At 45.4% G+C, this 95,337-nt stretch carries 78 protein-coding genes, 1 tRNA gene and 1 other RNA gene; 24 read left to right on the top strand and 56 right to left on the bottom strand.

Annotated features, from left to right (window positions below; all coding sequences use genetic code 11):
* Window positions 1-236 precede the first annotated feature (236 nt).
* Window positions 237-818: a flavodoxin family protein gene (locus AB4351_RS13520; RefSeq protein WP_136978391.1), complete on the top strand. Its 582-nt coding sequence runs from the start codon at window positions 237-239 to the stop codon at window positions 816-818.
* A 132-nt stretch (window positions 819-950) separates the two neighbouring features.
* Window positions 951-1,796 carry a LysR family transcriptional regulator gene (locus AB4351_RS13525; protein WP_372126280.1) on the top strand — a complete coding sequence of 282 codons (846 nt, stop codon included), beginning with the start codon at window positions 951-953 and terminating at the stop codon, window positions 1,794-1,796.
* Here the strand turns inward: AB4351_RS13525 and AB4351_RS13530 are convergent.
* The 22 genes from AB4351_RS13530 to rsmI form a co-directional block, all read right to left on the bottom strand.
* Window positions 1,747-2,526 carry a TSUP family transporter gene (locus AB4351_RS13530; RefSeq protein ID WP_012603222.1) on the bottom strand — a complete coding sequence of 260 codons (780 nt, stop codon included), beginning with the start codon at window positions 2,524-2,526 and terminating at the stop codon, window positions 1,747-1,749. The two genes, AB4351_RS13525 and AB4351_RS13530, sit on opposite strands and share 50 nt — an antisense overlap.
* A 195-nt stretch (window positions 2,527-2,721) precedes the next feature.
* A complete protein-coding gene (gene carB, locus AB4351_RS13535) occupies window positions 2,722-5,952 on the bottom strand; it encodes a carbamoyl-phosphate synthase large subunit (RefSeq protein WP_017059294.1) in 3,231 nt (1,076 codons plus the stop codon).
* A gap of 16 nt (window positions 5,953-5,968) precedes the next feature.
* Window positions 5,969-7,123, bottom strand: coding sequence for a glutamine-hydrolyzing carbamoyl-phosphate synthase small subunit (gene carA, locus AB4351_RS13540; RefSeq protein WP_010434758.1), 1,155 nt, complete (start codon window positions 7,121-7,123; stop codon window positions 5,969-5,971).
* A 503-nt stretch (window positions 7,124-7,626) separates the two neighbouring features.
* Window positions 7,627-8,451, bottom strand: a complete 825-nt coding sequence (gene dapB / locus AB4351_RS13545) for a 4-hydroxy-tetrahydrodipicolinate reductase (protein WP_372126282.1) — start codon at window positions 8,449-8,451, stop codon at window positions 7,627-7,629.
* Window positions 8,452-8,543: 92 nt separating this feature from the next.
* On the bottom strand, window positions 8,544-8,942 hold the full coding sequence (mutT, locus tag AB4351_RS13550) for an 8-oxo-dGTP diphosphatase MutT (protein ID WP_017062897.1): 399 nt from the start codon (window positions 8,940-8,942) through the stop codon (window positions 8,544-8,546).
* Between the two features lie 348 nt (window positions 8,943-9,290).
* Window positions 9,291-12,017 carry a preprotein translocase subunit SecA gene (gene secA, locus AB4351_RS13555; RefSeq protein ID WP_017059292.1) on the bottom strand — a complete coding sequence of 909 codons (2,727 nt, stop codon included), beginning with the start codon at window positions 12,015-12,017 and terminating at the stop codon, window positions 9,291-9,293.
* Window positions 12,018-12,407: 390 nt separating this feature from the next.
* Complete coding sequence (lpxC, locus tag AB4351_RS13560) at window positions 12,408-13,325, bottom strand: UDP-3-O-acyl-N-acetylglucosamine deacetylase (RefSeq protein WP_010434751.1); 918 nt, start codon at window positions 13,323-13,325, stop codon at window positions 12,408-12,410.
* Window positions 13,326-13,421: 96 nt separating this feature from the next.
* A complete protein-coding gene (gene ftsZ / locus AB4351_RS13565; protein WP_017059291.1) occupies window positions 13,422-14,651 on the bottom strand; it encodes a cell division protein FtsZ in 1,230 nt (409 codons plus the stop codon).
* A 31-nt stretch (window positions 14,652-14,682) separates the two neighbouring features.
* On the bottom strand, window positions 14,683-15,951 hold the full coding sequence (ftsA, locus tag AB4351_RS13570; RefSeq protein ID WP_010434747.1) for a cell division protein FtsA: 1,269 nt from the start codon (window positions 15,949-15,951) through the stop codon (window positions 14,683-14,685).
* Window positions 15,944-16,636, bottom strand: coding sequence for a cell division protein FtsQ/DivIB (locus tag AB4351_RS13575; RefSeq protein ID WP_017059290.1), 693 nt, complete (start codon window positions 16,634-16,636; stop codon window positions 15,944-15,946). Before AB4351_RS13575 ends, ftsA begins: the two co-directional genes overlap by 8 nt.
* A gap of 278 nt (window positions 16,637-16,914) precedes the next feature.
* Window positions 16,915-18,375: a UDP-N-acetylmuramate--L-alanine ligase gene (gene murC, locus AB4351_RS13580; RefSeq protein WP_017059288.1), complete on the bottom strand. Its 1,461-nt coding sequence runs from the start codon at window positions 18,373-18,375 to the stop codon at window positions 16,915-16,917.
* A gap of 13 nt (window positions 18,376-18,388) precedes the next feature.
* Complete coding sequence (gene murG / locus AB4351_RS13585; RefSeq protein WP_017059287.1) at window positions 18,389-19,450, bottom strand: undecaprenyldiphospho-muramoylpentapeptide beta-N-acetylglucosaminyltransferase; 1,062 nt, start codon at window positions 19,448-19,450, stop codon at window positions 18,389-18,391.
* 12 nt (window positions 19,451-19,462) lie between these two features.
* Complete coding sequence (ftsW, locus tag AB4351_RS13590) at window positions 19,463-20,659, bottom strand: cell division protein FtsW (RefSeq protein ID WP_065584711.1); 1,197 nt, start codon at window positions 20,657-20,659, stop codon at window positions 19,463-19,465.
* A 22-nt stretch (window positions 20,660-20,681) separates the two neighbouring features.
* On the bottom strand, window positions 20,682-21,998 hold the full coding sequence (murD, locus tag AB4351_RS13595) for a UDP-N-acetylmuramoyl-L-alanine--D-glutamate ligase (RefSeq protein WP_065584710.1): 1,317 nt from the start codon (window positions 21,996-21,998) through the stop codon (window positions 20,682-20,684).
* Window positions 21,999-22,055: 57 nt separating this feature from the next.
* Window positions 22,056-23,138 (bottom strand): phospho-N-acetylmuramoyl-pentapeptide-transferase, encoded by a 1,083-nt coding sequence (gene mraY, locus AB4351_RS13600; RefSeq protein WP_017059284.1) that lies wholly within the window; start codon window positions 23,136-23,138, stop codon window positions 22,056-22,058.
* The gene (gene murF / locus AB4351_RS13605; RefSeq protein WP_017070828.1) at window positions 23,135-24,508 is read right to left on the bottom strand and encodes a UDP-N-acetylmuramoyl-tripeptide--D-alanyl-D-alanine ligase; all 1,374 of its coding nucleotides are present in this window, start codon (window positions 24,506-24,508) and stop codon (window positions 23,135-23,137) included. Before murF ends, mraY begins: the two co-directional genes overlap by 4 nt.
* On the bottom strand, window positions 24,508-25,992 hold the full coding sequence (gene murE / locus AB4351_RS13610; protein WP_017059282.1) for a UDP-N-acetylmuramoyl-L-alanyl-D-glutamate--2,6-diaminopimelate ligase: 1,485 nt from the start codon (window positions 25,990-25,992) through the stop codon (window positions 24,508-24,510). The genes murF and murE overlap by 1 nt, the downstream gene beginning before the upstream one ends.
* 18 nt (window positions 25,993-26,010) lie before the next feature.
* On the bottom strand, window positions 26,011-27,768 hold the full coding sequence (locus AB4351_RS13615; RefSeq protein ID WP_008223684.1) for a peptidoglycan glycosyltransferase FtsI: 1,758 nt from the start codon (window positions 27,766-27,768) through the stop codon (window positions 26,011-26,013).
* Entirely contained in the window at window positions 27,765-28,082 is a 318-nt protein-coding gene (ftsL, locus tag AB4351_RS13620; protein WP_017062901.1) for a cell division protein FtsL, read from the bottom strand. Before ftsL ends, AB4351_RS13615 begins: the two co-directional genes overlap by 4 nt.
* A 3-nt stretch (window positions 28,083-28,085) precedes the next feature.
* Window positions 28,086-29,036, bottom strand: a complete 951-nt coding sequence (rsmH, locus tag AB4351_RS13625; RefSeq protein ID WP_017062902.1) for a 16S rRNA (cytosine(1402)-N(4))-methyltransferase RsmH — start codon at window positions 29,034-29,036, stop codon at window positions 28,086-28,088.
* Between the two features lie 228 nt (window positions 29,037-29,264).
* An RNA gene (rnpB, locus tag AB4351_RS13630) (RNase P RNA component class A) lies at window positions 29,265-29,704 on the bottom strand.
* A 176-nt stretch (window positions 29,705-29,880) separates the two neighbouring features.
* Entirely contained in the window at window positions 29,881-30,747 is an 867-nt protein-coding gene (rsmI, locus tag AB4351_RS13635; RefSeq protein WP_372126284.1) for a 16S rRNA (cytidine(1402)-2'-O)-methyltransferase, read from the bottom strand.
* Between the two features lie 61 nt (window positions 30,748-30,808).
* On the opposite strand from rsmI, the gene AB4351_RS13640 reads away from it, so the two are divergent.
* Genes AB4351_RS13640 through AB4351_RS13655 form a run of 4 tightly spaced genes read left to right on the top strand, consistent with a single transcriptional unit; the run spans window position 30,809 to window position 34,226 of the window.
* On the top strand, window positions 30,809-32,626 hold the full coding sequence (locus AB4351_RS13640; protein WP_372126286.1) for a penicillin-binding protein activator: 1,818 nt from the start codon (window positions 30,809-30,811) through the stop codon (window positions 32,624-32,626).
* Window positions 32,613-33,011, top strand: coding sequence for a YraN family protein (locus tag AB4351_RS13645; protein ID WP_048614934.1), 399 nt, complete (start codon window positions 32,613-32,615; stop codon window positions 33,009-33,011). Before AB4351_RS13640 ends, AB4351_RS13645 begins: the two co-directional genes overlap by 14 nt.
* A gap of 2 nt (window positions 33,012-33,013) precedes the next feature.
* Entirely contained in the window at window positions 33,014-33,604 is a 591-nt protein-coding gene (locus AB4351_RS13650) for a phosphoheptose isomerase (protein ID WP_004729817.1), read from the top strand.
* 16 nt (window positions 33,605-33,620) lie between these two features.
* On the top strand, window positions 33,621-34,226 hold the full coding sequence (locus AB4351_RS13655) for a BON domain-containing protein (protein ID WP_017062905.1): 606 nt from the start codon (window positions 33,621-33,623) through the stop codon (window positions 34,224-34,226).
* A 253-nt stretch (window positions 34,227-34,479) separates the two neighbouring features.
* Here the strand turns inward: AB4351_RS13655 and sspB are convergent, their stop codons facing one another.
* From sspB to zapE, 8 genes are all read right to left on the bottom strand, one after another.
* On the bottom strand, window positions 34,480-34,974 hold the full coding sequence (gene sspB / locus AB4351_RS13660; protein ID WP_017072808.1) for a ClpXP protease specificity-enhancing factor: 495 nt from the start codon (window positions 34,972-34,974) through the stop codon (window positions 34,480-34,482).
* A gap of 6 nt (window positions 34,975-34,980) precedes the next feature.
* Window positions 34,981-35,616: a stringent starvation protein SspA gene (sspA, locus tag AB4351_RS13665; RefSeq protein WP_009848943.1), complete on the bottom strand. Its 636-nt coding sequence runs from the start codon at window positions 35,614-35,616 to the stop codon at window positions 34,981-34,983.
* 97 nt (window positions 35,617-35,713) lie between these two features.
* A complete protein-coding gene (locus AB4351_RS13670) occupies window positions 35,714-36,451 on the bottom strand; it encodes a cytochrome c1 (protein WP_017061436.1) in 738 nt (245 codons plus the stop codon).
* Complete coding sequence (locus tag AB4351_RS13675) at window positions 36,448-37,713, bottom strand: cytochrome bc complex cytochrome b subunit (protein ID WP_017061435.1); 1,266 nt, start codon at window positions 37,711-37,713, stop codon at window positions 36,448-36,450. Before AB4351_RS13675 ends, AB4351_RS13670 begins: the two co-directional genes overlap by 4 nt.
* On the bottom strand, window positions 37,713-38,303 hold the full coding sequence (gene petA / locus AB4351_RS13680) for a ubiquinol-cytochrome c reductase iron-sulfur subunit (protein WP_017061434.1): 591 nt from the start codon (window positions 38,301-38,303) through the stop codon (window positions 37,713-37,715). The genes AB4351_RS13675 and petA overlap by 1 nt, the downstream gene beginning before the upstream one ends.
* A 330-nt stretch (window positions 38,304-38,633) precedes the next feature.
* Entirely contained in the window at window positions 38,634-39,026 is a 393-nt protein-coding gene (rpsI, locus tag AB4351_RS13685) for a 30S ribosomal protein S9 (RefSeq protein ID WP_004740758.1), read from the bottom strand.
* A 13-nt stretch (window positions 39,027-39,039) separates the two neighbouring features.
* Entirely contained in the window at window positions 39,040-39,468 is a 429-nt protein-coding gene (gene rplM, locus AB4351_RS13690) for a 50S ribosomal protein L13 (RefSeq protein ID WP_010434689.1), read from the bottom strand.
* Between the two features lie 247 nt (window positions 39,469-39,715).
* On the bottom strand, window positions 39,716-40,819 hold the full coding sequence (zapE, locus tag AB4351_RS13695) for a cell division protein ZapE (RefSeq protein ID WP_017061433.1): 1,104 nt from the start codon (window positions 40,817-40,819) through the stop codon (window positions 39,716-39,718).
* Window positions 40,820-41,038: 219 nt separating this feature from the next.
* Here zapE and zapG point away from each other — a divergent pair, with 219 nt between their 5' ends.
* The 3 genes from zapG to degS all read left to right on the top strand — a co-directional run bounded on the left by zapG (window position 41,039) and on the right by degS (window position 44,199).
* On the top strand, window positions 41,039-41,494 hold the full coding sequence (gene zapG, locus AB4351_RS13700; protein ID WP_017061432.1) for a Z-ring associated protein ZapG: 456 nt from the start codon (window positions 41,039-41,041) through the stop codon (window positions 41,492-41,494).
* A gap of 126 nt (window positions 41,495-41,620) precedes the next feature.
* Entirely contained in the window at window positions 41,621-42,976 is a 1,356-nt protein-coding gene (locus AB4351_RS13705; RefSeq protein ID WP_372126311.1) for a Do family serine endopeptidase, read from the top strand.
* 158 nt (window positions 42,977-43,134) lie between these two features.
* Window positions 43,135-44,199, top strand: coding sequence for an outer membrane-stress sensor serine endopeptidase DegS (gene degS, locus AB4351_RS13710; protein ID WP_171732331.1), 1,065 nt, complete (start codon window positions 43,135-43,137; stop codon window positions 44,197-44,199).
* 102 nt (window positions 44,200-44,301) lie between these two features.
* Here the strand turns inward: degS and parC are convergent, their stop codons facing one another.
* The 6 genes from parC to nudF form a co-directional block, all read right to left on the bottom strand.
* Window positions 44,302-46,560: a DNA topoisomerase IV subunit A gene (gene parC, locus AB4351_RS13715; protein ID WP_017067236.1), complete on the bottom strand. Its 2,259-nt coding sequence runs from the start codon at window positions 46,558-46,560 to the stop codon at window positions 44,302-44,304.
* A 3-nt stretch (window positions 46,561-46,563) separates the two neighbouring features.
* On the bottom strand, window positions 46,564-48,444 hold the full coding sequence (gene parE, locus AB4351_RS13720; protein WP_372126288.1) for a DNA topoisomerase IV subunit B: 1,881 nt from the start codon (window positions 48,442-48,444) through the stop codon (window positions 46,564-46,566).
* A gap of 239 nt (window positions 48,445-48,683) precedes the next feature.
* The gene (gene yqiA, locus AB4351_RS13725; RefSeq protein ID WP_372116176.1) at window positions 48,684-49,289 is read right to left on the bottom strand and encodes an esterase YqiA; all 606 of its coding nucleotides are present in this window, start codon (window positions 49,287-49,289) and stop codon (window positions 48,684-48,686) included.
* Window positions 49,290-49,304: 15 nt separating this feature from the next.
* Window positions 49,305-50,129: a 3',5'-cyclic-AMP phosphodiesterase gene (gene cpdA / locus AB4351_RS13730; RefSeq protein WP_372126290.1), complete on the bottom strand. Its 825-nt coding sequence runs from the start codon at window positions 50,127-50,129 to the stop codon at window positions 49,305-49,307.
* Window positions 50,130-50,188: 59 nt separating this feature from the next.
* Entirely contained in the window at window positions 50,189-50,629 is a 441-nt protein-coding gene (locus AB4351_RS13735) for a DUF1249 family protein (protein ID WP_008222561.1), read from the bottom strand.
* Window positions 50,630-50,633: 4 nt separating this feature from the next.
* Window positions 50,634-51,263 carry an ADP-ribose diphosphatase gene (nudF, locus tag AB4351_RS13740; RefSeq protein WP_017061425.1) on the bottom strand — a complete coding sequence of 210 codons (630 nt, stop codon included), beginning with the start codon at window positions 51,261-51,263 and terminating at the stop codon, window positions 50,634-50,636.
* A gap of 227 nt (window positions 51,264-51,490) precedes the next feature.
* Between nudF and tolC the strand changes: the two genes are divergently transcribed.
* A complete protein-coding gene (gene tolC, locus AB4351_RS13745; RefSeq protein WP_136982227.1) occupies window positions 51,491-52,810 on the top strand; it encodes an outer membrane channel protein TolC in 1,320 nt (439 codons plus the stop codon).
* Between the two features lie 121 nt (window positions 52,811-52,931).
* On the opposite strand, the gene hldE is transcribed toward tolC, so the two are convergent.
* The 3 genes from hldE to AB4351_RS13760 form a co-directional block, all read right to left on the bottom strand.
* Window positions 52,932-54,362 carry a bifunctional D-glycero-beta-D-manno-heptose-7-phosphate kinase/D-glycero-beta-D-manno-heptose 1-phosphate adenylyltransferase HldE gene (gene hldE, locus AB4351_RS13750; RefSeq protein WP_372126292.1) on the bottom strand — a complete coding sequence of 477 codons (1,431 nt, stop codon included), beginning with the start codon at window positions 54,360-54,362 and terminating at the stop codon, window positions 52,932-52,934.
* Between the two features lie 121 nt (window positions 54,363-54,483).
* On the bottom strand, window positions 54,484-57,333 hold the full coding sequence (gene glnE / locus AB4351_RS13755; protein WP_372126294.1) for a bifunctional [glutamate--ammonia ligase]-adenylyl-L-tyrosine phosphorylase/[glutamate--ammonia-ligase] adenylyltransferase: 2,850 nt from the start codon (window positions 57,331-57,333) through the stop codon (window positions 54,484-54,486).
* Between the two features lie 225 nt (window positions 57,334-57,558).
* Complete coding sequence (locus AB4351_RS13760) at window positions 57,559-58,815, bottom strand: methyl-accepting chemotaxis protein (RefSeq protein WP_017061421.1); 1,257 nt, start codon at window positions 58,813-58,815, stop codon at window positions 57,559-57,561.
* 97 nt (window positions 58,816-58,912) lie between these two features.
* Between AB4351_RS13760 and AB4351_RS13765 the strand changes: the two genes are divergently transcribed.
* The gene (locus AB4351_RS13765; RefSeq protein ID WP_372126295.1) at window positions 58,913-59,662 is read left to right on the top strand and encodes a potassium channel family protein; all 750 of its coding nucleotides are present in this window, start codon (window positions 58,913-58,915) and stop codon (window positions 59,660-59,662) included.
* Between the two features lie 51 nt (window positions 59,663-59,713).
* Here AB4351_RS13765 and AB4351_RS13770 read toward each other — a convergent pair whose 3' ends face one another.
* Entirely contained in the window at window positions 59,714-61,231 is a 1,518-nt protein-coding gene (locus AB4351_RS13770; RefSeq protein WP_017102953.1) for an inorganic triphosphatase, read from the bottom strand.
* A 207-nt stretch (window positions 61,232-61,438) separates the two neighbouring features.
* Here AB4351_RS13770 and AB4351_RS13775 point away from each other — a divergent pair, with 207 nt between their 5' ends.
* The 3 genes from AB4351_RS13775 (at window position 61,439) to AB4351_RS13785 (ending at window position 64,328) form a co-directional block, all read left to right on the top strand.
* Entirely contained in the window at window positions 61,439-62,119 is a 681-nt protein-coding gene (locus AB4351_RS13775; RefSeq protein ID WP_017069481.1) for a TIGR00153 family protein, read from the top strand.
* 128 nt (window positions 62,120-62,247) lie between these two features.
* Entirely contained in the window at window positions 62,248-63,510 is a 1,263-nt protein-coding gene (locus tag AB4351_RS13780; protein WP_017061418.1) for an inorganic phosphate transporter, read from the top strand.
* Between the two features lie 206 nt (window positions 63,511-63,716).
* The gene (locus AB4351_RS13785; RefSeq protein WP_017062917.1) at window positions 63,717-64,328 is read left to right on the top strand and encodes a TIGR04211 family SH3 domain-containing protein; all 612 of its coding nucleotides are present in this window, start codon (window positions 63,717-63,719) and stop codon (window positions 64,326-64,328) included.
* A 105-nt stretch (window positions 64,329-64,433) separates the two neighbouring features.
* On the opposite strand, the gene AB4351_RS13790 is transcribed toward AB4351_RS13785, so the two are convergent.
* Both AB4351_RS13790 and AB4351_RS13795 read right to left on the bottom strand, forming a co-directional pair.
* Complete coding sequence (locus tag AB4351_RS13790; protein WP_372126297.1) at window positions 64,434-65,438, bottom strand: general secretion pathway protein GspB; 1,005 nt, start codon at window positions 65,436-65,438, stop codon at window positions 64,434-64,436.
* Window positions 65,438-67,108, bottom strand: coding sequence for an AAA family ATPase (locus AB4351_RS13795; RefSeq protein ID WP_372126299.1), 1,671 nt, complete (start codon window positions 67,106-67,108; stop codon window positions 65,438-65,440). Before AB4351_RS13795 ends, AB4351_RS13790 begins: the two co-directional genes overlap by 1 nt.
* A 36-nt stretch (window positions 67,109-67,144) precedes the next feature.
* Here AB4351_RS13795 and AB4351_RS13800 point away from each other — a divergent pair, with 36 nt between their 5' ends.
* Window positions 67,145-68,461 carry a multifunctional CCA addition/repair protein gene (locus AB4351_RS13800; protein WP_102321465.1) on the top strand — a complete coding sequence of 439 codons (1,317 nt, stop codon included), beginning with the start codon at window positions 67,145-67,147 and terminating at the stop codon, window positions 68,459-68,461.
* Window positions 68,462-68,552: 91 nt separating this feature from the next.
* On the opposite strand, the gene AB4351_RS13805 is transcribed toward AB4351_RS13800, so the two are convergent.
* From AB4351_RS13805 to folB, 3 genes are read right to left on the bottom strand one after another with little or no spacing between them, the layout of a single operon-like run.
* Window positions 68,553-69,356: an undecaprenyl-diphosphate phosphatase gene (locus AB4351_RS13805; RefSeq protein ID WP_059021541.1), complete on the bottom strand. Its 804-nt coding sequence runs from the start codon at window positions 69,354-69,356 to the stop codon at window positions 68,553-68,555.
* A 15-nt stretch (window positions 69,357-69,371) separates the two neighbouring features.
* On the bottom strand, window positions 69,372-69,854 hold the full coding sequence (gene folK, locus AB4351_RS13810; RefSeq protein ID WP_372126300.1) for a 2-amino-4-hydroxy-6-hydroxymethyldihydropteridine diphosphokinase: 483 nt from the start codon (window positions 69,852-69,854) through the stop codon (window positions 69,372-69,374).
* Window positions 69,851-70,210 (bottom strand): dihydroneopterin aldolase, encoded by a 360-nt coding sequence (gene folB, locus AB4351_RS13815; RefSeq protein ID WP_055319014.1) that lies wholly within the window; start codon window positions 70,208-70,210, stop codon window positions 69,851-69,853. The genes folK and folB overlap by 4 nt, the downstream gene beginning before the upstream one ends.
* Before the next feature lie 138 nt (window positions 70,211-70,348).
* Here folB and plsY point away from each other — a divergent pair, with 138 nt between their 5' ends.
* Window positions 70,349-70,945: a glycerol-3-phosphate 1-O-acyltransferase PlsY gene (gene plsY / locus AB4351_RS13820; protein ID WP_372126302.1), complete on the top strand. Its 597-nt coding sequence runs from the start codon at window positions 70,349-70,351 to the stop codon at window positions 70,943-70,945.
* A gap of 43 nt (window positions 70,946-70,988) precedes the next feature.
* Here plsY and AB4351_RS13825 read toward each other — a convergent pair whose 3' ends face one another.
* Window positions 70,989-71,804, bottom strand: a complete 816-nt coding sequence (locus AB4351_RS13825; protein WP_372126304.1) for an alpha/beta fold hydrolase — start codon at window positions 71,802-71,804, stop codon at window positions 70,989-70,991.
* Window positions 71,805-71,910: 106 nt separating this feature from the next.
* Window positions 71,911-72,927, bottom strand: a complete 1,017-nt coding sequence (tsaD, locus tag AB4351_RS13830; protein WP_017061410.1) for a tRNA (adenosine(37)-N6)-threonylcarbamoyltransferase complex transferase subunit TsaD — start codon at window positions 72,925-72,927, stop codon at window positions 71,911-71,913.
* A gap of 258 nt (window positions 72,928-73,185) precedes the next feature.
* On the opposite strand from tsaD, the gene rpsU reads away from it, so the two are divergent.
* From rpsU to AB4351_RS13860, 6 genes are all read left to right on the top strand, one after another.
* The gene (gene rpsU, locus AB4351_RS13835; RefSeq protein ID WP_004396009.1) at window positions 73,186-73,401 is read left to right on the top strand and encodes a 30S ribosomal protein S21; all 216 of its coding nucleotides are present in this window, start codon (window positions 73,186-73,188) and stop codon (window positions 73,399-73,401) included.
* A gap of 25 nt (window positions 73,402-73,426) precedes the next feature.
* Complete coding sequence (locus AB4351_RS13840) at window positions 73,427-73,870, top strand: GatB/YqeY domain-containing protein (RefSeq protein ID WP_017061409.1); 444 nt, start codon at window positions 73,427-73,429, stop codon at window positions 73,868-73,870.
* Between the two features lie 119 nt (window positions 73,871-73,989).
* Complete coding sequence (gene dnaG / locus AB4351_RS13845) at window positions 73,990-75,741, top strand: DNA primase (RefSeq protein WP_017071431.1); 1,752 nt, start codon at window positions 73,990-73,992, stop codon at window positions 75,739-75,741.
* Window positions 75,742-75,840: 99 nt separating this feature from the next.
* Window positions 75,841-77,685, top strand: a complete 1,845-nt coding sequence (gene rpoD / locus AB4351_RS13850; RefSeq protein ID WP_017061407.1) for an RNA polymerase sigma factor RpoD — start codon at window positions 75,841-75,843, stop codon at window positions 77,683-77,685.
* Between the two features lie 163 nt (window positions 77,686-77,848).
* A tRNA-Ile gene (locus AB4351_RS13855) sits at window positions 77,849-77,924 on the top strand.
* 204 nt (window positions 77,925-78,128) lie between these two features.
* Window positions 78,129-79,397: an O-acetylhomoserine aminocarboxypropyltransferase/cysteine synthase family protein gene (locus AB4351_RS13860; RefSeq protein ID WP_372126307.1), complete on the top strand. Its 1,269-nt coding sequence runs from the start codon at window positions 78,129-78,131 to the stop codon at window positions 79,395-79,397.
* A 102-nt stretch (window positions 79,398-79,499) separates the two neighbouring features.
* Here AB4351_RS13860 and glmS read toward each other — a convergent pair whose 3' ends face one another.
* Together glmS and AB4351_RS13870 are read right to left on the bottom strand one after the other, a co-directional pair.
* On the bottom strand, window positions 79,500-81,332 hold the full coding sequence (gene glmS, locus AB4351_RS13865) for a glutamine--fructose-6-phosphate transaminase (isomerizing) (protein WP_017061405.1): 1,833 nt from the start codon (window positions 81,330-81,332) through the stop codon (window positions 79,500-79,502).
* 107 nt (window positions 81,333-81,439) lie between these two features.
* Complete coding sequence (locus AB4351_RS13870) at window positions 81,440-82,210, bottom strand: DeoR/GlpR family DNA-binding transcription regulator (RefSeq protein ID WP_017061404.1); 771 nt, start codon at window positions 82,208-82,210, stop codon at window positions 81,440-81,442.
* A 429-nt stretch (window positions 82,211-82,639) separates the two neighbouring features.
* On the opposite strand from AB4351_RS13870, the gene pykF reads away from it, so the two are divergent.
* Together pykF and AB4351_RS13880 are read left to right on the top strand one after the other, a co-directional pair.
* On the top strand, window positions 82,640-84,052 hold the full coding sequence (gene pykF, locus AB4351_RS13875; protein ID WP_017061403.1) for a pyruvate kinase PykF: 1,413 nt from the start codon (window positions 82,640-82,642) through the stop codon (window positions 84,050-84,052).
* A gap of 175 nt (window positions 84,053-84,227) precedes the next feature.
* Window positions 84,228-84,899: a GntR family transcriptional regulator gene (locus tag AB4351_RS13880; protein WP_080582236.1), complete on the top strand. Its 672-nt coding sequence runs from the start codon at window positions 84,228-84,230 to the stop codon at window positions 84,897-84,899.
* Between the two features lie 581 nt (window positions 84,900-85,480).
* Here AB4351_RS13880 and AB4351_RS13885 read toward each other — a convergent pair.
* The 7 genes from AB4351_RS13885 to AB4351_RS13915 all read right to left on the bottom strand — a co-directional run bounded on the left by AB4351_RS13885 (window position 85,481) and on the right by AB4351_RS13915 (window position 95,144).
* Window positions 85,481-87,364: a diguanylate cyclase gene (locus tag AB4351_RS13885; protein ID WP_017068819.1), complete on the bottom strand. Its 1,884-nt coding sequence runs from the start codon at window positions 87,362-87,364 to the stop codon at window positions 85,481-85,483.
* 113 nt (window positions 87,365-87,477) lie between these two features.
* On the bottom strand, window positions 87,478-87,972 hold the full coding sequence (gene ilvN, locus AB4351_RS13890) for an acetolactate synthase small subunit (RefSeq protein WP_008219984.1): 495 nt from the start codon (window positions 87,970-87,972) through the stop codon (window positions 87,478-87,480).
* Between the two features lies 1 nt (window position 87,973).
* Window positions 87,974-89,731 carry an acetolactate synthase 3 large subunit gene (locus AB4351_RS13895; protein WP_017062926.1) on the bottom strand — a complete coding sequence of 586 codons (1,758 nt, stop codon included), beginning with the start codon at window positions 89,729-89,731 and terminating at the stop codon, window positions 87,974-87,976.
* Between the two features lie 461 nt (window positions 89,732-90,192).
* Complete coding sequence (locus AB4351_RS13900) at window positions 90,193-92,001, bottom strand: long-chain fatty acid--CoA ligase (protein ID WP_017062927.1); 1,809 nt, start codon at window positions 91,999-92,001, stop codon at window positions 90,193-90,195.
* A gap of 202 nt (window positions 92,002-92,203) precedes the next feature.
* Entirely contained in the window at window positions 92,204-93,163 is a 960-nt protein-coding gene (gene leuO, locus AB4351_RS13905) for a transcriptional regulator LeuO (protein WP_017061397.1), read from the bottom strand.
* Between the two features lie 346 nt (window positions 93,164-93,509).
* Window positions 93,510-94,565 (bottom strand): MJ1255/VC2487 family glycosyltransferase, encoded by a 1,056-nt coding sequence (locus AB4351_RS13910; RefSeq protein WP_372126309.1) that lies wholly within the window; start codon window positions 94,563-94,565, stop codon window positions 93,510-93,512.
* A 54-nt stretch (window positions 94,566-94,619) separates the two neighbouring features.
* Window positions 94,620-95,144 carry a phosphatase PAP2 family protein gene (locus AB4351_RS13915; RefSeq protein ID WP_017062930.1) on the bottom strand — a complete coding sequence of 175 codons (525 nt, stop codon included), beginning with the start codon at window positions 95,142-95,144 and terminating at the stop codon, window positions 94,620-94,622.
* Between the last annotated feature and the right edge of the window lie 193 nt (window positions 95,145-95,337).

Genomic DNA, 95,337 nt, shown 5'->3' on the forward strand with positions numbered 1-95,337 from the left:
CTTAAGTGAACGGCATTACCGCAAAGGGGCCTTTTTTAATCACGTTTAAAATCACTTATACCCTCTATTTCCACTCTTCAAAGATCCCTTCTTTTCCTAACACTCAATTTAGTTAGTCCATTAGCCAAGAGGTTAGTAATGTTTTTTGTTTACTTATCTAATTCGCAGGCTATATTAATAAACAAATAGCTTTATAAATAAATGTATTTACTAACATTGGCAAAAGGGAGTTCAAGATGAGTATTGGTAAAGTGGGCATTGTTTTCTTCTCTAAGAATGGAGCAACTAAGCAAGTTGCTGAGACAATCGCTGAAGGCATTAACACTCAACAACCTAACTCAGTACTCCTTGTCGAAGTGCTATCTTCTGAAGTGGTCGAAGGAAGGTATGACAATGATGATAAGCTCAAGTCATTAGACAGCTGTGACGCCATTATCTTTGGCTCCCCGACTTATATGGGTTCACCAGCCGCGCAGTTTAAGAGCTTTATGGATGCAAGTAGTGATAGCTATTGTAAGAAAGCATGGCGAAATAAACTCGCAGCAGGCTTTACCACTGGCGGCAGCCTTAACGGTGAGCAGCAACAAACCTTGTTGAGCTTTTTCACTCTGGCCTGTCAGCATGGCATGATTTGGGCTGGGCTTGATATCTCAAAGCACATTGATGACTTAGGTTTGAATCGCACAGGGTCAAGCATTGGTTTGGTCGCCAGTGAAGATGAGACGGCAGATAGCACCAATAGTCACATCAACAGTAACGATCTTCAGACTGCTTTCTATTTTGGTCAGCGCATCGCGAGTCTAGTTAAGAGAACCTAAACTAACTAGTTAGCTGACGGGCTAGCTTCAAAACTCCTAGCTTGATTGATATCTATGATCTCAAGACTAGAGAATGAATGTTGTTTGAGGTAAGTTGAAACAATCATTCCCAACTTTCATGAATATAACCCAATGCTACTCGAAGGAATCGAAACTCTACTGGTATTGAGTAAAGCAAAGACCATGAGCCGCACAGGCAGTTTGCTTTATATCAGCCAATCAGCGGTCAGCAAACGGATTGCGAATTTAGAAAAGAAGCTAGGTAAAAAGCTCATTGAACCGAGTGGCCGACAGATAAAACTCACGCCAGATGCGATAGCATTAATAGAGAGTATTGGCCCGACATTCAATGAACTTCGCGGGCTTATTTATGAACAGCAAGAGTTGGAAGATACTACTCTCATCACCCTAGACAGCACTAAGTCTCTGATAGCCGGTTATTTAGGTGAGATGATGGGCCAGTTCATCCAGCAAGATAAGTACATCACCATTACCACCAACCACACGCCGAGAATCATCGAACGGGTGCAGTCCGGCAAGGCGACCTTGGGGTTGTGTGCTGGCTTACTGCCACCACATCATGGGTTGATGACCTTCCATCTTTTTGATGAACCGTTTTACATAGTGAGTAAGTCGCCGCTAACGGATCTCCCTCCAATGGTCATCACTAACGACATGACCAATCCAGCCAATTCTTATCAACTTTCTGTATTAGAAAAATTTGGTATCAAACCCTTGATGGAGATGGATGCCTACACCGCAGCGGCGCAACTTGCATTGGGCGGGACTGGGCCAGCGTTGATCCCGCTCTCTATCGTAAAAACACTCAATATTGAGCCTCAATATCTGTATAGCTTCACCGAATTAGCAGGCTTGATTCGGCCGATTCATATCTGTGTCAGACCAAATAGTTACCAGTCTCCACGAGTTAAAACACTGATAGAATCCATTGTTGATGCTGTTCCCAAAGCAGTTTAGACGCCATTAGCATCGACATCACGATCACAAGGGGGCGAATCCATTTCTGCCCTTTTGTCACCACCACTTTAGCGCCAAGCTGAGCGCCCATAAATCCACCGACCGCCATCACTAATCCCAACTCCCAAATAGGCAAACCAGCTAAAATAAAGAAAATTAAGGCAGCGATATTCGAGGTAAAGTTAAGTACTTTAGTACGCGCCGTAGCATCGACTAACGAGAAGTGACCAATAGCAACAAAGCAGACGGTGAAGATAGAACCTGTTCCTGGGCCAAAAAAGCCATCATAGAAACCCACGCCGCCACCAATACACAGAGCAAACATCGCCTCAGAGATCTTCTGTTTTCCTTCAGACGCTCTAGTTTGGGGTGCCAACAGGAAATAGAGAGAGATAGCGATAAGCAGCAGTGGGATAACACTGGTCAGTAAGCTCGCATCAATGTGCTGGACTAACTCAGCGCCAATTGCAGAGCCAATAAAGGTACAAAAGATAGCAAGGCGCATCTCTTTGATGCTGACGATACCGTTGCGCACGAAATACCAACTCGCGGAGAAGCTGCCAAATGAGCTTTGGAGTTTGTTGGTTGCCAGTGCCTGCGTGGGTGGAACTCCAGCCGCTAGCAATGCAGGTAGAGTCAGTAACCCACCGCCGCCAGCCATTGCATCAATAAAGCCTGCTGCCGTTGCAACAACAAACAAGATAGCCAATATTTCTAGAGTGATTTCCATATACCCAACGCCTTAAAATCCTGTGTAGCGACAAGTTACCACTCACAGCAGACGAGCAATAACGAAACACAAGATTCTAACCTATTCCAAATATTCATCATTAAGCTACCGCGGAATAACAGACATAAAAAAGCCCACTCCGAGGAGTGGGCTTTGAGCATTTATATCCGCATATCAGCGATACACTTTAGGCGATTAAGCTTGAGAAGCTTTAACCTGAGCGTGTAGCTCTTGAACTGAAGTTACTGACGTTTTCGCGTCTGCAGTGTGCGCCATACAAGTCGCGAATGCAGCGTTTAGCGTAGTCGTGTAGTTAACTTTCTCAGCAAGTGCACCACGACGAAGAACTTTAGAATCTTCAATCGCTTGACGGCCAGCTGCAGTGTTCACGATGTACGTGTACTCGTTGTTCTTGATACGGTCAAGAATGTGAGGACGACCTTCGTGTACCTTGTTTACTAGACGTGGGTTGATGCCCGCTTCGCCAAGGATAACCGCAGTACCGTGAGTTGCGTCTAGCTGGTAACCAAGCTTAGATAGCTTAGATGCTAGGTCAACAACACGCTCTTTGTCGCCTTCGCGAACAGAAAGAAGTGCACGACCGCCTTCTGGGTAGATGTTACCACAACCCAATTCAGCTTTAGAGTATGCTTCTGCGAACGTCGCACCAACACCCATAACTTCACCAGTAGAGCGCATTTCTGGGCCTAACAGTGGGTCAACACCAGGGAACTTGTTGAATGGAAGTACAACTTCTTTCACTGAGTAGTAAGGTGGGATGATTTCTTTCGTAAAGCCTTGAGACTCTAGAGATTGACCCGCCATTACACGAGCGGCAATCTTAGCGATTGGCGCACCAGTTGCTTTAGATACGAATGGAACCGTACGTGCTGCACGAGGGTTAACCTCGATTAGGTACACTTCATTGTTCTTAACAGCAAACTGCGTGTTCATCAGACCACGAACACCCAACTCGAACGCTAGCTTTTCAACTTGCTCGCGCATTACGTCTTGGATTTCTTGGCTTAGCGTGTATGCAGGAAGAGAACATGCTGAGTCACCAGAGTGAACACCCGCTTGCTCGATGTGCTCCATAATACCGCCGATTACAACGCGCTCACCGTCACAAATCGCATCTACGTCTACTTCAACAGCGTCATCTAGGAAGCTATCAAGTAGTACTGGAGATTCGTTTGATACGCTAACTGCTTCGTTGAAGTAGCGACGTAGGTCTTGCTCGTCGTATACGATTTCCATCGCACGACCACCAAGTACGTAAGAAGGACGTACAACAAGTGGGAAGCCGATTTCACGAGATTTCTCTACCGCTTGCTCCATTGTTGTTACTGTCGCGTTTTCTGGTTGAAGTAGGCCTAGACGGTCTACAGCAACTTGGAAACGCTCACGGTCTTCTGCACGGTCGATTGCGTCTGGGCTAGTACCGATGATTGGTACGCCAGCAGCTTCAAGAGCACGTGCCAGTTTAAGTGGCGTTTGACCACCGTACTGAACGATAACGCCTTTTGGCTTCTCAACACGAGCGATTGCTAGTACGTCTTCCAGAGTTACTGGTTCGAAGTACAGACGGTCAGACGTATCGTAGTCTGTAGAAACTGTCTCAGGGTTACAGTTAACCATGATAGTTTCGTAGCCATCTTCACGTAGCGCTAGTGATGCGTGTACACAACAGTAGTCAAATTCAATGCCTTGGCCGATACGGTTTGGACCGCCGCCTAGAATCATGATTTTTTCTTTGTCTGTTGGGTTTGCTTCACACTCGTCATCGTAAGATGAGTACATGTAAGCCGTATCTGAAGAGAACTCAGCTGCACACGTATCTACACGCTTGTATACCGGGTGGATATCGTATTGGTCACGTAGACGACGGATTTCGCTTTCCGCTACACCTAGAATCTTAGATAGGCGCGCATCAGCAAAACCTTTACGCTTAAGCTTGTTTAGCTCGTCTTTATTTAGACCAGCAAAGCCTTTCGCTTTAAGTTCTTGCTCTAGCTTAACGATGTCTTCGATTTGAACTAGGAACCAACGGTCGATTTGCGTTAGGTTGAATACACCATCTACCGACATACCAGCACGGAATGCGTCAGCGATGTACCAAATACGCTCTGCGCCAGCTTCTTTAAGTTCGTGACGGATAGTCGTTAGAGCATCTGGTGCGTCTAGGTCTACCATTTCGTCAAAACCAGTCGCGCCAACTTCTAGGCCGCGAAGTGCTTTTTGTAGAGATTCTTGTTGGTTACGGCCGATAGCCATAACTTCACCAACCGACTTCATTTGCGTCGTTAGGCGGTCGTTAGCACCTGCAAACTTCTCGAAGTTAAAACGAGGAATCTTAGTTACTACGTAGTCGATTGTTGGTTCGAATGATGCTGGAGTTGCGCCGCCAGTGATGTCATTCATTAGCTCGTCTAGCGTGAAACCAACAGCCAGTTTCGCTGCAATCTTAGCGATTGGGAAACCTGTTGCTTTAGATGCTAGTGCAGAAGAGCGAGATACACGTGGGTTCATCTCGATGATAACCATACGGCCATCTTTCGGGTTGATACCAAACTGTACGTTTGAACCACCTGTTTCAACACCAATCTCACGCAGTACTGCTAGAGATGCGTTACGCATTAGTTGGTATTCTTTATCTGTCAGCGTTTGAGCTGGAGCCACAGTGATTGAGTCACCTGTGTGAATACCCATTGGGTCGAAGTTTTCAATCGCACATACGATGATGCAGTTGTCGTTTTTGTCACGAACCACTTCCATCTCGTACTCTTTCCAACCGATAAGTGATTCATCGATAAGAAGTTCATTAGTTGGAGATAGATCCAAACCACGACGACAGATTTCTTCAAATTCTTCTTTGTTGTAAGCGATACCGCCACCAGTACCACCCATCGTGAACGATGGACGAATGATACAAGGGAAGCCAACCATGTCTAAAACTTTGTAAGCTTCTTCCATCGTTTTCGCTGTATCAGCAGTTGGACACTCAAGGCCAATTGCTTTCATTGCTTTATCGAAGCGTGAACGGTCTTCTGCTTTATCGATAGCGTCAGCCGTTGCACCAATCATTTCAACACCGAACTCTTCAAGAACGCCGTGCTTTTCTAGGTCTAGAGCACAGTTCAATGCAGTTTGGCCACCCATAGTAGGTAGAACTGCATCAGGCTTCTCTTTAGCGATGATGTTACGCACAACTTCCCATTGGATAGGCTCGATGTAAGTTGCATCTGCCATGTCTGGGTCAGTCATGATTGTCGCTGGGTTCGAGTTTACAAGAATAACTCGGTAACCTTCTTCGCGAAGCGCTTTACAAGCTTGAGCACCAGAGTAATCGAACTCACATGCTTGGCCGATAACGATCGGGCCAGCACCTAGAATAAGAATACTTTTAATGTCAGTACGTTTTGGCATTGTCTACTACTCCGAATTACGCTGTGTGCTGTTTGATTAGTTCAATAAAGTGGTCGAATAACGGCGCTGCGTCTTCTGGACCTGGGCTTGCTTCAGGGTGACCTTGGAAGCTGAATGCTGGTTTGTCTGTACGGTGAATACCTTGTAGAGAACCATCAAATAGTGATTTGTGCGTTGCACGTAGTGTCTCTGGAAGGGTTTCTTCGTCAGCAGCAAAGCCGTGGTTTTGCGAAGTAATCATCACAACATCACGATCTAAATCTTTAACCGGGTGGTTTGCGCCGTGGTGACCAAACTTCATCTTCACTGTCTTAGCGCCTGACGCAAGAGCAAGAATCTGGTGACCTAGACAGATACCGAAGATTGGTAAGCCTTTTTCTAGGAACACTTTTGTCGCTTCAATTGCGTAAGTACATGGTTCTGGGTCACCAGGGCCATTTGAAAGGAAAACACCGTCTGGGTTCAGAGCAAGTACTTCTTCAGCTGAAGTCTCAGCAGGAACAACCGTTAGGCGGCAGCCGCGGTCAACAAGCATTCGTAGGATGTTTCGTTTTGCACCGAAGTCATAAGCAACAACGTGGTATGGCAATTCTGAGTCTGCTTTCGCTTCAGGAAGTCCACCCGTAAGCGTCCACGAACCTTGTTTCCATTGATACGCTTCTTTTGTTGTAACTTCTTTCGCAAGGTCCATACCTTTCAGGCCAGGGAATTCTTTTGCTTTAGCTAGAGCCAAAGCTTCGTCTAGGTTTCCGTCGTTTACTGAAGAGCCAGCTACAATACAACCGTTCTGTGCGCCTTTTTCACGAAGAATACGCGTCAACTTACGAGTATCAATATCAGCGATACCAACAACGTTTTGCGACTTAAGGTAATCAGAAAGGGATTGTTCATTACGGAAGTTAGAAGCGATTAGAGGGAGATCGCGAATCACAAGGCCTTGAGCGTGGATTGAAGAAGATTCTTCGTCTTCGGAATTGGTTCCGGTATTGCCAATGTGAGGGTAAGTAAGGGTAACGATTTGTTGAGAATAGGAAGGATCAGTGAGGATTTCTTGGTACCCCGTCATCGAGGTATTAAAAACGACTTCACCAACTGCAGAACCTACAGCGCCAATGGCTTCACCGTGAAATACTGTCCCATCTTCTAGGACGAGTAGTGCTGACTTCTTCAAGACAACCTCCAGAAATAAAAATGCATTAAAATTGATTTAATTTGCAAATCTACCTTCCTGCAACACCAAAAACTGCGTGTTTATGGAAATTAGACAAATTGGCGGTATTTTAGTGATCTGCGTGATACGTGTCAACATTTAACTCAAAAGAAATTAAACATTTGTAAGGACTAATTCAATTTACCCCCTCAAAGCTCCAAAAGTTCAACTTTCATGCGCATTTAGCTCGAATATTACGATTTTCTAATTTTCACTCCTCATTTTAGCCAACCATAGAGTGATAAAAATATCAGCAACAAAACGCAATCGATAAATACCAAGAGAAAACATGACAATTTAAAGATCTAAAACAAAAAACACACTAAAGACCACATAAACAGCATAGAAATGGAGTCAAAAAGGCGATAAGAAGAAAGTAGAAGGAAGATCGGAGAAGTGAGATTACTAAGGAAAATGCACCAAATAAAGAAAGCGCCGGCAATTGCCAGCGCATAAATATCTATTTATAGGTCATTCAAACCAAGCACATCCGTCATGGTATAAAAGCCTGCTGGTTTATCATTTAACCAAACCGCGGCCTTGATTGCGCCATTAGCAAAGGTCATTCGATCAGTGGCTTTATGGGTAATTTCCACTCGTTCACCGATATCAGCAAACATAGCGGTGTGTTCACCAATAATGTCACCGGCACGAATCGTCGCGAAACCAATCTCATCTTTAGTGCGCTCGCCAGTAATACCCTCGCGTGACCATACAGCTACATCGTTCAGCCCGTTGCCCATAGCACCCGCAATAGCTTCGCCCATACCAATCGCAGTACCAGAAGGTGCATCAACTTTATGACGGTGATGAGCCTCAACGATCTCGACATCACAGTAATCGCCCATCACTTTAGCGGCCTTCTCTAGCAGCTTAAAGACCAGGTTCACACCAACGCTGTAGTTAGGTGCCATTACGATAGCCATCTCTTTTGAAGCAGCATCAATCACCTGCTTCTCTTCTTCAGAGAAGCCCGTTGTACCGATGATCAGTTTTTTATCGTGACGTTTACAAAGTTCAATATTCGCTAATGTGCTAACAGGCGCAGTAAAATCGACAATCACATCAAACTCTTCGATGGCTTTAGACAAATCATCGACTAAAGCAACATCAAAACGACCTTCACCGCATAACTCGCCGACATCTACGCCGACCAAAGATGACTCTGGACGCTCTGAACCAGCTCCAACACTTGCTTCTGAATTATGATGAGCGGCTTTCACCAAGTTGCGGCCCATGCGGCCCGCTGCTCCTGCAATTGCAATTCTTACCACTGCGAATATCTCCATTGTTTTGGTTACCGTTGCCACTTATCTCTTGCAGCAACGTTCAATCGATTAATCTCTTTAAACTAACAACAATCTCAAACTCAGGCTAGCAATTACGAAAACTCTTTTATTACTCGCTCTAAAATTGGCACATTTGCCTCTGGGAAGGCGTATTGATTCAATGATTCTAGGCTTACCCATTCACCTTGCTGACCTTCTTTACCATAAGGCTGCTCTTCAAAATCAGTCACGAGAATGAAATCGAACTTAAGTGACTTATCCGTGTAATCAAATTCAAGATGCTCAAACAGAGACTGCTCGGTCACCTTGATACCGACCTCTTCATCAAGCTCGCGAGTCATCGCTTGCTCAATAGTTTCGCCCTCTTCAACCTTGCCACCTGGAAATTCCCAGAAGCCACCTTTGTGCTTGTCATCTGGACGCTTAGTGATAAAGACCTGTGACTTATCTTGATTGAAGATAATACCCGCTACGATATGGATTCTTTTCATTGATGGTGTTCCTTAATAAAACGCTGAACTCACATAGTCCCTAAATACGTCATCCTCAAGAAAGAGGAACGACTGAGTTGGGGATCTAAAACTACGCGAGCCTAACTAAACAAGATTCCCTACTACGCTCACTCCTCGCTATAGGGAATGACAACTTCCTTGCGTAACAAAGTAAGCCATGAAATTTACATACAAAAAGAGCCGCCTAAGCGACTCTTTATATTCTATTTGTCAGTTTTATGAAGCTAAGTTGTAGTGTATGAGAGCAAGGCGGTGGCACGGAGCTTACGACTGTAAGTGAGTACCACCAACGCAGCTATCATGCGCTACAGCAACGATTCATTAAACTTACGCGATTTTACCGTGACACTGCTTGTACTTCTTACCGCTACCACATGGGCATGGCTCGTTACGGCCCACTTTACGCTCGTCACGCACTACCGTTTGTGGAGATGCCGCTTCAGCTTCATCGTCAGCTAGCTGGTTTTCAGCTGTTGCATGTTGCGCTTGTGCACGACGCGCCGCTTCTTCAGCTTGAGCTTGACGTTGAGCTTCCATCTTTTCAACTTCTTCTTGTTGCTGAACACGCACTTTAGAAAGGATGGTAACAACGTCTGTTTTCAGTACATCTAGTAGGCCTTCAAACAGTTCAAACGACTCGCGCTTGTACTCTTGTTTCGGGTTCTTCTGAGCATAACCACGTAAGTGGATACCTTGACGAAGGTGATCCATCGCAGCCAAGTGCTCTTTCCAAAGGCCGTCTAGCGTTTGTAGCATCACAGATTTCTCGAAGTTACGCAGTACTTGAGCACCAACCACTTCTTCTTTCTGTTTGTACGAATCAACCGCCATAGCAAGAATACGCTCACGCAATGCTTCTTCATAAAGCTTGTCGTCTTCGTCTAACCAACCTTGAATATCAAAGTCTAGATCGAAGTCATTCTTCAGACGATCTTGCAGACCCGCGATATCCCACATATCTTCAAGAGACTGAGGTGCGATGTATTCATCAATCACTGATGCCAATACATCTTCACGGTTGTGTTCGATCATCTCGCTGATATCGTCAGAGCTCATCAGTTCATCACGAAGCTCATAAACCACTTTACGTTGGTCATTGGCTACATCATCGTACTCAAGAAGCTGCTTACGAATATCGAAGTTACGACCTTCAACTTTACGTTGTGCTTTTTCAATTGAGCGAGAAAGCATCTTAGATTCGATCGCTTCGCCTTCGTCCATACCACTTTGGATAAGACCAGCCATACGATCCGATGTGAAGATACGTAGCAGAGAATCTTCCATTGATAGGTAGAAACGAGAAGAACCCGCATCACCTTGACGACCAGAACGACCACGTAGCTGGTTGTCGATACGGCGAGATTCATGACGCTCAGTACCAATGATGTGCAGACCACCTGACTCAAGCACTTTATCGTGGATTACTCTCCAGTCAGCTTTGATCTTCTCGATCTGCTCTTTGGTTGGATTCTCTAGCTTCTCAACTTGTGCCTGCCAGCTACCACCTAATACGATATCGGTACCACGACCAGCCATGTTAGTTGCGATAGTTACCGCACTCGGCATACCAGCTTGTGCAACGATCTCTGCTTCCATTTCGTGGAATTTAGCATTTAGAACGCTGTGCTTAATTTTTGCTTTTTTCAGTGCGTTAGACAGTAGTTCAGACTTCTCGATAGAAACCGTACCAACCAATGATGGCTGACCAGCAGCTACACGGTCTTTGATGTCTTCAATGATCGCATTGAACTTGTCTTCTTCGGTACGATAAACCACATCTGGCATATCGTTACGAACCATAGGCTTGTTGGTTGGGATAACCACTGTTTCTAGGCCGTAGATAGACTGAAATTCGAAAGCTTCTGTATCGGCTGTACCTGTCATACCTGACAGTTTTTCGTATAGACGGAAGAAGTTCTGGAATGTAATCGATGCTAGCGTCTGGTTTTCATTCTGAATCTTCACACCTTCTTTAGCTTCAACAGCTTGGTGTAAACCTTCAGACCAACGACGACCTGGCATAGTACGACCAGTATGTTCATCAACGATAACCACTTCGCCTTCTTCAGTAACGATGTAGTCGACGTCTTTCTCAAACAGTACGTGTGCACGCAGCGCTGCATTAACATGGTGCAATAGGCTGATATTAGTTGGAGAGTAAAGCGTGTCACCCTCTTCCATCAGGCCGTTTTTGACCATTAGCTCTTCTACAAATTCTTGACCGTTTTCAGTCAGGTGAACCTGTTTCGATTTCTCGTCCATGGTGTAGTGACCTTCACCACGGTACTCTTCAGAATCTTCTTTATCTTGGCGCTCAAGGTTAGGAATCAACGTGTTAATACGCGTGTAAAGATCTGAACTATCTTCAGCTGGGCCAGAGATAATAAGTGGAGTACGAGCTTCATCGATTAAGATTGAGTCAACCTCATCGACAACAGCAAAGAAGCGCTCACGTTGAACACGATCTTCAGCACGGAAAGCCATGTTGTCACGTAGGTAATCGAAGCCAAACTCGTTGTTTGTTCCGTATAGGATATCCGCTTGGTACGCTTCTTTCTTCTCTGGTGGAGCCATGTTTGGCACGTTTACGCCAACAGTCATACCAAGGAATTCAAATAATGGGCGGTTTGTTTCCGCATCACGCTTCGCTAGGTAGTCGTTCACCGTTACTACGTGAACACCTTTGCTAGGTAGGGCGTTAAGATAAGCTGGTAGGGTTGCTGTAAGAGTCTTACCTTCACCAGTACGCATTTCTGCAATTTGGCCAGCATTTAGAACCATGCCACCAATCATTTGCACGTCAAAGTGACGCATGCCGTAAACACGCTTAGACGCTTCACGTACCGTAGCAAATGCTTCAGGTAGAAGTTGGTCTAGCGATTCACCTTTATCTAAGCGCTCACGAAATTCAACCGTTTTTGCTTTTAGTTCTTCGTCTGAAAGTGCTTCAAACGTTGGTTCGAAGTTATTAATTTCTTTTACAATTTTTCTAAGGCGGCGCAGTGTTCTGTCATTGCGACTGCCAATTACCTTTGTCAGCAGCTTAGTAATCATGTGCTTGGAATCTCTTCGTTCTCAGATCGTCCGCGATCTATTTTAAATGCCGTCAGTGTCTCTACTAGCTATGAACTAGTCTTCAGTTACTAACCAAGGATACTGAGATAAATCTAGTATCTTTGATATTGTACTTGAGAGTAGAGTTTTCAAGGCTTGAGTTAAAATTAATGCCCTTTAGTGTAAGTAATTTTCACACCAACAACCATTTATAACCCCATTTGTTTGATGTGCTTGGAACTTTTCTTTCTAATTGCTGATGGATTAGCCAGACTGCAGCTCATTGGGAGACAACTTTCGGATGTTGACGACACTGTATCTGGAAAATAGATACAAAAAAACCAGGTCAATGACCTGGTTTTCGAAATCTTATATTGCTGTAAACAACAATTACGCTAGAACCATTCCTGGTTCAGCAAATGCAACAGGAGAGCCTACTTCTTCTTCGAATGTTGCCCATTCCCAAGCTTCTGCGTCAGCAAGTACTGCACGTAGTAGTTGGTTGTTTAGGCCGTGACCTGATTTGTATGCACGAAACTCACCAATAATAGCGTGTCCACACATGTACAAGTCACCGATCGCATCTAGTACTTTATGAGTTACGAACTCATTGTCAAAACGTAGACCCTCTTCATTAAGAATTCGGTATTCGTCAAGTACGATAGCATTATCAAAGCTACCACCAAGTACTAGGTTTTGAGATTGTAGATACTCAATGTCGCGCATGAAGCCGAAAGTACGAGCGCGAGAGATTTCTTTCACAAAACCTTGTGAAGAGAAATCAAACAACAAACGTTGCTCATCAGATTCAATTGCTGGGTGGTTAAAGTCGATCTCAAAGTCCATACGGAAGCCGTTAAATGGAACAAACTCTGCCCACTTATCGCCATCTTCAAAACGGATAGGCTTTTTGATACGAATAAAACGCTTCGCTGCATTCAGTGTTTCTACACCCGCTTGCTGTAGCAAGTATACGAATGGGCTTGCGCTACCATCCATAATTGGGATTTCAGGAGCATCTACTTCAACAATAATGTTGTCGATGCCCATACCCGCTAAAGCTGCGTTAAGGTGTTCCACTGTAGAGATACGTACGCCTTCGTCATTAACAAGAGCTGTACATAGCATAGTGTCACGAACTGACGCTGGATCAGCTGGGAAATCTACAGGTGGATTTACATCTGTACGACGATAAACAATACCTGTATTTGCAGCTGCCGGGCGAAGAGTAAGTGTGACTTTACGACCAGAGTGGAGACCCACACCAGTTGTTTTCACAATTTCTTTCAGAGTACGTTGTCTGATCATCTGCTTGCCTCGTTATCAGTGCTACAAATCACGGTCAGTATTTACCGACCGCGAATTTTACCATTAATTCGACGATAGTCAAATTTTGGGTATTTGTTAATCAGCCTGACGTCGTAAGAATGCTGGAATATCTAAGTATCCACTCTCTTTCTCAGCCTTAGGTGCTGCACTTTGGCTAGCGCCTGTACCTGAAGAAACAGGTGACGTTGTTGGTTGCGGCTTAACTTGAGGTTTGACCTCAGTTTTTTCTTGCAATGGTTGTGCCACTTTCTCTTCCACTTTTGGTGCAGTTTGAGCCGCTACCTGTGGTTGAGGAGTTGGTGCAACCTTAGCTTTACCACCAGCAACTAATGTAATGTCTGGTTTTTTCTCTGTGCCGATACCTGTTGCAACAACAGTTACGCGGATTTCATCTGTCATATCAGGGTCTAGAGAAGTACCAATCACAACTGTTGCATTATCAGATGCGAATGCCTTAACTGTATTACCTACTGTTTCGAACTCATCTAGACGCATATCCAGGCCTGCAGTGATGTTCACAAGAACGCCACGCGCGCCAGCTAGGTCGATGTCTTCTAGTAGTGGGCTAGAAATTGCTGTTTCAGCAGCTTCTTCAGCACGGTCTTCACCTTTTGCGATACCGCTACCCATCATTGCATGACCCATCTCAGACATTACGGTGCGAACATCCGCGAAATCGACGTTAATCATACCAGGGCGAGTAATTAGCTCAGCGATACCTTGTACAGCGTTTTTAAGTACATCATTTGCACTTGCGAAAGCTTCTAGCAGAGTTACGCCGCGGCCAAGTACTTTAAGTAGCTTTTCATTTGGAATCGTAATTAATGAATCCACATGTTTAGAAAGCTCTTCAATACCTTGCTCAGCAAACGCTAAACGCTTTTTGCCTTCAAAGCTAAATGGCTTAGTTACAACAGCAACCGTCAGCACACCCAACTCTTTCGCAACTTCAGCAATAACTGGAGCAGCACCTGTACCAGTACCACCGCCCATACCAGCTGCGATAAATACCATATCGGCGCCAGTTAGAACTTCTTTAATTCTTTCTCGATCTTCGAGAGCTGCATCACGGCCTACTTGTGGGTTTGCACCAGCGCCCAAACCTTTAGTGATATCACCACCAATTTGGATCACGCTGCTCACGCTTGTTTTACGAAGTGCTTGTGCATCAGTGTTAACACTGATGAATTCTACGCCTTCGATTGATTCACGTACCATGTGCTCAACAGCGTTACCGCCACCGCCACCAACTCCAACGACTTTAATTACTGCATCGTCAGACATTTCCATCATCGGTTCAAACATGTGTTATCTCCGTTTTTTCCTGCAACTCAGGTTAAAACTCTTTTTGTATCCAATTACGCAATTTGCCAAATAAACCAGACATAGAAGGTGCTGAACGCTTAGGTTCGCTGTAATCACCTTCATCACTGATCTGACAATCTCTTGCGTAATGAAGTAAACCAACCGCCGTAGAATGATACGGCTCTTTAACATAGTCAGTTAAGCCACTAACTTCTAACGGCTTACCAACTCGAACTTGATTGCGGAAAACACGTTCCGCACACTCTACCAATCCGTCAATTTGTGCCGCTCCACCAGTAAGAACGACGCCAGCTGCAAGGTGGTGTTTAATACCTTCATCTCGTAGCTGTAATTGAACCGTATCAATAGTTTGGTTAACGAGACCCATAAGTTCAGTGTAACGTGGTTCAATCACTTCCGACAAAGTTTGTCGTTGCAAACTTCTCGATGGGCGACCACCAACACTTGGGACGTTAACAGAGTCATCCTTGCTTACGAGTTCACTCAGAGCGCAACCATGGTTTACTTTTATCTCTTCAGCATCGCTCACTGGCGTGCCGAAAGCGAAGGCAATATCACTGGTTACTGCATTTCCTGCGTAGGAAAAGACTTCTGTGTGTCGAAGTGCGCCGCCAGTCCAAATGGAAATATCCATTGTACCCGCACCGATATCGACAACACATACTCCAAGCTCTCTCTCGTCTTCAGTAATTACCGCATTGCTTGAGGCAAGTCCTGAAAACACGATTTGTTCTACTGTGAGACCACATCGTTCAACAGCTTTAATAATGTTTCTCGCCATGTCGCTATGGCAAGAAATTAGGTGAACACTGACTTCCATTCGAACACCAGATAAGCCAAGTGGGTTCTTAATCCCTTCTTGATAATCAATGGTAAATTCTTGTGGGATCACGTGCAGAATTCTCTGCTCATCACCTATTTTAATTGATTTCGCGGTATGGATCGCTCGATCCATATCGTCTTGAGACACCTCTTCATCAGAGATAGTGCCCATGCCTTTTTCAATTCGGCTTGCGATATGTTTACCCGATAGCGAGATAAATACATTGCTGATTTGGCATTCCGCCATCAACTCTGCTTGATCAATAGCTCGCTGAACCGACTTAACTACCGACTCTAGGTCGTTTACACCACCTTTATCCATACCTCTGGATGGGCTTTGCCCAGAACCAATGATATTGATTTGACCATCAGGCAATATTTCACCAACCAGAGCTGATATGGTCGCAGTGCCTATATCAAGACCAACGATTATGTTGTCATCTGCGGTCTTAGTCATCTGTGCTCTCTTCTAACTCTTGCTCTGGAAACCAGCCTACAGCGGCTCCCGTATCATACCTGAGGTCGATGTAGCTCACTTGATTCGCTTTACTACCAAGTTCGTTGTAAAGCGAAATGAAGCGTTCAACACGCTCATCTAAAGAATCTTTACCTAGTTCTAAACGGATACCGTTATCTAGGATTATTTGCCAAGCGCGACGCTCATTGAGAACGAGAGAGGTAACGGTTAACCCTAGACTGTTAATCAAAGGGGTTATCTGTCGCCACTTTTCTATCACTTCTTGGCTGGTGCCGTCTGGGCCGTAAAGCTTAACTCTATCGCCCTTCAACAGGCCGATATCACCATTAAACACCTGACCATCGTCATTCAGCAGCATGTTACCGTTCCAGATTGCTGCCGCATGGTACTCAGTCAAAAATACTTTTATTGTGTCTGGCCACTGCTTACGAATGGAGACCACTGAAACCCAAGGTAACGCTTCTAAACTGTCTTGCAACACACCGATGTCTTGCGACATGAAGGTTCCAATGTGCTCTAGCTCGCTAAAGGCATGTTGAACATCACCAGCGGTTACGTAAGTTAAGTCGCCTTGAAGTACTATTTTGGAGAGAGGCAATCGCTGATCGTCCCACATCCAAGTTAGTGTGGTATAGAAAAGAAACCCAATGAATAGCAATACCATGACAAAAAAAGACCCGCCTAAGGCGTGTTTCTTGAGCGACGGTAAACTGAATAGGTGGCGGTTTTCGCTAAAAGTACTTTCTACCAAAGCCCGCATTCCCTGTCGTTGGTTCGCAATTCTATTCCCTATCTTCGTAATAGAGGTAAAAGCACTTACTTTAACCTATGAATTATACTGAGCAAAATCAAACTATCAAACGTTGATAATAAGATTTTTGGTCAATTTTAGGTCAATCGCAAGAAGTGAGCGATTGACCACAGTCTGTAGACAGTATTCTGTTACGCGTTCTGCATTTTATTAATGTCTAACTGTAACGATTCCAACTGCTTCGCTACTCGACCAACATCGCCTGCACCCTGCGTTAAAACAAGGTCACCGCCTTGAATTACGTTGGCTAAAGCCGATGGCAGTGCGTTGATATCGGCAACAAAGATTGGGTCTATCTTACCACGCCCACGAATAGTTCGACTTAATGAACGTCCGTCAGCCCCTGCAATCGGTTTCTCACCTGCAGAATAAACATCTAACAGAATTAAGACATCAACCTGCTCAAGAACGTTCGCGAAATCATCATACAGATCGCGAGTACGGCTATAACGGTGCGGTTGGAAGATCATAACAAGACGTTTATCAGTCCAGCCACTACGAGCAGCTTGAATCGTCACATCCACTTCGGTTGGGTGATGACCGTAATCATCGACCAGCATTGCAACGCCTTTACCTGTTTCATACTCACCTAGGTGATCGAAACGGCGACCCGTGCCTTCCGTTCCCGCCATCGCTTTGAGAATCGCTTCATCGCTGATGTCATCTTCTGTTGCAACAGCAATCGCCGCCGATGCATTCAATGCGTTGTGACGACCTGGAATGTTTAACGTGATATCAAGGTTAGCTTTACCTTCACGTACCACTGTGAATTTGCCTTGCTGGCCTTCTTGTACGTAGTTCTCAATACGAATATCCGCATCTTCAGAGAAACCGTAAGTAATCACCTGGCGACTTACCTGAGGAATAAGCTCACGCACTACTGGATCATCAACACACATCACAGCCTGACCGTAGAATGGTAGGTTGTGTAAAAAATCAATAAACGTCTGCTTTAGCGTTTCAAAATCGCCGCCGTAGGTATCCATATGATCCGCTTCAATGTTAGTTACGATACTAACCATAGGTTGCAGATGTAAAAATGAAGCATCACTCTCATCGGCTTCAGCGATAAGAATACGGCTTGAACCTAAACGTGCGTTAGTGCCAGCACTTTTAACCAAACCACCGTTTACGAAGGTTGGATCTAGGCCGGCTTCCGAGTAAATCTGTGTCACTAGCGCAGTCGTGGTTGTTTTACCGTGCGTACCTGCCACAGCAATACCGTGACGAAAACGCATCAGCTCAGCCAGCATTTCTGCACGACGAACGATCGGTGTGCGCGCTTCACGAGCTGCAATAATTTCTGGGTTTTCTTCGTTGATAGCGGTTGAAACAACCACCACACTTGCGTCGGCAACGTTACTCGCTTGGTGACCGATATAAACGGTCGCACCCTTGCTAACTAAACGATCAGTCACTGGGTTTTGAGCAATATCAGAACCCGTGATCTGGTAGCCTTCATTTAGCAAGACTTCAGCAATCCCGCTCATTCCGGCACCACCAATACCAATGAAGTGGATAGATTTAACACGGCGCATCTCTGGCACCATTGCACGGATTTGCGCTAAGTCTTGGGTATGTTCAATCGTCATCAATTCAATCTCATTATTTTGCTAAAGCTTTAATCGCTTCAGCGACGGTCACATCAGCATCAAGCTTGGCGGCTTGACGAGCTTTTGTTGCCATCATTTTTAATTCATTTCTATCAAGCTGCGTGATAGTGTTCGCTAGCTTATCAGCCGTTAGTTGAGGCTGTTCAATCATTAACGCTGCGCCACATTCAACTAAATGGTCGGCATTCAACGCTTGTTGTCTGTCTTTGTGCATAAACGGAACGAAGATAGAACCGACACCTGCCGCAGACACTTCTGATACGGTTAATGCACCTGAGCGACACACTAATAGATCTGCCCACTCATAAGCTTGCGCCACATCATCAATAAATTCAGTCACTTGAACATTACCAACAGAATGTGATTTGTATTGCTCAATAACTTGTTGTTGATTGTTCTTACCCGCTTGGTGCATCACAGTGAAGCCTTCACCAAGCTGCGCCATCGTTACTGGCAAGGTATCGTTTAGGATTTTTGCGCCCTGACTGCCGCCCATAACCAAGATGCGGATGTCACCATCACGCTCAGCCATGCGTTGCTCGGGTTCAGCTAAGGCAACCACATCTTCGCGTACTGGGTTACCCACCACTTCTGCGGTAGGGAAAGCACCAGGGAAAGCTTGGAAAACCTTTTTAGCAATCTTAGACAGCCATTGGTTGGTTAAACCTGCCACTGCATTTTGTTCATGGAGAACCACTGGAATGCCAGACAACCATGCCGCGATACCACCCGGGCCACTCACGTAGCCACCCATACCAAGTACCACATCAGGCTGCCATGCTTTGATGTGTTGCCTTGCTTGAAGTATGGCATTAATAATCTGGAACGGCGCTTTAATTAACTTGCTAATGCCTTGACCACGCAGGCCTTTCACTTTGATGAAGTCGATTTCAATGCCATGCTTTGGCACTAAATCCGCTTCCATTCTGTCTGCTGTGCCTAACCAGCGAATTTCCCAACCTTGTTGCTGAAGCTTTTTCGCTACTGCTAACCCTGGGAAAACGTGACCGCCAGTACCACCAGCCATCACTAAAAGTTTTTTGTTTTGTTTCATCACGTTAGATTCTTATTCTACTAATTCGTTTTGACTATCAGCTTGTTCTTTTTGTTGCATTCGGCATTCGTGGTCAATGCGCAGCAGCATTGATACCGCCACAGACATAACAATTAAACTCGAACCACCATAACTGATTAGCGGTAGGGTTAGACCTTTGGTCGGAACGATGCCAGATGCAGCACCTACGTTAACAAGCGTCTGAAACGCAAACCAAATACCAATACCAAAAGCCAGATAGCCGCTGAACACTTGATCGTGTTCAAAGGCTTTTTTACCTATCAGAATGGCTTTTAACACCAAGCTGAAGATCAACATTAATACTAAGGTAACACCGACAAAGCCAAGCTCTTCAGCCAACACAGCAAATACAAAATCGGTATGCGCTTCTGGTAAGTATTCGAGTTTTTGAATCGAGTTACCAAGCCCTTGCCCCATCCAATCACCACGGCCAAACGCCATCAATGACTGAGTTAACTGGTAACCACTGCCGAACGGGTCGTTCCAAGGTTCCCAGAATGAGGTAACACGTCGAACACGATAAGGTTCTATAACAATCAAACCGACGACCGCGGCAATACCTGCCACCATCAAGGCGATAAACTGTGAAAGCTTGGCACCAGCAATGAATAGCATGCCGAACAGGGTCACTAGCATTACGACCACAGTACCTAAATCGGGCTGGCCTAGCAGCAGCACGGCAAAAGCGCCGAATACCATGATCGGTTTACCAAAACCACCGAAGAAGGTTTTTCTCACTTCATCTTGCTTCCGAACCAAGTAGCCCGCCATAAAGATAAACAGCGATAACTTGGCGACTTCAGCGGGTTGTAAGTTAAATAGCCCTAATGGGATCCAACGCGATGCGCCGTTAACCGACTTACCGACGGCTAATACCACAATCAGCAAGAAGAAGGACAAGCCCAGTAGATACATACTGTATTGAAACCAGCGTTGCATCGGGATTTGCAATATGACGCTAGAGACACCTAACGCCAATACAAGGAAGATGGCATGACGGAACATAAAGTGAAACGGCTGATCGGTTAAACGAGCACTGATGGGGAACGAAGCAGACGTCACCATCACCAAACCTGTCAGCATTAGCCCAAGAGCAATCCACACCAATTGACGATCGTAAAGCGCCTCGGGAGTAGCACGGTTTAGCCACTGCCAGATGGATTGATTAATCTCTTTGACTCTTTGCACTGAATGTTAGTCCTTCAACACGTTAAGCATACTCATGAGCAAGCTCAGTGAACGCATCACCTCTTGCCATGAAATTATTAAATTGATCGAAGCTTGCGCACGCCGGAGACAGCATCACCATATCTCCAGCCACCAGCTGTGGCGAGATAGATTCGATTATCTGCTGCATGGTATCGAACTTTTGTGCCGATGGGTGCAGAGGCATGAATTGATCTGCATCTTCACCGAAACAACACAGCTGAACACGCTCAAGTTGCGCCAATACGGGTTCAAGCTCACTAAAGTCAGCACCTTTACCAACGCCGCCAACCAAAAGATATAACGTACCTTGATACTCCAACCCAGACAGGGCTGCCAATGTGCTGGCTACATTCGTTGCTTTGGAGTCATTAACCCATTTGATTTCGCGCTTGTCAGCCACGACTTGGCAACGATGCGTCAAACCGTTATAGGCCTTCAAAGCATCAAGACTTTTGCTGTAGTCGATACCAACTTGCTTCAATAGTGCAAGTGAGACTAACGCATTCGCCACATTGTGACGTCCAACCAATGTTAAATCTTGGGTAGCAAGGACAGGTTTACCGTGATCGACCAACCACTCAGTACTATCAATCGTTGATACACCAAACTCTTGGTTATCTAGGCCAAAAGTCAACAATGGCATTGTCTGGTCAGGGTAAGTCTCTTTGTCTTCACGATTAACAGTCGCACACTGCGCGTTATTAAAGATTCTTAACTTGGCCTCACGGTAATCAGCCATGCCTTGATAGCGATCCATATGATCTTCAGACAGATTTAAGAATGCCGCAGCGGCAAGTTTTAAATTCGATGTAGTTTCTAACTGAAAACTTGAAAGTTCAAGGACATATAAATCCGCATCAAGTTCTAGAAGGTCTAGGGCAGGAATGCCAATATTGCCGCCAACGCCAACATTAAGCCCAGCAGCCTTAGCAAGCACACCAGTCAGATCAGTCACGGTACTCTTACCGTTTGAACCAGTAATCGCCACAACAGGCTTATCTACAGCCCAACCAAACAGCTCGATGTCGCCAACGACAGGCGTACCCGCTTGAAGCACATCTTGAATTTCAGGTGTCGCTAAAGCAATGCCTGGGTTAGCAACCACCAGATCAGCCTCAGCTAGCCATTGGCTATTCCAGCTTCCAGAATGCAGCTCAACCGACTCAGGCAAAGATTCCTTTCCTGGTGGTAGCTCTCGCGTATCAATTACCTTTACGCAAGTATGGGGCTGATATTTTACGAGATGTTTAACGACAGAGAGCCCGGTAATACCGAGCCCCACAACCACTACATTTTGAATATTTTGCCAACGTTCCATTTAAACAAGATGCTCTTAATAGTTTTAAAGAGCCCCTATTCAGAGGCTCATACAGGATTAACGAACTTTCAGTGTGGCTAGGCCAACCAGTACTAATACCATTGAGATTATCCAAAAACGCACGATAACACGCGGCTCTGGCCAACCTTTAAGTTCATAGTGGTGGTGAATCGGTGCCATGCGGAAAATACGCTGACCACGCAATTTGTAAGAGCCCACCTGCAGAATCACTGACAGAGTCTCCATTACAAACACACCACCCATGATCACTAGTACCAACTCTTGACGAACGAGTACCGCAATCACACCTAACGCACCACCCAGTGCTAGAGAGCCAACATCGCCCATGAATACTTGTGCTGGGTAAGTGTTAAACCATAGGAAGCCAAGGCCTGCACCAACGATAGCAGTACATACCACCACCAGTTCAGAGGTGTATGGGATGTATGGAATGTGTAGGTATGCTGCAAAGTTAACGTTACCTGTCGCCCAAGCGATAACAGCAAAACCCGCAGCAACCATAACCGTTGGCATAATCGCCAAGCCATCTAGGCCATCAGTTAGGTTTACCGCGTTACTGGTACCCACAATAACAAAGTAAGTCAGCACGATGTACAGCAGGCCAAGTTGTGGCATCACATCTTTAAAGAAAGGCACCACTAATTGTGTCGCAGCAGTGTCTTGCCCATGAGCATACAGAGCAAACGCCACAACCAATGCAATAGCCGATTGCCAGAAGTACTTCCAACGCGCAATCAAGCCATCAGTGTTCTTACGAACGACTTTACGATAATCATCAACAAAACCAACTGCACCGTAACCGCCTAGCACGACAAGTACGGCCCAAACGTAAGGGTTTGATAAGTCAGCCCAAAGCAAGACTGTAATAATGATCGCAGCAAGGATCATCACACCACCCATAGTTGGTGTGCCACGCTTACTAAAGTGAGACTCTGGGCCGTCGTTACGAACAACTTGGCCAATTTGCAGCATTTGCAGACGCTCAATTAAACGAGGTCCCATCCACAGCGACAGACATAAAGCCGTCAAAATGCTCGCGATTGCACGAAACGATAAGTATTCGAACAAACGGAAAAAAGAAAAGTGTGGCTGTAGTAGCTCTGCAAGCCAAATTATCATGAAAAGTTCTCCTTTAAAGCAGCGGCTATTTTACTCATTCCTGCACTATTGGCGCCTTTTACCAACAAGGTATGTGGCGCGTTTTCTGGCAAGCTCAAGTGCTGCTCTATGTGCGCGATCATCGCTTCATGCGTTGCAAAGTGAGTGCCGTTACACACTTCACTAATCACCTTGGTATCATCACCGTAAGTGAGTACATGCTCAAAAGCGAATGGGGCAGCATATTCACCGACTTGACGGTGAAGTGCAAGGCTTTCATCGCCTAACTCAGCCATATTGCCTAAAATCAACCAACGCTGACCTTTGAAGCTCGACAACAATTTAGCTGCAGCCTTCATTGCCGGTACACTGGCGTTGTAACTGTCATCTATCAGCTTGATATTCTGACTTAATTGTTGAACCTCAACTCGGCCTTTAACTGAGATAAGATTCGCTAAACCGCTTTTAATTTCTGCAAGCGTGGCACCGAATTGAATGCTCAGTGCTGCTGCGGCTAATGCGTTGGCTACATTGTGCTGACCAATAATGCCAAGTTCGACATCGATAGCGCCTTGCGGGGTCTGCATATCAAAGCAAGCTTCACCCTGCTCGTTGATGCGAATATTCGTCGAAAAGTAATCCGCCGTGTCATCACTTTCAGAAAAGGTCAGTACGTTTTTGTCTGCAAGCACATCTTTCCAGAAGTCACCACCATTGCTCTCTAGGTTAACAATAGCAGTATCACCAGCAGCAAGCCCCTGAAAAATTTCGCCTTTCGCTTGTTTAACACCATCAATTGAGCCAAAGCCCTCTAGATGCGCGGCAGCAACGTTATTCACTAAGGCCACCTGTGGTTTCACAAGCTGCGTGGTATAGGCAATTTCACCAATGTGGTTCGCGCCCAGTTCTATCACGGCATAGTCGTCATTGGGTTCACTGCGCAGCAAGGTTAGTGGTACTCCAATATCATTATTGAAGTTACCCGCTGTAAACAGCACTTTGCCACGTTGTTGTAGAATACTCGCGACCATCTCTTTGACGGTCGTTTTGCCACAGCTTCCTGTTATCGCCATGGTTGGCACGTTACATTGTTTGTGGATCCAAGCACTTAGCTGACCTAAAGCAAGTTTAGTGTCTTCAACAACAACTTGAGTAATATTTAGGTCAAGTTTTCGTTGAACTAATAACGCACTCGCATTGGCCTCAACAGCCTGACCACAAAAATCATGCGCATCAAAACGTTCACCTACAAGAGCAACAAACAGTGCACCTTCTTCAACGGTGCGAGTATCGGTAGAAACCGCATTGATCAAACTATTGCTCGATTTGCCAGCCTCTATCAGCTGACCGTACACCGCTGAGCAGATCTGCTCGAGTGATACATCAATCATTATGAAATACCTAAAAGTTGTAGTGCTGACTCTCGATCCGAATAGTGGATCGTTTTGTCTTTCAATACTTGGTAATCCTCATGGCCTTTACCTGCCAGAAGAATAATGTCGTTATTACCCGCCTGCTCTAGAGCAAACTTAACCGCCTGAAAGCGATCGTGTTCAACAAAGGCGACTTCAGGCTCACTTAAACCTGCCAGCATGTCTTTAACAATCAATGCCGGGTCTTCACTGCGAGGGTTGTCATCTGAAATAATAATGTTATCGGCGAACTGCTCTGCGGTAACCGCCATCATAGGGCGCTTGCCTGTATCTCGATCACCACCGCAGCCAAAGATTGCCCATAGCTTTCCAGAGCAATGTACACGTAGTGCTGCCAATGCTTTCTCTAATGCGTCAGGTGTATGCGCGTAGTCGACAACCACTTTCGCTTTGTTTGGTACTTGGAACAATTCCATACGGCCAATCACAGGTTGCAATTGAGGTGCTGTGTCGATCAAGGTTTGCTTGTCGATGCCTAGTACAAGTAGGGTCGCGAAAGCAACCAATACATTTGATGCGTTGAACTGGCCAATTAAAGGAACAGACAGTTGTCCCTGCCCCCAGCTACCATCAAAAGCGAGTTTGATACCCGTCTCTGCATAAGCAACATCCGATGCCCATACTGACTGCTGGTAGCCCGATAACGGAAGCAATGACACAGCTACTGCATTGGACAGATCAGCCATCCAAGCTTTACCGACTTCATCATCAACATTAATCACAGCGTGCTTACACTTATGCTGAGTAAACAAGCTCTTCTTAGCCAGAGCGTACTCTTGCATCGTGCCGTGGTAATCCAAGTGGTCACGGCTCAAGTTAGTAAATACACCAGCCTCAAAATCCAATGCCTTAACTCGGCCTTGAACCAAACCATGAGACGAGATTTCCATCGCGGTATAAACAGCGTTTTCTTCAGCCAACTCACTCAGCGTACGTTGTATTTCAATCGCACTACCGGTCGTATTCGCCGCCGTTTTAAGGTTGTCTAGAAAACCGTTACCCGTGGTGCCCATTACCGCAGAGCGTTGGCCGACTAAATCTAGCCACTGAGCAATCAATTGGGTGATAGTGGTTTTGCCATTGGTGCCGGTAACACCAATCAGCTTAGTCGCCTGAGACGAGTAAACACGACCGGCCAACTCAGATAACACCAAGTTAAGGTCTTTAATGTAAACAACCGGAACAGCATCCAACCACTCAATCAGACCATGGGCCTTTTCAGCATCAGCTTGTGCGATAACGGCATTGGCTCCCTGTGAGACCGCTTTGTCAATGAAACGACGGCCATCAACAGCATGCCCAACTACAGCAACAAAAATATCGCCGTCTTTGATGGCACGACTATCCAACTCCAACTGTTCAACGGCAATCGCATCCAGCTCAGGTGAACTAAAGTCACCCCAAGGAGAAAGTAAAGATGACAGCGTGAGGCTATTACTCATATTGAATCCTGATTGGCTCTATTCTTGAAACTTGTTTTCATCAGCAGGGACATTCAGAATTTGCAGTGCGCCCTTCATGATTTCAGAAAAAACAGGGGCTGCGACCGAGCCACCATAGTAGAGGTCACCTTGAGGTTCATTGATCATCACAACCAAAGAGACTCTTGGATCACTCACTGGAGCAACACCTGCGGTATAGGCGAAGTACTCGTCTCCATAACCACCGGAAATCGCTTTTCTAGATGTACCTGTTTTTGCTGCTACTCGGTAACCCGGCACGGCAGCTCTTGTCGCTGTACCGCCCTTTTGGGTTACGCCTTCTAGCATGTTCAAAACCAACTCAGCATTTTCGCGCTTGATGATCTGTTTTGAGAAATCTTGGTCGTTGCTTTTAACGATATGGATAGGTTCGTAAACACCGTGATTCGCTAACGTCGCATAGGCATGAGCCAATTGCAGCGGAGTAATCGCTAGACCATAACCAAAGGATAAGGTAGCGATTTCAAACTTAGACCAGCGTCGACGGTTCGGGAAAATACCCGCGGTCTCACCGACTAGATTCAGCCCAGACATCTCGCCAAGACCAACAGAACTGTACATGCCCAGTAGCGCTTCAAGTGGCATATCCAGTGCTAACTTCGCCACACCGATGTTACTCGACTTCTTAAGGATTAACGCCAAGTCTGCCTTACCAACTTTGGAAGTATCACGTACACGGCTACCACCGATTTGCATGATGCCGTTACCCGTATCAATTACAGTATCAGCATCCGCGGTACCATTTTCGAGAGCGGCAAGAACAACAAACGGCTTAACCGTCGAACCTGGCTCAAAAGCATCGGTGATCACGCGGTTACGCATCTTAAAGCTTTGTAAATCAGCACGATTGTTTGGGTTGTAAGACGGTGCGTTAACCATGGCCAAAACCGCACCCGTTTTTACGTCTAATAAGATGGCAGATCCAGACGTCGCCTTGTGATCGGCTACCGCCTGTTTAATCGCTCGATATGCGATGGCTTGTAAGCGCTGATCGATGGTCAATTCGAGTGGTTTACCTTCTTCACGCTCTTCTAGTGCAATGTTTTCAACTACTCGCCCGTAACGGTCTTTACGGATTGTACGTTTACCTGCTTCACCCGTGAGCCACTTATCGTAGCTGCGCTCGACACCTTCTAGGCCGTGTCCATCAATTCCGGTCACACCAATAAGATGCGCGCTGACTTCACCGGCTGGGTAATAACGACGTGATTCTGCTTTAAGACCAATACCCACCAGCTTTAAGTCGCGGATGTATTTCGCCATTGCTGGGCTAACTTGTCTTTGTAGGTAGATAAAACGACGAGATTTGTCGCTGGAGATCTTGTTGATCATCGATTGTCGATCTAAGCCAAGTACATCAGCTAGCGCATACCAACGATCAATTTGGGCCATGCCATTTTTATCGAAGATGGTTTTCGGGTCAGCCCATACCGCCTCAACAGGCACACTGACGGCAAGTGGTTCGCCATTGCGGTCTGAAATAATACCGCGGGCAGAAGGAATAGCCTTAACACGTACAGAACGAAGGTCGCCCTGACGAATTAAGTTATCTGGTTCAATGACTTGGATGTAAGCCACACGACCTACTAGTACAGAAAAGGCAACCAACACAAAAGCAATAACGACGTTGAAACGCCATTTAATCAGAATTGGATCCGAGTCCTTTTCGCTCTTCACTCGCTCTTTCGTTGGTTTCTTAACGGCTTTCGCGGGGGCTTTTTCCTTTTTTCCGGTCATTTCAGTGTGATCACAACTTCTTTGTCGGAGTCTGGACGTTTCATGTCTAGCTCTCGTTTTGCCGATGCTTGAACGCGGCTATGTTCAGCCAGAGCCGTCTCTTCAAGCATTAAATTTCGCCATTCATTATCAAGCTGTTCACGCTCACTCAATGCCATGTCTTTTTGCGTGATTGCCTGACGTGACATGTGTGTCGTGAGAACGACCCCCATCGCGCTCGCGAAGATACAGATAAGCAGCACCAATGGGACTTTACCCACGGAGATCAAATCAAAAAATATTATCTTGGCTAAGTTAGGTTTGGAGGTCTTCATTGACTATAGCTTTTCTGCGATTCGTAATACTGAGCTACGCGAACGAGTATTCTCATCCACTTCATCTTTAGAAGGCTTGATCGCTTTACCAACAGGCTTAAGATCAGCACTGCCTAGCGCTTTGATCTGCTCTTCTGTTAGTGGCAGGCCATGTGGTACTTGCGGACCTTGGCTCTCTTTACGGATAAAGCGCTTCACCATGCGGTCTTCAAGAGAGTGAAAGCTAATAACAGACAAACGGCCTTGAGGAGCAAGAATGCTTGCTGCGCCTTTCAGGGCTGTATCGATCTCTTCAAGTTCACTGTTGATGTAGATACGGAAGGCTTGGAAAGCACGTGTTGCTGGGTGCTTTTTCTCTTTGAAGCTTTTTGGAGCTACATCCGAGATAAGCTTAGCCAACTGACCAGTGCGCGTTAGTGGTTCGTTCTCTTCATTCTCTTGATAAGCAATGATGCCTTTCGCGATACGACGAGCGTGTTTGTCTTCACCGAACTCACGAATAACCCATGTGATGTCATCAAGATCGGCTTCAACTAACCACTGAGAGACAGGAATACCGGTTGTTGGGTCCATACGCATATCAAGCGGACCGTCTTTCATGAAGCTAAAGCCACGCTCAGCGTCATCTAGCTGTGGTGAAGAAACACCTAGATCCAGTAACACACCATCCACTTGACCGACTAAGTCATAACGCTCCGCATATTCAGCCATACCTGAGAACGGGCCGTGAATAATCGTAAAACGAGGGTCATCAATCTTTTGCGCTTCTGCAATCGCTTGTGGATCGCGGTCAATACTAAAGAGTCGTCCATTCTCGCCCAGTTTAGACAGGATTGTACGGCTGTGACCACCACGGCCAAAAGTACCATCGATGTAGGTACCGTCAGGTTTGATCGCAAGTCCGTCAATAGATTCGTTAAGCAATACTGAAATATGTTTGAATGCTTCTGTCATAGTCTTCTCAGTGAGTGGATTGAGCCATTAGTTCGGCAATAATTTGTTCTATTAACGTTTTAGTGTACTGATTTCACGCCGTATCTCCACCATATTGTGTATAGGCTTTGGGAATTTTTGACCCAAGCTCATATCAGGATGAAGGATTCTAAGGAAATCTAAATAATTTACGTCAATATAAAGCAAAAAACCCATCACTACCGTTAAGTAATGATGGGTTCTTTATATAGGTGGAGTTGACACATACGCCGGGTTCTGTTCCGCTTGCGCGGCGGTAACCATTCGTCTAGGCCTGCAATCGCTCACAGGCTCAAGCAATCTACCCGCCCCCATACGCGAGCAACGCAATGTGAGGGCCTATTTGATCTTGCTCCGGGTGGAGTTTACCTTGCTACGAACTGTTGCCAGTCGCACGGTGCGCTCTTACCGCACCCTTTCAGCCTTACCTGTGCCCCTTCCGAAGAAATGAGGCCATCGGCGGTCTTCTCTCTGCTGCACTTGTCGTGGGCTCGCGCCCCCCAGACGTTATCTGGCACCCTGCTCTATGGAGCCCGGACGTTCCTCCCCTCTACCAGTCTCCCGAAGGACTTCAACGTCAGTTTCCCGAAGGACCTCAACGTCAGTCTCCCGAAGGACATCAGCAAAGCAGCGATTACCCGTTCAACTCCGAGGGCGGATTGTATAGAGATTAGGGTGCAGTGTCTAGCGAGATCACAAATATGGTGCAAACCTCTAAGCAACTGCGTGAATTTTACACAATTCAGACAAAAAAAGAGGAATAACGGCAATACCATCACTCCTCACAAGCTTTTCAATACAGGTTAGCTACTCTATAAAGAGGTTTCTAGTGGTCTAGATGCTCTAGGCCCCATTTGTATAACGCGTTCTTTTTCAGATTGTAGATTTCAGCTGTCATTGCCGCCGCTTTTTTAAGAGGTAACTCTTTAGTTAGGATACCCAGAGTACGAGTCGCTTCGTCTGGCAGTTCTGTGCTCGCTTCTTCACGATGACCATGAATCAGTAACACCATCTCACCGCGCTTACGGTTCGAATCTTCTTCAATCCACTCAATCAACTCACCCAGTGGCAATCCTTGAATTGTTTCGAATGTCTTAGTCAGCTCACGTGCCAAGACAACTTCACGGTCTGGGCCTAAGATCTCAAGCATATCTTGTATAGAATCTGAGATTCGATGTGGTGATTCGTAGAAGATACACGTGCGCTCTGCTTTCGCGATCTCTAGGAACTTATCTTTACGACCTTTGCTCTTTGGCGGCAAAAAGCCTTCAAAGCTGAAGCGATCAGACGGTAAACCAGACGCACTCAATGCCGTAATCACTGCACAAGCACCAGGAAGTGGCACAACTCTCACACCCGCTTGACGACATTGTGAGACAAGATGGTAACCTGGGTCACTGATTAAAGGTGTACCCGCATCAGAGACTAATGCGATAGACTGACCTTCTAATAACCTTTCGACTAGAACTTGCGCTTTAGTTTGTTCATTATGATCATGTAAAGCGAACGTTCTGGTTGATATATTGAAGTGAGCAAGCAGCTTACCCGTGTGGCGTGTGTCTTCGGCTGCAATAACATCGACACTTGATAAAATTTCAATTGCTCTTTGAGTGATATCTCCCAAATTTCCGATTGGGGTTGGCACAATGTAGAGAGTTGGGCTCTCTGTGAGCAAGGTTTTGTTATCTGTCATTTGTTTACCATCACTTCAACGATTAATATAGATACAAATTTATACGGAATTTAAAGAACTCATGGCAACGATGAACCATAAGAGACTCAGTGTACCACGCTTACTAACTCCAATTGCATTAGCAATTACATTGGCGGCTTGTTCTTCAGGTCCTCAAGCACCAACGAGCGTTGATATTACACTAGATCCAGCGCAATCAACTGAAAGTTACATGATGCAGGCGGATAGTAGCAAAGGAAGTCTACAAAACGACTGGTTAATCATGGCGCTTAAGGCTTCTGTGCAAGTTGGAAAAACCGATCAAGCAACTCTGCTGATTAAACGCTTAGCAAAACAAGAGCTGAGCGAAACGCAACAAGCGGAATGGCAATTAGCGCGCGCTCAGCTGCTGGTGAATAACTCACAGCCAGATCAAGCTTATAGCCAACTAAACTTCCAGCCTTGGTGGAAGCTTCCGAACGAGCAGTGGAAAGATTATCACGAGCTACGCGCGAACATTTCTGAAATGCAAAGCGAGTATTTTGAAGCAAGCCGTGAGTTAGTTCTTTATTCAGAATATCTAGACGCTGACGACGAGCTCCAACAGCAAGCTGCTGACCGTATTTGGCAGAACCTAAATAGCTACTCTCAATATGAGATTCTAGAGCTTAAGACGTCGCCTACAGAAGACGTTCTTGCAGGTTGGTTACAGCTGGCGATTTACATGAAGACGCTGAATTCAAACCTTCCAAACCTGCAGGAAACCCTGTCTGATTGGCTAGCAGAGAATTCTCAGCACCCAGCAGCAACATATACACCTCAGGCGATCACTGACATCTTGGCGCTAGAGATCAGCAAGCCAACCAGCACTGCACTATTACTGCCTCTAACCGGTAAGTACGGCAAGCAGGCACAACTTGTGCGTGACGGTTTCATCTTTGCGATGATGAATGACAAAGAGCGCGAAGAAGATGCAACGCTGACGGTAATGGATACCAACGTGCAAAGTGCCGCTGAGATTAAAGCGACACTGGAAGAGAACAATGTTGATTTCATCGTTGGCCCGCTGATCAAGAGTAACATCACTAAACTTCAGCAAGCACAGAAAAACCACGAAAACTCGATTCCAGCATTAGCTCTGAACATTCCAACACAACTAGAACCTGATACTAACATTTGTTATCTCGCTCTATCGCCAGAACAAGAAGTTGCTCAGGCAGCGAAACACCTATTTGCTCAAGGCTACAAGTATCCGCTTATCCTTGCGCCAAGAGGACGTTTAGGTGAGCGTGTTGAGCAAGCGTTTAAAGAAGAGTGGAAAAAATACAGCAGCAACGATGTTGCTATCAGCTTATTCTCTGACAAACGCCAACTGCAACGTAATGTGAATCAGGTATTCGGCCTGCAAGAGAGCCAACAGCGTATCGCTCAAATGGACGGGTTACTGAACCTAGACCTAGAAACAGAGCCACGCAGCCGTCGTGATATCGATTCTGTTTACATTGTGGCTAAGAACTCAGAGCTAACGCTAATCAAACCCTTCATTGAAGTTGCAATTAACCCTGATGCTAGCCAGCCCGCTCTTTTCTCAAACTCACGCAGCAACAGCGGTGATAAGCAGTATGAAGACCTAACCGGTGTGTTCTACAGCGATATCCCACTATTAGTTGAGAATAAAAACGAGCTTAATAAAGAGCTCAACGACCTATGGCCTGCACACTCAAACGGCCAAAAACGCTTGCAAGCACTGGGAATGGATGCTTACTACCTAATGGATGCACTGCCACAGATGAAAGCAGTGCAAGGTTACAGCATTCCAGGTGAAACAGGTGTGTTAACCATCGATAACAACTGTGTAGTTCAACGTGAAATCAGCTGGGCAGAGCATGGGGCTTTTTAGCCGAAAGTTCCTATCCAAACCAAGTATCACCCACAAACAAGTGGGTGATAAATACGAGACCGTGGCAAAATCTTATCTGATTAACCACGGTTTATCGTTAATAGAACAAAACTTCATAGCAAAATGTGGCGAGATTGATCTTATAATGCGCCATAACAATACGGTTGTGTTTGCTGAGGTAAAATACCGCAAGCAAACCCGCTACGGACATGCCGCTGAAATGGTGACTGCCAAGAAGTCACAGAAACTGCTCAAAACAGCCAATGTTTGGCTTATGCAGCAAGGATTGTCGGTGCACTCTACAGATTTCAGGTTTGATATTGTTGCCATTGAAGGGCCGAATGACACTATCGACTGGATTCAAAACGCGATTACCCAAGGATAAACATGCTAGACAGCATTAAAGAAAGTTTCACAGAAAGTATTCAAATCCAAATTGCGGCTGCAGAAGCTCTGCCTGACGCAATCACGCATGCCGCTCAAGCAATGGTTGCGACCTTGCTTAACGGAAACAAAATTCTTTGTTGTGGTAATGGTGGTTCGGCGTCGAATGCTCAGCAATTTGTATCGTGCCTACTCAACCGGTTTGAAACAGAGCGCCCTAGCCTTCCAGCAATGGCACTCACAGCAGACAACACCACGCTAACGGCTGTGGCTAACGACTACCACTATGAAGAGATCTTCTCTAAGCAGGTGCGTGCATTCGGTCAAACTGGCGATATTCTGTTGGCTATCTCGACTAGCGGTAACAGCAAGAACATCATCAAGGCAATGGAAGCGGCGGTAACTCGCGACATGACCATCATCGCCTTTACCGGTAAAGATGGTGGTGAGATGGCAGGTTTGCTTGGTGAACACGATGTAGAGATTCGTATCCCGTCACACCGTACAGCGCGCATTCATGAAGTACACATGGTGACACTGCACTGCCTATGTGACCTAATCGATCAAGTACTCTTCCCTGCCCACGAAGAGTGATATACGGAGCATCACAATGAAATCATTAACCTCTATGAGGCTGTTTAAGCTGATTAATGTTTCGCTACTTACACTGTCTCTGTCTGGTTGTGCTGGCATTTTCATTGCTGGTGCTGCAACTACTGCAAACCTAGTCACAGATACGCGAACAACCAAAGAGATTTGGAACGACAACAACATCGAATTTGAAGTTGCAGCGATTACCAATAAACAACCATTCCGTGGCAATGTACGTGTCACCGCAAGCTCATACCGAGGTTCAGTGGTGTTGATGGGGCAAGCAACCACAGATTCAGAACGTCGCGCTTTTGAAAACCAAGCCAAAGAAGTGGCTGGCGTTGAGAGCATCCACAATCAAGTTCGAGTGAAAGAACCTTTGTCTGTAAGTGCTATCAGTAAAGACAGCTGGATTACCACTAAGGTGAAATCAGCTCTGCTTGCGAATGCTGAGCTTAACGGCATCAAAGTAAAAGTGATTACTGAGGATTCAGAAGTATTCCTACTTGGACTCGTGACTAGAGAGCATGCCGATATCGCGACAGAAGTTGCGCGTAACATATCTGGCGTAAAACAGGTTATTCGAGCGTTTGAATACGGTGAAGAAGAGACGGCTGTTAACTAGCCGTAAGCCAGTCAACTAAATGCGATATAGCAGAAAAGAAAAAGCAGCGACGAGTCGCTGCTTTTTTATTTGGTTCGTTATCTAATACCAATCGTAGTAAATAATCTATCATTCTAGCTTGTTAAAAATTTCGATAACTGCGTTAGAATTTTTGATTGTAGAATAACTACTTATCAAAAATTCCGCCTTGCTCTCAAGCTTTTTTCCTGCGCTATTTCTGATCACTTACTTACTGTGATTGGTATAACTAACGTTATTTGATAACACGAAGGCTTGGGCGACCTTTCGCTGGACGAGGTGGCTCAGGATCTGAGTCTGGCTCTTCAGCATCTACGTCTGCCGTTGCTACGCTCAAAGATGGGCCTTTTTCTGGTTCTTCAAAAGGACTTTCTTCAATCCCTTCTTCAAACGCTTCCATGTAAGCCTCTTCAGGTTCAAACATGGTACCAGCACCATTTTCACGAGCATAAATCGCTTGTACTGCGTAAAGCGGAACGATCACAGAGTGTGGACGACCACTAAAGCGAGCACTAAACGTCACAGCTTCGTTACCCAGTTCAAGTTGTCCAACCGCACGAGGCGCGATGTTCAGAATGATCTGACCATCTTGAACAAACTCTTCTGGAACTCGCACACCCGGTAATGTTGCTTCAACAACAAGGTGTGGAGTTAGTTCGTTATCAACCAGCCACTCATAAAATGCACGAAGCATGTATGGTCGGCGTGGAGTCATATTAGAAATATCCATAAACGCTTAGCGAACGAGTCGCATCTCACGCTCAGCTTCAGTTAGAGAAGCTAGGAATGAATCACGTTCGAATACGCGGTTCATGTAAATCTTAAGCTCTTTAGAACCAGGACCAATTAGTTCGATACCAAGCTCAGGTAAACGCCATAATAGCGGAGCTAGGTAACAATCAATTAGGCTAAACTCTTCGCTCATGAAGTATTCATACTCAGCGAAGATAGGAGCAAGAGTCAGTAGGTCGTTGCGCAGTTTAACGCGAGCTGCTTCAGATTCTTCAGCGTTGCCTTTAACGATCTTCTCTGCAACTGAATACCAGTTACGCTCAATGCGGTACATCATTAGACGGCTGTTACCACGAGCAACCGGGTATACAGGCATCAACGGTGGATGAGGGAAACGCTCATCTAGGTATTCCATGATGATCTTCGAGTCATATAGAGCAAGCTCACGATCAACAAGAGTAGGTACTGATTTGTACGGGTTCAGTTCAACAAGCTCTGCTGGTAGATTTTTTTCATCAACCAACTCAACTTCAACACTTACGCCTTTTTCAGCAAGAACGATGCGCACCTGATGGCTATACATATCAGAAGCACTTGAGAAAAGAGTCATTACAGAACGTTTATTGGCAGCTACAGCCATGGAGCCCTCCAGTACACTTTAAATAAAAACAATGGAGGCCTAAAGCCTCCATTGAACATTAACATAATTTGGGAATTAGCACGGTATTATAGCACAATTAGTGCACATCACGCCAATACTCTTTCTTCAGCAAAATCACGATGATAGTGAAGATTACTAAGAAGGCCATTACCCACCAACCCATAGCGTGACGCTCAAGTTGAACTGGGTCGCCCGAGTAAACCAAAAAGTTAACAAGGTCACGAACTGCTTCGTCGTATTCACCAGCACTTAATTCGCCAGAGCCGTCAGTCTCAGTGCCAACAACAACCGTCACTTCCTCGCCATCTACCATATGAGTATCGTAGATTGGTGTTGGGATACCTTGCAGTTCTTCAAGAACGTGCGGCATACCAACGCTTGGGAAAACAATGTTGTTCACGCCAAATGGACGAGACGGATCTTCATAGAAAGTACGAAGGTAAGTGTACAGCCAGTCTGCGCCACGAACACGAGCAACCAATGTTAGGTCTGGTGGCGGAGCACCAAACCAACTTGCCGCTTGATCAGAAGGCATAGCATTAACCATCAAGTCACCGATTTTCGCTTCAGGGTCGAAAATCAGATTTTCCTTCATAAGATCAACGGGGATCTCTAAATCATTCGCAACACGTTCATAGCGCTGGTACTGCGTTGAGTGACAAGCGAAACAGTAGTTCATGAACATCTTAGCGCCATTTTGCAATGAAGCTTTGTCTGTTAAATCATTGTTCGCTTTGTCTAATGGTACGTTTGCACCCGCTGCCATCACCAGTGACGGCAACATAGCAAATAAAATTACAATCCACTTTTTCATTTGAATGTCACCCTTTCTGGTAATGGTTTCGTCGCTTCATTTTTACTGTAGAACCACAGTAGAACGAAGAACATGAAGTAACCTAAGCTAAAGATTTGAGCCAGTAGCGTGTATGTTGGCGTTGCTGGAAGCGCACCAAGTACACCAAGCGCAATAAAGCTTATTGTGAATTGGATGATGTTAATCAAATGCAGTTTGCTACGGTAACGGTAAGAACGCACTTTACAACGGTCGAACCATGGTAGTAGGAATAGCACAACAATAGATGCGCCCATTGCTACAACACCTAGCAACTTATCAGGAACAGCACGCAGAATTGCGTAAAACGGCGTGAAGTACCATACCGGAGCGATGTGCTCTGGTGTTTTCAGTGGGTTAGCAGCTTCAAAGTTTGGCGGCTCAAGGAAGAATCCACCCATCTCTGGGTTAAAGAACAGCACATAACAGAAGAAGAATAGGAAACCGGCCACACCAACCATATCTTTCACGGTCCCGTATGGGTGGAAAGGAATAGAGTCAATGATGTCGTATTTCTTAGTGTAATCCTTGTGGAATGGGAACTGCGTTTTGTAGTCGTCGCCCATTGTGCCTTTAGGAAGTTTCGTCTCAATACCGTCTGGGTTGTTCGAACCCACTTCGTGCAGTGCTAGTACGTGAAGTACGATAAGCAGCAGAAGTACAATTGGTAGAGCGATAACGTGCAGTGCGAAGAAACGGTTCAGCGTTGCACCAGAGATGATGTAGTCACCACGGATCCAAAGCGTTAGGTCATCACCGATAACAGGGATCGCACCAAACAGAGAAATGATTACCTGAGCACCCCAGTAAGACATTTGACCCCATGGTAGTAGGTAACCCATGAAAGCCTCAGCCATAAGCACTAAGAAGATCAACATACCGAAGATCCAAAGTAGCTCACGAGGCTTTTGGTAAGAACCATAGATTAGGCCACGGAACATGTGCAGGTAGATAACAACGAAGAATGCCGAAGCACCTGTTGAGTGCATGTAACGTAGTAGCCAACCGTATTCCACATCACGCATGATGTATTCAACAGAAGCAAATGCACCCTCACCTGACGGTACGTAGTTCATTGTTAGCCAAATACCCGTAAGGATTTGGTTAACCAATACCAACATTGCCAAAGAACCGAAAAGGTACCAAAAGTTAAAGTTCTTAGGCATTGGGTATTCAGATAAATGCTTTTTATACGCATTCATCGCGGGTAGACGTTTCTCTACCCAATCAAGCAATCCTTGCATTACGCGTCTCCCTCGTCCACACCGATCATGATCTTAGTGTCACTCAAATACATATGCTTTGGTACAACAAGATTCAATGGAGCTGGTACGCCTTGGAATACTCGACCTGCCATATCAAACTTTGAACCATGACAAGGACAGAAGAAACCAGACTTAACACCCTGAACTTGTTCTGCAAAAGAATCCGGCAGGTAAGTTGGAGAACAACCTAAGTGCGTACAGAAACCAACAGCAACGAAGAATTCCGGCTTAATTGAACGGAACTCGTTCTGTGCGTATTCTGGTTGTTGTTCAGCTTCAGATTGAGGGTCACGAAGTTGACCACCGATCGATTTTAGGTTTTCTAGTACCGACTCAGCACGGCGTACAACCCATACAGGTTTACCTTGCCACTCGACACGAACCATTTGTCCCGGTTCTAACTTACTGACTTCCACTTCCACCGGCGCGCCCGCAGCTTTCGCCTTGGCACTCGGATTCCATGATTTAATAAAAGGCACGGCTACAGCAGCTGCTCCTAAACCACCAACAACGGCTGTTGTTGCGGTTAAGAAACGCCTGCGACCGTTATTTAAAGGCGCGTTGCTCATCCAAACATTCTCCCATTTGCTCCTTGTGGATTGAAATAATTCCGATTAAAGAGCATGGCTAACAAAATATGTATTTAGTTCTATTTATTGACGGCAAATGATAAATAAAACCCTACTTTTTGACAAGATAAAGCTACCTTTTTGTAACAATCATGAGGCAAAGCGCACATTGGGTTACAAAAGCTTTCAAAATATAAGAATTTGGAAATAAAACGAGGAAGGGAAAGCGTTTAGAGGGGGTATAAAAACAAAAAGCCCGGCATATAGCCGAGCTTTGAACCACAATTCCAGTCGTAAAACTGGGGGCGTGTACTTTTTCGTAAAGAAAAATTAACGCTTAGAGAATTGAGGTTTACGACGAGCTTTACGTAGACCAACTTTCTTACGTTCAACGCAACGAGCGTCACGAGTAACGTAGCCAGCTGCACGTAGAGCAGGACGTAGAGTTTCATCGTACTCCATAAGAGCGCGAGTGATACCGTGGCGGATTGCGCCAGCTTGACCAGAAATACCACCACCAGAAACAGTGATGTAAAGGTCAAGTTTCTCAGTTAGTTCAACTAGCTCAAGAGGTTGCTTAACAACCATACGAGAAGTTGGACGACCGAAGTAAACATCAAGGCTACGCTTGTTGATTACGATCTCACCAGAGCCTGGTTTGATGAAAACACGAGCTGCTGAGCTTTTGCGACGACCAGTGCCGTAGTATTGATTCTCTGCCATTTTCATAATCCCCTTAGATGTCTAGTACTTGTGGCTGTTGAGCAACATGGTTGTGCTCAGTACCAGCGTACACTTTAAGCTTACGGTACATCGCGCGGCCTAGAGGACCACGTGGAAGCATACCTTTAACTGCTAGTTCTAGAACCATTTCTGGTTTCTTAGCAATTAGCTTTTCAAAAGTGATAGTTTTAAGACCACCTGGGAACTCTGAGTGACGGTAGTAAACCTTACCCTTAGCTTTGTTACCAGTTACAGCAACTTTCTCAGCGTTAACAACGATGATGTAATCACCAGTGTCTACGTGAGGAGTGTATTCTGCTTTGTGCTTGCCGCGTAGGCGAGAAGCGATTTCACTTGCTAGACGGCCAAGAGTTTTGCCTTCAGCGTCTACAACATACCAGTCGCGTTTTACAGTTTCTGGTTTAGCAACGAAAGTTTTCATGCTAATAATTACCTATTTAAAAAATTTACACTTAAGGAATACTCGCGTATTCCCACTGTCTAAGAGTTACCATTCATCACCCCTTCGAGTGTTGGAAAACTCTTGGCATAACGTGATTTTACTCATCGCTAGAGGCCCGCAGTAACGGTAGGTCGCAGGATTATAGAGAAGAGCGAAGAAAAAATCACCTCTTTTTGAACAAAATCACGATTTTTTTAATTCTATTTCTTATTCGAGATAATCAAAGCTAACTTAAGTGTTCCTTTGCCAAATATTCATGGCTCTGCATTTCAATTAAACGCGACTGACAACGTTTAAATTCAAACTCTAGCTGACCATGGGTGTATAGCTTTTCTAGCTCCACTTCCGCTGAAATAATCAGCTTCACATTGCGCTCGTAGAACTCATCAACTAATGCAATGAAGCGCCTCGCAGCGTCATCTGAAGTCGCGCCCATTTGCAATACATCCGCCAATAGAACTGTGTGATAAACCCGAGACAACTCAATATAGTCGTTCTGGCTACGAGCCGACTGACAAAGCTGAGCAAAGGTACCATGCAGTACGCCATCACTCGCTTCGACTACATCTAATTGACGGTGGTTAACCTCTATCTGCTTAAGCTTCTCTTTATCTTCACCAACGAGCTGAGCGTAATACTTTTCGAGATTAATATTCGCTTGGCTATCTAGCGGGTAATGGTAAATCTCAGCCTGTTCTAAGGTACGTAGACGATAGTCAATACCACTATCGACATTAAGGATATGACAGTTGTCTTGAATGAGCTTGATGGCAGGTAAGAAACGCGCTCGCTGTAACCCGTTGCGATACAGATCCGCAGGTGGAATATTAGAGGTCGCAACCAAGATAGCGTTTCGAGCGAATAACTCTTGGAACAAGGTTCCTAGGATCATCGCATCGGTGATGTCTGAAACAAAGAATTCGTCGAAACAGATAATGTCCGCTTCTTCCTTCAACTTGTCTGCGACTAAAGGCAATGGATCACTCACATTACCTAGCGCCTTTAGCTCATCATGAACTCGATACATAAAGCGGTGAAAGTGAACACGCATTTTTTTAGTGGTCGGTAAGGCATCATAGAACGTATCCATTAGGTACGTTTTTCCTCGCCCTACGCCACCCCAAAAATAGAGACCTTTCGGTGGTTGTGGCAGTTCTGGCTTTTTGCCTAGTAATTTCTGGAAGCGAGTCAGTTGAGGAATGGGCGTATTCATGTAATCTTGAAATTGATGAAAGAGTTCATCTAAAGATTTTACGGCTTGCTCTTGTGCTGGATCTCTTTGAAATCCATGTTCTTTTATATCTTGTTCGTATTTTTTAATGGGATTCATGACGACATTTCCACAATGAAAGCAATATCAGACAACAACTAAAAATGAGCCCAAACAGTACGAGGAATAACGTGATGTGGTGAATAATTCAGCATCAAACTGCTAACTAGCGCACACGCATTTCTCTTTATACTGCGGCTTTCTCATAGTACCATGGAGCCGTATCACGTGTAACTAAGCAGTAACAAACATGTTAAAAAACAATAATAAGGAGCTGTTATGCCTTGGATGTATGCCGTTGCCGGTTTACTAGTCGGAGTTATTTTAGGGGTCGCTATTTCTCGTCTCATGACACCTGAATACAAAAAACAAAAGAACGTACAGAAAGAATTGGATAGCGCAAAGTTTGCCCTTGAGCAGCAGCGACAAGAGCTGGCTGATCACTTTGCGAAATCAGCAGAAATGTTGGACACATTAGGTAAAGACTACACAAAACTGTACCAACACATGGAAAAAACAAGCTCAGAGCTGATTCCTAACCTGCCAGAGCAAGATAACCCGTTTGTGAAAACAGCCGCTGCCCATTCGGACAAGCCACAAGAGAAGCCTTCAGTAAAAGAGGCGACACTTGAGGAACAACCGAAAGATTACGCTAATGGCGCAACCGGTTTATTTACAGAGCAGAAGAAAGAAATCATGAATGCTCCCGATGTTGTTACAGCAAAAGCATCGTAAACATTTAACACTTCTGTGAACTTTACAAAGGTTTTTGAGTCATAACTTTCACTCAGGTCATTTGAAACTTATCATACTTATTAAACGTATAAGAGGGTTAAGACCTTAACTAGAGAGGAGTTTATGATGAAAAAACCTTTGCTTGCTTTATCAGTGCTAACTTTAAGCTTAAGTTCAATCATCACCCCCATTAAAGCAACAGCCGCACTGCCATTAAGTGTGGGTAATGAACAATTACCGAGCCTTGCTCCTATGCTTGAACAAGTGACCCCCGCTGTGGTTAGTATTGCCGTAGAAGGCAAACAGGTACAACGTCAGCAAATCCCTGAACAATTTCAATTCTTTTTTGGTCCAGAACAAACACGAGAGCGTCCCTTCCGCGGATTAGGCTCTGGTGTCATCATTGACGCCGAGAAAGGTCATATCGTGACCAATTACCATGTCATTAATGGTGCGGACGATATCAAAGTAAAACTGCATGATGGTAGAGAGTACGATGCTGAGCTAATCGGCGGCGACCAGATGTCTGATATCGCACTGCTAAAATTAGAAGAAGCCAAAAACCTGACCCAGATAAAAGTCGCAGACTCAGACAAACTAAGAGTTGGTGATTTTAGTGTCGCGATCGGTAACCCATTCGGACTTGGGCAAACCGTGACATCCGGTATTGTTTCTGCACTCGGCCGTAGCGGCCTGAATCTAGAAAACTTTGAAAACTTCATTCAAACCGATGCAGCAATCAACAGCGGCAACTCTGGTGGTGCGCTAGTGAACCTTAACGGTGAGCTAATTGGTATCAACACCGCCATTCTTGGCCCTAACGGAGGTAATGTCGGTATCGGCTTTGCAATCCCTTCTAATATGATGACAAACCTGACAGAACAAATTCTCGACTTCGGTGAAGTAAAACGCGGCATGCTTGGCGTTCAAGGCGGAGAAGTGACCTCTGAATTGGCAGAAGCACTCGGTTATGAATCAAGCAAGGGCGCCTTTGTTAGCCAAATCGTCCCTAACAGCGCAGCCGATAAAGCAGGACTGAAAGCGGGCGATATTATTGTCTCTATTAATGGCAAACGCATTGATACCTTCAGCGAGTTAAGAGCTAAGGTCGCAACACTCGGCGCTGGTAAGCAGATTGAACTGGGTGTGGTTCGTGACGGTAAGAGCAAAACCTTTGATGTGACGCTTGGTGAATCCACCAATAATAAAACACAAGCTGAGAAGCTCCATGAAGGACTAGCTGGTGCTGAGTTAACCAACACAACAGAGAGTGACTCTGCAACGGGCGTCAAGGTATCGAATGTTGCTCAAGGTTCACCAGCCGAAGCCTATCAACTCCTGAAAGATGACATCATCATCGGAGTAAACCGCCAGCCCGTTAAGAACCTTGCTGAGTTTAGAGAGATTCTTGAAAAACAACCTGGTGTACTGGCGCTTAATATCCAGCGAGGCGACCGAACTATCTATCTTGTGATTCGATAGTCTTACGTCAGCGCAATTACAGGGAGGCTCAGTAAGTTTGCTTTAAACTTACTCAGTCTCCCTTTTCTTTAGATCAATCAAAATGCTATGCTTCACTTGTAATCAAATCAGTCATCCATTGATGGAGGCTTCACACCTTACTTGTTGAAGAGGGAAACATGCTGTCCTTTCTATTTCGTTCTATTTCCCTTGGACTCGTTTCAGCGGCGCTTATTCTTCTCGCCTTCCCGAGCTTAAGACCAGCGATTGTCGCTGACGTCACTAGCCCTAAAGTCGATAATATTGGCTCTCTTCAGATTTCATTTAACCAAGCAGTTCGCCGCGCGGCGCCTGCAGTAGTTAACATTTATAGCCGTAAATACGCTGAAAGCGATCGAAACAAACTGCTCACACAAGGTTTGGGCTCTGGGGTGATTGTTAGCGAGAAAGGCTACATCATTACCAACTTCCATGTGGTGGCTCAAGCAGACCAAATAGTTGTGGCACTTCAAGATGGCCGAGTAGCAGCTGCGCAACTTGTCGGTTCAGACAAACGCACCGATATCGCGATACTTAGAGTCAGCGGTGATAATCTACCGGTGATCCCACTCAATCCTAATTACAAAGCCAATGTCGGTGATGTTGTACTGGCTATCGGTAACCCATACAACCTAGGTCAAACAACAACCTTTGGTATCATCTCTGCAACCGGCCGTTCTTCGATCAGTGCCGATGGCCATCAAGCCTTTATCCAGACCGATGCGGCAATCAATGAAGGTAACTCAGGTGGCGCACTGGTGAACTCACAAGGTGAGCTAGTCGGTATCAATACCGCCTCTTTCCAGCAAGCTACCGACATGGAAACCTATGGGATCTCATTCGCTATCCCCTATCCGCTTGCTAATAAAATCATGGAAAAGATCATCGCCGATGGTCGTGTGATTCGTGGCTATATTGGTATCGATGGACAAGACATCAACTCAGTCACCTCACGCATGTTGGGTACTAAGAATATCGGCGGGATCGTTGTGTTGGGGATAGACCCTAATGGTCCGGCTGCCGATGCGGGTTTTGAAGCTCAAGACATTATTGTCAGTATCAACGATAACCAAGTAAATGGTCGCCAGAGTGTAATGGACATCGTTACCGACCTGCGACCTGGTACAGTTATCGATGTGGGTATATTGCGCCAAGGTGAAAGCAAAACCTTAAAGGTGACCATCGCCGAAGATGCTCGCCTGTAGAGCAAACTCTGTAAGCAATGATTCAAGCTGCTAATACACAAGTACAAAAAACCCAGCTCATAGGCTGGGTTTTCTTTTATCTAAAGATTGTTTCAAGTATCTCTACGATTCACTTTGCTCTTCGATATCGATGCGAGTCACTCGCTGTAGTCCTCTAGGCAGTAGACCACCACGACGACCACGTTCACCACGGAAGTTTTCAAGATCCGCAGGTTTCAAACCAAGCTTACGTTTACCGGCGTAGATAGTCAGCGTCGCATTCTCTGGGATAGCCATAAGATGTGAGACAAACTCTTCACGCTCTTTTGCTTTCGCAGAAGGGATGTTGATGATCTTGTTGCCTTTACCTTTGCTCAGCTGAGGGAGATCTTTAATCGGGAACAACAACATACGACCTTGGTTAGTAATCGCCAGAATCTGATTACTGTCCAAGTCAGCAATAGGGCTTGGCATCATCACTTCAGAAGCTTGTGGCAAGTTAACCAAGGCTTTACCGCTCTTGTTCTTGGACAGCAGATCGCTACCCTTACAAACAAAACCATAACCTGCATCAGAACCGACTAACCATAATTGTTCATTCTCTCCCATCACCACTTGGCGAATAGAAGTACCTGGGCTGACGTTCAAGCGGCCTGTAATTGGCTCACCTTGGCTTCGCGCCGACGGTAATGAATGTGACTCAAGGGAGTAGCTTCGACCATCACTGCCGAGGAACACCGCTTGCTGGTTACTCTTACCCTTAGCACTCGCTAAGAATTTATCACCCGATTTGTAGTTCAAACCTTCAGCGTCAACTTCATGCCCCTTGGCATGACGAATCCAACCTTTCTCAGACAACACAACCGTGATTGGTTCGCTTGGTACTAAGTCGCGCTCTGTTAGCGCTTTCGCTTCAGCACGCTCAATCAGAGGTGAACGACGATCATCGCCATATTTATCCGCATCTGCTTGGATTTCTTTCTTGATCAGCGTATTCAAGCGACGCTCTGAACCGAGTAGCTTTTCAAGCTTTTCACGTTCAGCTTCAAGCTCTTCTTGCTCAGCTCGAATCTTAAACTCTTCTAACTTAGCTAAGTTACGAAGTTTAATATCAAGAATCGCATTGGCTTGAATTTCAGAAATGTTGAAACGGCTCATTAGGACAGGACATGGTTCGTCTTCTGTACGAATGATCTCAATCACTTCATCGATATTAAGATAAGCAGCAAGCAAACCTTCTAAGATGTGCAAACGTGCTAGTACTTTATCTAAACGGTACTGCAAACGACGGCGAACCGTTGTACGGCGGAACTCAATCCATTCTTTCAGGATTTGAACTAAGCCTTTAACTTGAGGACGGTTATCCAAACCAATCATGTTCAAGTTAACGCGGAAGTTTTTCTCTAGATCCGTCGAAGCAAATAGGTGACTCATCAATTGGTCACAGTCGATGCGATTTGAACGAGGAACCACTACGATACGCGTTGGGTTCTCGTGATCAGATTCATCACGCAAGTCGTCAACCATTGGCAGCTTCTTAGCGCGCATCTGGTTAGCGATTTGCTCAAGTAACTTCGCACCTGACACTTGATGAGGTAAAGCCGTGATAACAATATCAGAGCCTTCCTTGTGCCAAACAGCGCGCATCTTGATGCTGCCACGTCCAGTACGGTAGATCTTTTCGATGTCCGATTTCGGAGAGATAATCTCAGCTTCAGTCGGGTAATCTGGACCTTGAATGAAACCCATCACGTCTGAAAGCTCAGACTTAGGCGTATCAATTAGATGAATGGCTGCATTAGCGACTTCACGCACGTTGTGTGGTGGAATATCGGTCGCCATACCTACCGCGATACCAGTGATACCGTTAAGTAGAATATGAGGCAGACGAGCAGGTAACATTTGAGGCTCTTTCATCGTGCCATCAAAGTTTGGTTGCCAATCAACTGTGCCTTGACCTAATTCACCGAGAAGAACTTCCGCGAATTTAGACAGTTTCGCTTCGGTATAACGCATTGCAGCGAACGATTTCGGGTCATCCGGAGCACCCCAGTTACCTTGACCATCTACCAATGGGTAGCGGTAAGAGAAAGGCTGCGCCATCAATACCATCGCTTCGTAACAGGCAGAGTCACCGTGTGGGTGATACTTACCTAATACGTCACCAACGGTACGTGCTGATTTTTTGTATTTCGATGCAGCCGACAAGCCTAGCTCAGACATCGCGTAGATAATACGACGCTGTACTGGCTTCAAGCCATCACCGATATACGGCAATGCACGATCCATGATCACGTACATTGAGTAGTTTAAGTAGGCATCTTCGGTGAACTTGCGCATTGGCAGCTGTTCAACGCCATCATATGTAATTTCGTTAGACATCCATTATACCTCGGCCATATCACCGTTAGTCTGTAGCCATGTACGGCGATCATCTGCACGTTTCTTACCAAGCAGCATGTCCATCATCTCGTTGGTCGCGTCGCTGTCATCAATCGTTAACTGAACAAGGCGGCGAGTGTTTGGGTCCATGGTGGTTTCACGCAACTGAAGTGGGTTCATTTCACCCAGACCTTTGAATCGTTGCACGTTGATCTTGGCTTTCTTCTGCGATAGTCGCTCAAGCACACCGTCTTTCTCTGCGTCATCAAGTGCGTAGAACACTTCTTTACCGCAATCGATACGATACAGAGGAGGCATTGCCACATAGATATGACCCGCTTCAACCAATGCATGGAAATGGCGAGTAAACAAAGCACATAGCAGTGTCGCGATATGAAGACCATCCGAGTCCGCATCGGCAAGGATACAGATCTTACCGTAACGCAGGCCTGATAAATCATCGTTGTCCGGGTCTATACCCAGAGCCACCGAGATGTCGTGCACTTCTTGCGAAGCCAATACTTGGTCTGCTGACACTTCCCATGTATTTAGGATCTTACCGCGAAGTGGCATCACCGCTTGGAACTCACGGTCACGTGCTTGTTTAGCAGAACCACCCGCCGAGTCCCCTTCCACGAAGAAGATTTCGGTACGGCTTAAATCTTGAACCGAACAGTCAGTTAGCTTACCCGGCAGTGCTGGGCCTGAAGCGATTTTCTTACGCACAACCTTTTTGCTTGCGCGCATACGGCGGTGGGCATTCGCAATACAAGCTTCTGCTAGCTGTTCTGCCAGTTGTGGCTTTTCGTTCAACCACAGGCTAAACGCATCTTTTACCACACCAGACACAAACGCAGCAGTTTGACGTGAAGACAAGCGCTCTTTTGTTTGACCAGCAAACTGCGGATCTTGCATCTTCACCGACAGTACGTACGAACAGCGATCGAAGATATCGTCGCCCGTTAGCTTAACGCCACGCGGCAGCAAATTACGGAATTCACAGAACTCACGCATTGCATCAAGAAGACCTTGGCGAAGACCGTTTACGTGTGTACCACCTTGTTTAGTCGGTACTAAGTTCACGTAACTTTCGGTGATCATGTCGCCGCCTTCTGGCTGCCAGATGATCGCCCAGTTTGCCATTTCTGTTTCAGCAACGAATTCGCCAACATACGGTTCTTCAGGCAGCAAGGTGTAACCTTTCACGCCTTCGGCAAGGTAGTCTTTTAGACCATCTTCATAGAACCATTTATGCTCTTCACCACCGACTTTGTCGATAAAGGTAATTTCTAAACCTGGGCAAAGCACTGCTTTTGCACGTAGGTTGTTAATCAGACGAAGTGTCGAGAATTTAGGGCTATCGAAGTACTTAGAATCAGGCCAGAAATGTACTGATGTACCACTGTTACGATGACCACAAGTGCCCGTCACAGTAAGCTCTGTTACTGCATGACCGCCTTCAAGTGCGATCTCGTGAACCTGACCTTCTCGGCGTACGGTCACTTCAACACGTTTTGACAGCGCGTTTACAACCGAGATACCTACACCGTGCAGACCACCAGAGAACTTATAGTTGTTATTCGAGAATTTACCGCCAGAGTGGAGCTTAGTTAAAATCAGCTCAACACCTGAGATCCCTTTTTCAGGGTGGATATCGACAGGCATACCACGGCCGTCATCGGTAACTTCTAACGATTGGTCTGCATGAAGTACCACTTTGATCTTCTTAGCGTGTCCCGCTAGTGCTTCATCGACCGAGTTATCAATGACTTCTTGGGCAAGGTGGTTAGGTCTTTCTGTCTCGGTATACATTCCCGGGCGGTGTCGCACAGGGTCGAGACCTTCAAGTACCTCGAGGTCTTTTGCATTATATTGTTCAGTCATAATACGGAGTTTACTCAAAAAGTTTGCGTCAGTTCGCTGGCTCCAGTTTCACTAAAGCAGAATCATTACTATGAACCGTCATAGTAGAGCGAACGAGCGAAGTATTGGGGAATATAGTCTGGAAGCTGAGTAATGATGTCAAGCTAGTTCAAAAACTAAGACATCAAACTATGATATTTCACCATTGATAGATGAAATAACAGGCAAACAAGAGAAAATCACTTGGTTGGTGGAACAGATTAAAGATTTAGAAAGGTGATGATTTGTTGTGGGTAGCGTTCAAAATCAACAAAGCTATGATCCCCGCCCTCTTCTACTGTCTGTGTTGCACCTTGGTACTTATCTACCGCTTGTCGGTAATCCAGAACTTCGTCTTCCGTTTGCTGAAGTAACCAGAAGTCGCTCGGCTTAGCGATAGCCGAAACCTCTAACGCCTTCAGTTCATCAATATGTTTTGTTTCCAGTACATATCGTTCATCTGTGTATGGGTTTACTTGTTCACCTAAATAGTCAGCAAGAAGCTCATACGGCTTCACTGCTGGGTTTACAACCACCGCTTTAAAACCATAGTGGCTATTCAGCCATGTTGAAAGATAGCCACCCAGCGAGCTACCGACCAACGCTATTTGATATTGCTCTTTGTATTGCTCCACCAGCTGCTGTAAATGAAGTGCCGCTTGTTGAGGGAAACTCGGCAGTTGAGGGGTTACGACTTTAATATCAGCGCGATGCTCCGCACAGTAATCTGCCATCACATTCGCTTTATGAGAACGTGATGAGCTGTTAAATCCGTGAATATAGAGAAGCAGCGATGGCTTATTAGCTTGTTGATTAGAGCCTGGCATCAATAACCGCCTTCATTAGTAACCAGCAGCCTTAAAATCAGGCAAGAACTGCCCATGAGGCAGACGACGAACTTGCGTGCTAACGGTACCGTTTTGATGTAATTCAATCTCTCTCCAGCCCGGAGACAAAGTATCAACCGCGAAGTCATCTGAGTTAGGTTTGAATTGCACACAAGTCGACGGTGTTGCCATGACTTGTACACCATGATGATCTCGGTTCATGTCTTGATGAACGTGACCACACAGTACGGCTTTAACATTGGTGTGCTGTTGAACCACATCCCAAAATTGATCGGCGTCTTTTAGGTTATGTTGATCTAACCATGCGCTGCCAACCAACAATGGATGGTGGTGCAATAGAACCAAGGTATTACGTTCAGGGAACTCCGTCAGCTTCTGTTCTAATAGGTCAAGCTGTTGATCGCTGAGGCGACCATGAGGCACACCAACCACCTGCGAGTCTAGCATCACCATCTGCCAGTTATCGCCTAGCAAGACATGCTCAACACACTGTATTTGTGGTGATGGTAAAACACTGCCCATATTAGGCTTAAAGTCATGGTTCCCTGGCAGCCAATAGCATGGCTTTTCCAAAGGCTGAATCCCTGACTCAAATTTCTGGTACGACTCAGCACTGTGATCTTGAGATATATCACCGGTTGCTAAAATCGCTTGATAGTCAAAGCCCTGACTAACAATGCCATCGACTACAGCACGAAAGCTATCTTGAGTGTTGATGCTTAATAAGCTGCCATTGCTCGGCGCAAATAAATGCGTGTCCGTTAGCTGCACAAGCTTAATAGTGCTCTCATCAAATTTTGAAGTGTGTGATAATTCCAAAATAACAAATCCAGATACGTTACTGTTTAGACTTTAAAAGTGTTGATAAATAGGCTCAATTAAAAGGCAATTGGGGTTCGGCTGATACCCGTTTTTAAACAAAACGTTAACCATTCCCCAAGAAATTTATTCAATTGAAATTTCTCGTCCTTTTGCAGAAGCTTAGTGTTGGGGTAGTCATATTTCGCTTTGACTCGCGAAAAATCCCCGCTAGCGCACACTTCTGCAACTCGAGCGTCGTGATATAGCCTGACAGACATTTTTGGCAAAGGAAACACTGGCATCGCATCACTCTGACATATATCTATTAATGTGGTGTATTTTGTGACCTCATTCACTGTCAATTGATACACCATATTAACGGCTTGGTAACAGCGAACGTCACCAACCTCATGCCCAACCGGTAACAAAGCGTTCAGTTTGGCATAGTTAGTCTCGTAAACTCGCATCAATTCAGCAAGATCAACATGATACGGTTTTTTGACCGCGATATTTGGCATGACGTTAATCTATCCACTCTGACTGTAATTCTTGGTAGTTCAATTGTAGCCACTGTAGCGCAATGATCGTGGCTCCATTTTCAAATACACCATCTTTTACCAACTGATAAGCAGCTTCGCGACTCATCACTTGTACACGAATGTCTTCACCTTCGTAGTCCAATCCGTGTACCCCTTTGGCTGTCGTTGCATCAACACAGCCAACAAAGACGTCGAGCTTTTCAGAGCAACCACCAGATGAAGGATAATACGAAGTAATAGGCAATACAGATCCGACTTCGACTCCGGCTTCTTCCATTGCTTCACGACGAGCGACGTCTTGTGGCGATTCGTCCGTATCAATGATCCCAGCAACAATTTCGTATTGCCATGGGTTCTCATGCTCTAGGGCTCCGACACGGATCTGTTCGACGATCACCACTTCATCACGCACAGGATCATAAGGTAGCAAAGCGGCAGCATGTCCACGCTCAAACATCTCACGCTCTATTGGTTGGCTCCAGCCTCCCTCAAATAGTCTATGTTTAAATGTGTACTTGACCATTTTGAAAAAACCACGAAACAGCGTCTCTTTTGAGACTATTTCCACATCTTGCGGAGTAAACTCATGTCGTTGATTGTCATACTGTTGCATTTGGTACCTCACTAAGTGATCTTTATAGTTTACTCATTGTCCGAGTTAACTACCAAGGATAAGGTTCAACTTTTTATATAAAATTTATAATTAAAGTTAAGCTTTAAAAAATAAATATTGCACAAGTGGACAGTTAACTGTAAAAAAGTGCAAAGTTTCGAGTAAATTACCACCAAACTGGGTTAAACTCTTCTAAAGAAAATTCCATAAAAGGCAGGAATAGGAAAATGAAAAAACTGCTTCCACTATTTATCAGTGCAGCAATTGGCAGCCTGAGTTCGTCAGCTTTTGCTGATACGCTAGCTGAAGTTTACGACCAAGCAAAACAGAACGACCCACAACTTCTTCGTTCAGCAGCGCAGCGCGATGCCGCTTTTGAAGCAGTAACGTCAAGTCGTAGCTCTTTGTTACCGCAAATCAACCTAACAGCAAACTACGACATTAATCGTGGTGACTATAAAGACGCAAGTAATGACAACAACCAATGGGGTGTTGGAATTGGTTTCAGTCAAGAGCTTTACCAGCGTTCTTCTTGGATCACTCTAGATACGGCAGAGAAAACTGCTCGTCAATCTGATTCAGCTTACGCGGCAGAACAACAAGCTTTGATCCTTCGTGTTGCAACAGCATACTTCGAAGTACTTAGAGCTCAAGATAACCTAGAGTTTGTTCGTGCAGAAAAAGCAGCGGTTGCTCGTCAACTAGAACAAACTAAGCAACGTTTTGAAGTTGGTCTTTCAGCAATCACCGATGTACACGATGCACAAGCTCAGTACGATGGCGTTTTGGCTGATGAAGTTCTTGCAGAGAACGACCTAACAAATAGCTACGAAGGTCTACGTGAGATTACAGGTCAGGAACACTCTAACCTAAGCATCCTAGATACTGATCGTTTCTCAGCAAGCAAATCTTCTGAGTCTGCTGTTGCACTTGTTGAACAAGCAGAACAAAAGAACCTTAGCTTATTGGCTGCACGTATCTCTCAAGACGTAGCAAAAGATAACATATCTCTAGCGAGCTCTGGTCACCTACCAAGCTTAACGTTAGATGGTAGCTACGGTCTTGCAGAACAGACCGACAGTTCTAACAGCACAAATGATTACGACTCTGATAACCTAAACATCGGTTTGAACTTAGTTGTACCTCTATACACGGGTGGTAGCACAACTTCTTTGACTAAACAGGCTGAATACAACTACGTTGCAGCAAGTGAAGATCTAGAAGCGACTTACCGTAGCGTTGTAAAAGACGTACGTGCATTCAACAACAACATCAGTGCTTCGATCGGTGCTCTACGCGCTTACGAACAGTCTGTAGTTTCTGCTCAGTCTGCTTTAGAAGCAACAGAAGCTGGTTTTGATGTAGGTACTCGTACTATCGTTGACGTACTAGACTCGACTCGTCGTCTATACGATGCGAACAAAAATCTTTCAGATGCTCGTTACAACTACATCCTAAGTGTACTTCAGCTTCGTCAAGCAGTTGGTACGCTAAGCGAACAAGACATTGTTGATGTAAACGCAGGTCTAAAAGTAGCAAGTAAGTAACTCTTAATTACTCAAGTTACCGTTACAAAAATGCCGCTCATTGAGCGGCATTTTTATTATCGATTAAAGCGAGATTTACTGCCTAACTAAAAGCTTAACGCCAAAAACTAGAAACTAAAAACTAGCCTCGACCACCTTTAATCGCTTTAATGATTTCAGTGGTAGAGCAACCATCTTCAAAGTTAAGTACTTTCACTTCACCACCAGCAGCAATCACTTCCGCACCACCAGCAATCTCTTCAGGTTTGTAATCACCACCTTTCACAAGAATGCTTGGCAGTACCTCAGAGATTAAACGTTGAGGGGTATCTTCAGAGAATGGCACAACCCAATCAACTGCACCTAAGCCAGCCAATACCGCCATACGACGATCAGTTGGGTTCACAGGGCGACCAGGGCCTTTCAAGCGTTTCACTGATTCATCGGTATTTACCGCAACGATCAAACGATCGCCCAGCTCAGCCGCGTGATTCATGTAAGAAACATGACCAGCATGTAGAATATCAAAGCAGCCATTGGTCATAACTACCTTCTCGCCTTTCGCACGAGCACGCTTCACCGCTTCAACCAGTGCCGCTTCTGAGATCACACCGTAGTCTGTGTCTTGACTGCCGTGAATCGCTTCAGCTAGCTCTATCGTGGATAACGTTGACGTACCTAGCTTACCAACAACGACACCAGCTGCAGCGTTCGCTAATGCACACGCCTCATCCAATGGCTTACCAGCTGCAACAGACGCAGCCAGTACTGAGATAACCGTATCACCAGCACCAGTTACGTCGTACACTTCTTTCGCTTGGGTTGGCAAGTGGAATGGTGCCTGACCTTTACGTAATAAAGTCATACCATTTTCACTGCGAGTCACCAATAGAGCTTCAAAGTCATACTTCTCGATCAAGGCAATACCCTTCTCGATAAGATCTTCTTCTGATTTCACTTTACCTGCAACCAGCTCAAACTCTGCCATGTTTGGTGTAAGTAATGTCGCACCACGGTAGCGCTCTAAATCCGCGCCTTTGGGATCGATGAATACAGGAACATTGGCTGCGCGTGCTTTTTGAATGAAGCTCTGTACATGCTCTAATGCACCTTTCGCGTAATCTGACAAGATAACCGAACGTACATTTGGTAGGGCTTGCTCCATGCGAGACAGAATAAGCTCTGGGTTGGTGTTTTCGAATTTGTCTTCAAAATCCAAGCGAATCAACTGCTGACCACGGCTCATCACTCGTAGTTTGGTGATGGTTGGATAGTCTTCTAACTCAACGAAATCACACTTAACCTTCAGAGCACCTAAAGTGCTTTTCAACACCTCAGCAGGCTCATCTTTACCAGTCAAACCAACAACATGAGCATGCCCACCAAGAGAGGCAATGTTCATTGCTACGTTGGCAGCACCACCAGGACGCTCTTCGTTATTATCTACTTTCACAACGGGGACTGGTGCTTCTGGTGAAATACGGCCAGTTGGGCCATACCAGTAACGGTCAAGCATTACGTCACCGACAATAAGAACACCTGATTGGCTGTAGTCAGGTAGAATTGGTTTCATTGTTGAGCTCCAAAAATCGAATCTGGCTAGAGTCTAGCACACTGATTACAGTGGCTAAACTACAGATAAATGAGTAAAAGCCTATCAAGATAAACATAGCACTCGCTACGCTATGACTGAATTATGCTTCCATCCACTGCTTCCATGCCTGAACAACATGTTCTCTTTCCATTTCGAACTTTTCAATCGCCACATCCGCATCAAGGTTAAGTAGATTACGGTGGTGGATTTCATCCCTTAATGTGGTGTACGCATTGGTCAATGCCATACCTTGTTGCTCGTCCATTATCCCTTGCGACAACAAGCTTTCAAAGATTCTCACATTGTCACACCAACGAGTAAGCTTAGGTTTCTCGTTGCTGTATCTCAGCACTAAGTATTGCGCCAAGAACTCAATATCAGTAATACCGCCCGCATCTTGTTTAAGCATGAATCGATCGGCTTTTTTACCGCCTAAATGGCCACGCATTTTTTCACGCATATCCACAACTGACTTTTTGAGTGTTGCCTCATCTCGTGGCAAGCACAAAACCTCATGCCTAGTTTTGTTAAACGCAGATACCAATAAGTCATCACCGTAAATCATACGAGCACGAGTGAGGGCCTGGTGCTCCCATGTCCACGCGTCATTGTGCTGATACTCGTCAAAGGCATCGGTTGGACTCACCAATAGACCAGATGCACCAGAAGGGCGTAGGCGAGTATCGACTTCGTACAAAATGCCAGAAGCAGTTCTGGTCGAGAAAATATGAATAATACGCTGCGCTAATCTTAAGTAGAATTGGCGTCCATCGATCTCTTTCTTTCCATCAGTATAGATGTGTACCGGGCAGTCGTGCATGAACACGATATCGAGATCGGAGTTATAACCAAGCTCCCAACCACCGACTTTGCCATAACCAACGACAGCAAAACCGCGACCTTCGCGATCTTTAACATGGGTCGGTTCACCAAACTTGGCGGATACTTGTAACCAAGCTTGATTGACCCCCGCCTCCACAATGGCTTCTGCTAAGTAGGTCAGGTGATCACTGACCTTCATGACAGGTAGAGCACCCGCAATATCCGCGGCTGCAATTCTCAATATACAGGTCTGCTTAAACTGACGCAGACCTTCCATCTGTTGCTCCATATCATCTTCAGGGATACGGGCTAGATAATCACGCAACTCGGTCTTGTAAGACTCTAAAGGCACGGGATTGTAGAGTTGCTGAGGGTCGATAAGTTCATCTAACAGAATTGGATAACGACCCAACTGCTCCGAAATCATCGGGCTTGCCGTACACAGGCGAACTAGCTGAGTCAACGCGGCAGGGTGTTCATCTAGTAGTTCAAGGTAAGTGGTACGCGTAACGATTTTATGCAGCAGATGCAGTACTCGCGACAAACCAAACTCGGCATCCTTAGCGGTGTACAGCGCTTGAAACACTTTCGGCATCAGTCGATTGAGGACTTCCCGCCCACGAGGGCCAAGAGTCTTTTTAGCCAAATCGGCTTTAAACTGAATGATCGTTTTCGCCGCATCAGGCGGGCTCGCGACCGCAATGTCGTGTTCCAACACGTGCTCAATTACATCGGGTTTATGGGCCATATCCCACAACTCGCTAAAGTGGCTCGCGATCGGATTAGCGTCATCTTCATCAACGCCAATTAGGTCTTCGAACACGGTATGTACATTCGCCATATGGGCGCGAGTTGCCACAATCAAGCTATCCCAATCGGAAAATTGCATGGCAACCGCAAGCTGCAGTTGTTCGAATTCACCGTCAGGTAAGGTTTGAGTTTGCTTATCAGCCATGGCTTGTAACAGGTTCTCAAGGCGACGCAAAAACAGATAAGCTTCACGTAGGTGCCCCACCTCTTCAGACTCTAGCAGATGAAGGGATTCAATCGCACTTAAGGTTTCGAGTAACCCTCGACCGCGTAAGCTAGGCTCGCGTCCACCACGAATCAATTGGAAGACTTGTGCGATAAACTCAACTTCACGAATACCACCAGAGCCAAGCTTGATGTTGTTCGAGAGACCACGACGACGCACTTCGCTGCTGATCATAGACTTCATTCGGCGCAGAGATTGAATCGCACTAAAATCAATATAACGGCGGAACACAAACGGGCGTAGCATTTGGCGAAGCTCTTGATACTCAGGGTACATCTCACTGCCCATCACACGCGCTTTGACCATAGCGTAGCGTTCCCAATCGCGACCTTGTTCTTGATAGTAATCTTCTAGCGCAGCGTAACTCATGACCAGTGGACCACTCTCACCGAATGGACGCAGGCGCATGTCTACTCGATAACAGAATCCATCGAAGGTTTGCTGATCAAGCGCCTTAATAATACGTTGCCCGAGACGTGTAAAGAACTGCGCATTGGCAATGCTGCGTCTTGCACCTTGGGTTTCACCATTCTCTGGGTAGGTGAAGATCAGATCGATATCGGAAGAGAAGTTAAGCTCACCGCCCCCTAGCTTGCCCATACCAATGATCAACATCGGCTGTGCTTCGCCTTGTTCATTACAAGGTGCGCCCCACTCTTTACAACAAATATCGTACTGCCATTGGTAGGTTTCGAAGATCATCGCCTCAGCCAACATCGATAGATGATTTAGGCTCTGCTCTAGCTCCCACGAACCCATAAAATCACGCCAAGCAATGTAGGTCATTTCTCGATTTCGGAATTGACGCAGCACGCGCTGACCGCTCATTTCATCGGTGCAACTAGAAAGTAATTCAGCCAAGCGTTCTCGGTATCCTTCAGCGCGTTCTTCGCATGCCAACATATTAGGTAAGTCACCACATAAAACCGTATCACGCTGCAGGCAATCACCAATAAAACAGCTTAAACCGAGTACACGTTTAAGATCTTCAGTCAGTGGCTCAGACCAAGTATTGATGGCTTCACTTTGATGCTCTAATAATTGCTCAAAAGCAGACTGGGAGTGAGTGATGAGTTGAGAAGGCAATGGCATGTTTCTTCCTTGTATAAGCTGCGCGCCGAACAATCGGTTTATCGATTCAGTTCTTCAATAACGAGTTTTCATAACTAAAGATAAGTTATACCAAAGTTACGCCAATAAAAAACGCCCACATTAGCAATGTGGGCGTTTTATCGATTAACTTATCTGGTTGAGCTTACAACCGAGAAACAGTCTCTGGGAATTAGCCTTTGACGGATGAAGATTGGGTGCTGAGGACTAAACCTTAAATTGCTTAATCTTACCGTCGAGTTCTTGCGCGTTACTTTCCATAAGCTGAGAGGTCTCGAGCAGTTCACCAACCACCACAACTGAAGCTTCAACAAGCTCGCGTACATTGGTCAGGTTGACGCTCATCTCTTCAGCAACACTGCTCTGTTGGCCTGCAGCGGTCGCGATCTGGAAGTTCATATCATTGATTTGATTGACTTGGCTTACAATGCCGTCAAGCTCACTTCCCGCGTTAGTCACCAGATCAACACCTTCAGCCGCTTCAACAACACTCTTCTCCATCAGTTCTACCGCAGAGTTAGCGCTGCTTTGTAGATGACTGATCATGTCTTGAATCTCTACCGTCGCTTGCTGAGTGCGCTGTGCAAGGTTACGAACCTCATCAGCAACAACCGCAAAACCACGACCCGCTTCACCGGCACGTGCCGCTTCAATTGCAGCGTTCAATGCTAGTAGGTTTGTCTGTTCTGAAATGCCTTGGATAGTACCAACCACACTGCCAATTGAGTCAACGCGTTCTTCTACTTGGTTTACCGCTGCTGCAGATGCTGCGATATCTGAAGATAGCTCACTCATCTTAGACACTGATCCTTGAACGAACTTCTGACCAGTAAGAGCTTGGCCTGATGCCTGTTCAGTCAATGACGAAGCGCTTTGTGCATGCTCAGCGACAGTTTGCACCGTCGACGTCATCTCACTCATTGCTGTTGCCAGTTGATCGATCTCGTTGAACTCTTCTTGAGCTGACTCTTTGGTTTCAGACATGCTGATGGTCATCACTTCCGTCAGAGCAAACAGCTCATCAGAAGAGGCCACCTGAGTTTTGATCATGTCGTTCAGTTGGACGCGAGTTTTTTCAAGTTCGCGTGCCACATCGCCGTATTCATCTTTACAGTCCATTTGAATCGGCACTGATAAGTTCTTATCTGCCATGGTTTTAATGGCGTCATTAAGGTATTGAGTCTGGCGCAGCATAACGCGCGCCGCTGCTAACAGAAGAACCACAAACACAATGATCATCAAGGCTGTTTGCCAAGCCACTTGAACTAGGTAAGTCTCGTAATGCTGTTGTGCGACTTGCGCATTGTTCGTTACAGCAAGCAATGAATCGTAAAACGTACTTGCGTCCCATAGCTGCTTCGAAATGATCAAGATAGTGCTGAATATCATCAACATGACCATTTTTGGAACGAGACGAACGTCAGAGATTACCCTTTCCCACGGCTTGAATGACAGTTTAGTCATTGTCAGTTCTCCATTAATTCTTATATATTGATGGCTTCTATATCCGCGAGGTGGCTATGTCAGTCAAAGTTCGCGATTTATTTTGAGCCTCGTATGAATGTTGAATAATACCAAAGACGCCACCAAGCCGATGAGCTTATTGTCACTGATTCTCTCTTTCTTAGCGTTATTTGTGATCTCAGGCTTATTGTTCGTACCGATCGATAAAGAATCGAAACAAGTCCTTATCGGCCTCGATTTTATAATCTGTAGTGTTTTTCTTTTTCAGCTCACAATTGATCTATTCAGATCACAAAACAAAAAAGAATTTCTAAAAGTACACTGGATCGATTTCTTAGCAAGCATCCCAATGATCGAACCACTTCGTTTCGCTCGCATTTTTCAGATCCTGCGTGTGATTCTTGTGCTTCGCTCGGGGAAACGTGTTTTCAGAGAGCTATTCCGCAATCGTAAAGAAACCACCCTCGCCTCAATTATATTGTTACTGGTCATTCTCCTGACCATAGGAGCGGGAACAATACTGCTGTTAGAACACAAAGATCCAACTGCCAACATCACCACTGGCCAAGATGCTTTATGGTGGGCTTTCGTTACTATCAGTACGGTGGGATATGGCGATCATTATCCAGTCACGAGCTCAGGAAAATTAGTCGCGTCTATGGTGATCATTTGCGGTGTCGGTGTGTTTGGTATGATTTCAGGCTTGATCACTTCTTTGATCACCTCCCCAACTCATCATGAGAATCAACGAGCGGAAAACAAAGAGAAACACCTTGAGAAGATCATCGAGCAGCAACAAAAGATCTTAGAGCGACTCGAAAAACTTGAGCAACAAACAAAAAAATAGGGCCGTAGCCCTATTTTCAAATTCATACTTATATTGATACGGTTGTTGAGTTTAGTCTTGCCAGTATGGCTCAACCTCAACACTGATTTGGCGCGTCTGTTCCATCGCATGCAGAATGGACACTTCTTGACGAGCCAACCAACGCTCTAGCTGAACCTTCTCATCACCTTCCAACTTTTCAGTCAAAGGCTCCAGTGTTTTAAGTGCCAGCAAATCATCAATGCCTTGCACCATATCGGCCCATGGCAATCGGAAGCTGTTTCGTTCAGCGTCATCATATAAACTCGCGAAACCAACACCAGAATACAGATTACGCATCAAACGGTATTGCTGCTCAATATACGCTTGGCTGGTCATCACTCGCTCTGGCGGGAAAGCTTCCATCAAGTCTGCCCATGTGCGATCGAGTTGCTGCACGGAAAACCATTCGATACCACGACCCATTTGCTCACGCGCTTTCTCATCTAAGAAAGGCTGCCAGCCACGAGACAAGATCCAACGGCTCAGATCCAACAATAAACCGGTGTAACGAGCAGAGCTCAGCAAGGTAAGCAGATCTTCACGATCTGGCAGTTGCTCTTGCATCTCTTTAAGCTCAGCGACTAAGAACTTACGCGCATCGAGTTTACGCAGCACGTGTCCTTTATCTTCCAGCAAGTCTTCGAAGTGATCATAGCTTTTCAGCCAGTCGAGCTCTTGCTCAAGCCACTTCAACTCTTGACGTAAAATAGCACTCGCACGTCTAGGGACAATGCCACCATAAATGGTGAAAGTCTGGCGGATAAAACTCAGCGAGTGACTGATCTCGTGTAGCGCTTCAATCGATTGGCGCTCAGTGAAAATCTGCTCGTGATAGTGCCAATGAGCGAGAGCATGCTCTAAAGATTGAATGAAACACGATTCAACGGTATCACTTTTGTCAGTATCAACTAAGGTCAAAGGAGTGACTTCATCTCCTTGATAACCTTGAGCAAGACGGTAACCCTTAGCTGCTTTGCTTAGGTTACCCAAACGCATGCCACCTTGTTCGCAGAATTGGCGAGACAATGTAAATAGCGCATCCGTTTGACCAGATTTAAGTTCCAATTCAACTTCGCAAATCGGTTCTTGTAGATCGCCTGATTCAACGAAGCCTTGATCAAATGCGACCTCGACTTGGCTACCATCAGGCATACCAATCAACCACTGCTCACGCGTGAAGTTGGTAGAGAACAGAGGAGTCAGCTCAGCTTGCAACGTTTCGATGTCTTTACCCGCTGGCCAGATATCCTCTGGGTGCAGGGCTAGCTTAGGTTCGTTGCTGTCGTGTTCTGCATTGTATTCAGGCCTTTGATGCAGGCCAGCAACCACACGACCAGCAGTCTTTACGGTTTGTACAAATACGTCATCAAAGCGTCGAATGCGTAAGCCTGTATCGTGCTTACGTAGCCAGTTGTCAGCGGTGTCAAAGTAGATGTTACCTAGCTCACGACAACTGTGCTGAAGTACTTTAGTTTCAGCAATTTTATTGCGTAAAGTCTCTGAAAATTCAGGAGAAACAAAAAACTTCAGTTCTATCTCGGTTTCCATAGTTATACCTTTCTGTGAAGATAGGGACAGGATATTGCCAATTTGAAAAGTCGGCAAGTCAGAAATATCGCCCTTATGATGATCTAAAACAGTTTTAATGAGAGATTGATTAGGTTAACATGCGCGACTTTGTAGCCATCGCTTAACATTTCACCATGAATATGGTGTATGTTGTTTTAAGGTTATTATTTATTAGGTTGGATGACCATGCCAGTAAATACAATTATGGGGTTATTTGCAAAGTCCCCAATTAAACCTTTGCAGCGTCACGTAGTATGCGTGAACGAATGTTGTTCTCACCTAGTTAATTTTTTTGAAGTTTCTTCAAAAGGTAACTGGGAAAAAGCATCAGAAATTCGAGCTCAAATTTCTCACCTTGAGAAAGAAGCTGACGTACTAAAACGTGAAATTCGCCTTAAACTTCCTCGTGGTTTGTTTATGCCAGTTGATCGCACCGATATGTTGGAGCTATTAACTCAACAAGACAAACTCGCAAACCTAGCGAAAGACATTGCTGGCCGTGTATATGGTCGTCAACTTGTCATTCCTGCTCCTATGCAAGAAAACTTCATCGCTTACGTTAAACGTTGTCTAGATGCAGCGAACCAAGCACAAAACGTAATCAATGAATTAGACGAATTACTTGAGACTGGCTTTAAAGGCCGTGAAGTAACACTCGTTGCCGAAATGATTCATCAATTAGATGTAATTGAAGATGACACGGATGCGATGCAGATCGAACTACGCCAACAACTAATGGCAATTGAAGGCGATCTGAATCCAGTTGATATCATGTTCTTATACAAAATTCTTGAATGGGTTGGTGGTATTGCAGATCAAGCACAGCGTGTAGGCGCTCGTCTTGAAGTAATGCTTTCTCGATCTTAAATCATACGTTAACCATATAACGAAGAGCATTTTTTGAACAAACCACTTATGCGCTGAGTATTCCTCTCGCTGAGCGGTTTTTTGCGTCTAAATTTGTTCCGCTTGTTATCAAACAACTAGGTATTACGATGGATATCCTTGCTAACTACGGCACTGTCCTGATTATTGTTGCAGCAGCTTTCGGTTTCTTGATGGCTATTGGTATTGGTGCAAATGACGTTGCGAACGCAATGGGCACCTCAGTAGGCTCTAAAGCTTTAACCGTTAAACAAGCGATCATTATCGCAATGATCTTTGAATTCGCAGGTGCTTACCTTGCGGGCGGCGAAGTAACAGACACGATCCGTAAAGGTGTTATCGAAACGTCTCTATTCGCTCATCAACCAGATGTACTTGTGTACGGCATGATGTCAGCACTTCTTGCTGCTGGTACATGGCTACTTCTCGCTTCTTACATGGGCTGGCCGGTTTCTACGACTCACTCAATCATCGGTGCAATCATCGGCTTTGCGTGTATTTCTGTAGGTACTGAAGCTGTAGACTGGAACAGTGTTCAAGGTATTGTGGGCAGTTGGATTATCACACCCGTTATTTCCGGCTTCTTCGCTTACGTCATATTTGTAAGTGCTCAACGACTGATTTTTGATACAGAGAACCCGCTATTTAACGCGAAACGCTTTGTACCGGTATACATGTTCATTACAACAATGGTAATTGCACTTGTAACCATCAAGAAAGGTCTTAAGCACGTTGGTCTTCACCTAAGCAACACTGAAGCATGGGTTTGGGCTGCTGGCGTTTCTGCGCTTGTAATGATCGGCGGTTACCTATACATCCAGAAGAAATTCGCTAACCGCGAAGAAGACCACGGCTTTGCAGGTGTTGAAGGCATCTTCTCTGTACTAATGGTTATCACAGCTTGTGCGATGGCATTTGCACACGGTTCAAACGACGTTGCAAACGCGATTGGTCCACTGTCTGCTGTTGTATCAACCGTTGAGCACATGGGTGAAATCACAGGTAAGAGTACTATCGCATGGTGGATTCTTCCTCTAGGTGGTTTCGGTATCGTTGTTGGTCTTGCAACAATGGGTCATAAAGTAATGGCAACCGTTGGTACTGGTATTACAGAACTAACACCAAGCCGTGGCTTTGCTGCACAACTTGCAACGGCATGTACAGTTGTACTAGCTTCAGGTACTGGCCTTCCAATCTCTACTACACAAACACTCGTTGGTGCAGTATTAGGTGTTGGTTTTGCTCGTGGTATCGCAGCACTAAACTTAGGCGTTGTACGTAATATCGTGGCTTCTTGGATTGTGACACTACCTGCAGGTGCTCTACTTGCTGTTGTGTTCTTCTACGGAATTCAAGCTGCGTTTACTATGTAATCGCGACTGCGTTAGTGAATACTAGCGTCAGAACAGTGTGAGCTTCAGTAACGATATGTAAATGCCATGTCATTATTGACTCAAACGCACAGAAAGGGAGGCTTTGCCTCCCTTCTTTGTTGCACCGCATAAAGAAACTAAATATTATTTGCTGATTGAGGCTGACTCATACGCCTACCCAATTTTGAATCGTTAAGGGATTTACTGTGAAAAAACTGATTAGCTTAGTTTTGTTCGCAATGCTTGCGGCTCCAGCTGCCTTTGCACAAGACCGTTATATTGCTGACAAACTATTTACTTATATGCATTCTGGCCCAAACAACACATTCCGTATCATCGGTAGTGTTGATGCTGGTGAAAAGATTACATTCCTACAAACTAACAAGAGTACGGGTTACACCCAAATTCAGGACAACCGTGGCCGTAAAGGTTGGGTTGAAAGCAAGTTTGTAAGCACTCAAGAAAGCATGGCACTGCGTATGCCTAAGCTAGAGAAAGAGCTGACGGAAGTTAAAGGTAAGCTAGCGAATGCTCGTCAGAGTGCTGACAGTGAAAAAGCAGGCCTAGCAAGCTCTCTAGATTCTCGTAACAAGCAGATTGCTGAACTAGAACAGAACTACAGTGAAATTAGCCAACAGCTAACGAGCTCTCAAACAGAGAACCGTGAACTGCGCGCTAAGCTAGACACTCAGAAAGACGACCTGCTATTGAAGTACTTCATGTACGGTGGTGGTGTTGCGGGTATTGGTCTACTTCTAGGCCTTGTTCTGCCACACATCATGCCTCGTCGTAGAAAATCACCAAACGGTTGGGCGTAGACTTAACGCTTGTATCAGGTACAGTAAATTCAGTATCGAATATCAAAAAGGAGCACCAAGGTGCTCCTTTTTATTTGTCTGTTATCTAGATACCTTTAGAGCTCGCTAGCCTTTCCACTCGTACAGAGCTGGGATTTCTATCTTCTGCTGATTGAACTCTATGATCACCGATTGTGGCTTAATCTCCAGTAATTGAATGTCTTGTCCAATCCAATCTCCTTGCGCCACTTCTTGACCGTTCACTTTTACCCAACGCTTGGTTTCGCTACTCGAGTACATATGGGTTTGTAGGTCTAACTTAGGTAATACCCCAGATAAGCTATTGGTGTGCGTTTCCAACTCAATGACCTGAGACCCTACCTGTCCTGCTGGACGCGAGTCCATCGGCTCAGGAGCGCTTTGTTGCTCACCCATGATTGATTCAAGTTTCAATGCTAAATCAGGTGGCAACTCACTGAGGTCTAGCCCTTGCAGCAGGTCACTGTCCGATTGTAAGTCACTATTTGCTTGCTGATCAGTGCTTGATTGCCGATCAGTCGTTTCATCGCTCGCGCCTGGCTGAACGGTTGGTTGAACAGGTGACGACTCAGAACTCGCTGTCATTTGAGTGTTGTTATCAGCATTCGCGAAGATCACCGCTGAGCCACCAGCGGTGTTTGCACGATTAGCGCCTGAATCAATCTGTACATACATCTCTTGGCGTGGCAGTGCTTTCAACGGTTGGCTCGCCGGTGCAGGACGAACGGCGAACAACGCATCTTCTTCCTCAGACACGGCATCCATGCTTGCTATATCAGCATCCGCAATTTCAAGATCAACGTTTGATTGAGTCGTTGATTCTGGCAGAGATACATTGGCAGCTTTGTTCACGGCTTCTTGTTGTTGGCTATACGATTGATAAGCTAGAACGCCACCCACCAACAAAGAAGGAACCAAGATTAAGAGCAATCCCATCGCTAATGATGAACCTCGTTTGTTGCTCATCCCTTTTGCTGAATTAGGAACATGATGATTCTGGTAGCCTTTGAAGCTTGGTTTGCTAAGAAAGTGCTGATTAATAGAAGACGGCTTGTGAGACGGCTGTTTAAGTTCGTGCATAATACGTGACATTAGCTTTCGCCCCCTTCTAGTGACATCAGCTTAGGCGAATCGAGTTGAGCTAATCTCTGCAATCTTGCCAAGGTGCGCTTACCTGCAATGCCATCAACCGACATACCCTGCCACGTTTGAAATGCTTCGATTTTCATTTTTAACTCATAATCAAATACATCACTACCGGAAACAACCTCTCCTAATACTTCAGAAAGCAGTAGATCAAGCAAGGCAACCGCTTCACCTTGATAGCCTTCTTTGAGTGTCTCTCGCAGCGGCTGCTTCCAAATAGCGACATAATCGCCTTGCCAGATTTGCTCTAAGGATTGCTTCGGCATCACTAACAGCTTTTCATTCACCAGTAACTCGACAGCATCCTCAGACACACCATATAGCACAGCAAACACTGGCTTTTGGTCTATATCGAGATTAAGTACCACAGGAACACCAAGTTCTAACAAGGTATCCAAACTGGCCTGCTGCTGCTCACACACAAAAACACTTTGTGGCTCACTTAAGCACAATCCATCACGCAGTGAAGATTGATATCCCCACAGCGTATACAAGTCTTTGATAGCGAGAGAACGATTGGTCCCCTGCATCAAATGTTGTTGAATGTGTTGTGGCAATTCAAACTTGGCAGGTTTTGGCTCAGCAACCAACTTAGGAACATCTGATACCAAAGAACGCTGAGTACGTGCTAACACTTCCGTCTTTGCTTCATTTGATGCATCCGTAGGCAACCAAGCATTGATATAGCTTGGAGCGAAGTTAAAGGTCGCTATTGCAAGACCAACGCTTAACGTCGCAATCCCTGCGTATTGGAATAACTTAGGCGCGACACGAGAAGTTAGAGCTTTCTCGACGTGATACACATCGGCCTGAAAGGACATAACCTGCTGACACGCTCGGTTAACCGTTTCATTGCTCGGTAGCTGCTCACCGTCATGAAAAGCCAACTGCAGTGCTTTATCACACACCAAGTTAATGAGCCTTGGAATACCATGCGTATATTGAGCAATCAGCTTGATAGAACGGTTCGAAAACAACATCTGCTCGCCACCCGCCGTCTCCAAACGAAACGCGATGTACTTGCCCGTTTCTTCGGTATTAAGAGGCAGTAAGTGATAACGACCAGTAATGCGCTGTGCTAGCTGACGTAGCTGCGTGGTTTGTAAGTGCTGTTGTAATTCCGGCTGGCCGACCAACAGTACTTTTAACAGCTTACGATTGTCGGTTTCCAAGTTTGTTAGAAGGCGTAACTGCTCCAACACATCGGCAGCGAGGTGTTGGGCTTCATCGATCACCAATAGGGTTTGAATGCCTTCGGCATGGCTATCAAGTAGAAAATAATGAATAGCCTGACTGAGCTGTTTCAACGATGCTTGTTCTGGGTACTCGACCTCAAACTCATCGCAGATAGCTTCTAGTAAATCCGTATTTGAAAACGTAGGGTTAAGTATAAGGCCAGCCTGAGTATGACTATCCAATGAAGACAACATCGCCTTAGCGACCGTTGTTTTCCCTGTACCAACCTCACCAGTAAGCATCGCAAAGCCCCCACCCTCGCCTAAACCGGCTTGTAGGTTCTGCATCGCTTCTTGATGGCGCTGACTCAAAAACAAGTAGCGAGAATTTGGTACAATCGAAAATGGCATCTCAACGAAGCCAAAATATTCCTTATACATGTGCTGCCCTATAATTACGATTAATGGAAAGTACCATTGCTTGCAGTAAAGTCCAGCAGTGATAAAACATTTCGAGGTGATAAGTTGCAAATTTACGATAGCCTACCAAAAGACAACGGGCTACAACGCTATCTAGTCGGTGGAGCAGTGCGCGATAAGCTGCTCAATATTGATAGTTATGATAGAGATTGGGTCGTGGTAGGGAGTACCCCTCAAGAGATGGAAAACCTTGGCTTTACTGCTGTGGGAAAAGATTTCCCGGTATTCTTGCACCCAAAAACCAAAGAAGAGCACGCACTGGCTCGCACTGAGAGAAAATCAGGCTCTGGTTACACAGGCTTCGAATGTTACTTCGCGCCAGACGTGAGTTTGGAAGAAGACCTGATGCGTCGAGATCTGACCATCAACGCTATAGCTCAAGATGATAAAGGCCAACTTCACGATCCTTATCATGGCCAGAAAGATCTCTCGGATCGTATCTTAAGACACGTTTCAGACGCTTTTGTTGAAGACCCTCTTCGTGTACTGCGTGTGGCTCGCTTCGCCGCCAAGCTTCACCATCTTAACTTCACGGTTGCACCTGAAACCATGGATATGATGAGTGAGATCGTCCAATCTGGTGAACTGGCACACCTTACTGCAGAGCGAGTTTGGCAAGAGTGGCATAAGTCTCTTAGTACACCGCACCCTGAAGTGTTCCTCTCTGTATTGAAAGAGTGTGGTGCATTGGCAGTCGTATTACCTGAGATTGACGCTCTATTTGGCGTCCCTCAACCTGAAAAATGGCACCCTGAAATCGACACGGGTATTCACACTCTGATGGTTGCTCAGCAAGCCGCACTATTAAGCCCATCGCTACCGGTACGCTTTGCAGCTCAAGTGCATGACTTAGGTAAAGGCGTCACACCACAAGCTGAATGGCCAAGCCATAAAATGCACTGCCACACAGGTGTTAAGATAATCAAGAAACTGTGTGAGCGAGTGAGAGTGCCCAATGAGTTCAGAGACCTTGCGTTGTTAGTGTGCGAGCAACATTCTAATATCCACCGCGCAGGCGAGCTCAAACCAACCACCTTTCTCAAGGTTCTCAACAAGTTCGATGTTTGGCGTAAGCCAGATAGGTTCGACGATATACTACTTTGCTGCCAGGCCGACCACGCAGGCCGAAAAGGATTAGAAGATCAGCCTTATCCTCAAAAAGCGCGCTTTGAAGTCGCCTACCAAGCGGCGCTTCAAGTCGAAGTAAAAGCGATCATTATCGATGGTTTTAAAGGCAAAGATATTCGAGAAGAACAAGAGAAACGCAGAGCCATCGCAATTGAAAACGCCCTATCAGAACTCGCTAGCAGTTAATCGTCGCCGCTCTACCTAAAACGTATAAAAAGCCCGCAGTTAAGCGGGCCTTTTGTTTCAATTCTTACAGCGAGACCGTTGCCTGTGTCTGTTACTGCATCATTAAGAAAGCAAACAGACCACAACCTAGAATCAGGCGGTAGATAACGAACGGTGTCATGCCCATACGAGAGATAAGCTTCAAGAAGAAGTGGATACAGATGTAAGCACTGATGAAAGACACCGCAACGCCCGTTAGCAAAGTGCCAACATGGATTGGATCACCGCTTGTCACCAACTTAAGACCTAAATAACCACCAGCCAGAGTGATGATTGGGATAGACATCAAGAAAGAGAATCGAGCCGCCGCTTCACGTGTGAAACCAAGGTAAAGCGCCGCGGTAATGGTTGCGCCAGAACGAGACGTGCCCGGAATGATCGCCATTGCTTGAGCAAGACCAATAAATAACGCCTTTTTCCAACCCGCTTGGTATTCGTCATCACGCAGGCTTGAGTTCTTATCCACCCACCATAACAATAGACCAAAGATAATCGTTGTCGTCGCGATCACCCACGCACTGCGTAAGTAAAGCTCAACAATATCTTTCATCAACAAGCCAAAGATACACGCAGGAATCGTCGCGAGAATGATCATCCACGCTAACTTCGCTTCTTTACTACGATCGCCTTTAAACACTGAACCAAAGAATGCGCTCAACAGAGAGACCACTTCTTTACGGAAATAGATCACTACCGCGGCCAAAGTACCGACATGGACAGCAACATCAAAAGCCAAACCTTGATCTTCCCAACCTAAAACAGCAGAAGGAAGGATTAAGTGTGCAGAACTGGAAATAGGTAAAAACTCAGTAAAGCCTTGCACCAACGCCAACATAAACGCTTCAAAATAACTCATTACTTACCTTAAAAATTATAGTTTTATCTCTACGACAGAGAGCGAGTCTAATTGCTGCATCTTCTGCCATATTTCACTGACGGTTCTTCCGTCTTGCGGGATCACTCTCGCAGGACAAAGATCATAAAGAGGTTGTGTTACAAAAGGATATTTGTAGATATCACTGCGTGGTAATTCTGGTTCGCGCTCAGAAACCACCTCTCCAAACAGCACAATATCAAGATCGAGTTTTCGATCTTGAAGTTTGTGCGCATCTTGAGAGCGACCCCATTTAAACTCAATTTTACGCAGCTGCTGTGAAAATTCAGTCAATGAGAGTGACGTGTCGAGCTCTATCACAAAGTTATAAAACGGATGGCTATTAAAACCCACGGGCTCACAGTGATAGATTTTAGAGCATTTAAGGTTAGTCCCTAACGATTGAAGCTCTGTCCATGCCACCCTTGCATGCTTGTCGCGGTCTATGTTCGTGCCAACACCAACATAGGCTACTGTCATGCTCGGCCTCGTTCGATGATCACGCCAACAGCTTTTGCTTGTGGTACTGCGCCCGGTTTAGCCAAGCGGATTTTTATCCAAGGCACAGAGAATTGAGTCATGATCAATTCAGCGACTTCTTCAGCCACACGCTCCACTAGCAGGAATCGGCCATTCGCAATGTGGTCAAGCACGGCAGTACTCACAGTCGAGTAATCCAAAGCATCAACCACATCATCACTCTTACCTGCAGGGCGGTTGTCATGAGCCATTTCAATATCAAGCACAAGTTTTTGTTTAATCTCTTGTTCCCAATCGTAAACACCGATCGTTGTAATTACTTCTAGCTGTTCAATGAAAACTTTATCCAGTGCCATGACTTGTCCTTTTAGAGGTCGGATACCCATATTGGGGAAAAAAACGTATTATTTGCGTAATTCGAGATATGATATCAATTACTCTTGGATTGAGCATTATTTTCCCATCGTTAGGCGTATAACCGTTAAAGGACAGACATGACCCCATTGGCACTTATCATGATCATTGCTGCCTATTTGCTAGGTTCAATCTCTAGTGCGGTCTTGATATGCCGAGTCTTAATACTTCCCGATCCAAGAACGGTAGGCTCCAATAACCCGGGCGCCACCAATGTACTGCGTGTTGGCGGTAAAGGCGCAGCTGCTGCCGTCCTCCTATGTGACATGCTGAAAGGCACTATCCCTGTCTGGCTTGGCTACTACCTCAAGATCGACCCAATCATTCTTGGGGTTGTGGCAATTGCGGCGTGTCTTGGCCATATGTATCCGATCTTCTTCCACTTCAAAGGTGGTAAAGGCGTGGCAACCGCACTTGGCGCTATCGCCCCAATAGGATTCGATCTAACCGGAATGATCATGGCGACTTGGTTAGTGGTCGCGTTTTTGTTTCGTTACTCTTCTTTAGCGGCACTGGTTACTGTGCTACTTGCCCCTTTCTACGCTTGGTTAGTCAAACCTCAATACACATTGCCAGTAGCCATGCTGTGCTGTTTGATCGTGTTACGTCACCACCAGAATATCCGCCGCCTACTCGATGGCAGCGAACCAAAACTCGGACAAAAAAAATCGGCTTAAACTGTCACGTCTAAGCCGAACCATAATATTCAGTATTTAAAGCTTATAGCAGATGTTTATCTAAAAACGTCTTCAGCATTGTGTTCACAAACTCTGGTTGCTCTAACGAGCTAATATGACCTGCGCCAGGAATCACCACTAATTCACTGCCCGTAATGCAATCGTGCATTAGGTATGACTCAAGTACCGGACGTGGTTTATCTTCTTGTCCTACAGCAATCAAAACAGGCAGAGCAAAGTTCTCTACCGATTCAATCATGTCACGACGTCCAAACACCATTCGACCAATTCGTGCCACTTCTTCAGCGTTGTCACCCTCAAGAGCAGATAACTGCTGAGTAAACCCTTCCACTAAAGTTGGCGTGTTGGTTTGAGCATCATTAGCGAAGAACAGTGGAACAACCGCTTCAACAATTGGCTGAGGAACCGTCTTGGTTTGAGTGATGGTATCTAACATGCTGAAGTACTTAGCGTGAGCAACCTCTGGTTCTAAACCCAAAAAAGTATCCATTAGAACCAAAGACTTAATACGTGCAGGTGCAAGTTCCGCTAACTCTGTTCCCCACATACCGCCAACCGATAAGCCAACCACTGAGAATTCTTCGATCTCTAAATGATCAAGCAGAGCCAAAACGTGCTGAGCGTAATCTTTCAAGTTACGCATCGAAGCGGGTGCAGCTTGAGACTCACCGTGAGACCAAAGCTCTGGAGCAATACAGCGATACTGAGTTTTTAACGCTTCGATCTGCGGCTTCCACATTGCACTATCCCAAAGGTAGCTGTGGCCGAGTACAACAACAGGGCCTTGACCTTCATCTAGGTACGCCATCGATTGATTGTCTACTGTGAACTTGTTCATTTTCTTCCCTAATCTCTATCAGCAATTATTTATCGACATACGGTCGGTAAGCTAGGATATAAAAACGGCCGCACAAGGCGACCGTTTATCGAAACACTATAGTCAATTACGCAATTGGCTCTAGCTGGTCAATAGGCCAACGCGGTGTGGCATGAACAGACAAATCAGCCGTTTCGCCATTCTTCAGGCGCTGCATGCCCGCATAAGCGATCATCGCACCATTATCTGTACAGAACTCAGTGCGTGGGTAGTACACCTCACCACCGACTTTCTTAGCAAGCGCCTCAAGCTCAACGCGCAGTTGTTTGTTGGCACTTACACCGCCAGCAATAACTATACGTTTCATGCCCGTTTCAACCAAGGCACGCTTACACTTGATTACTAAGGTTGCACAAACGGCTTCTTGAAACGCGTAAGCAATATCAGCACGAGTCTGGTCATCATTATCGTTATCACGAATGGTATTCGCTGCGAACGTCTTCAGACCAGAAAAGCTCATATCTAAACCCGGACGATCGGTCATTGGACGCGGGAACTTAAAACGACCCGGAGTGCCTTTTTCCGCCAAACGAGATAACAGTGGACCACCAGGGTAATCTAAGCCCATCAGTTTCGCGGTTTTATCAAACGCTTCACCCGCTGCATCATCAATCGATTCACCAAGGATTCGGTATTCACCAATACCTTTCACTTCTACCATCATGGTATGGCCGCCAGAAACCAGCAGAGCCACAAATGGGAATGGTGGTGGGTTATCTTCTAGCATTGGCGCAAGAAGGTGACCTTCCATATGGTGAACAGGCACTGCAGGCACTCCCCACGCATAAGCAATACTGCGACCAATCGTTGCACCAACCAGCAGTGCACCCACTAAACCAGGGCCAGCCGTGTAAGCCACACCATCAATGTCTTTCGACGTTAGGTTCGCTTCTGCTAATGCCGCTTTAATAAGAGGAATTGTTTTTTTCACGTGGTCACGTGAAGCTAGCTCAGGTACCACACCACCGTAATCGGCGTGCAGCTTTACTTGGCTATATAATTGATGAGAAAGCAGCCCTTGCTCATCATCATAAATCGCGATTCCTGTTTCATCACAAGAGGTTTCAATACCAATAATGCGCATAATTTTCTCGGCACGCTTTCGTCTAAAATGGGAAATTAGCGCAATATTACCCTGCCTAAGCTCTTCAAACAAATATTGTACAGACTATAATCGACAAAGTGCTTTACAAAGCCACTGTGATCGGATTAAAATTCCGCACCATTTTTGATCAAGCTGGTTAATGGCCAAACGCGAATAGAGAGTTAGCTCGATGGGTAACTTCTCTGATTTGGTACTGAGTAGCCAGCGATAATGAATAACCCCTGAGGTGAAAGGCATATGCCAATAGTTAAAGTACGTGAAAACGAACCGTTCGACGTTGCACTACGTCGTTTCAAGCGCTCTTGTGAAAAAGCAGGTATCCTTTCTGAAGTTCGCCGTCGCGAGCACTACGAAAAGCCAACTACAGTTCGCAAACGCGCTAAAGCAGCAGCTCAAAAGCGTCACGCTAAGAAGCTAGCTCGCGAAAACGCACGTCGCGTTCGCCTGTACTAATAACTTAATCCATAAGGACTGAGTTATGGCTCTTATTGAACAACTCAAAGAAGAGCAAAAATTAGCGATGAAAGCCAAGGACAAACCGCGCCTTGGCACTATCCGCTTAGCTCTTTCAGCAATTAAGCAACGTGAAGTTGACGAACGGATCACTCTGAACGACGACGACATTCTTGCTGTATTAGTTAAAATGGTTAAGCAACGTCGCGATTCTGTTGCTCAATATGAATCAGCAAATCGTCAAGATCTTGCTGACGTGGAAAAAGCAGAAATTACGGTACTTGAAGGCTTTATGCCTCAACCGCTAAGTGATGAAGAAGTTATTGCACTACTTGATAGCGCAATCGCCGAAGCTCAACCAGCGGGCATGCAAGACATGGGTAAAGTAATGGCTATCTTGAAACCACAAATTCAAGGGCGTGCAGATATGGGTAAAGTTAGTGGTTTAGTTCGTTCTAAACTCGCTTAATCCCAAATCAAATTGCAACAAGCCGTGCAATCCTTCGGAACGCACGGCTTGTTTGTATCTGTAACCTATTCAAACTATTATTATCCACACTCTCAGTTAGTGCATTTTTCTAAGGTTTTATGGCAGGACACATCCCGCGTAGTTTCATCGATGATCTCCTAGCGCGTCTCGACATTGTCGACATTGTGGACGCACGCGTGAAACTTAAGAAAAAAGGCAAAAACTATGGTGCTTGTTGCCCATTCCACAACGAAAAGACCCCTTCTTTTAGCGTAAGCCAAGAAAAACAGTTTTATCACTGCTTTGGTTGTGGCGTACACGGTAATGCTATCGACTTCATTATGGAGTTCGAACGCCTCGATTTTGTTGAAGCTATTGAAGAGCTAGCCTCTTTCTTAGGCCTCGACGTTCCTAGAGAACAGCGCAGCGGCGAGATATCAACAGCACCAAGAGCCAACAGCGAACAAAAACGTAACCTCTACGATTTGATGGGCGGCATCAGTAATTTTTACCGCTCTCAACTGAAAATATCAGCCAACAAACCTGCGATTGATTACCTAAAGAATCGTGGCCTTTCGGGCGAGATCGTCCAGAAGTTTGGTATTGGTTATGTGGCCGATGAGTGGGACTTAGTTCGTAAGAACTTTGGCCAACAGAAAGAAGCCCAAGACATGCTCGTGACTGGCGGCATGCTAATTGAGAACGATAAAGGTAACCGATACGACCGATTCCGTGGACGCGTAATGTTCCCAATTCGTGATCGTCGTGGCCGTGTGATTGGTTTTGGTGGTCGTGTATTAGAAGACGGCACACCAAAATACCTCAACTCACCAGAAACGCCTATCTTCCATAAAGGTAAAGAGCTTTACGGCCTTTATGAAGTGCTGCAAGCCTACCGTGAACCGCCGCAAATACTTGTGGTTGAAGGTTACATGGATGTCGTGGCACTCGCGCAATATGGTGTCGATTACTCAGTAGCATCACTGGGCACCTCGACAACCGGCGACCATGTTCAAATGTTGTTCCGTCAAACCAGCACAGTGGTTTGTTGTTACGATGGTGACCGAGCAGGTAAAGAAGCCGCGTGGCGCGCACTAGAAAATGCCCTTGAGTACCTGAAAACCGGTAACACACTCAAGTTTCTATTCTTGCCCGACGGTGAAGACCCAGACAGCTATATAAGAGAACACGGCAAAGCCGCTTTCGAACAGCTTGTTCAAAATGCGACACCGCTTTCGACCTATTTGTTCGATAACCTGATTGAAATACACAAGTTAAACTTGGGAACAACCGAAGGGAAATCGGCACTGCGCGCACACGCTAGCGCATTGATTAACAAAATCCCTGACAGTTACTTCCAAGAGTTGCTCGAAAAATTGCTCGATGAGCGCACTGGATTTGATAACCAATTGAGGCGAGCGCGTGTTCATACACAGAACCCGATACCTCAACCGCATAAAGAGCTGAAACGCACTCCAATGCGTGAAGTTATCGCTTTGCTTATCCAAAATCCGAGCTATGCTGATATGGTACCGGATTTATCAAGTGTCAAAGGCTTACAGTTGCCCGGACTAAGTTTATTCGTCGAAGTACTTGATAAATGCCACGAGCATCCCCATATCAACACAGGCCAATTATTAGAGCATTGGCGACACAATAAACATGAGGCTCTTCTGTCTCGTCTCGCGAGCTGGGAAATCCCCCTCGACGAAGACAATCAAGAAGACATATTTTTAGACTCATTGGACAATATACTTGCCCAGTGCGTTGAAAAACAAATTGAAAACCTGCAGGCCAAAGCAAGAAGCGTCGGTTTATCAGCCGAAGAAAAAAGGGAGCTACTAGCTTTAATGCTAGATCTAAAAGCGTAACCCTGTTTGATTAGTCAGCATTTAATAAATTTGTTAACATAATTGGTTTGCATTTGAAAATGCAACGTCCTTCACCAGACCTGAAGTTGGATATCATCTATGGATCAAAATCCGCAGTCACAGCTAAAATTACTTGTTATTAAAGGCAAGGAACAAGGCTATCTGACCTACGCCGAAGTAAACGACCACCTACCTGCAGAAATCGTGGATTCTGAACAGGTAGAAGACATCATTCAAATGATCAACGACATGGGTATCAAGGTAGTTGAAACTGCACCTGATGCTGATGATCTAGCACTTAATGATGACGATGCCAATATAGATGAAGATGCAGCCGAAGCTGCAGCTGCTGCGCTTTCAAGCGTAGAAAGCGAGATTGGCCGTACTACTGACCCAGTTCGTATGTACATGCGTGAAATGGGTACGGTTGAACTACTGACTCGTGAAGGCGAAATCGACATTGCGAAACGTATTGAAGATGGTATCAATACAGTTCAACTATCGGTTGCTGAGTACCCAGGCACTATTCCATACATCTTGGAACAGTTTGACCGCGTACAAGCAGAAGAGATTCGCTTAACAGACCTAATCAATGGCTTTGTTGACCCAGACGACGATGGCACAGCTGCGCCAACGGCGACTCACATCGGTTCAGAACTTGCTGAAACTGATCTGGAAGACGAAGACAAAGAAGACGCTGAAGACGACGAGGAAGAGGAAGAAGAAGATACAGGTATCGATCCTGAGCTTGCTCTTGAGAAGTTCACAGCGCTTCGTACTAGCTACCAGAACCGTCAGCTAGCGATCAACGAGTACGGCCATGAAAGCCCGAAAGCAACGCTTGCAACGACAATGATGCAAGACGTATTCAAAGAGTTCCGTCTAACACCAAAACAGTTTGATTACCTAGTAAACGAACTGCGTAACTCTATGGATCGCGTACGTACTCAAGAACGCCTAATCATGCGTCAAACGGTTGAGTACGGCAAAATGCCGAAGAAATCTTTCATTGCTCTATTTACTGGCAACGAATCTAGCGAAGCATGGTTGGATGAAGTTCTTGCTTCAGACAAGCCATACGCAGAAAAGATTAAACGTAACGAGCACGACATCCGTCGCTCTATCCAAAAACTGGATATGATCGAACGTGAAACGTCTCTTACTGTTCAAAGCATCAAAGATATCAGCCGTCGCATGTCTATCGGTGAAGCGAAAGCTCGTCGTGCGAAGAAAGAGATGGTTGAAGCGAACTTACGTCTAGTAATCTCGATTGCTAAGAAGTACACAAACCGTGGTCTACAATTCCTGGATCTAATCCAAGAAGGTAACATCGGTCTGATGAAAGCGGTAGATAAGTTTGAATACCGTCGTGGTTACAAGTTCTCTACTTACGCTACTTGGTGGATCCGTCAAGCAATCACTCGTTCGATTGCCGACCAAGCTCGTACTATCCGTATTCCGGTTCACATGATCGAAACGATCAACAAACTAAACCGTATCTCTCGTCAAATGCTACAAGAGATGGGTCGTGAACCACTTCCGGAAGAACTGGCTGAACGCATGCAAATGCCTGAAGACAAGATCCGTAAAGTACTGAAAATCGCTAAAGAGCCAATCTCAATGGAGACACCAATCGGTGACGACGAAGATTCGCACCTAGGTGATTTCATCGAGGATACAACGCTAGAACTACCTCTAGACTCTGCAACGGCAACCAGCCTACGCGGTGCAACTAAAGACGTTCTTGCAGGCCTAACACCTCGTGAAGCTAAAGTACTGCGTATGCGTTTCGGTATCGACATGAACACTGACCACACTCTTGAAGAGGTTGGTAAACAGTTCGACGTAACTCGTGAACGTATCCGTCAGATCGAAGCAAAAGCACTGCGTAAACTTCGTCACCCAAGCCGCTCAGAAACTCTGCGTAGCTTCCTAGACGAGTAATCGCACACTCAAGTGTGGTTAGCTTTTAAGCATAAATAAGAAAAGGTGAGCGTTGGCTCACCTTTTTTTTATCTGTGTGATTTAAGTGGCTAAGATGTAAGCGGAATTGCCCCTTATAGTGTCTAGACACCATTGAACGCTTCCCCTATAATCTATGCCCTACGGCCCCTTAGCTCAGTGGTTAGAGCGCACGACTCATAATCGTTCGGTCCCCAGTTCAAATCTGGGAGGGGCCACCAAATTAGAAAAGCCAGAACAGTTCACGCTGCTCTGGCTTTTTGCTTTTCTGATTCAGTACCAATCACACCCTGCACTTCCGAACCAAAAACGAATCGTCCCGCACACAATTCCAATTGCCTCTCTGTGACTAAACATACTTTTCTTTTATAAAAAAATCGGCAATATGAGAGTACATAAATCGCTCAATAGTTCAGGGAAGACTCATGAAAGACGAAACACTCTCGATTCACTTCGGTTACGACACTGATCCAACAACCAAATCGGTTGCCACTCCAATCTACCAAACCGTCGCGTACGAATTCGATGACGCACAACACGGCGCCGACCTCTTCAACCTTGCGGTGCCAGGCAATATCTACACTCGCATAATGAACCCAACCAATGATGTGTTAGAAAAACGCATGGCAGCCTTAGAAGGGGGGATTGCAGGCTTAGTGGTAAGTGCGGGCAGTGCTGCGATCAACTACGCGATTCAGACGTTGGCGCAAATCGGTGACAACATTGTCTCAACGCCTCAGCTTTACGGTGGTACTTACACCCTATTTGCTCACATGTTGCCAAACCAAGGAATTGAAGTTCGTTTTGCTAAAGACGACAAACCAGAAAGCTTAGCGGCACTGATCGATGAAAAAACCAAGGCGGTTTACTGTGAAAGTATCGGTAACCCAGCAGGTAATATTATCGACTTAGAGCGTGTTGCTGAACTTGCTCACGCACAAGGTGTACCTGTGATTGTTGATAACACGGTGGCGACGCCTGTACTGTGTAAACCTATCGATTTTGGTGCTGACATCGTGGTGCACTCACTAACTAAATACGTGGGTGGTCACGGTACAACGTTAGGTGGCGTGATTGTCGACTCAGGTAAATTCCCATGGGCACAGCACAAGGACCGCTTCCCTGTGTTTAATCAGCCAGAGCCTTCTTATCATGGCGTGGTTTATACCGAGGCCTTTGGTGAGGCTGCGTTTATTGGTCGTGCTAGAACGGTTCCCCTACGTAATACAGGTGCAGCACTGTCACCAATGAATGCTTTCATGTTGATGCAAGGTTTGGAGACGTTGTCGCTACGCATGGAGCGACACACAGAGAATGCCTTGAAAGTAGCGGAATACCTCAAGCAACACGAGAAAGTCAGTTGGGTAAGTTACGCTGGCCTGCCTGATTCAGAATTCTATCCACTCGCTGAAAAGTACATGCAAGGTAAGCCATCGGCCATTCTATCTTTTGGTTTAAAAGGCGGTTATGAAGCCGGTGTTCGCTTCTATGATGCACTGCAAATCTTCAAGCGCTTAGTTAACATTGGCGATGCGAAATCTCTCGCTTGTCACCCAGCTTCGACGACACACCGTCAACTAAGCGAAGCTGAACAGAAACAAGCCGGTGTATCACCGGAGATGATTCGCCTATCAGTAGGTATCGAGCACATTGACGATATCTTGGCTGACCTAGAGCAAGCACTGAGCGCTTAATGACGCTACAGCTAGCTCTAACACTGATCGTTAACTAACAGACATAAAAAAGCCCATCACAGGATGGGCTTCTTATTATCTATATCTTAGGTAAGCTGTCGATTACTCAACTGTTACCGCTTTCGCTAGGTTACGAGGTTGGTCAACGTCGGTACCTTTGATTAGTGCGACATGGTAAGACAGCAGCTGCATCGGTACTGTGTAGTAGATAGGCGCTGTTACTTCACTTACGTGAGGCATCTTGATGATCTTCATGTTCTCATCGCTTTCAAAGCCCGCATCTTCATCAGCGAATACGTAAAGTAGACCGCCACGAGCACGCACTTCTTCAACGTTCGATTTCAGCTTCTCTAGCAAGTCGTTGCTTGGTGCAATAACGACTACAGGCATATCTGCATCGATAAGAGCCAAAGGACCGTGCTTAAGCTCACCAGCTGCGTATGCTTCTGCGTGGATGTAAGAGATCTCTTTCAGTTTAAGAGACGCTTCCATCGCGATTGGGTAGAACTCACCACGACCCAAGAACAGTGTGTGATGCTTATCAGCAAAATCAGGTGCCAGTGCTTCAATTTCTTTATCGAACGCTAATGCTTTCTCGATATCAGCAGGCAGTTGGTGAAGTGCTTGAACGATTTCCGCTTCTTTTTCTTCATTGATACGACCTTGTAGACGACCAATTGACGTTACCATCATCAGCATCGCTGCTAGTTGAGTTGTGAAAGCTTTAGTAGAAGCAACACCGATCTCTGTTCCTGCGCGAGTCATGAAGGCAAAATCAGATTCACGAACCAGTGAAGAACCCGCAACGTTACAGATAGTCATTGCAGACATATAACCCTTCTCTTTTGCAAGACGAAGTGCAGCAAGCGTATCCGCCGTTTCACCAGATTGAGACAGAGTCACCAATAGGCTGTTCGGACGAACAACGAAATCACGGTAACGGAATTCAGAAGCAATCTCTACGTCACAGCTTACGCCAGCTAGAGACTCAAACCAGTAACGCGCTGCCATGCCTGAGTTGTAAGACGTACCACATGCGATGATCTGCACGTGTTCAACCTTGCTTAGGATCTCTTCAGCTTTAACGCCGATCGCGTTAGTGATAACCGAAGTGTCAGAGATACGGCCTTCCATTGTATTGATCAGCGCTGTTGGCTGCTCGAAGATCTCTTTCTGCATGAAGTGGCGGTATTGACCTTTGTCACCTGCGTCGTGTTCAGCGTTTGACTCAACGATTTCACGCTCAACACGCTCACCCGCTACATCAAATACCGTAACATCACGACGAGTTACCTCAGCAACATCACCTTCTTCTAGGTACATGAAGCGACGAGTTACGCTCAGTAGCGCCAGTTGATCAGAAGCAAGGAAGTTCTCGCCGACACCAAAACCGATAACGATCGGGCTACCAGAACGAGCTACAACGATACGGCTAGGATCTTTACGATCAACCGCAACCGTGCCGTACGCACCGTCTAATTGTTTTGCTGTTTTCTGTAGCGCTTCAACCAAAGAAGCTGAAGTGCGAAGTTCCCACTCAACTAAGTGAGCAATAACTTCTGTATCCGTTTGTGAAGTAAATACGTAACCACGCTCTTGCAGCATAGCGCGCAGTGCTTCGTGGTTTTCGATAATGCCATTGTGTACAACGGCAATATCACCAGACATGTGTGGGTGTGCGTTCGCTTCAGACGGCTCACCGTGTGTCGCCCAACGTGTATGAGCGATACCTGTACCACCAATCACTTGTTGCTCTTCTACTGCGTCAGCTAGCTCTTGTACTTTACCTAGGCGGCGTACACGAGTTAGGTTAGATTCAGTATCGACTACAGCGACACCAGCTGAATCGTAGCCACGGTATTCTAGACGACGAAGGCCTTCTACTAAAATTTCAGCTACATCACGCTGCGCTACTGCACCAACAATTCCACACATAGTTTCACTCCATCAATTTTGTTTTATTCCTATTGGCAGCAAGCAAAGGCCAAATCTTCATTAAGATCAATTATAGGAAGGTAAATGCATAATACTTAAATTTGTTTTTACGCTGGATCGGTCAGGATCACTCGAACATCATGTGATTCGATACTTGCTTTGGATTCTTCGCCTAAGTCTGTATCGGTAATTAAGATGTCAATGTGTTCCCATGCCAGCTCTAAGTTCGGGATCTTTCGTCCCACCTTTTCCGACTCAACCATCACGATCACTTCTCGTGACACTTCAGCCATTACTTTGCTCAGGCCAACCAGTTCGTTAAACGTGGTTGTACCTCTATCGAGGTCGATACCATCAGCCCCAATAAATAGTTGGTCAAAATCGTAAGCACGAAGTACCGACTCTGCAACTTTGCCTTGGAAAGAGTCCGAATGGGTATCCCAAGTGCCGCCAGTCATTAATAACGTCGGCTCGCTTTCAAGCTCATTAAGCGCATTAGCAACGTGCAATGAGTTGGTCATAACAACCAAGCCACGCTTAGCATTAAGCTGCTGAATTAGAGCACCGGTCGTACTGCCACTATCGATCACGATGCGGTTATGGTCGCGAATTAAATCTGCAGCGGCTTTTGCCAATGAAATCTTTCGAGTCGAAACTTGTTGACCCAGCTCTTCGTTGACAACCTCTTTCGGTAACGAAATCGCACCACCATAACGGCGTAAAAGCTGACCGTTTTTCTCTAAAGACGCCAAGTCCTTTCTAATAGTGACTTCTGAGGTTTCGAACTTAGCGGATAATTCATCAACACTAACCTCCCCTTTTTCATTCACTAGGTTAGAAATTGCATGTCTTCTGAGCTGGGTGTTTCGTTTCGACATTTAAAAAAGGCCATTAAGTTTCGATATGAAACATATTATAGTTACAACGAAACTATTTAGTCCATTTATTTTGATCCAAAAAATTAATAAATAGCGATAAAACCTTGTCCTAAGACAATTGTTAAGCAGTGATATTGAACTCATTAGGTGGTAGAATCCGCACCCGAAAAGAAAAAAAATTACAAAACTGACTGTTATTTTTTTGCAACTTACCCCCTATATAGTGGGGTAAGTCACAGAAAACCGATATTGAATCAAAATCTTTTAGTCATAAAATGACTAAAATTGATGAAAGACTTACAACTCTGAAGGACATATTGGAAGTCCCGCGCTTTTACACAACAGGCACAAAATGTTGATGTAGCGGACCAATCTTCAGAACTTAAATAAATTTCAAATTGTAACAATACTTACCGGAGAGTACCTTCCATGAAAAAGACCAAAATCGTATGTACGATTGGCCCTAAAACTGAATCTGTAGAGAAGCTAACTGAACTAGTAGATGCTGGCATGAACGTTATGCGTCTTAACTTCTCTCACGGTGATTTCGCAGAGCACGGCACTCGTATCGCGAACTTCCGTAAAGTAATGGAAAACAAAGGTGAGCAACTTGCTATCCTTCTAGATACTAAAGGTCCAGAAATCCGTACTATCAAACTTGAAGATGGTAACGACGTAGATCTAGTAGCTGGTCAAGAGTTCACTTTCACAACTGACGCAACAGTTGTTGGTAACAAAGACGTAGTAGCAGTAACTTACCTAGGTTTCGCTAAAGACCTAACAGCAGGTAACACTATCCTTGTTGATGACGGCCTAATCGAAATGGAAGTTATCGCAACAACAGAAACTGAAGTTAAGTGTAAAGTTCTTAACAACGGTGCTCTAGGCGAAAACAAAGGTGTTAACCTTCCTGGCGTTTCTGTTCAACTTCCTGCTCTTTCTGAGAAAGACAAAGCTGACCTTAAGTTTGGTTGTGAGCAAGGCGTAGATTTCGTTGCTGCTTCTTTCATCCGTAAAGAAGAAGACGTTAAAGAAATCCGTGAGCTTCTAAACGCTAACGGCGGCGAGAACATCCACATCATTTCTAAGATTGAAAACCAAGAAGGTGTAGATAACTTCGATTCAATCCTTGAAGCTTCTGACGGCATCATGGTTGCTCGTGGTGACCTAGGTGTTGAAATCCCAGCTGAAGAAGTAATCTTCGCTCAGAAGATGATGATCGAGAAGTGTAACCGTGCACGTAAGATGGTTATCACTGCAACTCAAATGCTTGACTCTATGATCAGCAACCCACGTCCAACTCGTGCTGAAGCGGGTGACGTTGCGAACGCAATCATGGATGGTACTGATGCAGTAATGCTTTCTGGTGAAACTGCTAAAGGTAAGTACCCAGTTGAAGCTGTTACTATCATGGCTCAAATCGCGAACCGTACTGATTCAGCTCTTAAAGCTGAGCTAGGTTCTCGTCTAGACAGCCCACGTCTACGCATCACTGAAGCAGTATGTAAAGGCGCTGTAGACACAGCAGAGAAGCTAGCTGCTCCTCTAATCGTTGTTGCAACTGAAGGCGGTAAATCTGCACGTTCAGTACGTAAGTACTTCCCAACTGCAAACATCCTTGCTCTAACAACTAACGAAAAGACAGCTGCACAGCTAGTTCTAACTAAAGGTGTTAAGCCAGTTCTTGTTGACTCTATCGAGAACACAGACGCGTTTTACATCAACGGTAAAGAAATCGCTCTACAATCTGGCCTAGGTAACAAAGGCGACATCGTAGTTATGGTTTCTGGTGCTCTAGTCGCTTCTGGTACTACAAACACGGCATCTGTTCACGTTCTATAAGAATGAACCGATACGCATAAAATATAAAAGAGGGCTTCGGCCCTCTTTTTTTATGAAACAAATCTTGCCTAACTTTTCAGTACGCTGTATTATCAATCACAATAGAACTACGTACTGTTAACCTCCAACTGACTCTTTCTAAGAGACGGATTAGCAGACTAGAAATCATATATAGATGAGGTTTGTAATGTCTAGTCCTACGCTCACTGACAAAGTATCAAAGATGATTCGCCAAGATATTCTTAATGGTGAGTTAACCCCAGGCCAAAAGCTTGTTGTTGCTGATCTAAAAGCACGCTACAACGTTGGCGCATCCCCTATTCGCGAAGCCTTGGTACAGTTATCTTGGAGCAAATACGTAAAGCTAGAGCCACAAAAAGGCTGCTGGGTATCTCCTGTATCAAAGAAAGAACTGAATGACCTATACGAAAGCCTTCGTGTTGTATCATCGGTTCTGCTTAAAAAAGCGATTGCAGCAGGTGATGAGAGCTGGGAACTGGATGTACTAACGTCTTACCATAAACTATCGCGAGTACAGTACGTATCTGAAGAGTTTGACTGTGTAGAATGGGAAGAGCGCCACCAGCAATTCCATGTCGCACTGCTTGAAGGTGCAGATTCAGAGAACATGTTTAAGTTCTTTGATGACCTAATTAACCAAGTGAAACGTTACCGCTTCCTCGCTATGTCTGCAGAAAGCGCATCTGATGATCTGTTCAATATTGATGAGCACGAAATGATCATGAAACTAGTACTCTCTAAGAATGTAGAACAAGCAACAGAACTGCTTGATCAACACTTACTAGGTTCAATGAAACGAATTGAAGAAGTTATCGAAGCGGCATGATGCCAAGATAGATTCTAACCAAATAAAAACGGAGCCCAGCGGCTCCGTTTTTTTGTTTCCAGTACCACGACTGAACTACCACCCAAAAAACTCTTTGTGATGAGTATTGAGCAGCACAACCATAGGTAAAAAATACAATGCACTAAGTTGAAAGCCAAGAATGGCTAATGTGCCTATGGTTAACCTCACTAAAAAATCGACAAACATACCACGCCTCTTTTAACCAGACTGTATGATCCCCAAACTCTTGCTCCAGCTAACCTAATTCTACTGCTTCCTTTCAAACCATTGAAAAGGCTAGCTAATCAGTTGAATTAAGTTAACGGTGTCATCCTTTTACATCTGGTAAACACTCTATTTATTACACCGTTAAGCACGATGTAATCTGAAGCAAGGTAGTTTACTTATTGTTCATTTTAGCTCAAATTTCCACCAGCATTAGACTTTAGTCTAACTGTATAGATTTTGTGACATAGGTCGCTCAAAAGTGAGATTCCTATAAAAAGGGGGAGAGATAAAGTGAGTCGGGGCCAGCTTGAAGAGGTGAAGCAAAGAGAAGACAGGACTAGATAGAAGCGAACCTAAGCGACATCATCGTAGCTAGGACACATAGAGACCGTATTACGACCAGACGATTTAGATTCGTAAAGCGCAACATCGGCACACTTGTATGAGCGAGTACTGTTACTTGTTAAATCAGTAAAGCCAACACTCACCGTTACCTTAGTTCCGGCTGCCAGTTCAATCTCTATTCGCAAGCGATCCAATACGCGCTTTGCTTCTGGCAGAGACGTGTGTGGCATCAAGAGTGCAAACTCTTCTCCTCCGACACGTGCAACAAAGTCCGTCCCACGAAGGCTATCTTGCAGAAGTTTAGCAACACCAGCGATCACACGGTCACCTTCGTCGTGGCCAAGCTCATCATTGATTCGCTTGAAGTTATCGATGTCCACCAAGGCTAAGCAGGTGGTCGCTTCGATCGGGTAACGCTCAACTAAGCGAGAATAGTAGGCCAGCTGCTCTTCGAATTTTCGTCGGTTCCAGAGATTACTCAAAGAGTCACGTTCACTTAAAATCCTCAAACGTACCTCAAGCTCCTTCCTTACGGAAATATCAACCAACGAGGTGATGTAGTAACTGACTTTGCCTGAATTGTTTTTGACCGCATGCACTCGCATGATCGCAGTAAAAGGAATACGCAGCTTGTTCTTACACTGAACCTCCCCTTCCCATACTTCTTCTTGCTCTAAATGACTCCAAATAGCCGAGCTTGAGAGCACTTGGTCGGTATTCTCAAGCAGCAACTGCAATGCATTTTGACCGATCACCTGTTTTTTGCAGTACCCAGTCATGTTCTCAAATTCGTTGTTGATCATCATTGTGCGGTGCTGCTTGTCAGAGATCATCACTGCCGACATACCATTCAATGCGGCTCGTGCCAATTTACTCTCTAGGCTTCGGCGTCGGCAGTGCGTCACCAGGTAAGCAAACGGGAAAGCGAATATCAGCACCGTAATCAGAACAATGATCTCTTCATGGGCCAAATCATCTAGATCACGCTCAGCCCGATCCATCAGTTGCTTTTGATTAAGTTGAATCAGTAAATGGACCTTTTGACTGTTCGCGAGCATAACCGTGTTAAAGGCAAACAAATTACCATCTTCAAAAACGTATCCCACCTGATCATTGGAGATCGCATCCCACGTCTTCGGCGCGATATTTTTCAGGTTATAGCCTTTTCTTTCAGGAATAGAGTCTCCGAACAACTTACCGCTGTTGTTACTCGCGATGAAGTAACCCGCGTCATTGAGAACTTCTGCTCTAAGATCGTTATCTGGTGAAAAGCTCAGACGCGACGATAAGCCCCATACATCAAGATTGATGACGAGGTAGCCTACTCTTTCGTCAGGGGTTTCTACTGGGGTAAAGACACGGATTACCGGCGAATAAGGGAAGGTGACTTCACCATGCTCAGTTTCAAGCTCAATACCCCAACCGCCAATCTGTTCGGCTTCTAGTTTTTGAGCGTATTGGAAGTAGTTAGAATCCGACCTATCTTGCAGCTGTTGAGGAAACGTCACTCTACCGGTATCAGAGGAATAGTTAACACGCACCAATTCTTTGCCAGTGACATCTAACAGATGGATTTGTGTATACCACTTCTGGTTCACGAGAACAGATTGCCAGACCTCTTCAAGTAGATGTTTGGTTTGGTCTGAGGGAGAGGAAGCAAAGTTAACCAAGCTCTGGCTATGACTGAGTAGCTCCATGACCGAGACTAACTGAGTCTTGAGAAGATCATAATCTCGCTTGGCATACACTAACTGATGAACGGCTTGCTTAGCTGAGTAGTCAAAGCTCTGCTGTTTTACTTCTTTGTAGCGCTGCAAATAATACAGACATACTGCAGAAGACAATATGATAGAGATAATCAGCAATGTAATTATTGATTTTTTATTTCGCATTGCTAACTCAGATGAATGGAAGTGCAGCGCGGGATTATAGCACTCTAAAAAATTAACAAAATAAAAGCCGCTTAAAAAAGCGGCTTTAAAGTTATTTTTTAAAGACTTATCGTCTAGGCTTTCAACGCACGTTCGCCTCGTGCGATGCCAACAACACCACTTCGAGCTACTTCAAGCACTTCCGTCACTTCAGACAGCGCCTGAATGAAGGCATCCAGTTTCTCGCTAGTACCCGCCATTTGAACCGTATATTGAGAAGCCGTAACATCAACGATCTGACCACGGAAGATATCCGCTGTGCGCTTCACTTCCGCACGAGCAAAGCCGCTCGCACGTACTTTTACCATCAACAGCTCACGTTCAATGTGTTCAAGTTCAGACACTTCTTGTACTTTAAGTACGTCGATTAGCTTATGCAGTTGTTTCTGAATCTGCTCAAGCTGCATTTCGCTCGAGTTAGTAGTGACGTTCAAACGAGACAGCGTCGGATCATCGGTTGGAGATACGTTCAAAGACTCGATGTTGTAGCCACGCTGAGAAAACAAGCCAACCACACGAGAAAGCGCACCAGGTTGGTTTTCCATTAGTAGTGAAATAATGTGTCTCATATTATGTTCTCTCCGTTTTGCTTAGCCACATGTTATCCATACCCTCGCCTTTGATCTGCATTGGGTATACGTGCTCGGTGTCATCCACACTAATATCGACAAATACCAAACGGTCTTTCATCGCTAGTGCTTTTTCCAAACCTGATTCCAGTTCATCCGGAGATGAAATACGCATACCAACGTGGCCATAAGCCTCAGCAATAGCAGCAAAATCAGGAACAGAGTCCATATATGAGTTAGAGTAACGGCCTTGATAAACAATGTCTTGCCACTGTTTTACCATGCCTAGGAAACGGTTGTTAAGGTTAATAATCTTAACAGGAATATTGTATTGCAGCGCAGTCGACAGCTCTTGGATATTCATTTGAATGCTGCCATCACCGGTTACCACAACCACCTCTTCATCTGGCTTAGCAAACTTAACGCCCATACCAGCAGGCAGGCCAAAGCCCATCGTGCCTAGACCACCAGAGTTAATCCAACGACGTGGCTTGTTAAACGGGTAGTATAAAGCAGCAAACATTTGGTGTTGACCTACGTCAGAAGCAACATAGGCATCGCCATTGGTTACTTTATGCAGTGTTTCAATTACTTGCTGTGGTTTGATGCGCTCAGACGATTTCTCGTAAGCTAGGCAGTCACGCTCTTGCCACTGCTTGATTTCACTCCACCAGCTTTCAATCGCTTCTGCATCGTTAGTGCCGCCTTGCTCAACGAGCAAGTTCACCATGCTCTCTAGAACCTTTTCAGCAGAACCTACAATCGGTAGATCCACTTTTACGTTCTTAGAGATCGAAGATGGGTCGATATCAATGTGCATGATCTTCGCATCAGGGCAGTACTTATCTAGGTTATTAGTCGTTCGATCATCGAAACGTACGCCAATACCAAAGATCAAATCCGCATTGTGCATCGCCATATTGGCTTCATATAAACCATGCATGCCTAACATACCCAAAGAGTTCTTATGGGTGCCAGGGAAAGCGCCAAGCCCCATTAGGGTGCTTACCACAGGTAAATTCAGTGCCTCTGCTAATTTTAACAGCGGCTTATCTGCCTCAGAAATAACCGCACCACCACCGACATAAAGTACCGGCTTCTTCGCTTCAAGAAGGGCTTTTAGCGCCTTTTTGATCTGACCTTTATGACCCGTAACCGTTGGGTTATACGAACGCATTTTGAGCGTTTCTGGGTATTCATAAGGAAGCTTGATTTGTGGGTTTAAGATATCTTTCGGCAGATCAATAACCACAGGACCGGGACGCCCTGTCGTTGAAATATAGAATGCTTTTTTAACGACTTCAGGGATATCTTCCGCTTTCTTAACTAAGAAGCTGTGTTTAACGATCGGGCGTGATACACCCACGATGTCACACTCTTGGAAGGCGTCATTACCAATGAGGTTATTTGGTACGTTACCAGAAATAACAATCATTGGGATTGAGTCCATGTAGGCGGTTGCAATACCAGTAACGGTATTGGTCGCACCTGGACCAGAACACACAAGTACTACACCCGGTTTACCGGTAGAACGAGTATAGCCATCTGCCATGTGGGTAGCGGCTTGTTCGTGTCGCACTAATACGTGTTTAATTTCAGCAGTTTTAGCATGCAACGCATCGTAGATATCAAGTACAGAACCACCTGGGTAACCAAAGATTTGTTCTACACCCTCTTCAATTAGAGACTGCACCACCATCTCAGCGCCGGATAACATTTCAGCGCCGGATGACATGGCTGTTTCAGGTTTTGTTGTCATATTGCTCTCCTCACCAGTTTCCAATCATATTTGGTGAACATGTTGGGCTGGTTTTTCATAGTCTAGGGCTTATTCGTAGCCTAATTCGAAATACTTCCACTTTTTCGGCTATGGCTGTCTGTCGTGATAACAACAAACAGTAATACGAAACAACTTTAACGCTTTATTATCATCTGGTCTAACACCTGTTATTCGGCAACTGTGCCAAAAAACCAACTATTAGCTCAAAGCATTAAGTAAAACCCAACCCAGCCCCCCCACGCCAGGTTTAAACACTAGTTAGCGAACAAAAAAAAGCACTTAATATTTTAATAGATCGCTATTTATCGATAAACCGCGAGCTTGCTGGTGTGCGCTTTCGCACATTGTGCTGTGTCATTAGATACAAAAAATCCCCCTAAAAATGCAATCACATTCGTAGGGGGATTTTTAAACAACTGAAAATTTATCTAAGCAGAAAACTACTTATCTTTAGGCTTTTCGTTGTACATTTCTTCGATTTCGTCTTGATACTTATCGTTGATAACTTTACGACGCAATTTTTGAGTTGGTGTCAGTTCACCATCATCCATAGAAAATGCTTTTGGTAGCAGTTTGAATTTCTTCACTTGCTCAAACTTAGCCAGTTCTTGCTGTAGGTCATTCACACGCTTTTCTAGCATCTCGACGATTTGGTGGTGCTTAACCAGTTCAACGCGATCGTGATACTTGATATTAAGCTCTTTGGCGTACTCTTCTAGCGAGTCATAACAAGGAACAATCAGCGCAGAAACGAATTTGCGTGTATCAGCGATAACAGCAATCTGTTCGATAAAGTGATCTTTACCAATCGCACCTTCAACCACTTGCGGGGCAATATACTTACCACCAGAAGTTTTCATCAGCTCTTTGATACGATCAGTAATGAACAGGTTACCATTTTCATCAAAATGACCCGCATCACCGGTTTTCAAGAAACCGTGCTCATCGAATGTCTTAGCTGTCTCTTCTGGCATCTTGTAGTAGCCACGCATCACCATTGGACCGCGAACAAGAATCTCGTCCTTAGCACCAATTTTTACTTCTGCGCCCGGCATCGACATACCAATCGAATCAGGGTTAAAACAGCGATCATCCCAACAAGATACTGTTGCCGTGGTTTCTGTCATGCCGTAGCCAAGTTTTACGTTGATGCCGATAGCATGGAAGAAACGACCAATCGTCTCATCAAGCTTCGCGCCACCACATGGCATGAAGTTGATGTTACCGCCGAGTAGAGCGCGCAGTTTAGATAGCACAAGCTTATCAGCTAGCGCATGGCTCTTCTTCAGCATCAACGATGGAGTACGACCTTCTTGGTGACAAACTGAAAGCTTTGCTCCCATGTTCACCGCCCAAGTAAATAGCACTTTACGAATAAATGGTGCTTTAGATACCTTCTCGTGAATCGCAGAGAAAATCTTCTCGTAGAAACGTGGAACCGCACACATTACGGTTGGCTTCACGTCGCTCAGCGCGTCACGCACCTGCATGGTATCTTGCAAGTAACAGTTGGTTGCGCCTTTATAGAGAACGTAGAAAGTCCACGCACGCTCAAATACGTGAGATAGAGGTAAGAAACACAATGAGACATCGTCTTTGCTTAAACTTAGACGCTCGTCATGGCCTTCTAATTGATAGCCAATATTGGTGTAATCAAGCATTACGCCTTTCGGCTGGCCAGTAGTACCAGAGGTATAGATAAGAGTCAGCAGGTCGTCCATGCTTGCATCAGCAAGACGCACGTCAAGTTCAGCTTGTTGTGCTTCAACGCCACGCGCCATGAAATCATTCCAAGATACCGCAAAGCTATGGCCTTGAAGATCGATATCATCAGACATCGCGACAACCACTTCTAGCTGTTCACACTCTTCGAATAGGCTCACCGCCGCGTCAAATTGAACTTGCTCACCAACGAATAAGATCTTCACATCCGCATTTTGGATGATGTAAGACGACTGTGCTGCTGTGTTGGTTGGATAAATCGGCACAGTCACAAGACGTGCTTGTAACGATGCAAAATCTGCCACGGTCCATTGAGGCATATTGTTCGAATAGATACCGATCTTATCCTGAACTCTCAGTCCTTGAGCCAACAGTGCTAATGAAAGCGTATCGATTTGTTGTCCAAACTGTTCCCAGCTAATGCCTTGCCATACATTGTCTACTTTGTGCTTCAAAGCTGTACGGTTGCCGCCTTGGGCAATTTGGTCACGAAGTCTTTTTACGATATGAAAATCTAAATTGGCCATCTCTTTACCTTTAGGCTTACACCTGTAAGCTTTTTTGAGCGCACAAGTGTACCTCTGATCATGGAAAAGGCAACTGATGAAGCTCAAAGTTATAAGTAATAGTACGTCTAACGCTAAGTTTTCTATCAACAAAAATAGCAGGTACAAAAAAGCCCCAAGCCAGACTCCTAGCTTAGGGCTTATAAAACATAGGGATTAGTGTCTAGTTAAGTGCCACTACTTCGCCACAGATCATCATTAACTGATCTCGTAACCAAATGTGTCCTTTGTCCTTTTCACTTGATTCGTGCCAGCTTAGGAAGCCAGAAATCGCCGCATTATCGAATGGGAAATCTAGAATCTGAAGCTGCTCTTTGTTTGCTGCATGTTCTACCATCCAACGAGGAGCAATTGTTACTAGTTCAGATTGGCCTACAACGTAAAGAACGTTGCTTAAGCTCGTACCTTCGTAGAAAGGCGTGCAATCTAGGTCACGGTAAGCTTGCTCAGAGAAGCTACGTTGACCATGGATGCGAGACAGTTTTGCGTGCTTTTCGTTAAGCAGCTCTGCCGCAGAAACTTCACCGTTGATACGTGGGTGAGAAGCAGAAGCAACCACAACTAATTCGTCTTGGAAGATTTCAGTGCTTGAGAAGCCTTGCTCATCAAAACGAGCGTAATCAATAACGAAGTCGATTTCTTGGTAGCGCATACGCTCAGAAAGTTGACGATCGAATTCAGCATCCATGTGCAGTTTCACGCTAGGTGCTTGCTCGTTGATTGTCGACATAATCTTAGGAGCAAAACGCATATCACAAGGGCTGCAAATCGCTAGTTTGAACAGGCGAGAAGACGACTCTGGAGAGAACACAGAACTTGGTAGTTCGTTGCGTACTAACTGTAGCGCTTGGCGGATTGGACCAAACAACTGACGAGCACGTTGAGTCGGTTGAATACCACGACCTTGACGCATGAATAGTTCGTCGTTAAACATCACTTTTAGACGAGCAACAGCGTTACTTACAGCAGGCTGAGACATACCCAGATTGTGAGCTGCACGTGTAATGTTTTGCTCTTGCATAACTGCATCAAATACAGTCAAAAGATTTAAGTCGACTCCACGAAGTGTGCTTTCCATTCTGTAGCTTGCAATAGCACTCATTGCGTCTTTCTTATCTAACATTCAAGTTGCCTCTTGTCGGTTCGACAGCGTTAAATTGGTAATGGTATGAGAATAGATAACCACTAATTCTTATATTTATCAGACCGATGTTTTTCGGATTGACATTACTATTAACCAATGCATCTCGAGCTACCAACAAGATTGATAAAGAATAATTTTATTTTACCTTAATGATTAAACAACATCTAAAAATCAATTATTTATAGAGTTATAAAAAAACATAAAATGCGTCACTTATGAGTTTAATTTCGACTTATTTAGCTGTTCTATCGTTTGGTTACATTTGTTACAATTTATTGAACTCGTGAATTGTTCAACCGGTCAATTCAGAAATAGCACTTATGAGTTAGGTGAGCGATGCATAACTTGGAAAGTCGACCTTGTCCCAAAGTTGCTTTCTTAAATCATCTTGATTAGACCAATTCCCTGCTAATACCCACTCAACGAGTGCACTTGCCACGTCTTGATAGGTGACCACTTCGGCCTGTTTTTCACTGAGCCAAGCGCGCAAGATAGCCGCATCTAAAAACGTCATGGTTTGAGCTAACCCAAGGGCCTCTAGCGTCGCCACATTGCTCTGTTGTTCGAACTGTCCTTCGAGTGGTTTGAGAAGCAATTTCTTCCCCAAAGTTAGGGCTTCAGATGGCAATTCAAAGCCGCCATTTGCGACCACACCAGAGCACTGATTGAGGTCGAATTGAAAGCCCGCATGACTCAGTGGTTTGAACTCAATATTTTCAACTCGGCTATGCTCAATCACATCCGGGTGGTAACAGACAAAGTTTTGCGAAATGAACTTCATCAGCAGCTCTGAGATCGACTCAAGATCCTCAAATGGCAAATAGACCAACGTAAAGTCTTGTGTTGTTTTTATTTGTTGCTCACCAACCAGCGTGTGAACGATAGGCGGCAAAATCGGCTGTTCAAAGTGATACCAGTGCAAGCCAATAGAGTGCTCGGTTGGGGCGAAATGTTGAATCACTGAATGTTCAATCCAGTTGCCCCCTTCTTTGGGTACATCATAACGAAACGCATTCTGGTGGCTGATCCCAATGCATGGCACACCTTGTCTCTTAGCCGCCCATGCAGTGACAGGCTCAAAATCATTAATCACTAAGTCATAAGGCGTAAGATCGATCTGGTCAATCTCACGGAGAAATCGCCAGATGTTGTTCTTCATGAATGTTTTGCCGTATTTAACCTGCCCCTGCTCGCTGTAAAAAGTTAAGCCGCTGCGGGTCTGATAGTTGCCAAACGCTTCCATCGAAAAGTATTTGCTCTCATCTCGCCCAGAGAACAGAAAATCGACATCAATATTTTGCTGACGAAAAGCGACGGCCATTGCTCTCGCTCGAGCGATGTGCCCATTTCCTGTGCCTTGTACGCCATATAAAATTTTCATGCATGTTCCTTTAAATTTACCACTTAAGCTCGGCAGTGGTTGCCAACAAAATAATTACAGGATGAAGCTGATAGCGAGGCTGGTACAAGCGATGCCCAAGGCTGCGCCAATCAGTACGTCCGTTAAAAAGTGCACACCGAGCAGGATTCGAGAGCCTGCAATCGCAGTTGCCCACACCAAGCTAAAGAGGTACAAGCTCGGATAGAAATGCCCGATTAGGGTCGCCATAACAAAAGCAGCAGCGGAATGCCCTGAAGGCAGACTGTATTTATCGGATGGCACAATATGAGAGTGAAGTAGTGAAGAGAATTCAGCTGGTCGACGGCGCTTGAGGGTATTTTTAGCAAACCAGTAAATAGGCAGTTCGATTGCGAAGGCGGTTAAGCCCACCAAAAGAAAGTCTCGACCGGTGTTGCTATCGACCAGCAGTGCAATCAAGGCAATCAAAACATAAAGGTGTCCATCTCCAGTATGAGACACCGCTTTACTGAGCGTTGCATGTTGCCCGCCATAGCGGTTGTTTAAACAGAAAACAGAAAATGCCACATCCCAGCGGACAATAGGTTCGATAGTACGCATACGATCTCCTTAACAATCCTTATTCAGTTAAGGCTCAAGTTATGCCCAACAAATGACAGTTAAGTGACGTTTTGAATGAACTAAAATGAAATTTCCCATGCTTGATAGACAGGTCAATGGATCAAGTCAGGATGGCGATAGAAGCGACCGATAAAAATAAAGCGACCCAAGGCCTAATGCCGTTCACTTAAGA

Source organism: Vibrio sp. 10N.261.51.F11 (assembly GCF_041471665.1).
GTDB lineage: Bacteria > Pseudomonadota > Gammaproteobacteria > Enterobacterales > Vibrionaceae > Vibrio > Vibrio crassostreae_C.

Excerpts from the sequence above, each read along its gene's own strand:
- rplM (WP_010434689.1), bottom strand. The coding sequence starts at position 39,468 with ATGAAAACTTTCGTTGCTAAACCAGAAACTGTAAAACGCGACTGGTAT.
- AB4351_RS13525 (WP_372126280.1), top strand. The coding sequence starts at position 951 with ATGCTACTCGAAGGAATCGAAACTCTACTGGTATTGAGTAAAGCAAAG.
- AB4351_RS13805 (WP_059021541.1), bottom strand. The coding sequence starts at position 69,356 with ATGAGTTATTTTGAAGCGTTTATGTTGGCGTTGGTGCAAGGCTTTACT.
- AB4351_RS13770 (WP_017102953.1), bottom strand. The coding sequence starts at position 61,231 with ATGGAAACCGAGATAGAACTGAAGTTTTTTGTTTCTCCTGAATTTTCA.
- murE (WP_017059282.1), bottom strand. The coding sequence starts at position 25,992 with ATGAGTAATAGCCTCACGCTGTCATCTTTACTTTCTCCTTGGGGTGAC.
- AB4351_RS13705 (WP_372126311.1), top strand. The coding sequence starts at position 41,621 with ATGAAAAAACCTTTGCTTGCTTTATCAGTGCTAACTTTAAGCTTAAGT.
- AB4351_RS13900 (WP_017062927.1), bottom strand. The coding sequence starts at position 92,001 with ATGGCCAATTTAGATTTTCATATCGTAAAAAGACTTCGTGACCAAATT.
- AB4351_RS13840 (WP_017061409.1), top strand. The coding sequence starts at position 73,427 with ATGGCTCTTATTGAACAACTCAAAGAAGAGCAAAAATTAGCGATGAAA.
- AB4351_RS13670 (WP_017061436.1), bottom strand. The coding sequence starts at position 36,451 with ATGAAAAAGTGGATTGTAATTTTATTTGCTATGTTGCCGTCACTGGTG.
- AB4351_RS13895 (WP_017062926.1), bottom strand. The coding sequence starts at position 89,731 with ATGACAACAAAACCTGAAACAGCCATGTCATCCGGCGCTGAAATGTTA.
- secA (WP_017059292.1), bottom strand. The coding sequence starts at position 12,017 with ATGATTACTAAGCTGCTGACAAAGGTAATTGGCAGTCGCAATGACAGA.
- dnaG (WP_017071431.1), top strand. The coding sequence starts at position 73,990 with ATGGCAGGACACATCCCGCGTAGTTTCATCGATGATCTCCTAGCGCGT.
- AB4351_RS13915 (WP_017062930.1), bottom strand. The coding sequence starts at position 95,144 with ATGCGTACTATCGAACCTATTGTCCGCTGGGATGTGGCATTTTCTGTT.
- ftsZ (WP_017059291.1), bottom strand. The coding sequence starts at position 14,651 with ATGTTTGAACCGATGATGGAAATGTCTGACGATGCAGTAATTAAAGTC.
- parC (WP_017067236.1), bottom strand. The coding sequence starts at position 46,560 with ATGTCTAACGAAATTACATATGATGGCGTTGAACAGCTGCCAATGCGC.
- mutT (WP_017062897.1), bottom strand. The coding sequence starts at position 8,942 with ATGAAAAGAATCCATATCGTAGCGGGTATTATCTTCAATCAAGATAAG.
- AB4351_RS13530 (WP_012603222.1), bottom strand. The coding sequence starts at position 2,526 with ATGGAAATCACTCTAGAAATATTGGCTATCTTGTTTGTTGTTGCAACG.
- yqiA (WP_372116176.1), bottom strand. The coding sequence starts at position 49,289 with ATGCCAGGCTCTAATCAACAAGCTAATAAGCCATCGCTGCTTCTCTAT.
- AB4351_RS13880 (WP_080582236.1), top strand. The coding sequence starts at position 84,228 with ATGAGGTTTGTAATGTCTAGTCCTACGCTCACTGACAAAGTATCAAAG.
- degS (WP_171732331.1), top strand. The coding sequence starts at position 43,135 with ATGCTGTCCTTTCTATTTCGTTCTATTTCCCTTGGACTCGTTTCAGCG.
- rpoD (WP_017061407.1), top strand. The coding sequence starts at position 75,841 with ATGGATCAAAATCCGCAGTCACAGCTAAAATTACTTGTTATTAAAGGC.
- folK (WP_372126300.1), bottom strand. The coding sequence starts at position 69,854 with ATGACAGTAGCCTATGTTGGTGTTGGCACGAACATAGACCGCGACAAG.
- AB4351_RS13520 (WP_136978391.1), top strand. The coding sequence starts at position 237 with ATGAGTATTGGTAAAGTGGGCATTGTTTTCTTCTCTAAGAATGGAGCA.
- pykF (WP_017061403.1), top strand. The coding sequence starts at position 82,640 with ATGAAAAAGACCAAAATCGTATGTACGATTGGCCCTAAAACTGAATCT.
- murD (WP_065584710.1), bottom strand. The coding sequence starts at position 21,998 with ATGGAACGTTGGCAAAATATTCAAAATGTAGTGGTTGTGGGGCTCGGT.
- hldE (WP_372126292.1), bottom strand. The coding sequence starts at position 54,362 with ATGAAACCAATTCTACCTGACTACAGCCAATCAGGTGTTCTTATTGTC.
- AB4351_RS13645 (WP_048614934.1), top strand. The coding sequence starts at position 32,613 with ATGGGGCTTTTTAGCCGAAAGTTCCTATCCAAACCAAGTATCACCCAC.
- AB4351_RS13860 (WP_372126307.1), top strand. The coding sequence starts at position 78,129 with ATGAAAGACGAAACACTCTCGATTCACTTCGGTTACGACACTGATCCA.
- rpsI (WP_004740758.1), bottom strand. The coding sequence starts at position 39,026 with ATGGCAGAGAATCAATACTACGGCACTGGTCGTCGCAAAAGCTCAGCA.
- AB4351_RS13780 (WP_017061418.1), top strand. The coding sequence starts at position 62,248 with ATGGATATCCTTGCTAACTACGGCACTGTCCTGATTATTGTTGCAGCA.
- AB4351_RS13795 (WP_372126299.1), bottom strand. The coding sequence starts at position 67,108 with ATGTATAAGGAATATTTTGGCTTCGTTGAGATGCCATTTTCGATTGTA.
- AB4351_RS13675 (WP_017061435.1), bottom strand. The coding sequence starts at position 37,713 with ATGCAAGGATTGCTTGATTGGGTAGAGAAACGTCTACCCGCGATGAAT.
- zapE (WP_017061433.1), bottom strand. The coding sequence starts at position 40,819 with ATGAATCCCATTAAAAAATACGAACAAGATATAAAAGAACATGGATTT.
- murF (WP_017070828.1), bottom strand. The coding sequence starts at position 24,508 with ATGATTGATGTATCACTCGAGCAGATCTGCTCAGCGGTGTACGGTCAG.
- plsY (WP_372126302.1), top strand. The coding sequence starts at position 70,349 with ATGACCCCATTGGCACTTATCATGATCATTGCTGCCTATTTGCTAGGT.
- ftsL (WP_017062901.1), bottom strand. The coding sequence starts at position 28,082 with ATGAAGACCTCCAAACCTAACTTAGCCAAGATAATATTTTTTGATTTG.
- AB4351_RS13655 (WP_017062905.1), top strand. The coding sequence starts at position 33,621 with ATGAAATCATTAACCTCTATGAGGCTGTTTAAGCTGATTAATGTTTCG.
- rsmH (WP_017062902.1), bottom strand. The coding sequence starts at position 29,036 with ATGACAGAAGCATTCAAACATATTTCAGTATTGCTTAACGAATCTATT.
- AB4351_RS13765 (WP_372126295.1), top strand. The coding sequence starts at position 58,913 with ATGTTGAATAATACCAAAGACGCCACCAAGCCGATGAGCTTATTGTCA.
- carB (WP_017059294.1), bottom strand. The coding sequence starts at position 5,952 with ATGCCAAAACGTACTGACATTAAAAGTATTCTTATTCTAGGTGCTGGC.
- lpxC (WP_010434751.1), bottom strand. The coding sequence starts at position 13,325 with ATGATCAGACAACGTACTCTGAAAGAAATTGTGAAAACAACTGGTGTG.
- AB4351_RS13870 (WP_017061404.1), bottom strand. The coding sequence starts at position 82,210 with ATGTCGAAACGAAACACCCAGCTCAGAAGACATGCAATTTCTAACCTA.
- nudF (WP_017061425.1), bottom strand. The coding sequence starts at position 51,263 with ATGCAACAGTATGACAATCAACGACATGAGTTTACTCCGCAAGATGTG.
- murG (WP_017059287.1), bottom strand. The coding sequence starts at position 19,450 with ATGAAACAAAACAAAAAACTTTTAGTGATGGCTGGTGGTACTGGCGGT.
- AB4351_RS13790 (WP_372126297.1), bottom strand. The coding sequence starts at position 65,438 with ATGTCACGTATTATGCACGAACTTAAACAGCCGTCTCACAAGCCGTCT.
- AB4351_RS13615 (WP_008223684.1), bottom strand. The coding sequence starts at position 27,768 with ATGACCGGAAAAAAGGAAAAAGCCCCCGCGAAAGCCGTTAAGAAACCA.
- AB4351_RS13775 (WP_017069481.1), top strand. The coding sequence starts at position 61,439 with ATGCCAGTAAATACAATTATGGGGTTATTTGCAAAGTCCCCAATTAAA.
- ilvN (WP_008219984.1), bottom strand. The coding sequence starts at position 87,972 with ATGAGACACATTATTTCACTACTAATGGAAAACCAACCTGGTGCGCTT.
- AB4351_RS13825 (WP_372126304.1), bottom strand. The coding sequence starts at position 71,804 with ATGAACAAGTTCACAGTAGACAATCAATCGATGGCGTACCTAGATGAA.
- murC (WP_017059288.1), bottom strand. The coding sequence starts at position 18,375 with ATGACGATTGAACATACCCAAGACTTAGCGCAAATCCGTGCAATGGTG.
- AB4351_RS13885 (WP_017068819.1), bottom strand. The coding sequence starts at position 87,364 with ATGCGAAATAAAAAATCAATAATTACATTGCTGATTATCTCTATCATA.
- tolC (WP_136982227.1), top strand. The coding sequence starts at position 51,491 with ATGAAAAAACTGCTTCCACTATTTATCAGTGCAGCAATTGGCAGCCTG.
- AB4351_RS13575 (WP_017059290.1), bottom strand. The coding sequence starts at position 16,636 with ATGGTATTGCTATTCATTGGGTTTCTTTTCTATACCACACTAACTTGG.
- glnE (WP_372126294.1), bottom strand. The coding sequence starts at position 57,333 with ATGCCATTGCCTTCTCAACTCATCACTCACTCCCAGTCTGCTTTTGAG.
- mraY (WP_017059284.1), bottom strand. The coding sequence starts at position 23,138 with ATGATAATTTGGCTTGCAGAGCTACTACAGCCACACTTTTCTTTTTTC.
- AB4351_RS13760 (WP_017061421.1), bottom strand. The coding sequence starts at position 58,815 with ATGACTAAACTGTCATTCAAGCCGTGGGAAAGGGTAATCTCTGACGTT.
- rpsU (WP_004396009.1), top strand. The coding sequence starts at position 73,186 with ATGCCAATAGTTAAAGTACGTGAAAACGAACCGTTCGACGTTGCACTA.
- ftsA (WP_010434747.1), bottom strand. The coding sequence starts at position 15,951 with ATGACTAAGACCGCAGATGACAACATAATCGTTGGTCTTGATATAGGC.
- glmS (WP_017061405.1), bottom strand. The coding sequence starts at position 81,332 with ATGTGTGGAATTGTTGGTGCAGTAGCGCAGCGTGATGTAGCTGAAATT.
- tsaD (WP_017061410.1), bottom strand. The coding sequence starts at position 72,927 with ATGCGCATTATTGGTATTGAAACCTCTTGTGATGAAACAGGAATCGCG.
- AB4351_RS13650 (WP_004729817.1), top strand. The coding sequence starts at position 33,014 with ATGCTAGACAGCATTAAAGAAAGTTTCACAGAAAGTATTCAAATCCAA.
- parE (WP_372126288.1), bottom strand. The coding sequence starts at position 48,444 with ATGACTGAACAATATAATGCAAAAGACCTCGAGGTACTTGAAGGTCTC.
- AB4351_RS13910 (WP_372126309.1), bottom strand. The coding sequence starts at position 94,565 with ATGAAAATTTTATATGGCGTACAAGGCACAGGAAATGGGCACATCGCT.
- folB (WP_055319014.1), bottom strand. The coding sequence starts at position 70,210 with ATGGCACTGGATAAAGTTTTCATTGAACAGCTAGAAGTAATTACAACG.
- AB4351_RS13735 (WP_008222561.1), bottom strand. The coding sequence starts at position 50,629 with ATGCCAAATATCGCGGTCAAAAAACCGTATCATGTTGATCTTGCTGAA.
- rsmI (WP_372126284.1), bottom strand. The coding sequence starts at position 30,747 with ATGACAGATAACAAAACCTTGCTCACAGAGAGCCCAACTCTCTACATT.
- leuO (WP_017061397.1), bottom strand. The coding sequence starts at position 93,163 with ATGTTAGATAAGAAAGACGCAATGAGTGCTATTGCAAGCTACAGAATG.
- zapG (WP_017061432.1), top strand. The coding sequence starts at position 41,039 with ATGCCTTGGATGTATGCCGTTGCCGGTTTACTAGTCGGAGTTATTTTA.
- dapB (WP_372126282.1), bottom strand. The coding sequence starts at position 8,451 with ATGGAGATATTCGCAGTGGTAAGAATTGCAATTGCAGGAGCAGCGGGC.
- sspA (WP_009848943.1), bottom strand. The coding sequence starts at position 35,616 with ATGGCTGTAGCTGCCAATAAACGTTCTGTAATGACTCTTTTCTCAAGT.
- petA (WP_017061434.1), bottom strand. The coding sequence starts at position 38,303 with ATGAGCAACGCGCCTTTAAATAACGGTCGCAGGCGTTTCTTAACCGCA.
- sspB (WP_017072808.1), bottom strand. The coding sequence starts at position 34,974 with ATGGATATTTCTAATATGACTCCACGCCGACCATACATGCTTCGTGCA.
- AB4351_RS13640 (WP_372126286.1), top strand. The coding sequence starts at position 30,809 with ATGGCAACGATGAACCATAAGAGACTCAGTGTACCACGCTTACTAACT.